Annotated in this window: 103 protein-coding genes and 2 tRNA genes (1 of these 105 running past the window's edge); 41 read left to right on the top strand and 64 right to left on the bottom strand. The window is 68.9% G+C overall.

All coding sequences use genetic code 11. From position 1 onward, the window contains the following. Together AABN02_RS09575 and AABN02_RS09570 are read right to left on the bottom strand one after the other, a co-directional pair. Window positions 1-885 carry the start of a hypothetical protein gene (locus AABN02_RS09575; RefSeq protein ID WP_338414697.1) on the bottom strand. It extends 1,509 nt beyond the left edge of the window, so the window shows 885 of its 2,394 coding nt (coding positions 1-885); its start codon is at window positions 883-885; its stop codon lies off the left edge, out of view. Between the two features lie 310 nt (window positions 886-1,195). Next, window positions 1,196-1,747, bottom strand: coding sequence for a LysR substrate-binding domain-containing protein (locus AABN02_RS09570; RefSeq protein ID WP_338414696.1), 552 nt, complete (start codon window positions 1,745-1,747; stop codon window positions 1,196-1,198). Here AABN02_RS09570 and AABN02_RS09565 point away from each other — a divergent pair. Both AABN02_RS09565 and AABN02_RS09560 read left to right on the top strand, forming a co-directional pair. Beyond that, entirely contained in the window at window positions 1,737-2,087 is a 351-nt protein-coding gene (locus AABN02_RS09565; protein ID WP_338414695.1) for a hypothetical protein, read from the top strand. The genes AABN02_RS09570 and AABN02_RS09565 overlap by 11 nt on opposite strands. 245 nt (window positions 2,088-2,332) lie before the next feature. Beyond that, window positions 2,333-3,607 carry a Glu/Leu/Phe/Val dehydrogenase gene (locus tag AABN02_RS09560; RefSeq protein WP_338414694.1) on the top strand — a complete coding sequence of 425 codons (1,275 nt, stop codon included), beginning with the start codon at window positions 2,333-2,335 and terminating at the stop codon, window positions 3,605-3,607. A gap of 13 nt (window positions 3,608-3,620) precedes the next feature. Here AABN02_RS09560 and AABN02_RS09555 read toward each other — a convergent pair whose 3' ends face one another. From AABN02_RS09555 to ylqF, 4 genes are all read right to left on the bottom strand, one after another. Then, window positions 3,621-4,079: an RES family NAD+ phosphorylase gene (locus AABN02_RS09555; protein WP_338414693.1), complete on the bottom strand. Its 459-nt coding sequence runs from the start codon at window positions 4,077-4,079 to the stop codon at window positions 3,621-3,623. Between the two features lie 13 nt (window positions 4,080-4,092). Then, window positions 4,093-4,470 (bottom strand): antitoxin Xre/MbcA/ParS toxin-binding domain-containing protein, encoded by a 378-nt coding sequence (locus AABN02_RS09550; protein WP_338414692.1) that lies wholly within the window; start codon window positions 4,468-4,470, stop codon window positions 4,093-4,095. Between the two features lie 64 nt (window positions 4,471-4,534). Further along, a complete protein-coding gene (locus tag AABN02_RS09545; protein WP_338414691.1) occupies window positions 4,535-5,644 on the bottom strand; it encodes an acyltransferase family protein in 1,110 nt (369 codons plus the stop codon). A gap of 138 nt (window positions 5,645-5,782) precedes the next feature. Then, the gene (gene ylqF, locus AABN02_RS09540) at window positions 5,783-6,775 is read right to left on the bottom strand and encodes a ribosome biogenesis GTPase YlqF (protein WP_338414690.1); all 993 of its coding nucleotides are present in this window, start codon (window positions 6,773-6,775) and stop codon (window positions 5,783-5,785) included. A 68-nt stretch (window positions 6,776-6,843) separates the two neighbouring features. Here ylqF and AABN02_RS09535 point away from each other — a divergent pair, with 68 nt between their 5' ends. Beyond that, on the top strand, window positions 6,844-7,068 hold the full coding sequence (locus AABN02_RS09535; RefSeq protein ID WP_338414689.1) for a hypothetical protein: 225 nt from the start codon (window positions 6,844-6,846) through the stop codon (window positions 7,066-7,068). A gap of 37 nt (window positions 7,069-7,105) precedes the next feature. Here AABN02_RS09535 and sbcB read toward each other — a convergent pair whose 3' ends face one another. Both sbcB and AABN02_RS09525 read right to left on the bottom strand, forming a co-directional pair. Continuing rightward, window positions 7,106-8,566 (bottom strand): exodeoxyribonuclease I, encoded by a 1,461-nt coding sequence (sbcB, locus tag AABN02_RS09530; protein WP_338414688.1) that lies wholly within the window; start codon window positions 8,564-8,566, stop codon window positions 7,106-7,108. A gap of 36 nt (window positions 8,567-8,602) precedes the next feature. Next, entirely contained in the window at window positions 8,603-9,508 is a 906-nt protein-coding gene (locus AABN02_RS09525) for a DNA ligase (RefSeq protein WP_338414687.1), read from the bottom strand. A 330-nt stretch (window positions 9,509-9,838) separates the two neighbouring features. On the opposite strand from AABN02_RS09525, the gene AABN02_RS09520 reads away from it, so the two are divergent. Then, window positions 9,839-11,164, top strand: a complete 1,326-nt coding sequence (locus AABN02_RS09520) for a UDP-glucose/GDP-mannose dehydrogenase family protein (RefSeq protein ID WP_338414686.1) — start codon at window positions 9,839-9,841, stop codon at window positions 11,162-11,164. A gap of 66 nt (window positions 11,165-11,230) precedes the next feature. Here the strand turns inward: AABN02_RS09520 and AABN02_RS09515 are convergent, their stop codons facing one another. From AABN02_RS09515 to AABN02_RS09500, 4 genes are all read right to left on the bottom strand, one after another. Next, a complete protein-coding gene (locus tag AABN02_RS09515; protein ID WP_338414685.1) occupies window positions 11,231-12,454 on the bottom strand; it encodes a hypothetical protein in 1,224 nt (407 codons plus the stop codon). Between the two features lie 57 nt (window positions 12,455-12,511). Continuing rightward, a complete protein-coding gene (locus tag AABN02_RS09510) occupies window positions 12,512-13,843 on the bottom strand; it encodes an undecaprenyl-phosphate glucose phosphotransferase (protein ID WP_338414684.1) in 1,332 nt (443 codons plus the stop codon). A 275-nt stretch (window positions 13,844-14,118) separates the two neighbouring features. Beyond that, window positions 14,119-16,287: an EAL domain-containing protein gene (locus AABN02_RS09505; protein WP_338414683.1), complete on the bottom strand. Its 2,169-nt coding sequence runs from the start codon at window positions 16,285-16,287 to the stop codon at window positions 14,119-14,121. Between the two features lie 13 nt (window positions 16,288-16,300). Continuing rightward, window positions 16,301-20,257 (bottom strand): response regulator, encoded by a 3,957-nt coding sequence (locus AABN02_RS09500; RefSeq protein ID WP_338414682.1) that lies wholly within the window; start codon window positions 20,255-20,257, stop codon window positions 16,301-16,303. A 173-nt stretch (window positions 20,258-20,430) separates the two neighbouring features. Here AABN02_RS09500 and AABN02_RS09495 point away from each other — a divergent pair, with 173 nt between their 5' ends. Next, a complete protein-coding gene (locus AABN02_RS09495) occupies window positions 20,431-21,708 on the top strand; it encodes an ATP-binding protein (protein ID WP_338414681.1) in 1,278 nt (425 codons plus the stop codon). A 9-nt stretch (window positions 21,709-21,717) separates the two neighbouring features. Here AABN02_RS09495 and AABN02_RS09490 read toward each other — a convergent pair whose 3' ends face one another. From AABN02_RS09490 to flgB, 14 genes are all read right to left on the bottom strand, one after another. Then, window positions 21,718-22,413, bottom strand: a complete 696-nt coding sequence (locus tag AABN02_RS09490) for a response regulator (RefSeq protein WP_338414680.1) — start codon at window positions 22,411-22,413, stop codon at window positions 21,718-21,720. A gap of 77 nt (window positions 22,414-22,490) precedes the next feature. Continuing rightward, window positions 22,491-25,403, bottom strand: a complete 2,913-nt coding sequence (locus tag AABN02_RS09485; RefSeq protein WP_338414679.1) for a PAS domain S-box protein — start codon at window positions 25,401-25,403, stop codon at window positions 22,491-22,493. 47 nt (window positions 25,404-25,450) lie between these two features. Next, window positions 25,451-26,665, bottom strand: coding sequence for an HDOD domain-containing protein (locus tag AABN02_RS09480; protein ID WP_338414678.1), 1,215 nt, complete (start codon window positions 26,663-26,665; stop codon window positions 25,451-25,453). A gap of 8 nt (window positions 26,666-26,673) precedes the next feature. Beyond that, on the bottom strand, window positions 26,674-27,912 hold the full coding sequence (gene flgL / locus AABN02_RS09475) for a flagellar hook-associated protein FlgL (protein ID WP_338414677.1): 1,239 nt from the start codon (window positions 27,910-27,912) through the stop codon (window positions 26,674-26,676). Between the two features lie 61 nt (window positions 27,913-27,973). Continuing rightward, the gene (gene flgK, locus AABN02_RS09470; RefSeq protein WP_338414676.1) at window positions 27,974-29,653 is read right to left on the bottom strand and encodes a flagellar hook-associated protein FlgK; all 1,680 of its coding nucleotides are present in this window, start codon (window positions 29,651-29,653) and stop codon (window positions 27,974-27,976) included. Window positions 29,654-29,674: 21 nt separating this feature from the next. Next, the gene (flgJ, locus tag AABN02_RS09465) at window positions 29,675-30,637 is read right to left on the bottom strand and encodes a flagellar assembly peptidoglycan hydrolase FlgJ (RefSeq protein ID WP_338414675.1); all 963 of its coding nucleotides are present in this window, start codon (window positions 30,635-30,637) and stop codon (window positions 29,675-29,677) included. An 11-nt stretch (window positions 30,638-30,648) separates the two neighbouring features. Next, the gene (locus AABN02_RS09460) at window positions 30,649-31,785 is read right to left on the bottom strand and encodes a flagellar basal body P-ring protein FlgI (RefSeq protein ID WP_338414739.1); all 1,137 of its coding nucleotides are present in this window, start codon (window positions 31,783-31,785) and stop codon (window positions 30,649-30,651) included. 9 nt (window positions 31,786-31,794) lie between these two features. After that, on the bottom strand, window positions 31,795-32,472 hold the full coding sequence (locus tag AABN02_RS09455) for a flagellar basal body L-ring protein FlgH (protein WP_338414674.1): 678 nt from the start codon (window positions 32,470-32,472) through the stop codon (window positions 31,795-31,797). Then, complete coding sequence (gene flgG / locus AABN02_RS09450; RefSeq protein WP_338414673.1) at window positions 32,469-33,251, bottom strand: flagellar basal-body rod protein FlgG; 783 nt, start codon at window positions 33,249-33,251, stop codon at window positions 32,469-32,471. Before flgG ends, AABN02_RS09455 begins: the two co-directional genes overlap by 4 nt. Window positions 33,252-33,276: 25 nt before the next feature. After that, window positions 33,277-34,002, bottom strand: coding sequence for a flagellar basal body rod protein FlgF (locus tag AABN02_RS09445; protein ID WP_338414672.1), 726 nt, complete (start codon window positions 34,000-34,002; stop codon window positions 33,277-33,279). A gap of 17 nt (window positions 34,003-34,019) precedes the next feature. Next, the gene (gene flgE, locus AABN02_RS09440) at window positions 34,020-35,291 is read right to left on the bottom strand and encodes a flagellar hook protein FlgE (protein ID WP_338414671.1); all 1,272 of its coding nucleotides are present in this window, start codon (window positions 35,289-35,291) and stop codon (window positions 34,020-34,022) included. Window positions 35,292-35,348: 57 nt separating this feature from the next. Next, a complete protein-coding gene (locus tag AABN02_RS09435) occupies window positions 35,349-36,032 on the bottom strand; it encodes a flagellar hook capping FlgD N-terminal domain-containing protein (protein WP_338414670.1) in 684 nt (227 codons plus the stop codon). Between the two features lie 21 nt (window positions 36,033-36,053). Continuing rightward, window positions 36,054-36,461, bottom strand: a complete 408-nt coding sequence (gene flgC, locus AABN02_RS09430) for a flagellar basal body rod protein FlgC (RefSeq protein WP_338414669.1) — start codon at window positions 36,459-36,461, stop codon at window positions 36,054-36,056. An 11-nt stretch (window positions 36,462-36,472) separates the two neighbouring features. Next, window positions 36,473-36,892, bottom strand: a complete 420-nt coding sequence (gene flgB / locus AABN02_RS09425; protein WP_338414668.1) for a flagellar basal body rod protein FlgB — start codon at window positions 36,890-36,892, stop codon at window positions 36,473-36,475. 284 nt (window positions 36,893-37,176) lie between these two features. Between flgB and flgA the strand changes: the two genes are divergently transcribed. From flgA to AABN02_RS09410, 3 genes are all read left to right on the top strand, one after another. Beyond that, window positions 37,177-37,878, top strand: coding sequence for a flagellar basal body P-ring formation chaperone FlgA (gene flgA, locus AABN02_RS09420; protein WP_338414667.1), 702 nt, complete (start codon window positions 37,177-37,179; stop codon window positions 37,876-37,878). A 222-nt stretch (window positions 37,879-38,100) separates the two neighbouring features. Beyond that, entirely contained in the window at window positions 38,101-38,418 is a 318-nt protein-coding gene (gene flgM / locus AABN02_RS09415) for a flagellar biosynthesis anti-sigma factor FlgM (protein WP_338414666.1), read from the top strand. Between the two features lie 63 nt (window positions 38,419-38,481). Further along, entirely contained in the window at window positions 38,482-38,874 is a 393-nt protein-coding gene (locus AABN02_RS09410; RefSeq protein ID WP_338414665.1) for a hypothetical protein, read from the top strand. Here the strand turns inward: AABN02_RS09410 and AABN02_RS09405 are convergent. The 12 genes from AABN02_RS09405 to AABN02_RS09350 form a co-directional block, all read right to left on the bottom strand. Continuing rightward, window positions 38,864-39,232 (bottom strand): DUF1801 domain-containing protein, encoded by a 369-nt coding sequence (locus AABN02_RS09405; protein WP_338414664.1) that lies wholly within the window; start codon window positions 39,230-39,232, stop codon window positions 38,864-38,866. The two genes, AABN02_RS09410 and AABN02_RS09405, sit on opposite strands and share 11 nt — an antisense overlap. 22 nt (window positions 39,233-39,254) lie before the next feature. Continuing rightward, a complete protein-coding gene (gene dcd, locus AABN02_RS09400) occupies window positions 39,255-39,824 on the bottom strand; it encodes a dCTP deaminase (RefSeq protein ID WP_179634503.1) in 570 nt (189 codons plus the stop codon). A gap of 85 nt (window positions 39,825-39,909) precedes the next feature. Further along, window positions 39,910-40,680 carry a phosphonate ABC transporter, permease protein PhnE gene (gene phnE, locus AABN02_RS09395; RefSeq protein ID WP_338414663.1) on the bottom strand — a complete coding sequence of 257 codons (771 nt, stop codon included), beginning with the start codon at window positions 40,678-40,680 and terminating at the stop codon, window positions 39,910-39,912. Next, window positions 40,677-41,498, bottom strand: coding sequence for an ABC transporter permease subunit (locus AABN02_RS09390; protein WP_338414662.1), 822 nt, complete (start codon window positions 41,496-41,498; stop codon window positions 40,677-40,679). Before AABN02_RS09390 ends, phnE begins: the two co-directional genes overlap by 4 nt. Further along, complete coding sequence (locus AABN02_RS09385; RefSeq protein ID WP_338414661.1) at window positions 41,495-42,337, bottom strand: ATP-binding cassette domain-containing protein; 843 nt, start codon at window positions 42,335-42,337, stop codon at window positions 41,495-41,497. The genes AABN02_RS09390 and AABN02_RS09385 overlap by 4 nt, the downstream gene beginning before the upstream one ends. Next, window positions 42,334-43,188, bottom strand: a complete 855-nt coding sequence (locus AABN02_RS09380) for a putative selenate ABC transporter substrate-binding protein (RefSeq protein WP_338414660.1) — start codon at window positions 43,186-43,188, stop codon at window positions 42,334-42,336. Before AABN02_RS09380 ends, AABN02_RS09385 begins: the two co-directional genes overlap by 4 nt. Window positions 43,189-43,261: 73 nt before the next feature. After that, complete coding sequence (gene phnD / locus AABN02_RS09375) at window positions 43,262-44,140, bottom strand: phosphate/phosphite/phosphonate ABC transporter substrate-binding protein (RefSeq protein ID WP_338414659.1); 879 nt, start codon at window positions 44,138-44,140, stop codon at window positions 43,262-43,264. Between the two features lie 55 nt (window positions 44,141-44,195). Continuing rightward, window positions 44,196-44,804, bottom strand: a complete 609-nt coding sequence (mobA, locus tag AABN02_RS09370; protein ID WP_338414658.1) for a molybdenum cofactor guanylyltransferase MobA — start codon at window positions 44,802-44,804, stop codon at window positions 44,196-44,198. A gap of 2 nt (window positions 44,805-44,806) precedes the next feature. Then, entirely contained in the window at window positions 44,807-45,439 is a 633-nt protein-coding gene (locus AABN02_RS09365) for a molecular chaperone TorD family protein (protein ID WP_338414657.1), read from the bottom strand. A gap of 21 nt (window positions 45,440-45,460) precedes the next feature. Next, a complete protein-coding gene (locus AABN02_RS09360) occupies window positions 45,461-47,647 on the bottom strand; it encodes a 4Fe-4S binding protein (RefSeq protein WP_338414738.1) in 2,187 nt (728 codons plus the stop codon). Further along, window positions 47,547-48,143 carry a DUF3306 domain-containing protein gene (locus tag AABN02_RS09355; protein WP_338414656.1) on the bottom strand — a complete coding sequence of 199 codons (597 nt, stop codon included), beginning with the start codon at window positions 48,141-48,143 and terminating at the stop codon, window positions 47,547-47,549. Before AABN02_RS09355 ends, AABN02_RS09360 begins: the two co-directional genes overlap by 101 nt. 2 nt (window positions 48,144-48,145) lie before the next feature. Then, window positions 48,146-48,661 (bottom strand): DUF3305 domain-containing protein, encoded by a 516-nt coding sequence (locus AABN02_RS09350; RefSeq protein ID WP_338414655.1) that lies wholly within the window; start codon window positions 48,659-48,661, stop codon window positions 48,146-48,148. Between the two features lie 309 nt (window positions 48,662-48,970). Between AABN02_RS09350 and AABN02_RS09345 the strand changes: the two genes are divergently transcribed. The 7 genes from AABN02_RS09345 to AABN02_RS09315 are packed head-to-tail and all read left to right on the top strand — an operon-like array spanning window position 48,971 to window position 55,473. Beyond that, window positions 48,971-49,192, top strand: coding sequence for a formate dehydrogenase (locus AABN02_RS09345; protein WP_338414654.1), 222 nt, complete (start codon window positions 48,971-48,973; stop codon window positions 49,190-49,192). A gap of 21 nt (window positions 49,193-49,213) precedes the next feature. Next, window positions 49,214-52,198 (top strand): formate dehydrogenase subunit alpha, encoded by a 2,985-nt coding sequence (locus tag AABN02_RS09340; RefSeq protein WP_338414653.1) that lies wholly within the window; start codon window positions 49,214-49,216, stop codon window positions 52,196-52,198. Window positions 52,199-52,232: 34 nt separating this feature from the next. After that, window positions 52,233-52,847 carry a formate dehydrogenase FDH3 subunit beta gene (gene fdh3B / locus AABN02_RS09335; protein WP_338414652.1) on the top strand — a complete coding sequence of 205 codons (615 nt, stop codon included), beginning with the start codon at window positions 52,233-52,235 and terminating at the stop codon, window positions 52,845-52,847. Continuing rightward, the gene (locus AABN02_RS09330; RefSeq protein ID WP_338414651.1) at window positions 52,844-53,071 is read left to right on the top strand and encodes a hypothetical protein; all 228 of its coding nucleotides are present in this window, start codon (window positions 52,844-52,846) and stop codon (window positions 53,069-53,071) included. The genes fdh3B and AABN02_RS09330 overlap by 4 nt, the downstream gene beginning before the upstream one ends. Before the next feature lie 9 nt (window positions 53,072-53,080). After that, window positions 53,081-54,235 carry a formate dehydrogenase subunit gamma gene (locus tag AABN02_RS09325; protein WP_338414650.1) on the top strand — a complete coding sequence of 385 codons (1,155 nt, stop codon included), beginning with the start codon at window positions 53,081-53,083 and terminating at the stop codon, window positions 54,233-54,235. After that, window positions 54,232-54,585, top strand: a complete 354-nt coding sequence (locus tag AABN02_RS09320) for a hypothetical protein (protein ID WP_338414649.1) — start codon at window positions 54,232-54,234, stop codon at window positions 54,583-54,585. The genes AABN02_RS09325 and AABN02_RS09320 overlap by 4 nt, the downstream gene beginning before the upstream one ends. A gap of 3 nt (window positions 54,586-54,588) precedes the next feature. Further along, window positions 54,589-55,473 (top strand): formate dehydrogenase accessory sulfurtransferase FdhD, encoded by an 885-nt coding sequence (locus AABN02_RS09315; RefSeq protein ID WP_338414648.1) that lies wholly within the window; start codon window positions 54,589-54,591, stop codon window positions 55,471-55,473. Window positions 55,474-55,485: 12 nt separating this feature from the next. On the opposite strand, the gene AABN02_RS09310 is transcribed toward AABN02_RS09315, so the two are convergent. Beyond that, a complete protein-coding gene (locus tag AABN02_RS09310) occupies window positions 55,486-56,148 on the bottom strand; it encodes a response regulator transcription factor (protein WP_338414647.1) in 663 nt (220 codons plus the stop codon). 160 nt (window positions 56,149-56,308) lie between these two features. Between AABN02_RS09310 and AABN02_RS09305 the strand changes: the two genes are divergently transcribed. The 3 genes from AABN02_RS09305 (at window position 56,309) to ahpF (ending at window position 59,158) form a co-directional block, all read left to right on the top strand. Continuing rightward, on the top strand, window positions 56,309-56,671 hold the full coding sequence (locus AABN02_RS09305) for a carboxymuconolactone decarboxylase family protein (RefSeq protein WP_338414646.1): 363 nt from the start codon (window positions 56,309-56,311) through the stop codon (window positions 56,669-56,671). A gap of 114 nt (window positions 56,672-56,785) precedes the next feature. Then, entirely contained in the window at window positions 56,786-57,349 is a 564-nt protein-coding gene (ahpC, locus tag AABN02_RS09300) for an alkyl hydroperoxide reductase subunit C (protein ID WP_338414645.1), read from the top strand. Window positions 57,350-57,577: 228 nt separating this feature from the next. Further along, complete coding sequence (ahpF, locus tag AABN02_RS09295) at window positions 57,578-59,158, top strand: alkyl hydroperoxide reductase subunit F (protein ID WP_338414644.1); 1,581 nt, start codon at window positions 57,578-57,580, stop codon at window positions 59,156-59,158. 25 nt (window positions 59,159-59,183) lie between these two features. On the opposite strand, the gene AABN02_RS09290 is transcribed toward ahpF, so the two are convergent. Next, complete coding sequence (locus AABN02_RS09290) at window positions 59,184-59,405, bottom strand: YdcH family protein (RefSeq protein WP_338414643.1); 222 nt, start codon at window positions 59,403-59,405, stop codon at window positions 59,184-59,186. Between the two features lie 164 nt (window positions 59,406-59,569). Here AABN02_RS09290 and AABN02_RS09285 point away from each other — a divergent pair, with 164 nt between their 5' ends. Continuing rightward, a complete protein-coding gene (locus tag AABN02_RS09285) occupies window positions 59,570-60,604 on the top strand; it encodes an extracellular solute-binding protein (RefSeq protein WP_338414642.1) in 1,035 nt (344 codons plus the stop codon). A 4-nt stretch (window positions 60,605-60,608) separates the two neighbouring features. Here the strand turns inward: AABN02_RS09285 and AABN02_RS09280 are convergent, their stop codons facing one another. Then, window positions 60,609-62,252, bottom strand: coding sequence for an iron ABC transporter permease (locus AABN02_RS09280; RefSeq protein WP_338414641.1), 1,644 nt, complete (start codon window positions 62,250-62,252; stop codon window positions 60,609-60,611). Window positions 62,253-62,296: 44 nt separating this feature from the next. Here AABN02_RS09280 and AABN02_RS09275 point away from each other — a divergent pair, with 44 nt between their 5' ends. The 5 genes from AABN02_RS09275 to AABN02_RS09255 are packed head-to-tail and all read left to right on the top strand — an operon-like array spanning window position 62,297 to window position 67,104. After that, the gene (locus tag AABN02_RS09275; RefSeq protein ID WP_338414640.1) at window positions 62,297-63,397 is read left to right on the top strand and encodes an ABC transporter ATP-binding protein; all 1,101 of its coding nucleotides are present in this window, start codon (window positions 62,297-62,299) and stop codon (window positions 63,395-63,397) included. Between the two features lie 54 nt (window positions 63,398-63,451). Further along, window positions 63,452-64,864 (top strand): AAA family ATPase, encoded by a 1,413-nt coding sequence (locus AABN02_RS09270; RefSeq protein WP_338414639.1) that lies wholly within the window; start codon window positions 63,452-63,454, stop codon window positions 64,862-64,864. Continuing rightward, the gene (locus AABN02_RS09265) at window positions 64,864-65,475 is read left to right on the top strand and encodes a hypothetical protein (RefSeq protein WP_338414638.1); all 612 of its coding nucleotides are present in this window, start codon (window positions 64,864-64,866) and stop codon (window positions 65,473-65,475) included. The genes AABN02_RS09270 and AABN02_RS09265 overlap by 1 nt, the downstream gene beginning before the upstream one ends. A 13-nt stretch (window positions 65,476-65,488) precedes the next feature. After that, window positions 65,489-66,628: a tRNA guanosine(34) transglycosylase Tgt gene (gene tgt / locus AABN02_RS09260; RefSeq protein WP_338414637.1), complete on the top strand. Its 1,140-nt coding sequence runs from the start codon at window positions 65,489-65,491 to the stop codon at window positions 66,626-66,628. 2 nt (window positions 66,629-66,630) lie between these two features. Beyond that, the gene (locus AABN02_RS09255) at window positions 66,631-67,104 is read left to right on the top strand and encodes an SMI1/KNR4 family protein (RefSeq protein ID WP_338414636.1); all 474 of its coding nucleotides are present in this window, start codon (window positions 66,631-66,633) and stop codon (window positions 67,102-67,104) included. Between the two features lie 18 nt (window positions 67,105-67,122). Here AABN02_RS09255 and glcF read toward each other — a convergent pair whose 3' ends face one another. From glcF to AABN02_RS09220, 7 genes are all read right to left on the bottom strand, one after another. Continuing rightward, complete coding sequence (gene glcF / locus AABN02_RS09250) at window positions 67,123-68,388, bottom strand: glycolate oxidase subunit GlcF (protein ID WP_338414635.1); 1,266 nt, start codon at window positions 68,386-68,388, stop codon at window positions 67,123-67,125. A 6-nt stretch (window positions 68,389-68,394) separates the two neighbouring features. After that, window positions 68,395-69,516: a glycolate oxidase subunit GlcE gene (gene glcE, locus AABN02_RS09245; RefSeq protein ID WP_338414634.1), complete on the bottom strand. Its 1,122-nt coding sequence runs from the start codon at window positions 69,514-69,516 to the stop codon at window positions 68,395-68,397. 32 nt (window positions 69,517-69,548) lie between these two features. Then, on the bottom strand, window positions 69,549-71,099 hold the full coding sequence (locus tag AABN02_RS09240) for an FAD-linked oxidase C-terminal domain-containing protein (RefSeq protein WP_338414633.1): 1,551 nt from the start codon (window positions 71,097-71,099) through the stop codon (window positions 69,549-69,551). Window positions 71,100-71,196: 97 nt separating this feature from the next. Then, complete coding sequence (locus tag AABN02_RS09235; protein ID WP_338414632.1) at window positions 71,197-72,408, bottom strand: FIST N-terminal domain-containing protein; 1,212 nt, start codon at window positions 72,406-72,408, stop codon at window positions 71,197-71,199. 31 nt (window positions 72,409-72,439) lie between these two features. Further along, entirely contained in the window at window positions 72,440-73,243 is an 804-nt protein-coding gene (locus AABN02_RS09230; RefSeq protein ID WP_338414631.1) for a PhaM family polyhydroxyalkanoate granule multifunctional regulatory protein, read from the bottom strand. 84 nt (window positions 73,244-73,327) lie between these two features. Further along, complete coding sequence (locus AABN02_RS09225; RefSeq protein WP_338414630.1) at window positions 73,328-74,314, bottom strand: TraB/GumN family protein; 987 nt, start codon at window positions 74,312-74,314, stop codon at window positions 73,328-73,330. After that, complete coding sequence (locus tag AABN02_RS09220; protein ID WP_338414629.1) at window positions 74,311-75,159, bottom strand: fumarylacetoacetate hydrolase; 849 nt, start codon at window positions 75,157-75,159, stop codon at window positions 74,311-74,313. Before AABN02_RS09220 ends, AABN02_RS09225 begins: the two co-directional genes overlap by 4 nt. A gap of 96 nt (window positions 75,160-75,255) precedes the next feature. Between AABN02_RS09220 and AABN02_RS09215 the strand changes: the two genes are divergently transcribed. The 3 genes from AABN02_RS09215 to AABN02_RS09205 all read left to right on the top strand — a co-directional run bounded on the left by AABN02_RS09215 (window position 75,256) and on the right by AABN02_RS09205 (window position 79,205). After that, complete coding sequence (locus AABN02_RS09215; RefSeq protein WP_338414628.1) at window positions 75,256-76,389, top strand: DUF3108 domain-containing protein; 1,134 nt, start codon at window positions 75,256-75,258, stop codon at window positions 76,387-76,389. Window positions 76,390-76,463: 74 nt separating this feature from the next. Beyond that, window positions 76,464-76,709 carry a DUF3567 domain-containing protein gene (locus AABN02_RS09210; RefSeq protein ID WP_338414627.1) on the top strand — a complete coding sequence of 82 codons (246 nt, stop codon included), beginning with the start codon at window positions 76,464-76,466 and terminating at the stop codon, window positions 76,707-76,709. Window positions 76,710-76,844: 135 nt separating this feature from the next. Then, complete coding sequence (locus AABN02_RS09205) at window positions 76,845-79,205, top strand: AAA family ATPase (RefSeq protein ID WP_338414626.1); 2,361 nt, start codon at window positions 76,845-76,847, stop codon at window positions 79,203-79,205. 28 nt (window positions 79,206-79,233) lie between these two features. On the opposite strand, the gene AABN02_RS09200 is transcribed toward AABN02_RS09205, so the two are convergent. Beyond that, window positions 79,234-79,851 (bottom strand): helix-hairpin-helix domain-containing protein, encoded by a 618-nt coding sequence (locus AABN02_RS09200; protein ID WP_338414625.1) that lies wholly within the window; start codon window positions 79,849-79,851, stop codon window positions 79,234-79,236. Between the two features lie 128 nt (window positions 79,852-79,979). Here AABN02_RS09200 and AABN02_RS09195 point away from each other — a divergent pair, with 128 nt between their 5' ends. Further along, complete coding sequence (locus AABN02_RS09195; RefSeq protein ID WP_338414624.1) at window positions 79,980-81,053, top strand: homocysteine S-methyltransferase family protein; 1,074 nt, start codon at window positions 79,980-79,982, stop codon at window positions 81,051-81,053. On the opposite strand, the gene AABN02_RS09190 is transcribed toward AABN02_RS09195, so the two are convergent. Together AABN02_RS09190 and AABN02_RS09185 are read right to left on the bottom strand one after the other, a co-directional pair. After that, a complete protein-coding gene (locus AABN02_RS09190) occupies window positions 80,999-85,852 on the bottom strand; it encodes a PAS domain S-box protein (RefSeq protein WP_338414623.1) in 4,854 nt (1,617 codons plus the stop codon). The two genes, AABN02_RS09195 and AABN02_RS09190, sit on opposite strands and share 55 nt — an antisense overlap. 95 nt (window positions 85,853-85,947) lie before the next feature. Continuing rightward, window positions 85,948-86,358 (bottom strand): response regulator, encoded by a 411-nt coding sequence (locus AABN02_RS09185; protein WP_338414622.1) that lies wholly within the window; start codon window positions 86,356-86,358, stop codon window positions 85,948-85,950. A gap of 281 nt (window positions 86,359-86,639) precedes the next feature. Between AABN02_RS09185 and metH the strand changes: the two genes are divergently transcribed. Continuing rightward, the gene (gene metH / locus AABN02_RS09180) at window positions 86,640-89,390 is read left to right on the top strand and encodes a methionine synthase (RefSeq protein ID WP_338414621.1); all 2,751 of its coding nucleotides are present in this window, start codon (window positions 86,640-86,642) and stop codon (window positions 89,388-89,390) included. 84 nt (window positions 89,391-89,474) lie between these two features. On the opposite strand, the gene AABN02_RS09175 is transcribed toward metH, so the two are convergent. From AABN02_RS09175 to rplU, 5 genes are all read right to left on the bottom strand, one after another. Next, window positions 89,475-90,050 carry a PEP-CTERM sorting domain-containing protein gene (locus tag AABN02_RS09175; protein ID WP_338414620.1) on the bottom strand — a complete coding sequence of 192 codons (576 nt, stop codon included), beginning with the start codon at window positions 90,048-90,050 and terminating at the stop codon, window positions 89,475-89,477. A gap of 200 nt (window positions 90,051-90,250) precedes the next feature. Further along, on the bottom strand, window positions 90,251-91,369 hold the full coding sequence (gene proB, locus AABN02_RS09170; protein WP_338414619.1) for a glutamate 5-kinase: 1,119 nt from the start codon (window positions 91,367-91,369) through the stop codon (window positions 90,251-90,253). A 34-nt stretch (window positions 91,370-91,403) separates the two neighbouring features. Next, entirely contained in the window at window positions 91,404-92,507 is a 1,104-nt protein-coding gene (gene obgE / locus AABN02_RS09165) for a GTPase ObgE (RefSeq protein WP_338414618.1), read from the bottom strand. A gap of 97 nt (window positions 92,508-92,604) precedes the next feature. Continuing rightward, a complete protein-coding gene (gene rpmA, locus AABN02_RS09160) occupies window positions 92,605-92,862 on the bottom strand; it encodes a 50S ribosomal protein L27 (RefSeq protein WP_338414617.1) in 258 nt (85 codons plus the stop codon). A gap of 44 nt (window positions 92,863-92,906) precedes the next feature. Continuing rightward, window positions 92,907-93,218 carry a 50S ribosomal protein L21 gene (gene rplU, locus AABN02_RS09155; RefSeq protein ID WP_310462275.1) on the bottom strand — a complete coding sequence of 104 codons (312 nt, stop codon included), beginning with the start codon at window positions 93,216-93,218 and terminating at the stop codon, window positions 92,907-92,909. Between the two features lie 285 nt (window positions 93,219-93,503). Between rplU and ispB the strand changes: the two genes are divergently transcribed. The 4 genes from ispB to hpaI all read left to right on the top strand — a co-directional run bounded on the left by ispB (window position 93,504) and on the right by hpaI (window position 95,665). Further along, the gene (ispB, locus tag AABN02_RS09150; protein WP_338414737.1) at window positions 93,504-94,445 is read left to right on the top strand and encodes an octaprenyl diphosphate synthase; all 942 of its coding nucleotides are present in this window, start codon (window positions 93,504-93,506) and stop codon (window positions 94,443-94,445) included. 26 nt (window positions 94,446-94,471) lie between these two features. Next, window positions 94,472-94,548, top strand: a tRNA-Pro gene (locus tag AABN02_RS09145). A gap of 56 nt (window positions 94,549-94,604) precedes the next feature. Next, window positions 94,605-94,681: transfer RNA gene (locus AABN02_RS09140), tRNA-Pro, on the top strand. A gap of 177 nt (window positions 94,682-94,858) precedes the next feature. After that, a complete protein-coding gene (hpaI, locus tag AABN02_RS09135; protein ID WP_338414616.1) occupies window positions 94,859-95,665 on the top strand; it encodes a 4-hydroxy-2-oxoheptanedioate aldolase in 807 nt (268 codons plus the stop codon). A 15-nt stretch (window positions 95,666-95,680) separates the two neighbouring features. Here hpaI and AABN02_RS09130 read toward each other — a convergent pair whose 3' ends face one another. From AABN02_RS09130 to AABN02_RS09120, 3 genes are read right to left on the bottom strand one after another with little or no spacing between them, the layout of a single operon-like run. Continuing rightward, window positions 95,681-96,856, bottom strand: a complete 1,176-nt coding sequence (locus AABN02_RS09130) for an MFS transporter (RefSeq protein WP_338414615.1) — start codon at window positions 96,854-96,856, stop codon at window positions 95,681-95,683. Further along, window positions 96,853-97,896 carry a Gfo/Idh/MocA family oxidoreductase gene (locus tag AABN02_RS09125; protein ID WP_338414614.1) on the bottom strand — a complete coding sequence of 348 codons (1,044 nt, stop codon included), beginning with the start codon at window positions 97,894-97,896 and terminating at the stop codon, window positions 96,853-96,855. Before AABN02_RS09125 ends, AABN02_RS09130 begins: the two co-directional genes overlap by 4 nt. Next, the gene (locus AABN02_RS09120; RefSeq protein WP_338414613.1) at window positions 97,893-98,699 is read right to left on the bottom strand and encodes a ThuA domain-containing protein; all 807 of its coding nucleotides are present in this window, start codon (window positions 98,697-98,699) and stop codon (window positions 97,893-97,895) included. The genes AABN02_RS09125 and AABN02_RS09120 overlap by 4 nt, the downstream gene beginning before the upstream one ends. Window positions 98,700-98,799: 100 nt before the next feature. Between AABN02_RS09120 and AABN02_RS09115 the strand changes: the two genes are divergently transcribed. Together AABN02_RS09115 and AABN02_RS09110 are read left to right on the top strand one after the other, a co-directional pair. Next, the gene (locus AABN02_RS09115; protein WP_338414612.1) at window positions 98,800-99,765 is read left to right on the top strand and encodes a helix-turn-helix transcriptional regulator; all 966 of its coding nucleotides are present in this window, start codon (window positions 98,800-98,802) and stop codon (window positions 99,763-99,765) included. After that, window positions 99,762-101,012, top strand: a complete 1,251-nt coding sequence (locus AABN02_RS09110) for a DUF4010 domain-containing protein (protein WP_338414611.1) — start codon at window positions 99,762-99,764, stop codon at window positions 101,010-101,012. The genes AABN02_RS09115 and AABN02_RS09110 overlap by 4 nt, the downstream gene beginning before the upstream one ends. A 3-nt stretch (window positions 101,013-101,015) precedes the next feature. On the opposite strand, the gene AABN02_RS09105 is transcribed toward AABN02_RS09110, so the two are convergent. The 4 genes from AABN02_RS09105 to AABN02_RS09090 form a co-directional block, all read right to left on the bottom strand. Beyond that, complete coding sequence (locus tag AABN02_RS09105; protein WP_338414610.1) at window positions 101,016-102,551, bottom strand: malonyl-CoA synthase; 1,536 nt, start codon at window positions 102,549-102,551, stop codon at window positions 101,016-101,018. Window positions 102,552-102,577: 26 nt separating this feature from the next. Continuing rightward, the gene (locus tag AABN02_RS09100; RefSeq protein WP_338414609.1) at window positions 102,578-103,381 is read right to left on the bottom strand and encodes an enoyl-CoA hydratase-related protein; all 804 of its coding nucleotides are present in this window, start codon (window positions 103,379-103,381) and stop codon (window positions 102,578-102,580) included. A gap of 67 nt (window positions 103,382-103,448) precedes the next feature. Further along, complete coding sequence (locus AABN02_RS09095; RefSeq protein WP_338414608.1) at window positions 103,449-105,626, bottom strand: M6 family metalloprotease domain-containing protein; 2,178 nt, start codon at window positions 105,624-105,626, stop codon at window positions 103,449-103,451. A gap of 151 nt (window positions 105,627-105,777) precedes the next feature. After that, window positions 105,778-106,506, bottom strand: coding sequence for a sulfite exporter TauE/SafE family protein (locus tag AABN02_RS09090; RefSeq protein ID WP_338414736.1), 729 nt, complete (start codon window positions 106,504-106,506; stop codon window positions 105,778-105,780). A 67-nt stretch (window positions 106,507-106,573) separates the two neighbouring features. Between AABN02_RS09090 and AABN02_RS09085 the strand changes: the two genes are divergently transcribed. From AABN02_RS09085 to AABN02_RS09070, 4 genes are read left to right on the top strand one after another with little or no spacing between them, the layout of a single operon-like run. Further along, window positions 106,574-107,005, top strand: coding sequence for a DUF1841 family protein (locus AABN02_RS09085; RefSeq protein WP_338414607.1), 432 nt, complete (start codon window positions 106,574-106,576; stop codon window positions 107,003-107,005). Beyond that, complete coding sequence (locus AABN02_RS09080) at window positions 107,002-108,207, top strand: multidrug effflux MFS transporter (protein ID WP_338414606.1); 1,206 nt, start codon at window positions 107,002-107,004, stop codon at window positions 108,205-108,207. Before AABN02_RS09085 ends, AABN02_RS09080 begins: the two co-directional genes overlap by 4 nt. Then, window positions 108,204-109,199, top strand: coding sequence for a tRNA (adenosine(37)-N6)-dimethylallyltransferase MiaA (miaA, locus tag AABN02_RS09075; RefSeq protein WP_338414605.1), 996 nt, complete (start codon window positions 108,204-108,206; stop codon window positions 109,197-109,199). The genes AABN02_RS09080 and miaA overlap by 4 nt, the downstream gene beginning before the upstream one ends. After that, the gene (locus tag AABN02_RS09070; protein ID WP_338414604.1) at window positions 109,196-109,888 is read left to right on the top strand and encodes an ABC transporter ATP-binding protein; all 693 of its coding nucleotides are present in this window, start codon (window positions 109,196-109,198) and stop codon (window positions 109,886-109,888) included. Before miaA ends, AABN02_RS09070 begins: the two co-directional genes overlap by 4 nt. 23 nt (window positions 109,889-109,911) lie before the next feature. Here the strand turns inward: AABN02_RS09070 and AABN02_RS09065 are convergent, their stop codons facing one another. Beyond that, entirely contained in the window at window positions 109,912-110,721 is an 810-nt protein-coding gene (locus AABN02_RS09065) for a GGDEF domain-containing protein (RefSeq protein WP_338414603.1), read from the bottom strand. Window positions 110,722-110,828: 107 nt separating this feature from the next. Between AABN02_RS09065 and AABN02_RS09060 the strand changes: the two genes are divergently transcribed. Next, a complete protein-coding gene (locus tag AABN02_RS09060; RefSeq protein ID WP_338414602.1) occupies window positions 110,829-113,363 on the top strand; it encodes an FtsX-like permease family protein in 2,535 nt (844 codons plus the stop codon). After that, the coding region (locus tag AABN02_RS09055) for a carotenoid 1,2-hydratase (protein WP_338414601.1) at window positions 113,363-113,849 on the top strand (487 nt) is incomplete at its 3' end. The genes AABN02_RS09060 and AABN02_RS09055, both read left to right, overlap by 1 nt.

Raw genomic sequence — 113,849 nt, 5'->3', positions numbered from 1 at the left:
CTTCTGCCAGTTCTTTCCGAGAGTTTCCGTCAAGAAGTCATAGGCTCTATCCACGATGTGCAAGGGAGTGTAGAAGGCCCCCTTGAAGGATCGTTCATCCAGAGGCAAGAGGCTATCTCTTCTTTCCAGCAGATAGCTTCTGTATTCCTCATCTGGGGGCCGGTGATAGATAGACCAGAAGCTTCGATAACCCCTCTCGCTGGAAAGCTCATAGGTCTTCCCATTGAGAAGAAAGACAGGCTTTTCGTCTTCGTGCAGAAGTCTTGCTTCTAAGTCTTTGACCGCTGCTTTGACCCCATCGTGCATGATGTCTGCAAAGAAAAGAAGGGCATAGTCAGTTTCACTGACTCCCTCAATTTCACAACCGATCATTTCTACCCACTTATCAAAAACCTGTCTGAGGTTGTCAGGTGTAATGGGTGTGCGGACAATTTTTCCGCCCTTGATAGCTGTTTTTACAGTTGAAATAAACTCCTTTTCGTGGCTATCAATTTTGTAGACCACGAAGTGGGTTTCAATGTAGGGAGCAGCTTGGGTAGCGATTTTCTGGTCAACTTGAGAAGCTGACTTAGGCCACTTGATTGATTTATCAGTCATGATGGGAAGCGCTTTGGCTGTCTCCATGATGGCTGCTTTTTCTCGGTCAATCACTGCCAAAAGAGGGGGAATGTGCTCCCCCCTCTTTCTGGCATCACGAACATAAAAAAGAAGCTGCGCGAACATCAGCACCGGGGGTTTTGACTTATCTTTAGCCTCAAACCAAACCTCATCAGTTCGAATATCAATGAGACCCTTGGTATATGATTTCAAGCCAAGTGCTTTGATGTACGCATCTTTGACGTCTTCCTCTGATTTTGCTTTTGCAAGGGCTGCAGTGAGGCTCATTTGTCTTCCAGGTTCTTCTTGAGAAAAAAATAGCGCCTACATATTAGGCAAATTTGGATTATTCAATATTTTCAACAGCGGGCAGATTGTCAACAACTCACTTTTGATTTCGACCCCGACCACCAAATCAAGTGTTATCACTATCCCTGTGTAACGCCGCGCTAGCATAGCGATTTCCATATTTTCCGTCTACGGACTCGTTACCCCACCGTCCGCGCCGCCTCTCTATCGCACCCCCCCCGCCGCCACCTCCGCCGCCACCCGCACCGCCTGGCTCAGCAGGTGCTGCCGAAACACCCGCGCCACCGGGCTAAGCGCGCGACCTTGGCGATGCACCACGTGCCATTGTCCGGGAATCGGTAACCTTCGACCGGCAGCATCTGGACCCCATGTTCGCGCGCCCGGCTGTGCAGCGTGTGCGCCGACAGCACCGACAGACCGAGCCCCCGGCCACCGCCTCCTTGATCGCCTCGTTGCTGCACAGCTTCAGGCGAAACTGCGGCCGGAAGCCCGCAGCGCGGAAATGCGCGTCCGCAGCCATGCGCGTGCCCGAGCCACGCTCGCGGAGGACGCGGAGGATGAAGCGCTCGCCAGCCAGAGCGTCAAGCACCAGCTCTGGGGCCTGCGCCAACGGGTGATCGCCCGGCGCGATCAGCACCAGTAGATTGGGCAGGAAGACCGCGTCATCCAGCGCCAGGTCGGTGGGTGGCATCGACATGATCGCCAGGTCGTCACGCTGCTCGCGTAGGCGCTGCACCACACCGTCGCGGTTGAGTACCTCCAGCCGGATGTCGATGTCCGGGTACTGCGCGCAGAAGCCCCCGAGCACGCGCGGCACGAAGTACTTCGCGGTGCTGACCACCGCCACCCGCAGCCGGCCACTGGCCAGCCCTTTCCACGCAGCGAGCTGCTGCTCCCAGTCAACCCACGCGAACCGGCTGCTCAACACACCCGAGAAGCTGCGCGACTACTTCGAGAAGCTCGGCAGCCGCGAGGAACTCAGCATCGCGCTGCACGACAAGACGCTGCTCGTCCAGGATCTGCCGGGGCGGCTCTGCGCGCTGGGCGGCATCTACAACTGGCGCTTCATGGTCGATGGCGAGTTGCTGAACTTCGAGGCGCGCTTCAGCTACGTCGTCGATCTGGCCCGACCGCAGCCGATCCTGCACCACCACTCGTCGCAGATTCCGCGCATGTTGTGAGCGACAGCGGAGGTGCGCTGACAGCACACACCTGGGGGGTTTTCGTGCTTACCCGGATGTTCAACCCTTGCCGGCCATGTAAGACCGCCGTCAAGTACAGAGAACTCCATGCACAAAACGCATGAAATCCCCTGAAACCAGCCCCCAGCCTTGACTACAGTGGCACCGATGACGCGCCAGCCGGGTTCCACCAGATCCCTGTGGTGGCGCGATCTTCATCCAACTCGCATCAACGAGGCCACAACATGCAAGAACCCCTGTCCTACGTCACACCCGGTCCGCACAGCGCCTGGGGCACCTACCTCCTGCAGGTCGACCGCGTCCTGCCCTACCTCGGGTCGCTGGCCCGCTGGTCCGAGACGCTCAAGCACCCCAAGCGGGCGCTGATCGTCGACGTACCGATCGAGATGGACGACGGCACGGTGCGCCACTTCGAGGGCTACCGCGTGCAGCACAACCTCAGCCGCGGACCCGGCAAGGGCGGCGTGCGCTTCCACCCGGATGTGACGCTGGAGGAAGTGATGGCGCTTTCCGCCTGGATGACGGTGAAGAACGCCGCGGTCAACCTGCCCTACGGTGGGGCCAAGGGCGGCGTCCGGGTCGATCCGCGCCAGCTCTCGCACAAGGAACTGGAGCGCCTGACACGCCGCTACACCAGCGAGATCGGCCTGATCATCGGCCCGCAGCAGGACATCCCGGCACCCGACGTGGGCACCAACCCGCAGATCATGGCCTGGATGATGGACACCTACTCGATGAACGTCGGCGCCACCGCCAGCGGCGTCGTCACCGGCAAGCCCATCCACCTCGGCGGCTCGCTGGGCCGGGTCAAGGCGACCGGGCGCGGTGTGTTCGTCACCGGCCGGGAAGCGGCGCGGCGCATCGGGCTGAACCTGGATGGCGCGCGCATCGCGGTGCAGGGCTTCGGCAATGTCGGCTCGGCGGCGGCGGAGCTGTTCACCGGCGCGGGCGCCAAGGTCGTCGCCGTGCAGGACCACACCGGCACCATCGCCAACCCGAACGGCATGGACATGGCTGATCTGATGGCGGTCGTGCGGCGTGATGGGGGCGTCGGTGCCTATACCGGGGCCGAGCGGATCGACGACGAAGCGTTCTGGGACACGGACTGCGACATCCTGATTCCGGCCGCGCTCGAAGGCCAGATCACCGTCGCCCGCGCCAACCGCCTGAAGGCCAAGCTGGTGCTCGAAGGCGCCAACGGCCCGACGATGTTCGACGCGGACGACGTGCTGACCGAGCGCGGCATCCTGGTCGTGCCGGACGTGATCTGCAACGCAGGCGGCGTCACGGTGTCCTACTTCGAGTGGGTGCAGGACTTCTCCTCGTTCTTCTGGACCGAGGACGAGATCAACGTGCGCCTCGACAAGATCATGGTCGAGGCCCTGCGCAAGATCTGGGACATGGCGGACCACCACCGCATCACGCTGCGCACCGCGACGTTTGCCGTGGCCTGCGAGCGCATCCTGATGGCACGCCAGGAGCGCGGTCTGTACCCCTGACCCAGCGGATCGGCTACATCAGCCGCGGATCGAAGGTGAACGCGGTGTCATCGACGATCCGCACCTGCAGCATCTGCGGGTGCAGCGGGTTGAGCAGCAGATTCCGCTCGATCGGGATCACCGCCGAAGGCACGCTCAGCGCCGGGCTGCGCCGGCTGGCGAGCCAGTCGCTGCCCAGCACGGCGAGTTCATCCGGCGCAGGCACGGCCGCCCAGCGCGCGGGCAACGCCGCCACGTCGAGCTGCTCGACCAGCAGGTCATCGGGCACCTCCAGCGTCAGCAGGCGCAGGTCGTCCGGCGCGTCGAGCGGATCGACGTGGACCAGCACCTCCAGCGCGGCCAGCGCCGCAGAACTGGCGGCATAGACGATCGGCCGGCCGCGCCGGTGCCAGCGACCACTGACGTAGAGGCCGCCGATCCCATCCAGCGCGGTGGCGACGAACGGCTGGCGGCAGATGCGCCAGACCTTCACGGGCGCCCCGGCATCAGCTGAAGATGCCGTGGTTCAGGCGGAGCAGCACGTCCTCGATCTGGTGCGCGCCGATGTCGGTGTCGAGCAGGTCGAAGGGCACTTCGCCGCCCAGCGCCCGGTTCGGCGACTTGAGCCAGCGGCGCGCCTTGTCGGCGTCGCCCAGCACCTCGGTGGCCATCTCCACCGCGCGGGTCAGGCGGTAGAGCCGGTCGGACTCCTGCGGCGTGAAGCGGAGTTCGGTCTTGCGGCGGGCCAGCGTGCGCAGCGGGATGCCGAGCACCTGCGTCATCTGCTGCGGGGCCATGTCCAGCTGCGAGGCCACCGACTCGAAGACCGAGAACGGCAGGCCCTGGCGCACGGCGTTGCGGGCTTCGAGAAGTGTGTTTGCCATCTGGCCATCCTACCACTGCCAAACGGCAAACTGGTGTCCACCACGACGACGGCGGGCTGCCGGGCTACATGGAGGAGGTGGGGTTCGACCCGCTGACCGGCAACATGGAACGACCGCCGGCGGTGGCAGAGGCAGCCGACGCCGAACGCTGACCTGGCTGCACCAGACGGATCCAGTTCGGGCGGTTGTAGAGGAAGGCCAAGCCGATCCGGTTGGCCAGGTGGAAGGCGCCCATCGCGATCACGATGACCGACACCAGCGAGATGGTCGCGACCAGACTCGGGCTGCGGCCGATCGGCGAGTTCTGCAGCGCCGGCACGATGACGATCATCGGCAGGTAGAAGCCGAGGTAGATCGCGATCGAGTTCTTGCCCAGCGTGTTGAGCCAGCCCGCCCACGGGTGCGAGGACACCAGCGAGGCGATCACGACCACCGCACTGATGCCCATGAAACCGGCCAGCAGGTTCACCGAGAGGTATTCGGTCAGCCCCAGCTTGACCAGCACGCCATTGAGCACCGCCCAGACCAGCAGCCCGGCGATGGCCGGACGGCGGTGTTCGCGCGCCCAGTCGGCCAGCGCGAAGAACTGGCCGGAGAAGACGTGTCCGACGTAGAAGAACAGGAAGAACATGCCGAACCGGTCCACGTGGTAGATGCCGGTATTCAGCGGGAAGAGATGCATCAGCACCGCCGCCGGCACCATGATCCAGACCGGCACCTGGCGCAGCAGGCGCGTCGCCACGAAGTAGACCGACAGCATCATGATGAACCACAGCATGCCGAACGGGTCGTACAGGTGGTAGAGCAGCGCGGTCACGGCCTCGCCCAGGCTCGCGGGCGTTTCCTGGCCGAGCAGCCAGGTCACCGGCAGCACGATCAGCGTCCAGAGCACGAAGAAGTACAGGTAGTGCACGACCTTGGTGTCGAGGTAGTGCCGCCACGGGCGGTCGATCACCTGCGACAGGAACAGCCCGGAGATCAGGAAGAAGTCCGGCATCCGGAATGGCTTGGCAAACACGACGAAGTAGCCCAGCCAGCCAGCCTGCCCCTTCGCCACATGCCCCTGCATCGTCCCGGCAATCCACATGGCGACCACCGCGACGATGCAGAAACCCTTGGCGAAGTCGACCCAGGCGTACCGGCTTCGGGGCTTGGAAAGTCGTTGATCAGTCATGGCAGCGATCCTGTCAATGTGCGCATGCTGCCAGTCTAGAAGCCCGATGAGGGGTACAGACCCCCCGCATTCACACACCTGAACCCACCATGACACGAAGCTGAACGCAATATTTTCAAGTCAGACGTGAACTATGCCCTATACGTCATCGCCATCACTTGATATAGAAAATTCATCCCCAACTTCTTCAGATTCGGCATCTCCGACTACGGGCGCCGCACCACGGCGGCCTTTGCGCGCCTTGCGTTCCTGGCGCGCTGCCTCGGCAATCGCGGCCTCCGCCGCCCAGACCAGGAACTCCTCGGGCGATTCGAGCGTGATGCGGCCCAGGATGCCGTTGCGAAAATCGTGGATGAGGATTTCTGCGGCTTTTTGCAGATTGATCTTGCCACCCCCCAGCACGGCCCCCCGCTTGCGCCCGATCGCCGCGAGCAGTTCCTCGTCGTTCAGGGCGTCGGTGTCGGTCAGCTTGTAGCGGGCCTCGACCTGACCGGCGTAGTCGCGGCGCAGGGTCGCCAGCAGTTCGACCGCCACCAGCTCCTCGTCCAGCGCGTTGCGGCCGATCGCGCCGGTGGCCGCCAGGTTGTAGCCGCCCTTCTCGATCGTGATCTTCGGCCAGAGCATGCCGGGCGTGTCGTACAGATAGAAGTCGCTCGCCAGCGCGATGCGCTGCTCCAGCTTGGTGATGCCGGGCTCGTCGCCGGTCTTGGCCGCGCGCTTGCCGACCAGGGTGTTGATGAGGGTGGACTTGCCGACGTTGGGAATGCCGCAGATCAGCACCCGCATCGGCTTGGCCATGCCGCCACGCAGCGGCGCCAGGGCGCGGCAGGCGGTGATCAGGCGCTGGGCGGGCGCGGTGATGCTGGCGTCCAGACCGAGCGCCTGCGTCTCGGGCAGGCTGTTGTAATGCGCCAGCCACAGTTCGGTGCGCGCCGGGTCGGCCAGATCCTGCTTGTTGAGCACCTTGAGCGCCGGCTTGCCCTGCGTCAGTTGGGCGAGCAGCGGGTTGGCGCTGGAGCCGGGTGCACGGGCGTCGAGCAATTCGATCACCACGTCGATGCCGTCCTTGACACGCGCGGTGATGGCCTTCTTGGTCAGGTGCATGTGACCGGGAAACCACTGGATGGACATCTGCAAAATCTTTCTGTGTCGAGGAACGGGGGGATGAACGGACTGCGGAACAACGGGAGAATAACGGGATGAAAACCTACACCCTAGAAGTCCAGCGCTACAAGGCCGCTGCCAGCCACCACGGGCTGGTCAACATCAAGCTCGACGGCCTGCTGGTGCCGCGCCCGACCCCGGAGGGCCAGGAGCCGGCCCACGTGCTGAGCATGAGCGAGGCCGATGCGCGCTCGCTCATGATGCTGCTCAAATCACAGTTTCTGGAGATCGACAAGCGCAAGGCACGCAGCCAGCGCTGAACCCGGCGCTGGCGGCCTTGGCGGCGGCACGCAGACCTCAGTCGCGGGTCGGCGTGATCTGCTCGGCGTAGTCGTAGAGCGCGCCGAGGATCTCCTGGGCGCGCTCGTCGTCCTCGTGCGCCTGACCGAGGGTGTCGATGCGCTCGAAGAACTGCGCCACGGTCTGCGCGCCACCCTCCCCGTCCAGCAGCCGCGCCGCGCAGTGGGCCTGCCAGCGCTGGCGTTCGGTGTCGGTGAGGGTCTCGGGGAAATTCCGGGCACGGTAGCGCCAGAACAGCTCGTCCAGCCGCGGATCGTCGAAAGCCGGCGCGCGGCCCGCGGGCAACTGGTCCGGCTTCAAGCCGCGCAGGCGCACGAGGCGGCGGCGGTCCTCGTTGTCCAGGAAACCGCCGTACAGGTCTTCGTCCACATCGGTCGCTGGCGTCCCATCCACCACCGGCCGGGCATACACCTCCTGCCAGATGCCGCCCAGCGTGCGCACCTGCAAGGCGGCGGTTTCCGCATGGCGCAGGCACTGGGCCATGTCGATGCCCCAGTGGGCGGCACGCTCGGCGGACAGCGTCTTGAGGTTGGCGATCACGACCGACGACTTGTTGAGGTGGATGGTCTTGATCGGCAGCCGCGTGACCCCTTCCGGCAAGGCGTCGGCGCGGGTGAACAGGCGCTCGCGGATCTGCGCGGCGCTCAGGCCCAGCAGTTCGGCCGGGTCGTGCGCCAGATCCCAGACGATCAGCTCGTTCTTGTTGGTCGGGTGCGTGGACAGTGGCCAGACGACCGCCAGATTGCCGCGTTCGGCGCCGTACATGCCCGAGACATGCAGGAAGGGCTGCCCCTGGCGCTGTGCGCGGTCGATCTCGGCGGCCACGGCGTCCTTCTTGCGCAGCGCGAGGCAGAAGTCGAACAGCCGCGGCTGCCGGTCGCGGATCAGTCGGGCCAGCGCGAGCGTGGCGCGCACGTCGGACAGCGCGTCGTGCGCCGCTGCGTGGGCGATGCCGTTGGCGGCGGTCAGGTGTTCGAGCTTGAAGGACGGGCGGCCATCTTCATGGCGCGGCCAGACGATGCCGTCCGGGCGCAAGGCCCAGGCGCAGCGCACGAGGTCGACCAGGTCCCAGCGCCCGCAGCCGTTCTGCCACTCGCGCGCATAGGGATCGATCAGGTTGCGCCAGAACAGGTGGCGGGTGACCTCGTCGTCGAAGCGGATCGAGTTGTAGCCCAGGCCGATGGTGCCGGGCTGGGCGAGCTGCTCCTCGATGGCGCGGGCGAAGGCGTGTTCGGGCAGGCCCTGTTCCAGGCAGTGCTGGGGCAGGATCCCGGTCAGGAGACAACTCTCGGGATCGGGCAGATAGTCCGGCGCGGGCTGGCAGTGGAACATGACCGGCGCGCCGATCTCCTGCAGTTGGGCATCGGTGCGGATGCCGGCGAACTGGGCGGGACGATCGCGTCGTGGCACGCGCCCGAAGGTTTCGTAGTCGTGCCAGAGGTAGGTGGAATCAGCCATGGGCGGCACCTTAACCGATCAGGGAAACGCCGCGGATCAGAGCCCATCGGTGCGGCGCACGAAACTGGCGAAGCGCGGCACGCCGTGGCTGGTCTGGCCGCGAAACCGGTACACGATGAGGGAGCCGACGGGTGGTGGAGCGCGCCGCTCCTCGTCGGTGAAGCCGGAGCCGACCAGGAAGACGACACCGTCGGCGTTGCGCACCTGCAGGGCACCGAGCATCCCCGCCAGACGGCCCTGCCCCGGCGTGTAGCCGATCACCTGCGCATCGTCGTCGTGCACCGGCTTGAGCTTGAGCAGCACCTCGCTGCGTCCGCCGAGGTTGGGGGCGTCGGCACGGTGCAGCATCAGGCCCTCGCCGCCGACGTCGAGCACTTCCCGCAGGCGCTCCCGCAGTTCCGCGCGGTCGGCCACCACCACCTGCGCGACAGCGTGCAGTTGTGGCCACTGCGCCAGCTCGACGATCTGCCGGATGCGGGCCGCGCGCTCGTCGAAGCGGCCGCCAGCACGCTGCATCTCGAAGACGAGGTACTGCACCGCATCCCACGCTCCCGGTTCCGGCCGGCGTCGGCGAACCAGCGCGGAAACCTCGTCAAAGCGACCGCGGCCGAGCCAGAGTTCGCCGTCCAGGACCTCGTTCGGCAGGCGGGCCAGAAAGTCCCTGGGCACGTCCAGCGTCTGACCGGTGCGGGTCCGCAGCACGCGCCCATCCCACAGCGCCCGCACGCCGTCGAACTTCTCGCTGACGAGAAAACCGCTCGGATCGACATCGGGGTCGGCCGTGCGCGCCAGCAGCACCCCCGACGACTGCCCGATGCGTGGCGGCTCGATCTCCTTGATCTGGGCCACCGCATCCCAGACAGCACCCAGCCAAGTCCCCAGACCGCCCAGACCGGCGACCAGCAAACCTCTGCGGCGACGAAATTCACCCAAGACCGACATGTTCAAGCTCCCCTTGCACCGATAAAGATCTGATTCGCGCATTTTTCACTTTTGCGTTGACATGCATCATGAATCGAACCATTTGGTACCGCACCACTTCCGAGGGGGGAGAAATGGGGGACAGGGAAAACACGCAGTGACAGTGCTTCAGGCTTTGCACTTGCCAGTCCATCTACACTCATTGGCGTGCGCAGGAAGCAGACAGCCAGTCGTGACCTTGGAACGCTCCTGGCCGAACATGCAGCGGACCACCGGCTCGACGGAGGAGCGCTGGTCATGGGATCGGCTACAACACTGAATTGATCCAGCAACCTTGAGGGTAGAGAAGCGATGAAAGTCACCGTCATTGGCACCGGCTACGTCGGACTGGTGACAGGCGCATGCCTGTCGGAGATGGGCAACCATGTGGTGTGCCTGGACGTGGATCCCGCCAAGATCAAGATCCTCAACGACGGCGGCATCCCGATCCATGAGCCAGGCCTGCTGGATGTCGTGCGCCGCAATGTCGCCGCCGGCCGCCTGGAATTCACCACCGACGTCGAACGCTCGGTCGCGCACGGCACCATCCAGTTCATCGCCGTGGGCACCCCGCCGGATGAAGACGGCTCGGCCGACCTGCAGTACGTCACCGCCGCCGCGCGCAACATCGGCCGCACGATGACCGACTTCAAGGTCATTGTCGACAAGAGCACCGTGCCGGTGGGCACGGGCGACAAGGTCCGCGCCGCCATCGCCGACGAACTCGCCAAGCGTGGTCTGGCGGAGATGGAGTTCGCGGTCTGCTCGAACCCGGAGTTCCTGAAGGAAGGTGCGGCGGTGGCCGACTTCATGCGCCCGGACCGCGTGGTGGTCGGCGCCGAGGACGAGCGCGCCATCCTGCTGATGCGCGCGCTTTACCAGCCCTTCGTGCGCAACCGCGACCGCCTGTTCATCATGGACGTCAAGAGCGCGGAATTCACCAAGTACGCCGCCAACGCCATGCTGGCCACCCGCATCAGCTTCATGAACGAGCTGTCGCGCCTGGCCGAGAAGGTCGGCGCCGACATCGAACTGGTACGCGTGGGCATCGGCAGCGATCCACGCATCGGCACGCACTTCCTGTACGCTGGGGCGGGCTACGGCGGCTCCTGCTTCCCGAAGGACGTGAAGGCGCTGGCCATGACCTCGGCCGAGATGGGCATCCCCTCGAAGATGCTCAAGGCGGTCGAAGAGGTCAACGAGGAGCAGAAGATGGTCCTCGTCAACAAGGTGGTCGCCAAGTACGGCGAAGACCTGTCGGGCAAGACCTTCGCGATGTGGGGTCTGGCGTTCAAGCCGAACACCGACGACATGCGCGAGGCACCGAGCCGGGTGATCATCGGCGAGTTGCTCAAGCGCGGCGCGAAGGTGCAGGCGTATGACCCCGTGTCAGCCGCCGAAGCGCAGCGCGTGATGACGGGCTGGGACGGTCTGAGCTATGCCGACGGGCAGAAGCAGGCGCTCGAAGGGGCCGATGCGCTGCTGATCGTCACCGAGTGGAAGGAGTTCCGCACGCCGGACTTCGAGGCCATTCGCGACAGTCTCAAGGACAAGGTCGTCTTCGACGGGCGCAACCTGTACGAGCCGGAGCTGATCCGCTCCTTCGGGCTGACCTACCTGTCCATCGGCCGGAACTGACGGACCACCAGACGGACGGTCCGTTCACAGGACACAACGAAACGGGCGCCTTGGCGCCCGTTTTTGTTATCGCAGCATGGCCTGACCAAAGCAGCTGTAGGTCGTCGCGCTGTACGGCGCCGTCAGACCGTTGTTGCCGTTGGTCGACGAGACACTGCGCTCGCTCCAGTTGACGCCACAGCCCACATCGACATTGCGCAGGACGGCGTACTGCACGTTCAGACCCAGGCTGTTGGTCCTGTCGCTGGCCGAGGAAGGCAACACGCCATTGCCGATGGTCAGGGAATTGTCCAGCGAGCGGCGGGCATGCGCCAGGGTGCCGGTCATGGCGATCTTGGACGTGACTTCCCACTGCGTGGTCAGTCCCAGCGTCGTGGTGATCGCGCTGTTGGACGAGGCCACGTTGATCGCACCGGTCGTGAAGTCATAGCTGCCGTTGCTGGAATCGCGTGTCAGGTTCAGGCTGGTCGAGAGCTTGCCTGTGGGCTTCCAGTTCCAGCCGAGCGCGCCGGTCCAGCTGTTCGTGTTGCTATCCACGAGCGACTGGTGCTGCTGCGTCAGGCTCACACGGCCGTTGAACGTGCTGGCACCACCGGGGTTGATGATGGCCGAGAAATCCAGGTCGTTGCGACGGACCTCGTTGCTGGCGTTCGGGTAGTCGACATTGGCGTGCCGCAGGCCGGTCCGCAGGGTCAGACCGCTGGCTGGCGTGACCCGCACACCGGCATTGATCGACATCTGGTTGACGTTGTTGCGGGCGTAGGTGGCCTCGGAATAACGCGCACGCGACAGGGCAGCACCCGCATCAAAACTCCACATCGTGACCAGCCCGAGATTGGCCTGGACGCTGGCACTGTTGACGGTCAGCAGATTGCGCAGTCCGCTGGACAGTGCCGCCGCATCGGTGGGCAGACTCTGGCGCGAGGAGAGCGCCACATTGCCCGACAAGCGCTCGACGGTTTCCCAGTCCAGGCGCGTATCGAGCGCGTAGTCGGTGTTGTTGAGCGTGCTCAGGCTGCTGTAGCGGTTCGCGTTGGCACTCAGGCTGGCCGTCAGGCGCTGGCGGCTGATGGGCTGGTCCAGGCCCAGGCGCACGCCGGTCGAGGAGATCGTGTCGGACTTGGCCTGCGCATCCGTGTTCAGGAACACATTGCTGTTGTGCGTGAAACGCTGCGAGACGCCGATGTAGTACGGACTGGTTTCAGCCTGCGCACTGCCGGCGGCCAGACAGGCAAAACCCGCCAGCGTCAGCGCCAGCGGGCGCACGGAATACTGCGGAGGGAGCGTCATCTTGAACATGGTCCTGCCTGTCGTGTGGGTTGGATAAGGGGAATCAAAGGTCGGTGATCAGTAGGCGCTGCGGTCGAACAGCATTTGCCGGACCGTGCGCGCGATGATGCGCAGATCCAGCCCGAGCGACCAGCTGCGCAGGTATTCCAGATCGTAGTGCACCCGGCCCGCCATCTTCTCGACCACGTCTGTTTCGCCGCGGAAGCCATTGACCTGGGCCCAGCCCGTGATGCCGGGCTTGACCTTGTGGCGCACCATGTAGGAGCGGATGATCGGACGATACTGCTCGTTGTGGGCCACCGCGTGCGGACGCGGGCCGACGATGCTCATGCGGCCCTGCAGCACGTTGATGAACTGGGGCAGCTCGTCCAGCGAGGTGCGGCGGATGAAGGCTCCGAACGGGGTGACGCGCGGATCGCCCTTGGTGGCCTGGGTGACCTTGGCACCGTTTTCCATCACGCGCATCGAGCGGAACTTGTAGACCACGATCTCGTCGCCATCCAGCCCGTTGCGCCGCTGCCGGAAGATGACCGGCCCGGGCGAGCCGAGTTTCACGCCGACCGCCACGACCAGCAGCACCGGCGCGATCAGCACCAGGATCAGGCTCGCCAGCACGACGTCCGACAGCCGCTTGACCAGTCCGTTCAGACCGACGAACGGGCTCTCCAGCAGGCTCACCACCGGAACGCCATCCATGTTGCGCATGCGGCCCTGGATGACGTTGACGCCGAACACGTCCGGCACGAGATAGATGGACACCGCCGCATCCTGCAGCGTCGAGATCATCTGGCGGATGCGGGGCTGGCTGCTCAGGGCGAAGGTGATGTAGGCGTCCTTGATGCGGTGCTCGCGGATGAGCGCCGGCAGGTCGTCGAGTCCGCCGAGCAGGCGCCCACGCGCACGCTCGTCACACCGGTCCGCATGCCGGTCCTCCACATGACCCACCAGGTCGTGTCCGTACGGCGCCCGCGCCAGGATCGCCTCGGCGATCCTGGCCCCGAGCGGACCGCCGCCAATGACCAGGGCTGGCCGACGCCGCTCCGCCTGGGCCGCAAAGCGGCGCATCAGCCAGCGTCCCACCAGCACGAACACCAGTTGTGCCACCGGTGTGCTCACCACCCAGACGGCAGCCACATCGCGGCGGAAGAACTGCAGGCTGTCCGACGCATAGCCGCACAGGAACAGGATGGCCACCACCGCCGCCCAGGCCGCGACGATGTCGACCGCCGAATTCGAAGGCCGCTCGTAGAAGCGGTTGGTGCCCGGAAACATCAGCGTCATGGTGAACACGCTGAGCAGCATCACCGAGCGGTCCATCGGCTGTCCGAGCCACAGCGACGTCAGCAGCAGGCACACCACCGCCAGCAGTGGCTCGGCCAGGGCAGCCACGAAAACAGGAACTGATTGCGGGGCCATCGGAAAGACGCCCCCGGAGTCAACTGGATGGTTCAAAGGTAATCCCCCAGCGGAGCTGAACGCGGGAATCCCGCGAGGCAGTTCGGGCACGCAAGCGTCAAGCGCATCTGGAAGGGAGTGGTCGATGTACATCCGACTGCATGGCAGCAAACCATGAGATTAGAGCTTCTATTGTCTTCAGAGAAAGTGCCAACCTATTTCAGTTTGGCCACAGGCTTCGGCACTAAGTCCGAAGGCATCCCCTCATGTTAGGGGGGTGCACGCTCTGGCGTCCAGGCCGGCAGCCACCGGATCAGCTCATCCGGTGTCATCGCACAGGCAAACAGATTGCCTTGCATCTCGTCGCAGCCCAGTTGCAACAGCACCTCCCGCTGCACGTCCGTCTCGACCCCTTCGGCCACCACCTTCAGGTCCAGCGAACGCGCCAGCGCGATGACGGCCGTGACCACCGCAGCACTCTGCCGCGTCACGCCCAGATCGCGCACGAAGGAACGGTCGATCTTCAGTTCGCTGATCGGCAGCTGGGTCAGGTAGGCCAGCGAGGAGTAGCCGGTGCCAAAGTCGTCGATGGCGATTTCCACGCCGATCTGGGTCAGGCGGTGCAGGTCCGGAATGACACGGTCGAGGTTCTGCATCAGACCGGTCTCGGTGATCTCCAGCTCCAGCGCGCGCGGCGCCAGGCCGTGGCGTTCGGTGGCGGTGCGCACCAGATCGACCAAGTCCGAGCGCTCGAAGGCCCGGCTCGGCAGGTTCACCGCCACGCTCAGCTCCACACCGTGCACATCGCGCCAGACGCCGATCTGGCGCGCCACCTCGCCGATGGCCCATTCGCTCATGGGCACGATCAGGCCGGTCTCCTCGGCCAGCGGAATGAACTCGCGGGGCTGCACCAGCACGCCATTGCGCCGCCAGCGCATCAGCGCTTCGACGGCCACCACGGTCGCCTGGCCCACGCGGACCTTGGGCTGGTAGTGCAGCACCAGCTCGTTGCGCTCGATCGCCTTGTGCAGCGCGCTCTCCAGTTCGAGCCGCTCGCGGCCCTGCCCGGCCAGGTGCGGCCGGTAGACCTGCAGCGCATTGCGTCCGCCGGACTTGGCCGCGTACATCGCCACGTCCGCATTGCGCAGCAGGTCGACCACGCTGACCCCGTCGCGCGGAAACAGGCCGACCCCCACGCTGGCGGTGACGAAGTACTCGCGCCCGCCCAGCACCACCGGCTCGCGCATCGCCTGCAGGATGCCCTGTGCCACGCGCACCGCCTGGGCCTCGTCCTCCACCTCGGGCAGCAGCGCGACAAACTCGTCGCCACCGAGCCGTCCCACCGCTTCGAGCGAGCGGTGCGAGCGCAGCACGGCGGCGTCGATGCTCATGTCGGCGATCTGGTCGCAATGGTGGACGCAGGTGCGCAGGCGCCGGCTGATCTCCACCAGCAGCTCGTCCCCCTGCCCGTGGCCGAGGGTGTCGTTGATGTTCTTGAAGCGGTCCAGGTCGATCAGCAGCAGCGCGAAACCGTGGCCCATGCGGCGCGCCTGCTCCAGCGCGCGCTCGGCACGCCAGATGAGCTGGCGCCGGTTGGGCAGCCCGGTGAGTGCATCGAAGTTGGCCAGGTGCCGGATCTTGTCCTCGATGAGGCGCCGGTCGGTCACGTCCTGGATGATGCCGGCGTAGGCGCACAGACCCCCCTGGTCGTCGAATTCAGGCTCGGCCTCGACGTGGACGATGCGCTCGCGCCCGTCCGGCAGGCGGATGGTCACGTCGCTGTCGAGCACCGTGCCATGCCGCACGACATCGCGCAGCAGCGGCGCCATCACCCGGCGGGTGCCGGGCACCAGCAGCCGCATCACCTCCGGCACCGACAGCGGCGCGCGCGGCCCGTGGCCGATCACGCGCAGCGCCTCGGGCTCCAGCTGCAGGCCGCCACCGAGGCGCCAGTCGAAGCTGCCCATGCGGGCGAGGTCCTGCGCACGGGCCAGCTTGGCGCGGCTGCGCAGCAGCTCCATCTGGATGTGCGAGGTGCGCAGCAGGTAGCGCAGGCGCCCGGCCAGCAGGCTCCAGTGGTGCGACTTGACGAAGAAGTCGGTCGCGCCCGCATCGAAGGCCCGCTCGATCGAGGCCTCGTCGTCCAGTCCGGTGAGCATGAGCACTGGCATCAGCTCGAACCCGGGCAGATCACGCAGCGCCTCGCAGGTCCGGAACCCGTCCATGCCGGGCATGACCGCGTCGAGCACCATCACATCGGGCGACCAGTCGGCCAGCATGCGCAGCGCCGCCACGCCGCCGGTGGCCTCCTGGACCGTGAAACCGCGCTCGCGCAGCGCCGCCCCGGTCAGCAGCAGGTTCACCTCGTCGTCGTCGACCAGCAGGATGCGCGGCTGGCGGTCGATGCCGGGCGCCACGGTGGGATGTTCGTAGTTCAATCGTTGGTCCCGCTCAGTCAATCCGCAAGGCCAGGTGCTGCTGCACACCGTCCTGTACACGCTGCATTTCGCCGCGCAGGACGTCGAGGCGCGGCACCAGTTCGGCCATGCCGATGCCGCGCCGCAGCGCCTGCTCCAGGTCCGCGCACACGGCCGAGAGCTGCAGCGCGCCCAGGCTGTTCGACGAGGAGCGCATCGTGTGGGCCACATGGAGGACCGACGCCGGATCCAGGCCGAGCGGGCCGGGATCGAGCATCGGCAGCAAGCGGCTGATCGACGCATCGAAGGCCTGCATCACCCGGCGCACCAGCTGGTTGCGTCCGCCCGGATCGAGATCGTGCAGGCGCTGCATGGCGGTGGCGTCCAGCAGTGGCGGCTCCTCCTCCAGGGCCAGGAAGAGGGTCGGCTCCGGCGCGGTCTGCAGGCCATCAGCGTCCTGGTCGTCGGCGTCCTGGTCGCGGTCGCCGAAGCCGGCCAGCACGCCGGGCGCAGTGCGCGCAGCGGCCTCGATGTCGAGCTGTCCGCGCCGGCCCAGCCGGGTGCCCACATAGCGTCCGAGCATCGCCAGCAGCTGCCCCTGCCGGTAGGGCTTGGACAGGTAGGCGTCGAAGCCGAGCGACAGGAAGCGCTCCTCGTCGCCCTCCAGCGCATTCGCGGTCACGGCCACCACCGGGGTCTGCGGCGGCGTGATGAAGGTGAAGCGCGGTGTCGGGCCGCGCCGCAGCCACTGCAGCGCCTCCACGCCGTCCATGCCCGGCATCTGGATGTCCATCAGCACGAGGTCGAACAGGTCCTCGCACAGCGCACGCAGGCCCTCCAGCGCCGACCCCGCCACCCGCACGCTGCAGCCCATGCGCTGCAGCATCTGGTTCATGACTTCCTGGTTGACCGGGTTGTCCTCGACCACCAGCACCGAGGCGCCGAGCTGCGGCATGCGGACCTCGGCCTCCTGGCGCGCGGCGGCGATGCCGAGGATGGCCTGGCGCAGTTCGGCCTTGCGCACCGGCTTGTGGATGAAGCGGACGAAGCCGGCCTCCTGCGCCACCCGCACATCGTCGGGCGCGGCCACCGAGGACAGCAGCACCAGCTGCGTCCGGTCGATCAGCGCGTCCGCGCGCAGGCGCTGCGCCAGCTCGATGCCGTCCATGCCGGGCATGTGCCAGTCGATCAGCGCCAGATCGAAGGGCGGCACGTCCAGCGGCAGCGTGCGCAGCAGTTGCAGCGCCTGCTCGCCATCGCCGACCAGCGTCACGCGCAGGCCCCAGGCGGTCAGCATGTTCTCCAGCACGGTGCGGTTGGTGGGGTGGTCATCGACCACGAGCACGCGGATGCTGGGCATGGCCGTCGTGTCCACCAGGCCCTGGGTCAGCGCCGGATCGCCGCTGCCCGCGCTCACCGGCAGCGTGAAGCTGAACGCCGAGCCGACCCCCGGCTGGCTGCGCACGGTGATCGCCCCGCCCATCAGCTCGACCAGCTGGCGCGAGATCGCCAGGCCCAGGCCCGTGCCGCCATAGCGCCGCGACAGGCCGACGTGGACCTGCGTGAAGGCGTTGAACAGGCGCGGCAGCATGTCTGTCGCGATGCCGATGCCAGTGTCCTGCACGGTGAACACCAACAGCACATTGCCCGCCACCGACGCGGGCGCGTGGTGCAGATCGACCGTGATCTCGCCGTGCTCGGTGAACTTGATCGCGTTCGACACCAGGTTGGTGAGCACCTGGCGCAGGCGCAGCGGATCGGCCAGCACCGTCGCCGGCAGGCCCGGTGCCTCGCGGAAGCTCAGCTCCAGGCCCTTCTCGTGCGCACGTGGCGCCAGCAGCTCCAGCGTGTCCTCGACCACGCTGCGCAGCGAAAACTCCGAGGGCGCCAGTTCCAGCTTGCCGGCCTCGATCTTGGCGAAGTCCAGCACGTCGTTGATGATCTCCAGCAGGCTCTCGCCCGAGCGGTAGACCGCCTGGGCGAAGCGGCGCTGGCGGTCGTTGAGCGCCGTGCCCAGCAGCAGCTCGGTCATGCCGAGGATGCCGTTCATCGGGGTGCGGATCTCGTGGCTCATCGTCGCCATGAACTGGCTCTTGGCGCGCGAAGCCGCCTCGGCCGCGTCGCGCGCCGCCTGCAGCTGCAGCTCGCGCTCGCGCTCCTCGGAGACATCGTCGATCAGGCCGTAGACGCGGATCTCGCCGTCCTGCAACACGCGGGTGCGCGTGCGCTGGCGCAGCCACCGCACGCCGCGCTGTGGATGGCGGATGCGCACGGTGACGTCCGTGCTGACCGAGCGCGGCTCGTCCAGCCGCTGCTGCTCCAGCAGCGGCGCATCCTCCGGCAGCACCCGCAGCGGCAGCAGCTCCGCATGCGGCAGCACCTGCGAGGCCACCAGCCCGAGCATGTCGTACACGCGGGCGCCGATGTAGAAGTAGCTGTCCCGGTGCGGATCGGTGACGAACACACCCTCGTCGATCGACTCGACCAGCTCGCGGTAACGCTCCTCGGACTCGCGCAGCTGCTGGGCGTCGCGGCGCTGCTGGGTCACGTCGCGCAACTGGCAGATCACCACCGTCGGCCGGCCGAGCCGGTTGCGCACCGCGACGTAGCGGGCGCTGATGACGCGGTCCCCGTCGGCGGTGGGCCGCTCGAACTCGTGCTCGATGGCGTCGTGGCTGTCCACCGCGCGCGTCAGGCAGGCCTGCACCCGCTGCTGCACGCCGTGCCCGAGCAGCTCGTCCAGATCCCAGCCGCCGACCTGCGCGCTGTGGGCCGAGAACTCCAGCTCCGCGTGCCGGTTCAGCGAGACGACCCGGAACCGTTCCGCATCCAGCACCACCAGGCTGATCGGGATGTGCTCGGTCAGCACCGCCAGCAGCGCCCGGCCCTCGTCGATGCCGAACTCGCGCTCCTTGCGGTCGCTGATGTCGCGGCAGACACAGACCACCTGCGGCCGCCCGGAGGTCTCGTCGACGACGACCTGCGCATCGATCTCCAGCCAGTAGGGATCGCCCGGCAGCATGTCGTCCCGGCCGCGCCGGGCGACGAACTCGCGCACGAAGTCATCGCCGCGCAACAGGCATTCGCGCAGCAGCAGCGCCAGCCGGTCGTCCTCGGCGTCGCCGAGCAGCACATCCCAGAGCGTGCGGCCGCAGATCTTGCCGGGCGAGTGGCCGGTGGCCTGCACGAAGGCCGGGTGCGCCCACTCGATGACGCCCTCGGCATCCGTGATGACCGCGCCGCGCCCGACCCGCGCCGCCAGCAGCGCCACCCGCGCCAGCCGCTGCGCCGAGCGTTCCACCTCCCGCACCTGCTCGTCGCGGGCGGCCAGGTGACCGAGGTGCAGCCCGACCAGTTCCAGCAGTTGCCGCAGCGCCGAGGTCGACTCGGCAGGGTTGTGGAACTCGATGGCCGCCACGGCGCGGTGCCGGTGCACCACGGGCAGCGCCAGCACCTCGCGCACACCGTCCGGACGCCAGGGCAATGCCGGCTGTGCGGGGGACAGCACGGCCAGCACCGGCCGCAGCAGCACCAGCGCCGTGCCCAGCGGCGCCTCGCTGGCGTGGGTGGTGGCCATCTGGCCGAGGTCGATCAGTTCTTCGGTCGGACTGTCGCGCAGTGCCCAGGGCTGCACCAGCGCGCCCTCGTCGCTCCAGTCGCTCACGCGCAGCAGGCAGAAGCCACTCGCGCGCAGCCACAGGGACAGCACCGGCGCCACGAGGCACAGCCCTTCCTGCAAGGTCGCCGCCAGATGCAGGCGGCGCGAGAGCAAGAGCGCCTGGGTCTGGGCCTGTTCGTCCGAGATGCGCGCAGGGACGTCCTCGCCGCCGGACACCGTGATCAGGCCGTCCGGCTCCTCGAGCGCGCCGGGTCCGCTGCTCACGCAGATGTCGAGCGCCCACGGGTGGTCGGTCGTGCGGGCATCGTCGATCGGCAGCCGCATCGGCGCCGGGTCAACCGCGGGCGCCGACGTCACGTCGGTGGAGGGCATGGCAAGCGTGTACAAGGTTGGTCAGTTCGGTCGCACAAGCATAGGTGCAGCCCGGCCCGCACCCGACACGCCGGACGACCCAATTGCGCAATTTCGCCGAAGTCTCGCGCAGGGCATCCATCTCGTTGCAACTGCGCCCGATCGTCTGGAAACCAGTCCCTACAATCCCTGACATGTCGTCACCCCCCGAGTCCGGATTGCACCCTGTGACACGGGCCATCCTGCTGTGTCTGGCAGCGCTGGCCCTGCTGGTGTCGACGCAGTGGCTGGCCCAGTGGCTGAGCCCCCCCTCCACGCCCGGCCGGCTCGGCTGGGCCATCGCCTTGCTGGGGTTCGGGTTCCTGACCATTGGCTGGACCGCCACACGCCGCAGCCCCGCACCGGCCACGGCGGTGCCCCCCTCACCCACGCCGGCAACTGCCGCCCTGCCCGACGGGCTGCGGCTCACCACCGCGCAGTCGCTCGCGCTGCAGACCCGGCTGCTGCGCGGCCTGCCCGGACCGGCGCTGCTCGTGCGCACCGGCGACGCCGCACCGCACGTGCTGGCCTCCAACAACGCGGCCCAGGCCACCTTGCCCAGCGCGGATTCACCCGCGCTCGGGCGGATGGTGAGCGAATGGCTGGCGCAGAGCCTGACCCAGACACCCGACGCCAGCGTGCAGCGCCTGGACCTGCCGGGCAACTGCTGCATCCTGTGGATGCCGCCCTCCACGCCGGCCGTGGCTCCGCCGATCGACGCTCCGCCCCCACCGACGCCCGCCCCACCCCCACCGCGCGATCCTGCCGACGACGACCGCTCGGCCATCGTCTACACCGTCTCGCACGACCTGCGCGCGCCCATCCGCGTCATCGAGGGCTTCACCCGCATCGTGCGCGAGGACTACGGCCACCTGCTCGACCGCGTCGGCAACGACCATCTGGAGCGGGTGCTCGGCGCCGCGGCGCGCATGAACAGCATGATCGATGCGCTGCTGGCGCTGTCGCGGCTGTCCACGCAGGCGATCGAGCCGGTGCCGGTCGACCTGACCGAACTCGCCACCCAGGTGATCGAGGAGCTGCGCCAGCAGGCCCCCGAGCGCCAGGCGGACATCCGCATCGAGGCCGGACTGGCCACGCAGGGCGACCCGGTCCTGCTGCGCGCGATGCTGGACAACCTGCTGGGCAACGCCTGGAAATACGCCTCCCGCCGCGAGGTGACGCGCATCGAGTTCGGCACCACGACCGTGGCGGGACGGCCGGAGTTCTTCGTGCGCGACAACGGCGCCGGCTTCGACATGCGCTTCGCCAGCAAGCTGTTCGGCGCCTTCCAGCGGCTGCACGGCGCCACCGAGTTCCCCGGCACCGGCGTCGGTCTGGCCTCGGTGCGCCGCATCATCCGCCGCCACGGTGGCGACATCCGGGCCGAAGCCGCGGTCAACGAAGGCGCGACCTTCTACTTCACGCTCGGCTGATCGACGCGTTCACACCGAACCCGGCAGCGCCAGCTGCTCCAGCGCCTCGACCATGGCGGTGCAGGTCAGCTCCAGGCCGCGCCCTTCCTGCGCCGACAGCCGCTGCAGCCGCTCCAGCGCCGGTCCGCGGGCCAGCGAGAAGCGGTGCATCACGATCCCCACGGCCATCGCCACCACGGTCGGCAGCGCCGCAGCGGGGATCGTCCCCTCGGCGGCGACCGGCACACCGGTCTCCGCGGGCGCAAGCGCAAGCGCAGGCACGGTCCCTGCCGCAGCCGGCGCCGCGACCGCCGGCACGTTCGACGCACCACTGCGCCGGTGCACCTCGTCCAGCGCCGACGCCACCGCCGGCACCAGCTGCGCGATGTCCAGCGGCTTGACCAGCAGCGCCAGCGCCCCGAGCGCCTGGATGCGCGCCAGCGTCGCCTCGTCCGAGAACGCCGACAGGAACATGAACGGGATCTGCAGCGCCTCGCGCAGGTAATGCGCCACGTCGTAGCCGCTCATGCCGTCCATGCGGATGTCGAGCAGCGCCAGGTCGGGCCGGTGCTGGCGGGCCAGCAGGATGGCGTCATCGCCGTTGTCGGCGTCGAGGATGTCGAAGCCGGCGTGCTTCAGGCCATGCACGACCGTGGCCAGAACGAGCCGGTCGTCGTCCACCACCAGGATCCGTCCACGCGGGGAAGTTGCCGACTTGTCTGACACCATGAAGTCCTGGGTGGGGTAAAGGAAAAATCAGACCAGATTGTCGCGCAGGTCGCTCCCGGCGGTACCGCCCCTCCTCAAGGGGTTGTGTTTTCACACCGGACCACGGGCGGCGCCAGCCGCAGCGCCGCAACCACCTGGTCCTGCTGCTGTGTCAGCGACAGCGTGGCGCCGCGCCGCGGCAGCAAGGCGCTCACCAGCCCCAGGCCTGACACGGTGTCCGGCCGGCGGTCGAGCCGGAATTCCGCCGGCAGCCGCCCCTGGTTGCCGATCTCGACCCGCACCGCGTCCGCCTCCAGCAGCAGCCGGCACACCACCACCGAACTGGCCGGGCTGTGCTTGACCGCGTTGGTGAACAGCTCGTTGAGCGCGAGCGCGATCGGGATCGATTCGCCCTCCGGCAGCAGCCAGCGCCAACCCGGATCGCCCTCGACCGTCAGCGCGATCGTCCGGCCGAAGGTGCGCTGCACCGACTGCGCGATCGCCTCGATGACGCTGCGCACCGCCAGCAGGCCGGTGTTGCCGACCTGCAGCCCGTAGACCTGCGCGATCGCCTGCACCTGCCCGACCACCTCGGCAATGATCGGCTGCACCTGCGGGTAGCGCACCACCGCCTGCTGCATCAGGCCGGCCACGCCCTGCAGGTTGTTCTTGATGCGGTGGTGGACCTCCTGCACCAGCATGTCGCGCCGCGCGATCGCCGCCTCCAGCTCCGCACGCTGCGCCTCGCGCTGGGTGGTCACGTCGGTGGAGACCATCAGCAACTGGTCGACGCGGTCCTCAGAACGCGCCAGCGGCAGGAAGCGGGCATCCCAGACCTCCGTGCGGCCGTCACGCACGAGGCGGTATTCGCGTGGTGTGACGACCTGCGGATTGGCCAGCGCCTCGTCGATGTCCGACTGCAGGCTGGCGGCCACCGGCTGCGGATGGAGCAGCACCAGCGGCTGCCCGACCGCCTCCGACTCCGACACCCCACACAGCCCCGCCGCCGCCCGGTTGAGCTGCAGCACCCGCAGCGTCGCCGCATCACAGACCGTGATGGCCATGGGTGCGGCCTCGATGATGCGCTGCAGCGAGGCCTGCGCCTCGGCGATGCGCGCCTCGGCCTGGCGGCGCTGGTCGATGTCCATCAGCGCGAAGGTCATCTCGCGGTCACCCTGCAGCCCCAGCGTGGCCACCGCATTGCCGACCACCCAGAAGGTGCGCGCATCCCGCGCCTGGACCCGGCACTCGAACTGCAGCGCCTCGCTGTCGCGCAGCTCGCCGAACAGCTGCACCGTGCGCCGGAAGGGATGTTCGGCTTCGTCGGTGGCGACGATGTGCAGCGGCTGGCCCATGAAATCGCCCAGATCACCACCGAACATGCGGCGCGCCGAGCGGTTGAGCCAGGAGATGCGGCCCTGCTCGTCCGCGGTGACGATGCCGACCAGCACCGAATCGAGCACGGCGCGCGTGCGGTCCGCCTGCTGGCCGAGCACACCGGCCATGCGCTCGGACTCGCTGGCCAAGCGGGCGAGTTCGGCCTGCTGCGCCTTCAGCCGCGTGATCTCGGACAGCACGACAATCGCCAGCGGCTGGCGCCCGGCCGGGCCGGTGCGGCGGATCGTGACGGCATACCAGTGGCGTGCGCCCTCCTCGTCCTCCACGACCACCTCGGTCTCGTACTGTTCGCCCCGGTCGAGCACCGCATCGAGCTGGTCGAGCGCGCCCTGCGCCCCGCCCGCCAGCAGCCGGCGGATGGTGCCGCCGACCGCCGTCCCCGGCGCCAGACCCAGCATGCGCTCGAAGCGGCTGTTGCACTGGAAAAGCACCTCGCCGTGCAGCGAGGCGATGCCGGCGGGCGAGCTTTCCAGGATCGTCGACAGCTCGCCGAGCAGCTGCTCCGCCCGCGCCTGGGCCAGATCGCGCTCGTCCTCGGCCGAGCGGTCTTCGAGCATGCACATGTAGCGCCGGCGCCCGGCCCGGACCTCGTCGCAGCGCAGCAGCGCCCGCACCCAGCGCGTCTGGCCATCTGCATGGGGCAGCGCACCTTCGCTGCTGACCCAGGCGCCACCAGGCGACATCGGCTGCGCCATCGCACCCTGGGTCCAGTTCAGCAGCACCCGCAGCGGCGCCGAGGCCTCGCTCAGGTCGACCAGCGGCCCGCCGGCCAGCGCCTCGAAGCCCTGGTTCGCGCGCAGCACCAGCCCGCGGTCATCGAACAGCGCCATGCCCATCGGGCTCAGGTCGAACCACTGGTCCAGCTCGCGCGAGAAGCGCTCGGCCTGTTCGCGCGCCGCGTGTTCGGACGTGGTGTCCTGCAGCACCGTCATCAGCAGCCGGCGCCCGCCCGCGGGGCCACCACCCGTGGCATACCGCGTCGAACGCACCCAGCGTGCGCGGCCGTCGCTGTCGATCAGGCGCGACTCGCGCAGCGCCGGGCCGATGAACGTCGCGGGTTCGCGGTCGAAGCGCTCGCGTTCCTGGCGGGTGATGTCGCGCTCGTCCGGCGGGCCCAGCTCGATCGGATCGGTGCCGATCAGCGAGGCGCGCGTGCGGCCCGTGAGAGCCAGGAACGCATCGTTGACGTCGAGCAGCCGGAAGTCCTCGTCCTGCAGCATGGCGGGAAACGGGGCCGACCACAGCAGGGTGCGCAACTCGCGCAGCGGCCGCTCGATCAGCGTCAGCGGCCTGCGGGGTGGTGTCGATGCAGCGTTTTCCGCAGGCAGGCACAGCACCCAGGAGCCACTCTCCAGCAGCGACAGCACGGGACCTGCCCCTGCGCCGCCACCGGACGGAAAGTAGGCCTCGATCCGCCCGCCGGCCAGCACGGCGCGCAGGCGGTCCTGCAGCGGCTGGCCCAGTGCCGGGCCGAGATCCGCGAGGTTCATGCCGGGTTCGCAGGGCAGGCGGCGCAGGGCGGCCTGGTTGGCGTGGACCAGTCGGGCCGAGTCGTCGAACACCAGCACGGACTCGACCAGGGCATCCAGCAGGACAAGAGGCAGCTTCATGCCGCCAGTGTAAGCAGCGCCCCGCAGCGCGCAGGGCCGCCGGACGTTCAGCCGAGCTGGAAGGCGCTGGCCAGTGCGTGCAGCAATGCGCGGTTGACGTGGCGCATCTGGAAACCGTGCCGCGACACGGTCTCGCGCACGTCATGGCCGCTACCGCCTTCGAGCGTGCGCACGAGGTCGAGCGCGGCGTGGTACGGCCCGCGCTCCTCGGCCAGCGCCTGGTAGACGCCGTCCGGCACCGGCAGCGTGCGCAGCAGGTCGCTGAACGGGCGCTGGAACATGCGGTCCAGCAGCGAGAACACCCCGCAGATGAACATCTCGTTGCGGTATTCGGGGCTGCAGTCCTCGCCGGACAGGGCCTCCATCAGCAGGCCGCGGCGCACCGCGGCGTACATCACCGGGCGCTGGTTCTTGTCGCTGCCGGCCGTCACCAGCAGCAGCGACAGCCAGCGCTTGAGCCGCCGGTAGCCCAACAGCATCACGGCGTGCGAGAACGAGGTGACCTCCACCGTGAGGCCGAAGACCGGCGAGTTGATGTAGCGCATCAGCTTGAAGGCCAGCGCCGGATCGAACTTGAGGGTCGCCTCCAGTTGCGCCAGCGGCGCCTGCTCATGGACCAGGTGGATGAGTTGCAGCGTGACCTGCAGGTCCGGTCGCGGCGCACCGCCGGACCGGGGCGCCATGACAGTCTCCTCGACCGGCCAGCCCAGCACCGCCACCGCACCGCGCCGGAACGCGCCTTCCATCTGCTCGATGGTCTGCACGCCTTCCTGGAAGAAGCCGATCGAGCGCGTCACGCCGGCCGGCACCGGGCCGCCGTCCAGACGCCGCTCGTCGGCGAGATCGATGATCGCGTACTTGAACGCGCCGAGCAGGGCGCGTGGCAGCGGCTGGTCCGGACGGCCGGACAGCAGCAGCGTGTTGCCGTTGTCGGCGAGTTGCAGGATCGAGTCGCGGTGCACCGGATCGCAGGCCATGAACTTCGGCACTTCGATCATCACGTTCGCGGAGGGCTGGACCATCAGCAGGTCGGCCAGCAAACCTTCGCAGCGCACCGACAGCACGACCTGCGGCCCGTCGGCCGGCCAGACCGTGCTGACCGCCGTGAGCAGCTCGCCCACCGGCAGCCAGCGGGCATGCCCGAGCGGGAACACCGACAGCCGCGTGGCCATGACGTTGCGCTGGCTGTCGATGATCGGACAGTAGCTCAGGGCCACCTGCCCGAGGATGGGGGCGTCCGGGGACTGCATGGTGGGAGACACGCGCCGCGTCAGTTGCTGATGTAGTCGAACAGGGAGATCTTGCGCACCATCGAATACGACTGGAGCGCGGCCTGGTAGGCCGTCTGCTTGGTGGAGAAATCCGAGATCCCCTGGGCCATGTCGAGGTCCATGGCCTCCGAGCGCAGGCCGATGTCCGACAGCACGCGCGTCTGCGTGCGCTCGTCCAGTCCATCCATCTGGTTCAGCGTCTCGCCGGCGTGGGAGCGCCCGACCTGCAGGTTCGCGAGCACCTGGTCCAGGTCCCGCAGGCCGCGGTTGAGCGCCTGGGCCTGGTCGCCGGCATTCGGCGGCACGGTGGCCGACGATCCCAGCACGTCGATGACCCGGTCCAGTGCATCGAACACGCTCAGCCCCGGGCTGGACGGCTGGATGGTGAACTTGTCGCCCGCAACGGCGTTGCCCGCGATGTTCACGCTCATGCCGGACAGGCCCGTGATCGGGGTGCCCGACACGTAGTCGTGGCTGTTGTTGGCCGCATCCGGGACCGGCGTACTGCTGCCGTCACTGCCGATGAGGTTGACGCTGTAGCGCGTGGGCGTGTCGAAGGTGACCTCGTAGGCCTGGCCGTCGGTCAGCGTCAGGGCAGCCGGGTCGCTGACCTGACCGGCGTTGATCCAGGCCGTGCTGCTCGGGTCCACCTGGCGGTCGGTCTCGAACACGCCGTTGCCGGTGCGGGCCTTCAGCCAGAGCGCTTCGCCATCGACCGACATCGGCAGGTCTTCGGACAGGGAACCGGCCGCCTGGCCCGGTGTGCCCAGGTACTCGACCCCGATGCCCGAATTGGCGAACGGCACCTGGTCATTGCCCTGGCCACCGAACACGTGGTGGCCGGTGCCGTCTTCGGTATTCGCCACCGACAGCAGCTGGCCCTTGAGCTGCTTCAGGCGGTCGGCCAGCAGCGCACGGTCGGAAGCGTTCATCGCGCCATTGCCGGCCTCGACCAGCGTCTCGCGGGCGGTCTGCACCAGGTCGACAGCGCTGCCGATCGACGACTCGGCGACTGACATCGCGTTGCGGCTGGCCCCCATCGTTCGGAGCAGACCTTCGCTGCGCGTCTGGTCGGCCAGGGCACGTTCGGCGCGTGCGGCACCTGCCGGGTCATCACTGGCACGGGTGATGCGTTTGCCGCTGACGATGCGCTCCTGGGCCTTGGACAGGTCTTCCTGGCGGCGCATCAGGGATGAAAGGCCGGATTGCTGGTTCAGGGCAGAAGCGATGCGGGACATGTCGATGATCTCCGATTCAATGCAGATTCAAGCGCAGTGGATGCAGGCGATACAGGCGGACTCAGCCCATGATCGACAGCATGGTGTCGAACAGCTTCTGGGCGGTCCCCAGCACCTTCGCGGCGGCCTGGTAGCTCTGCTGGTACTGCAGCAGGTGTGCGGCCTCTTCCTCGAGGTTGACCCCGGTTTCCGAGCCGAGCTGGGCCTTGTTCGTCTCGGCCAGACTGGCAGAAGACTCCGCGTCCGAGGTCGCACGCTGCACCCGCACCCCCAGATTCGAGATCAGACGGGCGTGCGCATTGCTGAACGTCTTGCCGTCGGCACTGGCGGCCTTGACCAGGTTCTGCATCGCCAGGGCATTGACATTGCCCGAACCAGAGGCAGTCGCGCCGGCCGCAGCGAGCTGGCGTGGATCGGTGATGGCGACCGTGGTCGCACTGGCCGCCGAGCTGACCGGCTCGAGCAGGAAGCGGTCCTGCGCGGCCATCGGCGAGCCGCTGACATCGAAGGTGAATCCGTCGACCTGCGCGCCACTCTCCAGACCGCTGAAGACGGTGCCGTCCGACTGGCGCGTCACCTGGTAGCGCGTGCTGTCGGCCGGGTCGAGCCGCAGGCTGTAGTCGCTGGCCTGCAGCTGGCCACCCTGCCCGGCCACCCGAGTGATCGACACCTTGGCGGCAGGATCGCCGCTGGCGTCGCGTGCGTTGAAGGCCGAGGCCCAGACCTTGGGCTCGCCGACCGCCAGCAGCGGCTTGCCAGCCGCGCCGTCAAGGTCGGTGCCCTGGATGTGCTGGGTGTTGACGCTGTCGGCCAGCGAGGTCGCCAGCAGGCCCAGCTGCGCACGGGCGTCGACCAGGTCCTCGTTCTGGAACTTGAGCAGTCCGGACACCGAACCGCCGCCGATCGAGCCGCTCGTCAGCGCGCGCTCGTGCCCGTTCAGATCGACCACGATGCGGGACCGCTCTGGCGCACGGGTGTCCGGCACAGCCTTCAGGTCATGGCTGGTGCTCCCCATCACCAGGGGTTGGCCGCCACCGACAAACAGGCTGATCGAACCGTCCAGCTTGCCATCCTGGCCGCGGTTGTCGATGCGGCTCACCTCGATGTGCTGGCTGAGCTGCGCGATCAGCTGGTCGCGCTGGTCCAGCAGGTCATTGGGCTGGTCCTTGGCGGTGCCCGAGCCGGTGAGCTGGCCGTTGATCTTGGCAATCTGCCCGGTCAGGCCGTTGACCACCGACACCTCGTCGCCAAGCTGCTGGGTGACCGAGGTCTGCAGGGTGTCGATGTGTTCGCCGGTGCTGCGAAAGCGCGAAGCCAGGCTCTCGGCCGCGGACAGTGCGACCTGGCGCACCGATTCGTCCCCCGGCGCCGCCGCCATGTCCCCGAAGGACGCAAACAGCTTCGATGCGGCCTGCCCCAGGCCCTGCTCGCCCAGCGCGTAGCCGCCTTCGAGCTGGTTCAGCATGTCCACGCGGGTGTTGTCGGCGGCGGACTGGGCCTGCGTCTGGTTGCTCTGGGTGGTGAGGAAACGGTTCGCCGCCCGCTCGACCGTGTCGACCGCAACGCCACCACCGATGTAGCCGGCACCGGAACTGCGTCCGGGCACGGTCGTCAGCCGGACGGACTGGCGCGAATAGCCCTCGACGGCGGCATTGACGATGTTGTGGCTGGTCGTGCTCAGCTGGGTCTGTGCGGCGAACATGGCCTGCACACCCACCGTCATCAAGGAGTTCGTGCTCATGGTGGTCGGCTCGGAGATTGGTTAGGCCTGTATATCGGCAGCAAGACCCGTTCGCCCAAGGCCTCGCTGCAGGCGTTGCGTGGTCTGGATCACGCGGGAGAGCTTGGCGGCGTAGTTCGGGTCGGTCGCATAGCCCGCCCGCTGCAGTTCGCGGGCGAAAGCGCTCGGGTCGTCGGTGGCCCGCCGGGCTGCGGCGTAACGCGGGCTGGTGCCGATCAGCTTCGCGTAGTCGCGGAAGCTGTCCTCGTACGAGGCGTAGGCCCGGAACTGGGCCTGCACCTTGCGGGGCTCGCCGTCGATGACCTCGGTGGTCGTGATGGTGACTGTCGGCCCGGTCCAGCTGCCGCCTGCCTTGATGCCAAAGAGGTTGTACGAATTGCTGCCATCCCGGCCGCGGATCTCTCGCCGGCCCCAGCCCGTTTCGTGCGCCGCCTGGGCGATCATGAAATCGGCCGGAATGCCGCTCTCCGCGGAGACGCGGGCCGCAGCGTGCGCCTGCGTGTTGACGAACTGCTGCGCGTTGCTGCCATAGGGCGTGACGGCGCCGCCGGCATCGGCCTCGGTCGCGCCGGACAGGGCCGACACGGCGTTGCCGCCGGCCGCAGCCGGTGCGCTGGAGCGCAGGCCAGGCAGCGGCAGGAATCGCGGATTGCCCGGCACCGGATCGGTCACCGAGGCCACGCCCATCTGGCGCTCCAGCTGCCGGGCGATCGCCGAGGCCAGACCGCCGGGCTGGCCCGAGAGCTGCATCGCGTACTGCTGGTCGAGCATGTCGCCGCCCATCGCGGTGGCGGAGTTGGAGAGCATGCCGCTGTCCATCGTGGTCGCGCGCATGCTCTTCATCAGCTCCTGCATGAACAGGGCCTCGAACTGGCGCGAGACTTCCTTGATGGTGTCGGCGGGGTTGCGGGCCGCCGCACCGCGCAGCGCGTCGAGCGACGCGCCGCCGGCGGCGAGCTGTTGGGTGGAAGACGGGCGTTGCATGTCAGTTCACCTCAAATGACTTCCAGTTCGGCGCTGAGTGCCCCGGCAGCCTTGATCGCCTGCAGGATGGCCAGCAGATCCGCGGGCGACGCGCCCAGCGAGTTGAGCGCCTTGACCACCTCGGTCAGCTTGGTGCCGGCCGGCAGTTGCACCAGGGCGCCGCCGTCCTGCTGCATCTTGATGTCCGTGCGCTCGGTCACGGTGGTCTGCCCGCCCGACAGCGGCCCCGGCTGGCTGACCACCGGCGTGGTGCTGATGGACACCGACAGGTTGCCGTGCGCCACGGCGCAAGCGCCCAGCGTGACCGCCTGGTTCATCACCACCGAGCCGGTCCGGGCGTTGACCACGATCTTGGCCGCCGGCGCCGCCTGTTCCAGCGACAGGTTCTCGATGTCGGCCATGAAACTCACGCGCTGGTCCGGTGTCGGCGGCATCTTCACGCGGATCACCCGGCCGTCCACCGCCGACGCAGTGCCGGCACCGAAGCGCGCGTTGATGACCTTGGCCACCTCGCGCGCGGTGTTGAAGTCGCTGCTGTTCAGGTCGAGCTGCAGGAAGTCACCTTGCGCCAGCGGATTGCCGACCGCGCGCTCGACCGTGGCCCCGCCCGGGATGCGCCCGGCCAGCAGGTGGTTGACCTGCACCTTGGAGCCGCCCGAGGAGGCCCCTGCGCCGGCCACGATCAGGTTGCCCTGGGCCAGCGCGTAGATCTGGTTGTCAGCGCCGCGCAGCGGGGTGCCGATCAGCGTGCCACCGCGCAGGCTCTTGGCATTGCCGAGCGAGGACACGGTGATGTCCAGCGGCTGGCCCGGCTGCGCGAAGGCGGGCAGCGTGGCCGTCACCAGCACGGAGGCGACGTTCTTGAGCTGCATCCCGGTGCCCTGCGGGATGGTGACGCCGAGCTGCTGCAGCATGGCGTTCAGGCTCTGCGTCGTGAAGGGGGTCTGGGTGGTCTGGTCGCCCGTGCCGTCCAGACCGACCACCAGGCCGTAGCCCACCAGCTGGTTGGGCCGCACGCCCTGCACGCTGGCGACCTCCTTGATGCGCACGGTGGCTTGCACCGAAGACACTGCGCCGAGCAGCGACACAGCGACACAAGCGAGGCGGATCCACAGCCAGCGGGGCGATCGGAGATTCGGAAGGTGCATCGACATGGCTCAGATCGGCATCAGATTGAGGAAGTAGCGCGACAGCCAGCCGATCTGCTGCGCGTCGGCCTGACCGCCCCGGCTCTTCTGCTCGACGCGGACATTGGCGATCTGGGCCGAGGCGACGGTGTTGCCCGGCTGGATGGAGCGCGGGTCGATCTGGCCCGAGAAGCGCAGCACGTCGACGTTGTCGTTGACGCCGATCTGCTTCTCGCCGGCAACGACCATGTGGCCGTTGGGCAGGACCTCGACCACGACCGCAGTGATGGTGCCGCTGAAGTTGTTGGTGTTCTCGGTGCCGCCCTTGCCGCTGAAGGTGTTGGCGCTCTCGCCCCCGACGCCGAGCTTGCCCAGCACCGAGGCCGGCAGCAGCGGCGCGGCGCTGATGGCCCCCGACAGCGAACCCTTCTTCTCGACATTGCTGGTCGAGCGCGCGCTGGCGCTGACCCGCTCGACGATCTGCACCAGCAGCGTGTCGCCGACCAGGCGGGCGCGGTGGTCCTCGAACAGCGGGCGGTACTGCGCGTGCTGGAAGATCGCGCCGTTGTTGACCACTGGCCGCACGGTCGGGTACGGATGCACCGGCTCGGTCGGGGCCAGATCGACCTTGGCGACCGTGGGCATGAGCTGGCAGCCAGACAAGGCACCTGCCAGCGCGAGGACTGCCAGGCCCAGGCGCGTGGTCACAGCTGCGTCAGACGCGAGAGCATCTGGTCCGACGTGGTGATGGCCTTGGAGTTGATCTCGTAGGCGCGCTGGGTCTGGATCATGGCCACCAGTTCCTCCACCACATTGACGTTGGAGGTCTCGATGAAGCCCTGCGAGAGCGCACCCATGCCGTCCGAGCCGGGCGCGGCCGCCACGGGTGTGCCGGACGCAGCGGTCTCCGTGAACAGGTTCTGACCACGCGGCTCCAGGCCGGCCGGATTGACGAAGGAGGCCAGCGTGAGCTGCCCCACCGCCTGCGGCGCCGCCTGGCCGGGCATGGCCACCGAGACCTTGCCGTCCTGCGCGATGGTGATCGACTGCGCGTTCGGCGGGATCGTCACACCGGGCTGCACGAGCTGGCCGTTGTTGGTGACGAGCTGGCCGGTGGCGTTGAGCTGGAAGGCGCCGTCGCGGGTGTAGCCGGTCGTGCCGTCGGGCATCTGGATCTGGAAGAAGCCGTTGCCCTTGATCGCCACATCGAGCGAGTTGGTCGTCTGCTGCAGGCCGCCCTGGCTGAACTGGCGCGAGGTGGCGACGGTGCGCACGCCGAGACCGACCTGCAGGCCGGTGGGCAGCTGCGTCTGCTCGCTGCTGGACGCGCCGGTCTGGCGCAGGTTCTGGTACATCAGGTCCTCGAACACCGCGTGCGACTTCTTGTAGCCGTTGGTGGCGACGTTGGCGAGGTTGTGCGAGATGACATCCAGCTGGGTCTGCTGGGCTTCCATCCCGGTCTTCGAGGTCCACAGGGAGCGCATCATGGCGGGGAGTCCTTGTTCGGAGGGTTCAGTTCAGGGAGAGCAGCTGCTGGGCCTGCTGCTCGTCTTTTTCGGCGGTCTGCATCGACTTCATCTGGGCCTCGAACTGCCGGGCCGCGGCGATCATGGCGACCATCGTGCCGACAGCGGAGACGTTGGAGCTTTCGAGCGCGCTGTCCTGCACCTGGGCGGCGGGATCGGCATCCAGATCACCGGCCGGGCCGCGGAACAGGCCGTCCTCGCTGCGCTTGAGCGGCGCCTCGGAGCTGACCAGCTTGAGCCGGCCGACCGGCGCCGGCACGCCACCCGGCACGCGGGCGCTGACCGTGCCGTCGCCCGCGATGCTGACCTCGGCATTGGGCGGCACGCTGATCGGGCCGCCTCCGCCGATCACGGTCAGCCCGGTGCGGGTGACCAGCGTGCCCTCGGCGTTGACTTCGAGCGATCCGGCGCGGGTGTAGGCCTCGGTGCCGTCCAGGCCCTGCACGGTCAGCCAGGCGTTGCCCTTGGCGGCGACGTCCAGGCTGCGGCCGGTGGCGACCACATTGCCCGGCGCCGGGTTGTAGCCGGTGGTGGTTTCCAGCGCGTAGGCGCGGGTCGAGGCGCCGTCGCCCCGCACCGGCACGGCACGGAAGGACTGCAGCTCCTCGCGGAAGCCGTTGGTCGACACGTTGGCGAGGTTGTTGGCCAGGACGTCCTGGCGCTGCATCGTCGCCTTGGCGCCCGACATCGAGAGGTAGATGCGGCGGTCCATGGTGGTCTAGTCCGGGTTCAGCGCAGGCTGACCAGCGTCTGCATGACCTGGTCCTGGGTCTTGATCGTCTGCGCGTTGGCCTGGTAGAGGCGCTGCGCGGTGATCATGTTGACCAGCTCGCCCGTCATGTCGACGTTCGATTCCTCCAGCGCGCCGGACTGCAGCACCCCCAGCGTGCCCGAGCCGGGGATGCCCGACACCGGATCGCCCGCCTGGGGCGTGTTGACCCAGGCATTGCCACCCACCGGACGCAGGCCCTGCGGATTCTGGAAGCTGGCGAGTTCAAGCTGGCCTGCGTTGCGGTTCATGCCATTCGTGTAACGGGCATTGATGACGCCGTTGTCCTCGATGGTCATGCTCGTGAGCTGCCCGGGCGAGTTGCCAGTCTGGGTTGCATCCGACACCGAGAACGTGGCGCCGTACTGCGTCACATGGCTCATGTCGAACTTGACGCCCGTGATGGCAGCATTGGTGGTGCTGGCCGGGATGTCGGGCAAGGTGATCGCACCCAGCGGATTGCCGCTGGAGTCCTTCGGGTTGAGTCCGGCCAGATCGAACTTCAGGCCCTCAATGATCGGCTTGGCTTCACCAGCCGCATCCTGGAGCACCTGGCTGTCAACCGCGGCATAGACATTCCAGGTGTCGGTGGCCGACTTCTGGAAGAAGAACGCGACGTCCACCGGCTGGCCCTTGGCGTCATAGGAGCGCACCGAGGTCGCGTTGTTGTAGGTGGTCGCGTCGTCCAGATTGATGGCGTAGGTCGCGGGTGCCACGGGCGCCGGCATGGTGGCCGTGCTGCGCGAGTCGAAATTCAGCGCGATCGTGACGCTGTCGGTCGCATGGGGCGGCAGTCCGCCCGCCGGGAACTGCAGGTCGGTGCGCACGCCGGTCTGGATCACGCCCTGCTGGTCGGCGCCATAGCCCTGCAGGCGCTGGCTCTGGCCGTTGACGATGAAGCCCTCGTTGTCCACCTTGAACTGGCCGTTGCGCGAATAGAGCGTCTCGCCCGAGCTGGACTTGAGCTGGAAGAAGCCCTCGCCGTTGATGGCCACGTCCATCGAGTTGCTGGTGGCATTCAGACTGCCCTGGGTGAACTGCTGGGCGACGGTCTGCACCCGCACACCGATGCCGACGTTGCCCGTGCCGCCGATGGAGTTGGCGTACATGTCGGCGAACTCGGCGCGCGAGGCCTTGGCACCGTAGGTGCCGGCGTTGGCGATGTTGTTGCCGATCACCTCCAGACTCTTGCTGGTGGCATTCAGACCGGACAGACCTTGCTGGAAATTCATGGAGATGCTCCTGGAACGGGATGGAACGCGGATGCGCGAGGAGAGGGAATGCCGGGATCAGCCGCCGAAGGCGCGCACGTCGCTGTAGGCGACCGTGGTGCCGCTCTTGAGCTGCAGGCTGAGACCGCCGGTGCCGGTCGAGCTGACGGCGCTGACCTGGTCGCGCATCAGGGTGGTGGCGGTGACGTTGGCGGTGCCGGAGGTCGCGGCCACGCGGAAGCGGAAGCCGCCGGCGTCGGTCACGCCCTCGGCCGGTGTCCAGTTGAAGCTGTGGCGGCCACTCGTCTCGGCGCCCATGTCCAGCGTGTCGACCACCCGGCCGGCGCTGGAGAGCACCTCGACCTTGACCGCATCGGCCGGGCCGCCCAGCTCGAAGTGCCCCGTGCCGCTGCCGCCGCTGACGTCGATCGTGTTGCCGGGCACCACGACCGAATTGCCGACCAGCGATGCACCCTGCATCGCCTGCATCTGCAGCAGCTGCGCCGACATCGCCTTGATGCTCTCGTTGACCGTCCCGAGGCCCGACACCGTGTTGATCTGCGCCATCTGGCTGGTGACCTGGGCGTTGTCCATCGGGTTGAGCGGATCCTGGCTCTGCATCTGCGTGACCAGCAGCTTCAGGAACTGGTCCGAAGCCTCCTGCATCTTGGAGGCCGTGGTGGTGGCGGTACTGCTGTTGAGCTGGCTGTAGGCGGTCGAGGCGTCGGTCGCCTTGGTCGCGGTGGAAGTCGTGGTGGCCATGTGTGGTGGTCCTTGCGGTGATCAGCCCTGGCCCATCTGCAGCGTCTTGAGCAGCAGGGTCTTGGCGGTGTTCATCACTTCGATGTTGTTCTGGTAGGAGCGCGAGGCCGAGATCATGTTGACCATTTCCTCGACCGGATTGACGTTGCTGTAGGTGACGTAACCTTTGCCGTCGGCGTTCGGATTGCCGGGGTCGTGGACGCGGCGGCCGTCCGCGGTGTCTTCGCGGACCTGGGCCACCTTGACGCCCGCCGCGCCGTTGTCACCCATCGGCACGGTCTGGAAGACCACTTGGCGCGCCTTGAAGCTCTTGCCGTCCGGGCCGGCCGCCGTGTCGGCGTTGGCCAGGTTGGTGGCCACCGTGTTGAGCCGCTGGCTCTGTGCGCTGACGGCGCTGCCGGCGATGTGGAAGATGTTGAACATCGACATGGTTGCCCCTTTCACTGGCCCTTGATGGCTTCGAGCATGTTGCGCAGGCCACCGTTGATGAACTGCAGCGTGGCCTGGTACTTGACCGCGTTGTCGGCGAAGCTGGCCCGCTCGCGGTCCATGTCCACCGAGTTGCCGTCCAGGTTGGTCTGGCTGGGTGCGGCGTAGAGCAGCTGGCTCTCGCGCATGGCGGCCGAACTGCCCCCCGTGGCGAGGTGGCGCGCGTCGGTACCGGCCAGCATCGCCGGCGCACCGATCGCACCACCCGAGCCCGTCATCTGCTGCAGGGTCTTGGCAAAGTCGATCTCGCGGGCCTGGTAGCCCGGTGTATCGGCGTTGGCGATGTTGCTGGCGATCAGGCGCTGGCGCTCGGAGCGCAGCGCCAGCGCCTGGGTCTGGAATTCGAGAGAAGCGGATAGACGGTTCAGCATGGCAGTGTCGGCAGCAGCGGCAGCGGGTTCGACCACGGGGACCCGGTGTCGATGCAGACCCGCACCGGGGGCTCGGAGCCGATTCTTGATGCGCGGTGCCCGGCCCACTCCCACGAATAGGGCGACCAGCGCGGCCCATCTTGCAAGCTAGCGGCCGCCAGCCGACTCCTACAGTCGGCAACACCATGATCAGCTTGCCTCTGCTTCGCCAATCCTCTGCCCCGGGCTCTGCCCAGGCACCGCAACCCGCCGGTGTCGGTCGGCACCGACGACCGTCGCGTCTGGTGGTCGCTCTGGCATTGACGGTGGGCCTGGCCATGGTGGCGGCGACTGCATGGGCGGACGCTGCGCCGGACGGCAGTCTGCCGGCCGCCCTGTCCCTCCGGGTCGTCGAGGCGACCCGCTCGGCCATGGCCGATGTGGGCGAGGCCCGCATCGAGGTGCTCCCCGGCCAGCTCGATCCGCGACTGCGTCTGGCGCCGTGCCAGCAGATCGACGCCTACCTGCCGCCGGGCAGCACGCCCTGGGGCCGGACCCGCGTCGGGCTGCGCTGCGTGAGCGGGCCGGTGGCCTGGAACGTCTACCTGCCGGTGACCGTGAAGGTCTGGCGCAAGGCGATCGTCAGCACGGCCGCCCTGCCCGCTGGCGCCGAGCTGTCGGCTGCCGATCTGCAGCTCTCCGAAGTCGATGTGGCCGGCAGCAGCAGCCCGGTCTACACCGAAACCTCCCGGCTGCTCGGTCGGCGGCTGATCAATGCGGTCGGTCCGGGCCTGCCCGTCCGCGGCGACAACCTGCGGGTGCGGCAGTGGTTTGCCGCTGGCGACAAGGTGACGCTGGTCTACAAGGGCGAAGGCTTCGAGGCCTCGACCGACGGACAGGCGATCAACTCGGGCATGGAAGGCCAGCCGGTGCGCGTGCGCGTCAGCTCGGGGCAGGTCATCACCGGCATCCCGACCGGAGAGAACCGGGTCGAGGTGCGCTCATGAGCCGCAAGGTCCGACGCGACGCCATCCGCTCGCCAAATGTGGAAATAGACGCACCCGAACCCATCAATTCAGCCCGCATCTGCATAAATCTGCTCGAAAACCGCCTGTACAGGGGAGGATTTCCCGAACCGACACTCCGTCCCGCTAAAGTGGCCGGCGCGACCACCGATATCAGACTCAACGCCCGTCAACCGGGCCTGATTCGGCTCGAAGGAGTACGTGATGAAGATCGGCAACACCGCCCCGACCCAGGCGACGGCCCCCGTCAGCCCCGGCAACCACCAGACCCGTGCGGCCGAAACGCTGCATGAGGCCCCTGATGTCTCGGCCCTCGAAGACACCGCCAGCACCAAGGTGGAAGTGTCTGGAACAGCCTCGGCCCTGCTTGAACGCGCCCCGGACGACTTTGATACCGAAAAGGTCGATCGCATCCGGCAAGCCATCTCCGATGGCACCTACAAGGTCAACCCGGAAGCGATCGCCGACAAGCTGCTCACCAACGCACAGGATCTGCTGGGGCGCCTCGGCCAGAAGACCTGAGCACACTGTCCGGCCTGACCGGGCAGCGTGCCGCATCGATCCCTCGACATGACACACCTGCCCATGAACGCCCTGAATCTGCGCTGTACCCCTGTGCACTGCCCCGACGCCGCCGATCTGGAGCGCCTGCTCTCGGCGGTCGAGGTCGATCTGAACGCCCTCGGTGACTCGCTGCGCCTGCGCGACAGCGATCGCATTGAGCGCCATGCCGGCGATCTGCGCGAGGCCCTCACCCGTGCCCTCGACGGGTTCACGCGCGCCTCCCGGACTGGCCAGGTGCCCGCCGCGCTGCGCGCCAGGCTGGTGAAGGCCAGCGGCCAGGTGGCCGTGCAGCGCGAGTCGCTGCTGCGCGCGACCGTGGCGCTGGACAGCGCGCTGGAAGCGCTCCTGCCGCGCGACGACAGCGTCGTCTACGGCCGGCTGGAAAGCCGCAGCTCAGCGCTGTTCACACACTGATGCGCAACTGCATCGCCGCTGCGACGATGCGCTGCACCAGTTCCACGTCCACCGGCTGGCTGTAGCGGAACTTGAGGATGCGCATGCCCTTGCCGACGCCCTCCAGCTGAGGGAATTGTTCGGCCAGCAGGGCGCCCTGGAAGAACTGCAGGTGTGCCTGGGCCTTGTGCGGCACCATCGTCGCCAGGTGATGGCCGCGGACGAGAAACATCAGATTGCCCCAGCGCACCGCCAGATCGATGCCGGGCGCCGCGGTCATCACCGCCTGGTGCAGCGCCATGGCCGCGGCGACCTGACCGGGCGGCAGCGAATCGAAGAAGCTGGCCACCATGGCCGCTGGTCGTGCGAGATGTCGCATGTCGGGACAGGATCCGCCGCTCTCAGGTCCTGGGCAGGGTCACCCCCGTCTGGCCCTGGTATTTGCCACCGCGGTCGCGGTAGCTGGTCTCGCAGACCTCGTCGCTCTCGAAGAACACCACCTGCGCGCAACCCTCGCCCGCGTAGATCTTGGCCGGCAGCGGTGTGGTGTTCGAGAACTCCAGCGTCACATAGCCTTCCCACTCGGGCTCGAAGGGCGTCACGTTGACGATGATCCCGCAGCGGGCATAGGTGCTCTTGCCCAGACACACCGTCAGCACGCTGCGCGGGATGCGGAAGTACTCCACCGTGCGCGCCAGCGCGAAGCTGTTGGGCGGGATGATGCAGACGTCGCCCTTGAAGTCGACAAAGCTGCGCTCGTCGAAGTTCTTGGGATCCACCACCGTGGAGTGCACGTTGGTGAAGATCTTGAACTCGTCCGAGCAGCGGATGTCGTAGCCATAGCTGGACGTTCCGTAGCTGACGAGCTTGCGGCCATCGGGGGCGTAACGCACCTGAGCGGGCTCGAACGGCTCGATCATGGCGTGCTGCTCGGCCATGCGGCGGATCCACTTGTCGCTCTTGATGCTCATGTCGTTGTCAACTTCAGGGTACGCGGGGCGGGGGCGTGATTTTATGGGCATCCGGTGCCGATGCCCGCCGGTTATCAGAGGAGATTCACGCGAAGTGGTTCCGTCTGACACTCGCCGACAACGCATCCACCAGCGCCACCAGCCCGATCATCGCCAGCAGCACCGTGCAGGCCTCGCGCATCTGGAACAGCCCGAGGTGGTAGCTCAGCATCTGCCCGAGACCGCCCGCGCCGACCACGCCGAGCACCGCGGCGGCGCGGATGTTGTTCTCCCAGCGGTAGAGGCTGTAGGCCAGCCACTGCGCCGAGACCTGCGGCAGCGTGGCGAACAGGAAGACCTGCACCACGCCCGCGCCGCGGCTGCGCAGCACCTGCGCCGGCTCGGGCGGCACGTTCTCCAGCGCCTCGGCCAGCAGCCGGCCCAGCACGCCGGTCGTGTGCAGCGCCAGCGCCAGCGTGCCCGGCAGAGGCCCCAGTCCAGCCGAGACCAGCAGCAGCGACGCCCACACCAGCTCCGGCACCGAGCGCAGCGCGTTGAGCACCAGCCGCGCAGCGCCATGCAGCCCCGAGGCCAGCGCCCCGCCCTGCAGACTCGCCGGCACGGCCAGCAGCAGCCCGGCCAGTGCCGCCAGCGCGGTGCCGAGCAGCGACATGGCCAGCGTCTCCAGCGTGGCCCGCGCGGTCTTCAGCAGGAACGGTGTCGAGGTTTCCGGCGGAAAGAAACTGGCGGCGAAGCGACCCATGCGCCCGAGGGCCTGCGGTCCGAGGAACTCCGCCCAGTGCAGGTCCAGACTGGCGAAGCTCGCCACGACCAGCCCGAGCAGCGCCAGCCCGAGCAGGGACAGGCCCCGGTTCATGCCAGCCCCCGCCGGATCCACGCGCTCACGCGGTCCGACAGCGCCACCAGCAGCATGAAGACCAGCAGGATCGCGCTCACCTCGCCGCCCGCGAACATCTTGGCGGCGTTGTCGAGCTGCTGCCCGAGCCCACCCGCGCCGACGAAACCCAGCACCACCGACGAGCGGATCGCACATTCCCAGCGGTAGACGGTGTAGCTCGCCAGCTCGTGCGCGGAGGCCGGCAGCGCCGCGTACAGCCAGGTCTGCAGCCGCCCGGCGCCGTGGCCGAGCAGCGCCTGCGCGGGGGCGGCATCGGCGCTTTCGAGGATCTCGGCCCAGACCTTGGCCAGCATCCCCCCATAGGCAATGGCGATGGCCAGCACGCCCGCCGTCGGACCCAGCCCCACGACGCGCACGAACACCAGCGCCCAGACCAGCTCCGGCACCGAGCGCAGCACGACGGTGAACGCCCGCACCGCCTGCCGCAGCCACGCCGGCCCGCGCGCCATGCGCCCGCCGACCGCGCTGACCGACAGCCGCTCGGTCATCGCCAGCGCCAGCGGCAACGCAATCAGGCCGGCCAGCGTCATGCCGGCCGTCGCGATCGCCACCGTGCGCCAGGTCTCGCGGGCCAGCAGCGCGAGGAACTCCGCGTCGTGGCGCGGCGGCACGAACTGCGCCAGAAAGCGCCCGGTCACGCGCAGGCTGCGGGCATCGAACAGCGTCCACGGCTGGAACTCGGCCAGCACCAGCAGCGGCCACAGCACCACCACCGCCGCCAGCACACCCAGCCAGCGCCGCGACAGCGCCGGATCACGCCCAGCCCCCGCATTCACCGGCACATCGCCTGCGGCAACGGCGCCTCGGCAGGACGCAGGTCGGCCAGCGGCTCGGCAGACGGTGCGAACACCGCACCGCCATACAGCGCCTGCAGTCGCGCATCGTCCAGCCCGTCCGAAGGCCCGTCGTAGACCACCCTCCCCTCGCGCAGCGCCACCGTGCGCGGGAAGCAGCGCCGCGCCACCTCCACCTGGTGCAGCGAACACAGCAGCGTGCGGCCCTCGGCGCAGGCCGTCTCGGTCAGCCGACGCATCACCAGTTCGGCCCGGGCCGGATCGAGCGCCGACAGCGGCTCGTCGACCAGCCACAGGTCCGCATCCGCCACCAGCAGCCGCGCCAGCCCTACCCGCTGCCGCTCGCCGCCGGAGAGCCGGTCGACGCGCAGCCAGAGCTTGCCCGGCAGGTCCAGCGCGGCCAGCGCCTGCTGAACGCGCTCGGCGTCGGCCACCCGCGGCGTCCACAGCGTGCGCAGGCTGGTCCACAGCGACATCTGCGGCAGCCGCGCCGCCAGCACCGCCGTCACCACCCGCTGGCGCGGTGGCAGCGGCGGCACCTGCGGCGCAAGCAGCGCCCGTGCACGCAGACGCTGCCGCGCCGCGGTGCCCAGCGTCCACGGCTCCTGGCCGAACAGCGCCAGCCGCCCCGCCGAGGGCCGCAGCATCCCGGCCAACGCCAGCAGCAGCGTCGTCTTGCCGGCACCCGACGCGCCGATCACCGCGACCTGCTCGCCCGCCGCCAGCCGCAGATCGATGCCCTTCAGCACCGGCGCAGCCCCCGGCATCGGCGCAACCTGCAGGCCGCCCAGATCGACCACGACTGGCGCCGACAGACTCACTTCAGTAGTCCGGCCTGCTCGGCAGCGCCCTTGATGCCGTTGTAGTTCTCGGCCTTGGTCGGGATGAAGCGGCTGGCGCGCTGCAGGGCCAGGATCTCCTTGCCACCGGGTGCCGACTCCAGCGCCAGGAAGGCGGCGGTGATCTTCTCGCGCAGCGCGGCGGGCATGTCGGCATGCACGCTCCAGTTGTAGTCGTAGTAGCCGGGGGTCGTGTAGAACACCTTGACCGCGGCCGGATCGACCTTCTTGTCGGCGACGAACTTCTCCCAGACGGAGATGTTCAGCGCGCCGGCATCGACCTTGCCGCTGGCGACGGCCGCGATGGTCGCGTCGTGCGCGCCGGAGAAGCTCACGCGCTTCAGGTCCGCATCCGGGTTGATCTTCGCGGCCAGCAAGTAGCTGCGCGGCATCAGGTGGCCCGAGGTGCTGGAGGCCGAACCGAAGCTCAGCGTCTTGCCCTTGAGGTCTTCGAGCTTGGTGATGCCCGAGGCGGCATCGGTGATGAAGACCGAGCGGAACTTCTCGTCCTCGGCGCGCTGCACCAGCGGGATGACATGGCCACCCGAGCGCACGTTCGCCTGCACGAAGGTGAAGCCGCCGAACCAGGCCAGGTCGACCTTCTTGTTCACCAGCGTCTCGACCGCCGCGGCGTAGTCGGTCACCGGCGTCCACTCGACCTTCATGCCGAGTTTCGCCTCCAGGTACTTGCCCAGCGGCTCGAACTTGCGCGCCAGCTCGGTCGGGGATTCATCGGGGATCGCGGTCACGCGCAGCACCGCCTGGGCCTGTGCGGTCAGTGCGGCACCGGCCAGAGCAGCGGCCAGAAGGGTCGTGCGGAGATACGTCGTCATGTTCACACCTGGGTTCAAGGCTCGGCCCCCCATCCTGTCGGGGCCGAAAGGCGTGAATTGTGCAACGCCGGTCTCAACGGAGCTGCTCGGTCTGCTCCGCCGCAGCGCGCACGCTGGCGTAACCGGCGTCCTTGGTCTCGGTGAACCGGTGGGCGCGCTGGGATTTCAGAGCATCACGCCCGCCCTTGACCGCCTCCAGCACCAGCATCCCACCCGCGATCGCCTTGCGTGTGCCTTCGGGCAGGTCCGCCAGCACCGCCCAGGTGTGGTCGGTGTAGACCGGCGTGGTGAAGACAACCTTGACTGCCGCCGGATCGACCTGCTTGTTGGCTACCATGCGCTCCCAAGTCTCCAGCCCGAGTGCGCCGGCCTCCGCTTTGCCCGACACAACCGCCGCCACCACCGCCTCCGCGTTGGCCGCTGACGTCAGCTTCAGATCGGTTTCTGGCTTGAGCTTGGCCGCCAGCAGCGCGCTGCGCGGCATCAGGTTCTCGGCGGTACTGGCCGTCGGGCCGAGGCTGACGGTGCGGCCCTTGAGATCCTGGAGCTTCTTGATGCTGCCGGCCGCCGCCGCGCGGGCGATAAAGACGGAGCGCGCCTTCTGGTCCTCCTCGCGCTGCACTAGCGGCACGACCTGGTCCTTCGCCCGGATCGCCGCCTGTACATAGGACAAGCCGTTGAGCCAGACCAGATCGGCCTCGCGGTTGAGCAGCGCCCGCACGGCAAAGGCCTCGCTCGCCACCGGCACCCACTTGACCCGCATCTTGAAGCGCGCCTCCAGGAACTGCCCCAGCGGCTCGAAACGCGCGGCCTGTTCGGCCGGTGTCGTCTCGGGCGCCATCGCGACCCGCAGCACCGACTGCGCCTGCGCGGCTGTCATGGCCCCTGTCAGCAGCAGGGTGGCCCCTGCAAGACGCGCCACTGGCGCGATCCGTTGAATCCAGCTTGTCATCCGTTCACCCCCGTACCAGAGGCGCCGATTGTGCCGCGTTCACGGCTTTTCCAGATCAGCGCGACAGGCTGCGCAACTCATCCAGGGTGTTGGCATTGAAAAAACCGGCAGCGTCCCCCTCCCGGTCGAACAGGACCTGGGCGCAGCGGTGCTGGCCGGTCCAGCGGTCGATGCGGCGCTGTCCACCGGCCATGAAGGCGACCAGACTCTCCATCAGCCCGGCTTTCATCAGGCAGAAGACCGGGTGGGTCTGCAGCGTGCCGTCCGCCTCGCGGGTGACGGCCATCGCCAGATCGGCGTCCTCCGCCTGCAGCGCGGCCGACAGCCGCGCCACCAGATCGGCCGGGAACTGCGGCGAATCGCAGGGCACGGTGACGAGGTAACCGGTCTCGCAGCGCTCCAGCCCGGCGAGGAAACCCGCCAACGGCCCCGGAAAATCGGTCGTCGCATCCGGCCAGACCGGCACGCCCATCGATTCGTAGGCCGCCAGATTCCGGTTGGCGTTGACCATCAGGTTGCCGACCTGCGGCCCGAGGCGCATCACGGCGTGCAGCGCCAGCGGCATCCCCTGGAAGTTCTGCAGGCCCTTGTCCACGCCGCCCATGCGGCTGCCGCGGCCACCGGCCAGGACGAGGCCGGTAATGTCCTGTGGATCGATCGCCATGCTCAGGCCTCCAGCAGGTCGAAGCCCTGCGTCTCGATGTCGAGGAAGACCCGCGTGAGCTGCGCCACCGCGCGCCAGATCTGCGCCCGCGGATGCGCCTCGACGGCGTCGCACAGGTCCGCGACCCAGGTCTGCAGGTGACCGCGGAAGAAGCGCCGCTGCTGCTCCAGGTTGCACACCGCGATGTCGTCGCCCGCGATCAGGAAGCGCATCACCTCGCAGCCGTAGGCGATGTGGTCCTCGGTCTCGCCGCGGCTGGGGTCGCGGGTCAGGCCGAGGGCGGACAGATCGGTGCGCAGCGCGGCCAGCGGCTTCTCGTTGAGGAAGCCGGCCAGGTAGAACGAGCCGTAGAGGAAGACTTCGGGCTTGCCGACACCGCCGAACAGCGCGTCGTACTCGTCGGCCGCGGCGTCTGGTGTCGAGGCACGCAGCGTGGCGACCAGCGCCTGCCAGGGGGCTTCGAGCAGGCCGCTTTCTGGCGCTTCGGTGACAGCGACGCCGAACTGCGCCAGCAGCGCGGCATCCGGCGGCGCCATCCACAGCCGCGCGAGCAGGCCGTACAGCTCGGCGCGGGCGAGTTCCTCGCTGTGGTCGGCGCTGGCGAAGCTCAGGGCGCGGAGATCGTCTTGGTGCATGGGATCGGCTCGGGCTCAGTCTCAATAACGGGGGGTGCCGCGCGGCACGTCGGTGATGCGGACTTCGCTGGCATTGCTGTGCAGATCGATCACCCGGCAGTCGCCGCACATCTTCAGCCGCTCGGCCGCCGCGCCCTGGAAGGCCGGGTGCGCGGACAGCTTGGCCATCATGTTCTCGATCACCTTCAGCGTGCCGAACGGTTTGCTGCAGCGGATGCAGCGGAAGGGCTCGACCTCGTGCAGCACCCGCGGCTGCCGGCGCGCCCGGCCTTCGTCGGCCAGCAGCAGGCGCGGCACCAGCGTGATCGCCCCTTCCGGGCACGTCGTCTCGCACAGGCCGCACTGCACGCAGTTCTTCTCGGTGAACTTGAGCTGCGGCCGTTCGGGGTTGTCGGACAGCGCGTTCTCGGGACAGGCGCCGACGCAGCTCAGGCAGAGCGTGCAGGCCGCGGTGTCCACCAGTACGGCACCAAAAGGGGCACCCGCCTTCGGCAAGGCGACCACGTCGGCTGGCACTGGCGCGTGGGCGCTCAGGTGGTCGATCATCAGGTCGAGTGTGGCGCGCTTGTCGGCCTGGGCGACGATGGGCGTGGGCTGCGCGACGACCTGGGCGGGCGGGATGCGCAGCGCGGCGTCGAGCGCGGCCAGATCGCGGGCGTCCCGCGCCTCGATCAGCTTGAAGTGCTCGCCCGCGTAGCCCAGCCCGGTCAGCAGCGCCTGCGCCACCGCCATCTGCTCGGCCAGCGCGGCGCGGTACTCGGGCGCCTCTTCGGCGGTCAGCAGCACGAAGACCTGGCTGGCCCCTTGCGCGATCGCGGACAGCCACAGGTCGATGCCCACACTCGCCGTGTGCCACACCGCCACCGGCAGCACCCGCGCCGGCACGCCGTGCACGGAACGGTCGACCCGCGCCGCGCGGCCGAGGTCGTCGATCAGCCGGGCGCCCGCCTGCTCGCTGTGCAGCAGCAGCGCGGCGTGCTTGCCACCGGCGCGGGCATAGGTCGAGACCAGCCGGTGCAGCCGCCGGCCCTGGTCCACCGGCCCCGGATAGGCGAAGGTGAGCGCCCCGCTCGGGCACACCGTCGTGCAGGCGCCGCAGCCCACGCACAGGTGCGGCTCGACGACGATGCCGCCCGCCTGCTGGGTCTTCGCCTTGCCCTTGCGCGAGGCGTCGCTGGAGATCGCGCTGGTCGAGCAGACGTCGATGCAGGCGGTGCAGCCGATCTGCTCGTTGCGGCTGTGGGCACACAGGCGGTGCTGGTACTTGAAGAACTTCGGCTTGTCGAACTCACCGACCAGCTCGCGCAACTGCAGCACGGCGTCGAACAGGCGCTTCGGCTCGGCGGCGCCGCGCACGCCCTGCGGCACATGGAAGTAGCCCTGTGGCGGCTGGTGCTGCGAGAACGCGGGGGTTTCGCGCAGGTCGAGGACCAGGTCGAAGCGTTCGTCGGTGAGCAGCGGCGCACGGTTGAAATCGATCGCGCCGGCCGCATCGCAGACCTGCACGCAGTCGCGGTGGCTCTTGCAGCGGCTCAGGTCGATCTGGTAGCGGAAGTCGATCGCCCCTTCCGGGCAGGCGTCGAGGCAGGCGTTGCAGCGGGTGCAGAGGTCGAGGTCGATCGGGTTGGACGAGGACCACTGCACCTCGAAGGCGCCCAGCCAGCCGCGCAGCTGCGTCACCCGCCCGGCGAAGACCGGCAGGTCGCGGCGCTGCGCCAGCGCACCATCGGCGCCCGCGGCCTCGTCCACCAGCAGCGTCACGTCGAGCCGGTCGCGCAGCATCGCCGCCGCCGACTGCGCCACGTCCGCCGCGCCGATCACGAGGCAGCGGCCGGCCGAGCGGAACGGCACCGTGGTGACCGGCTCCACGTCGGGCAGCTGCGCGGCGGCGATCAGCGCGGCGAGCTTGGGCGTGGCCGCCTTGGCGTCGCGGGACCAGCCACCGGTCTCGCGCAGGTTGACGAAGTGGATCGGGCGCTCGTCGGTGCCGGGGGCGCCCGCAGTCTCGGCGTTCAAATCAAGGAACAGCCGGCTCTCCTGCGTGCAGGCCACCAGCAGGGCCTCGCCCGGGCCGGTAGCCTTGGCGGCGCGCTGGAAGGCACCCGCTTCACGCCGGCACAGCAGGGTGTGCGTCGTCTCCAGCCCGTCCGGGCTCGCTCCCGGCGTCTGCGCCAGCGTCCGGGCGATCGCCCCCGTGTCCAGCGGCATCGTCCGGTTGCAGTCGCACAGCAGTGTTTTCATCAGCGGGGTTCTCTTCGGTGTCTTCGTTCTCTTCGTCGGCAAACAGGCCAAGCACCTTCGACTGCGTCATCTGGCGCAGCATCGCCAGTGGAATCGGGTCGGGCAGGCCGTAGTCCTCGATGTAGGTATCGAGGCCGTCCATCACGTTGAAATGCGGGTCGGTGAACAGCGTCTTCAGCGCCGCATTCTTCACCGACGGATCGACGCCGCGGGCGACGAAGCGGGTGAAGTCGGAGGCGGGTGTGAGCTGCGCGGCGTCGGCCAGCGTCGGGGCGGGCGGTGCGGGCACTGGCGCCGGGGCGACCATGGCCGACGCCGGCTCGATCCTCGCCAATGGCACGACCGCGGAAGCGGGAGCCGACGCTGGCGGCACCTCGGCCACCGGATCGCCCTGCCGCACCTGCACCTTGCGCCGCGACCAGCGCGACAGGAAGCCGCCCTCAGGTTCCATCTCGGTCGCCATGGTCAGTCCCGCTGGTCCGGCGCGACGAAGGACACCGGCCGGCGCCGCTTCTTCGGCTCGGGCCGGTAATGCGCGTCGGTGTAGGCCTGCAGCCAGTCGCACACCTCGGCGGGCAGCGGCCGGTTGTCGACCCGCTCCTGGGCGTCGAGCAGGCGGCCGGCCTCGTTGTAGGACAGCGTGACCCGCTCGGGCCAGGCGCGCGAGGGGTCGTCCTCGTCGATGCGCCACATCACGAACCAGACCGGCGCGCCCGAGGTCAGGTTGAGGTAGTAGCCCTCGCCCTCGTCGCGGCGCAACTCGACCGGCAGGCCGGGGAACAGGAACTGCGCCGCCTTGCCGTCGTCACGCAGCAGGCGCGGCGTGTCGCCGTATTGCCCGTCGTCCAGCGTCACATCGGCCAGCGTGAAGCGCCAGTCCTCCCAGCGGCTGGGCTGGTGCTGCCGGTCGATCACCACGGCCACCCGGATCTGCGTCGGTGGCGTCGGCGGCAGCGCAGTAGTTTCTGGGTCGGTCCACATGAATATGTCGGCAAGGGCTCGGTAATTCCCCGGCAGTCTACAGGTCGTCCCTCGGAAAACATCATCGTTGCCCCTGAGCGACGAGGGAATTCCAGGGAGCGGCCCCCGGTTCCGGATCCGTGTTTTCCCTCTGCACACCCCTTGCGCGACAGATTGTCCGAACCGTTTCCGCCCGGTTTTCAAATCAGCACGACAAATTGACGACCAGTACGCGACAAACTGTCGCAAACCCCTACGGATTGACCCTGATTGTTCCGCTTGCATAACCGCAACCTAATGGCCAACGTCCACGCTGCCGGAGCCCCTTCGATGAGCCAGTCCCCCACCCCCGAGCGTTCCACGCTGACCCGCCGGCGCGTCTTCGCCGGCGTCGGCGCCGCCGGTGCACTGGCGGCGGTTGCTGCCGTGCTGCCGGGCCAGACCCCCGCGCCCACGCCCGTCGCCGCCCTGCCCAAGACCGCCCCGGACACCGATGGCGGCTACCAGTTGACCGAACACGTCCGGCGCTACTACCAGACCGCCAAGGTCTGAGGACCCCAGGAGACACCCCCCATGCTGCTCACCCGCCGCGCCACCCCGTCCACGCCCGGATCGTCCCCTTCCCCGCTGGTGTCCAGCCTGGCCCGCGGCATCGGCCGGGCGATCCCGACGCTGGACCGACGCACCTTCCTGCGCCGCTCCGGCCTGGGGGTCGGCGCCGGGCTGGCCGCGTCGCAACTGACGCTGGTCAAGCGCGTCGAGGCCGCAGATGCCGCGTCGGCCGCTGCGGGCGGCGGCAAGAAGATCGAGGTCAAGCGCACCGTCTGCGGCCACTGCTCGGTCGGCTGCGCGGTGGACGCGGTGGTGGAAAACGGCGTCTGGACGCGCCAGGAGCCGGTGTTCGACTCGCCCATCAACATGGGCGCCCACTGCGCGAAGGGCGCGGCGCTGCGCGAACACGGCCACGGCGAGTACCGGCTGAAGTACCCGATGAAGCTGGTCGACGGCAAGTACAAGCGCATCTCCTGGGACGAGGCACTGACCGAGATCAGCGCCAAGATGCTGGAGCTGAAGAAGCAGAGCGGGCCGGACTCGCTCTTTGTCGTCGGCTCCTCCAAGCACAACAACGAGCAGGCCTATCTGCTGCGCAAGTGGATCAGTTTCTGGGGCTCGAACAACACCGACCACCAGGCGCGCATCTGCCACTCCACCACCGTCGCGGGTGTGGCGAACACGTGGGGGTATGGCGCGATGACCAACTCCTACAACGACATGCAGAACTCGCGGTCGGCGATCTACATCGGATCGAACGCGGCGGAAGCGCACCCGGTGTCGATGCTGCACATGCTCCACGCCAAGGAGACGGGCTGCAAGATGATCGTGGTCGATCCGCGCTTCACCCGCACCGCGGCGAAGGCGGACCAGTACGTGCGCATCCGCTCGGGCTCGGACATTCCCTTCCTGTTCGGCGTGATGCACCACATCTTCAAGAACGGCTGGGAGGACAAGAAGTACCTCGAAGACCGGGTCTGGGGCATGGACAAGGTGCGCGAGGAGTGCCTGAGCCAGTGGACACCGGACAAGGTGCTGGAAGCCTGTGGTGTCGATGAAGCGACCTGCTACCAGGTGGCCAAGACGCTGGCGGACAACCGCCCCGGCACCATCGTCTGGTGCATGGGCCAGACGCAGCACACCATCGGCAACGCGATCGTGCGCGCCTCGTGCCTGCTGCAACTGGCGCTCGGCAACGTCGGCAAGTCCGGCGGCGGCACCAACATCTTCCGCGGCCACGACAACGTGCAGGGCGCCACCGACGTCGGCCCGAACCCGGACTCGCTGCCCGGCTACTACGGTCTGGCGGAAGGCGCGTGGAAGCACTTCGCCAAGACCTGGGGCGTCGACTTCGAGTGGATCAAGAAGCAGTACGCGCCCGGCATGATGACCAAGTCCGGCATGACGGTCTCGCGCTGGATCGACGGCGTGCTGGAAAAGAACGAGCTGATCGACCAGGACTCGAACCTGCGTGGCCTGTTCTTCTGGGGCCATGCGCCGAACTCGCAGACCCGCGGTCTGGAGATGAAGCAGGCGATGGACAAGCTCGACCTGCTGGTCGTGATCGATCCCTTCCCGAGTGCCACCGCCGCGATGGCCGCGATGCCGGGCAACAAGGACGACCTGAACGCCAACCGCGCCGTCTACCTGCTGCCCGCCTGCACGCAGTTCGAGACCAGCGGCTCCTGCACCGCGTCGAACCGCTCGCTGCAGTGGCGCGAGAAGGTGATCGATCCGCTGTGGGAATCGCGCACCGACCACATGATCATGTACCAGCTGGCCGAAAAACTCGGCTTCGGGACGGAGCTGGTCAAGAACTTCAAGATGGTCCCCGGCAAGGGCAACCTGATGGAGCCGGAGACCGATTCCATCCTGCGCGAGATCAACAAGTGCGTCTGGACGATTGGCTACACCGGCCAGAGCCCGGAGCGGCTGCAGGCCCACATGCGCAACATGAACGTCTTCGACGTGAAGACGCTCAAGGCCAAGGGCGGCATCGACAAGCAGACCGGCCTGAACCTGGACGGCGAGTACTTCGGCCTGCCCTGGCCGTGCTGGGGGACGCCGGAGCTGAAGCACCCCGGCTCGCCCAACCTCTATGACACCAGCAAGCACGTCATGGACGGCGGCGGCAACTTCCGCGCGAACTTCGGGGTCGAGCGGGACGGCACCTCGCTGCTGGCCGCCGATGGCTCGCACTCGCTGGGCGCGGACCTGACCACCGGCTACCCGGAGTTCGACCACCTGCTGCTGAAGAAACTCGGCTGGTGGGACGACCTGAGCGAGTCCGAGAAGACTGCCGCGGAAGGCAAGAACTGGAAGACCGACCCGTCGGGCGGCATCATCCGCGTGGCGATGAAGGTCCACGGCTGCCACCCCTTCGGCAATGCCAAGGCCCGCGCCGTGGTCTGGAACTTCCCCGACCCGATCCCGAAGCACCGCGAGCCGCTCTACTCGACCCGCCCGGACCTCGTCGCCAAGTACCCGACCCACGACGACAAGAAGGCCTTCTGGCGCCTGCCGACGCTCTACAAGTCGGTGCAGGAGAAGAACAAGGACATCGGCAAGACCTTCCCGCTGATCATGACCTCGGGCCGGCTGGTCGAGTACGAGGGCGGTGGCGAGGAAACCCGCTCCAACCCCTGGCTGGCCGAGCTGCAGCAGGACATGTTCATCGAGCTGAACCCGAAGGCCGCCAACGACCGCGGCATCCGCAACGGCGACTGGGTCTGGGTGAAGACCCCGCCGATGGCAGCCGTGCCGGAGTTCAAGGGGATGCGCATGAAGGCCCTGGTGACCGAGCGGGTCGATGCGGAAACGGTGTTCATGCCCTTCCACTTCTCGGGCCGCTGGGGCGGGGCCGACATGGCCGCTTACTACCCCGACGGCGCGATGCCCGTGGTGCGGGGCGAGGCCGTCAACACCGGCACGACCTACGGCTACGACAGCGTGACGATGATGCAAGAGACCAAGACCACGGTCTGCCAGGTCGAAAAAGCGGCTTGAAGCCACACGACAGCCGCCTGAACGGAGCACCCACATGGCCCGAATGAAATTCATCTGCGACTCGGAGCGCTGCATCGAGTGCAACGGCTGCGTCACCGCCTGCAAGGCCGAGCACGACGTGCCCTGGGGCGTCAACCGCCGCCGCGTCGTCACGCTCAACGACGGCATCCCCGGCGAGAAGTCGATCTCGGTGGCCTGCATGCACTGCTCGGACGCCCCGTGCATGTCGGTCTGCCCGGTCGATTGCTTCTACCGCACCGACGAAGGCGTGGTGCTGCATGACAAGGACGTCTGCATCGGCTGCGGCTACTGCTCCTACGCCTGCCCGTTCGGCGCGCCGCAGTTCCCGAGCAACGGCACCTTCGGCCTGCGCGGCAAGATGGACAAGTGCACCTTCTGCGCCGGTGGCCCGGAAGAGAACACCAGCCAGGCCGAGTACGAGAAATACGGCCGCAACCGGCTGGCCGAGGGGAAGCTGCCGGCCTGCGCCGAGCAGTGCTCGACCAAGGCGCTGCTGGGTGGCGACGGTGACGTGGTCGCCGACATCTTCCGCACCCGCGTGATCCAGCGCGGCAAGGGCAGCGAAGTCTGGGGCTGGGGCACCGCCTACGGCAAGCCGGCCGGCAGCACCGAGGCCAGCAAGCCATGAGCCGCCGCACCACCCCACTCCACCGCGGCGGGCTGGTGCTCGCCCTCGCGCTGCTCGCGCTGCTCGCGGCGCTGGCCGGCTGCGGCGAGCGCACGCAGGAGCTGCGCGCCAAGCAACCCGATCAGGCCCCCTACGCCGGCGGCGACAAGGCCGCGTGGGAATCGCAGATCAAGTCCCGCAACCAGAACCAGAACGAGTACGTCCGCGCCCCCGCGCGGCCGTGAGGAGCGGCGATGTCCAAGCTGATCCGCCACCTGGCCTCCCTGATGCTGGCCTCCGTCCTGCTGACCGCGGGCACGGCCGGTGCACAAACGGCCGACGCCGCCTCGGCTCCAGCAATGACTGGCGCACCGGCCGGCTTCGTCGCGCCCGCGGAGCCGCGCCCCGACGACACCGCCGCCGAGCGCGGCAAGAGCCAGCCCGGCAACAACGCCCCAGTCTGGCGCACCGTGCGCGAGACGGGCACACAACCCGGCTATTCGTCGCTGCCCGGGGCTGAAACGGGCGTGCTGATCCAGTCGCTCGTTCAATACCCCGGCTCCAGACTCACGACCGCGGGCGAGGCCTGGCGGCAGGTGCGCAACCAGTGGCTCATCCCTTACGGGGGTTCGCTGCTGCTGATCCTGGCGCTGGCGATCGCGCTGTTCTACTGGCGCAAGGGCGCGCTCGGCGGCCACACGCCCGACACCGGCCGCATGGTCGAACGCTTCACGCCGCTGGAGCGCTCGGCGCACTGGCTCAACGCGATCGCCTTCGTCGTGCTGGCGGTCTCCGGGCTGGTGATGGCCTTCGGCAAGTTCGTGCTGCTGCCGGTGCTGGGCCACACGCTGTTCGGCTGGCTCACCTTCGTGCTGAAGAACGCCCACAACTTCGCCGGGCCGCTGTTCGCGGTGTCGCTGCTCATCGTCATCGTCACCTTCGCCCGCGACAACCTGCCCCGCCAGGGCGACCTGTCCTGGCTGCTGAAGGGCGGCGGCCTGCTCGGCGGCGAGGAAGTGCCTTCGCACCGCTACAACGCCGGCGAAAAGGTCGTGTTCTGGGGTGGTGTGTTCGTGCTGGGGCTGGTCGTGGTGGCCTCCGGGCTGGTGCTCGACGACGTGCTGCCCGGCCTGCAGTGGCTGCGCGGCGACATGCAGATCGCCAACATGGTCCACGGCACGGCCACCGTGCTGATGATGGCCCTGTTCATGGGGCACATCTACATCGGCACCATCGGCATGAAGGGCGCCTACGACGGGATGCGCACCGGCTACGTCGACGAAGCCTGGGCCCGGGAACACCACGAACTCTGGTACGACGACATCAAGGCCGGCAAGATCCCGGCGCAGCGTTCCACCCCGGTCGCCGCTTCGGCGGCGGTCCCATCCAACGCGAGTCGACCCGCATGAAGCGCACCCCTCCCCGCACCACCACCTTCGCCCTGCTGCTGGCCGCGCTGGTCGGCACCGCCGTCGCCAAGCTGCCCGCGCCGAGCGATGAAGCCAAGGCCAAGGCCGCCGAAGCCGCCGCCAAGACCGCCCACGCGGGCAAGGCCGACGCCTACAAGCTCTGCCTGTCGATGGACAAGGTGGCGGCCGACTACCGCACCCGGGCCAAGGCCGCCGGCAAGGAGGTCAAGCCCGCCGCCGAAACCCCCGCCTGCGCGGACCCGGGCGCGTTTGTCTACACCCCGCCCGTCGCTGCGTCTGCTCCAGCCGCCGCCGCCTCCGCGCCACCCGCTGCGGCGTCCAAGGGCTGAACCATGGCCTTCGCCGCGCCCTTGCCCGACCTGCGCCCCGATGCGCCCCGGATGACCGCGGCGCGCGACCCGCTGCTGCGCGAGATCGAGGTGATGGACGAGTACGGCGAGCGCCGCACGATCTCCATTCCCGCCGAGCGCCCGCTGACCATCTTCGTGGACAAGCGCGAGGTGGTGACGCTGATGACGCTGGGCGCGAGTCCGGAGTTGCTGGTGCTGGGCTGGCTGCGCAACCAGCGGCTGGTGCAGGACCTGGCCGACATCGCCTCGATCACGGTGGACTGGGACGTCGGCGCTGCGGCCGTCTACACCCGCTCGGGCATCCCGGACCTCGACACCCGCACCGGCCGGCGCGTCGTCACCACCGGCTGCGGCCAGGGCACGGTCTTCGGCGACGTGATGGAGCAGGTGGACGCCATCCGCCTGCCCGACGCCCGCGCGGCGCGCATCCGCCAGGGCACGCTCAACGGCCTGCTCGACGTAATGCGCCAGCAGGACAGCATCCACCGCAAGGCCGGCTCGGTCCACGGCTGCGCGCTCTTCCTCGGCACGCAATTGCTGATGTTCATCGAGGACGTCGGCCGCCACAACGCCATCGACACCATTGCCGGCTGGATGTGGCTGCACGGCGTGGACGGCGGCGACAAGACCTTCTACACCACCGGCCGGCTCACCAGCGAGATGGTGATGAAGGCCGCGCACATGGGCGTGCCGATCGTCGTCTCGCGCAACGGGGTCACGCAGATGGGCCACGACCTCGCGACCCGGCTCGGCATGACGCTGTTCGGGCGCGCGGCGAACCGGCATTTCCTCTGCTACACCGGGTTCGACCGCTTCGATTCGGAGCCCGAGGTGCACCGGGCCGCCGTGCGGGTCGTCGCAGGCTGACGCGCTGGCCGATCAGGCGTTCGGGAATTTCAGGCCGATCCGCGCCGCTTCCACCACCGCCTCGGTGCGCGAGTTCACGCCCAGCTTGCGGAACAGGCCCAGCAGGTGGGTCTTGATGGTCGACTCGGCCAAGTCCAGTTCGCGGCAGATCACCTTGTTGGACTGACCGGCCGTCAGCAGGCGCAGCACGTCGACCTGCCGCGGCGTCAGCCCCAGCCGGTCGATGGCTTCGGCAGAGCGTTCCTCGTCAGACTGCTCCAGTTCGGGCAGGGGGGCCACCGCGCTGTAGACCGCCGGCGGCAGGTAAATACCGCCACCCAGCACGACCCGCAGCGCCTGCTCGACGCCCTTGCCGCGGGTCGTCTTCGGGATGAAGCCGGCGGCGCCCTCGTTGAGCGCGGCGATCATGGTCTCGACATCGTCGCTGGCAGAGAGCACCACGATGGTCAGCTCCTTCGACACCGCGCGCAGCTGGCGCAGGGTCGGCAGGCCCTGGCTGTCGCTCAGCCCGAGGTCGAGCAGCACCAGTTCGATGTCCGGCTCGGCCGACAGGTGCGTGAGCGCGGAACTCAACCCATCCGCCTCGCACATCACCACCTCCGGGAAACGGGCGGCCAGCAGCAGCATCAGGCCGGAGCGGAACAGCGCGTGGTCGTCGACAAGCAGGGCCTTCATCGGGGGCAGGATCGGAATCCTTCATCAGACAAGTGACCACTATAGCCAGCCCATCGCCTCGTCGTCCCGACCGCATCTACCCCTTGATGCATGACAAGCTGCGGTGACGGCAGAAGAGGCTCAATCGGAACCTGTCGCATTCACCGCCAAGGACGCTCCCATGACCACTGCCCCTGACAGCTACCGCAGCCTGACCCAGACCGTCTCCGGACAACTTGCCAGCCTGCGCAGCAGCACGCCCGAGGTGATGAAGGCCTTCAGCGATCTTGGGCGGGCCGCCACCGCCAGCGGCGTGCTCGACCAGAAAACCAAGGAGCTGATCGCCCTGGCGCTCAGCGTGGCAGCGCGCTGCGACCCCTGCATCGGCTTCCACACCCAGGCGCTGGTGAAGCTCGGCGCCACCCGCCAGGAGGTGGACGAGGCGATCGGTGTGGCGACCTACATGGGTGGCGGGCCGTCGCTGATGTACGCCGCCGGCGCGGTCTCCGCCTTCGACGAATTCGCCCGACTCGCTGCCAAATAGAAACCAGCTATTACATGAAACAAAACAGCCAATTGGATCAATTGGTTCGCAGACTCTAAGATTCGCGTCAATCGATCACCCGATCTTTTCAACCGCGACACAAGGAGCCTTCGCATGTCCCTGATCAACACCCAAGTCCAGCCGTTCAAGACCACCGCCTTCCACAACGGCCAGTTCGTTGAAGTCTCCAACGAGAGCCTGAAGGGCCACTGGTCGGTCCTGATCTTCATGCCGGCCGCCTTCACCTTCAACTGCCCGACCGAGATCGAAGACGCTGCCGACAACTACGCCGCCTTCCAGGCCGCCGGCACCGAGGTCTACATCGTCACGACCGACACCCATTTCTCGCACAAGGTGTGGCACGAGACCTCGCCGGCCGTCGGCAAGGCCAAGTTCCCGCTGGTGGGCGACCCGACCCACACGCTGACCAATGCCTTCGGCGTGCACATCCCCGAAGAAGGCCTGGCACTGCGCGGCACCTTCGTGATCAACCCGGACGGCATCATCAAGACCGCCGAGATCCACTCGAACGAGATCGCCCGTGACGTCAAGGAAACGCTGCGCAAGCTGAAGGCTGCCCAGTTCACCGCCGCCCACCCGGGCCAGGTCTGCCCGGCCAAGTGGAACGAAGGTGCTGCCACGCTGACGCCGTCGATCGACCTCGTCGGCAAGATCTGATCACGAACTGACCTTACCGGTCTTTCTCCCTCCCCCAGCGGGGGAGGGCCGGGGTGGGGGCTAACGCAGTCAACAAGGGCTGCGCAGGCCGAGCCCCCCTCCCAACCTCCCCCCGCTGGGGGGAGGAGCCAACGCAAAAAACATCCATGTTTCGGACCCGAAGGATTGCAGCCCGTGCAGCCCTTCCGGCCTGACTCGCCCCTACCTCACCTTCAAGGAGCACCGACCATGTTGGACAGCAACCTCAAGACCCAGTTGAAGAGCTACCTCGAACGCCTCGTGCAGCCGATCGAGATCGTCACCTTCGCCGACGACAGCGTGAATGCCCGCCAGATGCTCGAACTGGTGGCGGACGTGGCCTCGGTCGCGCCGGCCGGCCAGCTGAGCGTGCGGGCGGGTGCGACCAGCGGCGAGCGGGTGCCCTCCTTCCAGATCACCCGTGCCGGCGCCGACACCGGCGTGCGCTTCGCCGGCCTGCCGATGGGCCACGAGTTCACGTCGCTGGTCCTCGCGCTGTTGCAGACCAGCGGCTACCCGCCCAAGGTGGACGCCGACCTGATCGCGCAGATCAAGGCGCTCGATCCGGGACAGGATCTCGTCTTCGAGACCTACATGTCCCTGACCTGCCACAACTGCCCGGACGTGGTGCAGGCGTTCAACCTGCTGGCCGCACTCAACCCGAAGATCCGCCACACCGCCGTCGAAGGCTCGATGTTCCAGGCCGAGATCGACGAGCGCCAGATCATGGGCGTGCCCTGTGTCTACCTGAACGGGCAGATGTTCGCGTCGGGCCGGATGGAGCTGGCCGAGATCCTGGCCAAGATCGACACCGGCGCCTCGGACCGCGAAGCGAAGAAGCTCGAGGCCAAGGACGCCTTCGACGTGCTGATCGTCGGCGGCGGCCCGGCGGGTGCCGCGGCGGCGATCTATGCAGCGCGCAAGGGCATCCGCACGGGCGTCGCAGCCGAGCGCTTCGGCGGGCAGGTGCTCGACACCATGGGCATCGAGAACTTCATCTCGGTGAAGGAAACCGACGGCCCGAAGCTGGTCGCCGCGCTGGAGCAGCACGTCAAGCAATACGAAGTGGACGTGATGAACCTGCAGCGCGCCGTGTCACTGGTGCCGGCGAGCGAACCCGGCGGGCTGATCGAGGTGAAGCTGGAGAGTGGCGCGAGCCTGCGCAGCAAGACGGTCATCCTCTCGACCGGTGCGCGGTGGCGCCAGATGAACGTGCCCGGTGAAGCCGAGTACCGCAACAAGGGCGTGGCCTACTGCCCGCACTGCGACGGGCCGCTGTTCAAGGGCAAGCGTGTGGCGGTGATCGGCGGCGGCAATTCGGGTGTGGAAGCCGCGATCGACCTGGCCGGCATCGTCCGCCACGTCACGCTGATCGAATTCGACAAGCAACTGCGCGCCGACGCCGTGCTGCAGAAGAAGCTGTTCAGCCTGCCGAACGTGACGGTGATCGTCTCGGCGCTGTCCACCGAAGTCCACGGCGACGGCCAGAAGGTCAGCGGCCTGAGCTACAAGGACCGCACGAACGACACGATGCACCGCGTCGAGCTGGACGGCATCTTCGTGCAGATCGGCCTGCTGCCCAACAGCGAGTGGCTCAAGGGCACGGTGGAGCTGAGCGCACGCGGCGAGGTGATCATCGACGCACGCGGCCAGACCTCGGTGCCCGGCGTCTTCGCTGCGGGGGACGTGACGACCGTGCCCTACAAGCAGATCATCATCGCGATGGGGGCGGGATCGACCGCGGCGCTGAGCGCGTTCGACCACCTGATCCGCACCAGCGCACCGGCCTGAGCCGGGCGCGGGTCGGCGCCACGGCTCACGCGGTGGCGCTGGCCTTGCGCAGGATGGCGTAAAGCTGGTCCTTCAGCACCAGCTTCGCCTTCTTGGCCGCCTCGACTTCCTCGTGGGTGGCGCCGACGATGCGCGCTTCCATGTTCTTGATCTGCTGGTCGAGTTCGTTGTGCTTGTCGAACAGGTGCTGGAAGTGGTGGTCGGTGGTCTTGAGCTGGCTGATCAGGTCGCGGTATTCGGGGAACATGGGATCTTCCTTGGCGTCTTGGTGGAGTCGCCCACTCTAGGCCGACCTGTGCCGCCAGGACTTTACCCAGATCAAGGAAGCGGACACTATCTTTGCGATTGAGAATGATTCTTGATAACATCGAGACATCACCATCCAGTCGATCCATTGCCGGACGCCCGACCATGACACACCTGACCCGCCGCCCCTTCGTCGCCACCGCTGCCGCACTGGCGGTCTCGCTGCTCGGCCTGCCTGCGCTCGCGCAGGAGCAGGTGCTCAACATCTACTCGGCGCGCCACTACCAGACCGACGAAGCGCTCTACAGCAACTTCACCAAGACCACCGGCATCAAGATCAACCGCATCGACGGCAAGGAAGACGAACTGGTCGAGCGCATCCGCAACGAAGGCACCGCCAGCCCCGCCGACCTGCTGATCACGGTGGACGCCACGCGGCTGGAGATCGCCGACAAGCTCGGCCTGTTCCAGCCGGTGAAGTCGACGGTGCTGGAGACCCGCATCCCGGCCCAGTTGCGCACGCCGAACTGGTACTCGTTCTCGACCCGCGCCCGCGTCATCGTCTACAACAAGGCGGCCCTCAAGCGCGAGCAGGTGCTGAACTACGAAGACCTCGCCAACCCGGCGCTGAAGGGCCAGGTCTGCGTGCGCTCGGGATCGCATCCCTACAACCTGTCGCTGGGCGGTGCGCTGATCGCCCATGACGGCGAAGCGAAGACCGAAGCCTGGGCCCGAGGCATGGTGGCCAACTTCGCCCGCGCGCCCAAAGGCGGCGACACCGACCAGATCATGGCGGTGGCGGCCGGCGAATGCGGCGTGACACTGTCGAACACCTACTACGTCGCCCGTCTGCTGCGCTCGACCAAGCCGGCGGACCAGGAGGCCATGCGCGCTGTCGGCGTGGTGTGGCCGAACCAGTCGAGCTGGGGCGCGCACGTGAACGTGTCCGGCGCGGGCGTGCTGAAGTATTCGCCGAACAAGGCGGCGGCGGTGAAGTTCCTGGAGTACCTCGCCAGCGACGCCGCACAGCTCTATTTCGCCGACGGCAACAACGAGTGGCCGGTGGTCGCCTCGGTCAAGACGAACAACCGCGCACTCGAATCGCTGGGCACCTTCAAGGCCGATGCGCTGCCGATCGGCGACCTGGCGAAGAACACGGTCAATGCGCAGAAGGTATTCGACCGCGCCGGCTGGCGCTGACGGCTCAGGCCGAGCGCCCCTTCGCGATGCTGCGGCACAGCAGCACCATCGGCACCAGCCCCACCACCACGATCGCCAGCGCCGAGGTCGACGCCTCGGTCAGCCGCTCGTCCGAGGCCAGCGTGTAGGTCTGCGTGGCCAGCGTGTCGAAGTTGAACGGGCGCATCACCAGCGTGGCGGGCAGCTCCTTCATCACGTCGATGAACACCAGCAGCCCCGCCGTCAGCGCACTCCCCCGCAGCATCGGCAGGTGAACGCGCCGCAGCGTCTGCCCCGCGCTCAGGCCGAGGCTGCGCGCGGCGTGGTCCATGTTCGGCGTGATGCGGCCCAGGCCCTCGTCGATCGCCTGCACCGCCGCCGTCAGGTAGCGCACCAGGCAGGCGTAGACCAGCGCCGCGATGCTCCCGGTGAACAACAAGCCCGGCGTGTGCCCGGTCAGCTCGCCGATCAGCGCCGCCAGCGCGTGGTCGAGCCGCGTCACCGGGATCAGCACCCCGACCGCGATCACCGACCCCGGCAGCGCATAACCCAGGCCCACCACCCGGTGCGCCCAGCGCATGGCCGGTCCGCGGTGGATGCGCGCCGCATAACCGATCAGCAGCGCCAGCGCCACCGCCAGCAGCGCGGTCGTGCCGGCCACCAGCATGCTGTTGCGCGCCAGCACGAAGAAACGTTCACCGAACTGCGCGTCGCCGTCGGTGAGCGCCATCCTCAGCAACAGCCCGGCCGGCAGCAGGAAACCCGCCACCAGCGGCAGCACACAGCCGATCACCGCGCCCACCGCCTTCACGCCGGTCAGCGGCGCACGCGGGCTGCCGAGCCGCCGCAACGTCGTGTCGTGGTAACGCCGCCCGCCCCGGCTGACCCGCTCGAACGTCAGCACCGCCACCACGAAGGCCAGCAGCACCAGCGCGAGCTGCGCCGCCGCCACCCGGTCGCCGAGCGAGAACCAGGCGCGGTAGATGCCAGTCGTGAAGGTCTGCACCGCGAAGTAGGACACCGTGCCGTAGTCCGCCAGCGTCTCCATCAGCGCCAGCGCCACGCCACCGGCAATCGCCGGCCGCGCCATGGGCAGCGACAGCCGCAGGAACGCCCGGAACGGCGACAGCCCCAGCGAGCGCCCGACCTCGATCATGCCGCCCGCCCGCTCGATGAACGCCGTGCGCGCCAGCATGTAGACATACGGGTAGAGCACCAGCGTGAACATCAGCGCCGCGCCGCCCAATGTGCGCACGTCCGGGAACCAGTAATCGGCCTTGCGCCAGCCGAAGGCCTCACGCAGCGCGGTCTGCACCGGCCCGACGTACTGGAAAAAGTCGGTGTAGACATAGGCGATCACATACGACGGCATCGCCAGTGGCAGCACCAGCGCCCACTCGAACCCCGCCCGCCCCGGAAACTCGTAGCGCGTCACCAGCCACGCCGAGCCCACCCCCAGCGCCGACACCCCCAGCCCGACCCACAGGCACAGCCACAGCGTGCTCGCCACATAGTCGCCGAGGACGGTGGAGGCCAGGTGACGCCAGGTCTCGCCCGTGCCACCGGAGAACACATGCGTGCCGACCGACAGCAGCGGCGCCGCCACCAGCAGCGCAGCCAGTACGGCGATCCACAGTAACCAAGGTCGGCGGTTCATAGCAACAGACATCAGGGACACCATTACGGTCAACGATAATCATTATCATCTGGACCATGCCCATACACCCCGCTCCCTGGCTCGCTCTCGACGGACTCCGACTCGGCTACGGCCCCAAGACCGTCGTCGAACACCTCGAGATCCACCTGCCGCAAGGCGCCATCGGCTGCCTGCTCGGGCCATCCGGCTGCGGCAAGACGACCGTGCTGCGCGCGGTGGCGGGCTTCGAGCCGGTGCTCGGTGGCGAAATCCGGCTGGACGGGCAGGTGGTCAGCTCGGCCCATGTGCATGTGCCACCCGAACAGCGCCGCATCGGCATGGTGTTCCAGGACCACGCCCTCTTTCCACACCTGACCGTGGCGGCCAATGTCGGCTTCGGACTGCGCGGCCATCCGAGTCCTGCCCAGCGCGTGGCGGAGATGCTCGACACGGTCGGCCTCGGCCACACCGCGCAGCGTTACCCGCACGAACTCTCCGGCGGCCAGCAGCAGCGCGTGGCACTCGCCCGCGCACTGGCGCCGTCGCCGCGGTTGATGTTGCTGGACGAGCCGTTCTCCAGCCTCGACATCGAACTGCGCGAGCGGCTCGGGGCGGAACTGCGCAGCCTGCTGAAAGCCGCGGGCACCACCGCCCTGCTCGTCACCCACGACCAGCACGAAGCCTTCGCCATCGCCGACGAGATCGGCGTGATGCACCAGGGGCGGATCCAGCAATGGGCCGGCGCCTACCAGCTCTACCACGAGCCGGCGAACCGCTTCGTCGCCGACTTCGTCGGGCAAGGCGCCTTCCTGCCGGGCGAAGTGCTGGCCGGGCACCACCACATCCGCACGGAACTGGGGGTGGCGCACAGCGACCAGCCGATCCGCTGCACCGAGCATGGCGACCTGTGCGGCGCGGGCTGCGCGGTCGATGTGCTGCTGCGGCCCGACGACGTGGTCCACGACGACGATGCGCCGATCCGCGCCCGCGTGGTCCACAAGGCCTTCCGCGGCGCGGAGTTCCTCTACACGCTGGCACTCGACAGCGGCGCGCAGGTGCTCTCGCTCGTGCCTTCGCACCACAACCACGCCATCGGCGAAGCGATCGGGATCCGGCTGGAGCTGGCGCATGTGGTGGCCTACCAGCGCGAGCAGGCGGGGGTGACGGCGGGGGCCTGAGACAATCTCCACCATGCTGCACTCCAGTCCCGTCACCCGCCGAGGAACCCTCACATGCTGACCCGTCTGCAGATCAAGGGCTTCAAGAACCTCCGCGATGTCGACGTGCACTTCGGGCCGTTCACCTGCATCGCCGGGCGCAACGGCGTCGGCAAGTCCAACCTGTTCGATGCCATCACCTTCCTGAGCGACCTGGCCTCGATGCCGCTGCTGCAGGCGGCACTGAAGGTGCGCGGCACGGGCGACCGCATCAGCGGCATCGAGAACCTGTTCGCCCGCTCGGATGACCCCAAGCAGATGTCGCTGATCGTCGAAATGGTGGTTCCACGCGAGGTCACCGACGACTACGACCGCCAAGCCACTGCCACCGCCACCTACTTGCAGTACACCTTGGTACTGGGATTCGATCCGAAGCGTGACAGCGACACAGGCAAGGACCCGATCTACATCGACAAGGAGGAACTGGTCGCCAGACCCTCCAGCGAAGCCGACAAGCTGCTGCGTTTCCAGCCAGGCAAGGCCTGGATCAAACGCCACGTCTTCGGACCGGGCAAGCGCCGGACCCCGTTCATCGAAACGGATGACGAGCAAGCCATCAAGCTGTACGGCGACCTGGCCAAGGCCGGTCGCCCTTCGACAGTCCCTGCCAGAAAATCACCGCAGACGGTGCTCTCGGGCGTGAACGCATCCTCGCATCCCACGGCACTGGCGGCGCGTCGTGAACTGCAGTCCTGGCGCCTGCTGCAACTCGAACCGAGCGCCCTGCGCGCACCGGACGAGTACCGCGGCCAATCCCGACTCAGTGTCACGGGCGGCCATCTGCCCAACACATTGATGCGCATCGGCAGTCAAGCCACCGTGGCGCAGCAACTGGCCGAACTGATCCCCGGCATCGTCTCGGTGGACGTGGACAGCGACGACGTTCGACAGCAGCGCACACTCGGCGTCACGATGAAGAATCGGGAGCGCTATGCGGCCAGTTCCTTGTCCGATGGCACGCTGCGCTTCCTCGCGTTGGCGGTGCTGGCCTCCGACCCGCTGGCGACAGGTCTGGTCTGCCTGGAAGAGCCGGAGAACGGCATCCATCCGCAGCGGATTCCCGAGATGCTGCGCTTGGTGTGCAGCCTCGCCGAAGACATGGATCCGGACGACTCGGAAGATGGCAACGCTTCAACGCTGCGGCAGGTCATCATCAACACGCATTCACCACTGGTCGTGGCGGAACTGCCTGACAGCGATCTGCTGATGGCGGAAACCCTGAGGGAACGGCGAGCGGAGTGGATCCATTTCAAACCGCTGGGAAACACCTGGCGCGCAGAGCATCTTCCGCAGACCGAGCTGATCAGCAAGGGTGAATTGCAGGCTTACCTGGGCGGCCTGTCCAGGGTACCGCCCTCGGCGCAGCGCCGCGTGCAAGACCACCTCACGCTGGATCTGTTCAGCACACCCGCAGCACGGAGCACCTGATGGCCGTGACCTGCACGCTCGTGGCCGATGGCAGTTCGGATCGGGTGCTGATTCCGCTGCTGGAGATGCTGCTCGACGAGCATTGCCCCGGCCCCTACCGTCCACCGCATCTGGTGGAGTTGCCCGCCGGCCTGTCGTTGATCGAGCGGATCAAGCAGGCACTGGACCTGTACCCGTGTGACCTGCTCTTCGTACACCGAGATGCCGAAAAGGAATCCTCTGCGTCCCGGGCGGCGGAGATCCGACACGCACTCGAAGAGATCGAACGCTGCCCATCATCCATGTTGATCGTCCCCGTACGCATGACGGAGTCCTGGCTCCTGGTCGAAGAAAAGGCCATCCGGGCTGCTGCGGGCAATCCCTCAGGGAAGACCCCACTCGGTCTACCTGCCATCACGAAACTCGAATCCCTGCCCAACCCCAAACAGGTGCTGTTCGACGCGCTGCGCACAGCCAGTGAGCTGCCAGCGAGTCGCCTGCGCAAGTTCTACCCAGAAGAAAAACGCCACGGCGTCACCGCTCAGATGGATGTGGACAGCCTGGCTCGACTGCGTCGCCTGCCATCGTTCCAGCATTTGGAGCACCAGATCCAGCAGCACTTCACGGCCTGAGACAATCACGCCCATGCTGCAATTCCAACTCCTCGGCACCGAAGGCCACGCGCGCCGCGGTCGCCTGACGCTCAACCACGGCGTCGTCGAAACCCCCATCTTCATGCCCGTGGGCACCTACGGCACCGTCAAGGGCGTGATGCCGCGCTCGCTCGAAGAGATGGGCGCGCAGATCATCCTGGGCAACACCTTCCACCTCTGGATGCGCCCCGGACTCGACGTGATGGCGCAGTTCGGTGGCCTGCACAAGTTCGAGAACTGGCACAAGCCCATCCTCACCGACTCGGGCGGCTTCCAGGTCTGGTCGCTCGGCGAGATGCGCAAGATCAGCGAGGAAGGCGTCAAGTTCGCCTCGCCCGTCAACGGCGACAAGCTCTTCCTCACGCCCGAGATCAGCGTGCAGATCCAGACGGTGCTGAACTCCGACATCGTCATGCAGTTCGACGAATGCACGCCCTACTGGCAAGGCGTCAAGGGCAGCGGCCACATCACCAGCGAGAAGGAAGCGCGGGTGTCAATGGAGCTGTCGATGCGCTGGGCCAAGCGCTCGAAGGCGGAATTCGAGCGGCTGGAGAACCCGAACGCCCTCTTCGGCATCGTGCAGGGCGGCATGTTCGAGAGCCTGCGCGAAGAGTCGCTGAACGGGCTGGTGGAGCTGGACCTGCCGGGCTACGCGGTCGGCGGTGTCTCGGTCGGCGAGCCCAAGGACGAGATGCTGCGGATCATGCGCCACACGCCGCACCTGCTGCCCAGCCAGAAACCGCGCTACCTGATGGGCGTCGGCACGCCGGAAGATCTGGTGGAAGGTGTCGCCTGCGGCGTGGACATGTTCGACTGCGTCATGCCGACCCGCAACGCACGCAACGGCCACCTCTTCACCCGCTTCGGCGACCTGAAGATCCGCAACGCGCGCCACAAGTCGGACGAAGGCCCGATCGACATGAGCTGCGCGTGCCACACCTGCCAGAACTTCAGCCGCGCCTACCTGCACCACCTCGACCGCTGCGGCGAGATGCTCGGCCCGATGCTGACCAGCATCCACAACCTGCACTACTACCTGAACCTGATGCAGGAAGTGCGCAACGCGCTGGATGCGGGTGAGTTCGCGACATTTCAGGTGCAGTTCAAGGCCGATCGCGCCCGAGGGGTCTAGCCATGGACATCCGCTGGCCCCTGTCGGACGACCTGAACCCGCCGGCCACCGACGCCGACCTCGCCACACTGCAGCAGCAACTCGGCGTCACACTGCCCGTGGACTACGTGCAAGTGCTCTGCCAGCACAACGGCCAGCGCGGGCTGGCAGACGGGCTGTTCGACGGGCAGGAATTCCTCTCGACGCAGAACGTGTTCGCGCAGTGGCAGGTCTGGAAAGGCCTGCACGACGCGGGGCGGTTCAAGGCCCTGCATTCGTCGCCGGCCGCGGGCGTGCGCAATGACTGGTGGAACCCGCGCTGGATCCCGTTCACGCACGATGGTGGCGGCAACCACCTGTGCCTCGACCTCGACCCGGCCGAAGGTGGCACGGCCGGTCAGGTCATCACGGTGTGGCACGACTCCGGCGAGCGTGCGCTGGCCGGCAGCAGCTTCGGCGACTGGTTCAACCGCTGGCTGCAGCGCACGGCGGCGTAAGGCCAGCGTCCAGCGCCCTCACCCCGCCGCCAGCACCTCGTCGATCACCTCGACCCAGTGCTTGACCGGCAACTGCGTCCCCGACTGCAAATGCTGGATGCAGCCGATGTTGCCGGAGATGATGACGCTGGGCTGGCGCGCCTCCAGCGTCTGCACCTTGCGGTCGCGCAGCTGGTAGGCGATCTCGGGTTGCAGCACGGAATATGTGCCGGCCGAGCCGCAGCAGAGGTGGCTGTCCTGCGTCGGCAGGTGCACCTCGAAGCCGATCTCGGCCATCGCCGCCTCGACGCCGCCGCGCAGCTTCTGGCCGTGCTGCAGCGTGCAGGGTGGGTGATAAGCCAGCACACCGCGGGCGCGGCGCTGGCCCATGACGGCCTTGAGCGGGCCGATCAGCGTGGGCAGCAGCTCGGACAGGTCCCGCGCGGCCGCGCTGATGCGTGCCGCCTTCTCGGCGTAGGCAGGATCGTGCGCGAGCGCGTGGCCGTAGTCCTTGACCGACAGGCCGCAGCCCGAGGCGTTGAACACGATGGCCTCGACCGGCTCGACTCCACCCAGCCCTTCGACCTTGGGCCACCAGGCGTCGATGTTGCGGCGCATGTCGGTCAGCGCGCCTTCGCGGTCACCGAGGTGGTCGCGCACGGCGCCGCAGCAGCCGGCCTCGTCGGACACCAGCGTCTGCACGCCGCAGGCATCGAGCACGCGGGCGGTGGCGCTGTTGATGTTGGGCGCCAGCGTCGGCTGCACGCAGCCCTGCAGCATCAGCACCTTGCGGCGGTGTTCGCGCGTGGGCCAGCGCTGGGCGTGGGCCATCGCGGCCGCACTCAGCTTGGACGGCACCTTGTTCTTGATCATGCCCGGCAGCAGCGCGCGCACGTTCTGCCCCACCTTCAGCATCGGGCCGAAGCTGGGCGAGGTCATGGTCTCGCGCAGCATCCAGCGCACGGTGCGGTCGGCGCGCGGGCGCTCGACCTTGGCGTCCACCACGCGCCGGCCGATCTCGACCAGCGCGCCGTACTCGACCCCGGACGGACAGGTCGTCTCGCAGCTGCGGCAGGTCAGGCAGCGGTCCAGGTGGAGCTGGGTCTTGCGGGTCGGCTCGTGGCCTTCCATCACCTGCTTGATCAGGTAGATGCGGCCGCGCGGGCCGTCCAGCTCGTTGCCGAGCAGCTGGTAGGTCGGGCAGGTGGCGGTGCAGAAACCGCAGTGCACGCAGCGGCGCAGGATCTCTTCCGCGCGGTCGCCGTCGGGGGTGCCCTTGAATTCAGGCGCGAGGGTGGTTTGCATGCTGGCTCAGAGTCCCGGGTAGAGACGGCCCGGGTTGAACACGCCGTCGGGGTCGAAGGCCTGCTTGAGTTCCTGGTGGATGCGGTCGAGCGGCGGCTTGAGCGGCGCGAACACGCCCAGGCCGTTGGACGACGCGGTCTTGTCCCGGGCGCGGAACAGCGTGGCGTGGCCGCCGGCCTGCGTGGCGATCTGGCGCACACGGGCGGCGGGCTCGCGCGTGACCCACCAGCGCTGTGCGCCGCCCCAGTCGATGAGCTGGTCGCCCGGCAGCGGCAGCGGTGGTGCACCCGACGGCACCGACAGCCGCCACAGCGCAGCCCCATCGGCCAGCGCGCGGCGCGCCTCGACGAAGAAGTCGTCGGTCTGGTCGCGCATCCCGAGCCAGAAGCGCTGCGCCAGTGCGTTGTCGATCGGCTCGCCGCCCATCTTCTGGTTGGCGGCGGCCACGGCGGTCGTCGCCCCGGACAGGCGCACCACCAGCGCGCCCTGCCACCACGCGGTCGCGTTGACCGGCAGCGGCTGGCCGGCCCAGCGCTGCATCAGGTCGAGCGCCTCGCCTTCCGAGCAGTCGAAGCGCAGCGTGCTGGTGTAAGACGGCGTGGGCATCACCTTCAGCGACACCTCGCAGATGACGCCCAGGATGCCCAGCGAGCCGGTGACCATGCGGGAGACGTCGTAGCCGGCGACGTTCTTCATCACCTGGCCACCGAAGGTCAGCACCTCGGCCTTGCCGGTCAGCAGGGTCATGCCCAGCACGTAGTCGCGCACGCTGCCCATCGCCGCGCGGGAGGGGCCGGACAAGCCCGTCGCCACCATGCCGCCGATCGTGCCGCCACGCTGGCCGGGGCGCTCGGTGTCGGGGTAGCGCGGCGGCTCGAAGGCGAGGTACTGGTTGCGGCGGGCGAGTTCGGCCTCGACCTCGGCGATGGGGGTGCCCCCGCGCACGGTCATGACCAGCTCGCTGGGCTCGTAGCGCGTGATGCCGGTCAGGCCGCGCACGTCGAGCAACTGGCCCTGGATGGGCTCGCCGTAGAAGGACTTGGTGCCCGTGCCACGGATGGCGAGGCTGCCACGCGCCTCGCGGGCGACGCGGACGCGTTCGATCAGGCTGTCGAGGGCCTTGCTCATGGGTGTGTGGTGTTCAGGAACACGGTCAGGAATCAGAAACGGGGCAGTTCGCTGAAAGGCAGCAGACCGCGTTTGACGTGCATTCTTCCGTACTCGGCGCAGCGGTGGAGGGAAGGAATCACCTTGCCGGGATTGAGCAGACCGGGCGCGTCGAACGCCCGCTTCACCGCCAGCATCATCGCGCGCTCTTCGGGGGCGAACTGCACGCACATGGAATTGAGTTTCTCGATGCCCACGCCGTGCTCGCCGGTGATCGTGCCGCCCATGGCCACACTGGTCTCCAGGATCTCGGCGCCGAAGGCTTCGGCCCGCTCCAGCTCGCCGGGGCGGCTGGCATCGAACAGGATCAGCGGGTGCAGGTTGCCGTCGCCGGCGTGGAAGACGTTGCAGCAGCGCAGGTCGTGGCGGAACTCCATCTCGGCGATGGCCCCCAGCATGTCGGCCAGGCGCCGGCGCGGGATGGTCGAGTCCATGCAGAGGTAGTCCGGGCTGATGCGGCCGGTGGCGGGAAAGGCGTTCTTGCGACCCGACCAGAACTTCAGCCGCTGCACCTCGTCGCGGCTGACTTCGAGCCGGCTTGCCCCGCAGCGGCGCAGCACCTCGGTCATGCGGCCGATCTCTTCCTCCACCTCTTCCGGCGTGCCGTCGCTCTCGCAGAGCAGGATGGCGGCGGCCTCCAGGTCGTAGCCGGCGTGCACGAAGTCCTCGACCGCGGCGGTCATCGGCTTGTCCATCATCTCCAGCCCGGCGGGGATGATGCCGGCGGCGATGATCTCGGCCACCGCATCGCCCGCCGTCTCGACGGTGGGGAAGCTGGCCATGATGCAGCGCGCGATCTGCGGGCGCGGCACCAGCTTGACGGTGACCTCGGTGATGACCGCCAGCATCCCTTCGCTGCCGATGACCACGCTCAGCAAGTCCAGCCCGGGCGCGTCCAGCGCGGCGCTGCCGAACTCGACCGGCTCGCCCTCGACGTTGTAGCCACGCACCTTCAGCACGTTGTGCAGCGTCAGGCCGTATTTCAGGCAGTGCACGCCGCCCGAGTTCTCGGCCACGTTGCCGCCGATGGTGCAGGCGATCTGGCTCGACGGGTCCGGCGCGTAGTACAGGCCGAAGGGTGCGGCGGCCTCGCTGATGGCGAGGTTGCGCACGCCGCACTGCACGACGGCGGTGCGCTCGCGCGGATCGATCTTCAGGATGCGGCTGAAGCGGGCCAGCGACAGGGTCAGGCCGTCGCGGTGCGGTGTGGCGCCGCCGGACAGGCCGGTGCCGGCGCCACGCGCCACGACCGGCACCTCCAGCCGCCGGCAGGCGCGCAGCACGTTGGCGACCTGCTCCTCGGTCTCGGGCAGCGCCACCGCCATCGGCTGGGCGCGGTAGGCGGTCAGGCCATCGCACTCGTAGGGGATCGTGTCTTCGGACTGCCACAGCAGCGCGTGCGGGGGCAGCACGGAACCCAGGGCCTGGACCAGGCGGCTCTGGCGTTGTCGGCGGACGGCCGGGTTGTCGGGCGCCTCGGCGCTCGCGCCGCCATCGGCCGGGCCTGCGGTGGCCAGTGCGTCCTGCGGCAAGGGGGCGTTCATCGGAAAACTTCTCCAGCAAGGGCGGGCAGCCCGAGCGGCCACCTCATCGGTGGGCCGCACTGTAATGGGTCGGGACCCCCATTCCAGTGCCCGTCGGTCAAGAATGCAGAAAGACCGTCAAGACGGCGGTGTATCCGTACAGATGATGCCGTGCAATCTCGCCTCCGGCGAAAAAACCGACCAGCGGCACGTCACCCAGCGCGTGGCGCACGATCTGCAACTCGGCGGAAGGGCCACCGAAGTGCGGCCCGCCCCGGCCGGAGCAGCTCACGTAGACCGCGCCGGCGATGCGTCGGGCGGGTGCGCCGCCGTCGTCGGGATCGGGGCTCAGCTCCTCGCGGATCTCGGCGCAGATGCGCATCAGGTCGCGCCGGGCTGCCTCGGGGTTGCGGGTGCAGAAGGTCAGCTTCATGCCCGGCTCGACCTGCGCGGCCACCGCGACGGCGTGGTGCATCGGGTCCAGCCCGATCAGGTGCCGCACGCGGGTGTCGCTGCCGAACTGGCTGCCGCGGCTGAACACGTCGTCCTGCGCGTCGGTCAGCCCGACCAGCGTGGCGCGCAGGCGCGGCACGGCCTCGCGCGGCCGGTCGAGGTCGATGTCCAGGTCGCGCAGCAGGCAGGACAGCGCCGACTGCCCGTCCAGCACCGCGACGATGTGGTCGCGGGCCTCGTTCACCTCGCGCACCGGCCCGATCGGCTGGCAGCCCTGCGACACCCGCGACAGCAGCCCGACCTCGCGCGTGAACGCCACACCGGACACCCCACCCTCGTAGACCCCGGACAGTGCGGCCGAGCCGGCCACCACCGCCGGCGCACAGAACTGCACGCTGCGCCCGCGCGAGGCCATCAGCCCGCCGAACAGGTAGCCGCTGGCGGTGCGCTGCGACAGCTCGACGATCAGCTCGCCCATGTCGGGCGTCTGGCCGTCGCCGTGCACCAGCGCGGTGTGGGCATCGCTGCGCACCAGCGGCCGCTCGCCGCTGTACAGCTCGAAGCTGCCCGGCGGCAGATCGGCCAGCATCAGCACCAGCGCAGGCTCGTCGAAGTACTCGACCCCGCTGACCGCCACACCGATGCCCACCCCGCCGACCCACGACACCCGAGGCCAGCGCTGGCGCAACTCGGCCAGCAGCGCATCGGCCTGCGGCGCGTAGTGGTCGGTGATGTAGACCAGCCCGAGCGTGAAGTCCGCGGGGGCGTCTGCGGGTGGGGACAGTGATGCCCGCTGGGCATCGATCTGGGCCGCCACCAGCGCCAGCGCCATGTGCGCGTCGGGATGGGTGGCGTGTGCGGTGAGAAAGGTGTGCATGGATCAGCGGTCAAGGCGCGGGAACGCCTGCTCAGCCCTTGGTGGACTTCGGGGCGGGCGCCTTCTTGGCCGGCGCTTTCTTGGTGGCCTCGGCCGCAGCGGGGGCAGGCGGTGCAGCCGACGGCTTCGGGGCCGCCTTGCGGGCCGTGGCAGGCTTCGCAGCGGCCACCGTCTCCGCCGCGGTGCTCACCGCGCCCTTGACCGCCTCGGCCATCGTCTCGGACGCACGGGCCTGCGCTTCGGCTGCCGCTGCGGTCGTCGCCTTGAGGGCCTCGGCAGCGCGGGCCTGCGCCTCGTTCGTGGCTTCGGAGGTGGCCTGCATGGCCTGCGTGGCCAGCTGCGTGAACTGCTGGGTCAGCGCGCCCCACCACTGCATCGGATCGACCGGCCCGGAAGTGCCTGCCTCTGCAGCGGCAGCGGCAGCGGCAGCGGCAGCGGCAGCGGCAGCGGCAGGTGCCGGCGCGGGCGCGGGCGCGGGGGACGGTGCCGCAGCGGATGCCGCCGTCTGGAACATGTCGGCCATCGAGCGCACCTTGAGCGCCTCGCCGAGATCGCCCATCTGCACGTTCATGGTCTTGAGCGTGCCCAGCGTCATGCGCTGCACTTCGAGCGCCTGCACGGTGGTGCCGATCATGCGGGCGTTCTGGTCGAGCCAGAACTGCACCGTGCGCAGCTCGTTGATGCGGCGGTCCAGCTCCTCCGGGTCGAGCGTCGGCGCGACCCACTGACCGATGCTGGGCAGCGTCTGCCCGGCGTTCTTGACCAGTCCCTGGAGGAACTCGAAGCCAGGAACGAACTTGCTGAAGGTGTCGGTGAAGGAATGGGGGTCGGACATCTTGTTTTCCTCGGGATCTGGGTCGGTGGTACGGGGTGGCAGTCGCACGCTGCCAGCCCATTGTGCCGAGCGATCCCCCCAGTGTCACTGACGATCGAGCGGGAGGACCTGCACCCGGAAACCGCGGCGCGCCATCTGCTGCGGCAAGCCGGCCGGGCCGATCATGTGCAGCGCGCCGACGGCGGCAAACACCGTGTGCCCGCGCTGGTGGAGCGCGGCGATGCGGTCGGCCATCGCGGGGTTGCGGGCGTCGACGGTGGTGTGGTGCTGCGCGCGGTCCGCGTCGGAGTCCTGGCAGCCGCACCAGCTGGCGAAGGCCTCCAGATCGTCCAGCCGGGCCTCGGCCCAGTCGGTGACCAGGCGCTGCACCACCGCGCGTGAAGCCTCGCTGCCCAGCTCCCGCAGGCCCTGGCGGACGGCGGCCAGCGCCGCGGACGGCGCGTCGTGCACCATCAGCGCCATCTGCTGCTCGGGGGTCTCCAGCGACACGATCGGCAGGCCGAGGTCACGGGCCCGGCGCATCAGCCCGGCATCGATGCCCCAGGCGGGATCCAGCCCCTCCCGGCGCAACGCCAGTGAAACGAGCGTGACCACCTGCAACTCGGGCCGCAGTCCGTCGAGGCTGCCATGCACGCAGGCCTCGCGCGCCGCCTGCTCGATCTGCCGGGCCTCCGCGGCGGGCAGGCGCGGCCCGCCGGGGCGCGCCTGGGCGGCACGCTGCAAGCGGCGGAGCACCTCAGGGTCCAGCAGATTCAGCTCGAAAGCCGCCCGGTCGACCGCCTGCATCGCCGCCCGCACCTGCGGCCCCGGCAGCGCCCACTCGCGGCGGGCGAGGTGGATGGTCGCGTACAGGTAGGAGGCGCGGCCGTCCTTCTCGATGCGCCACAGCAGGCCGTGGTCCTGCGGCACCTGCTCGGCGGCCTGCAGCTCGGCAGCGCTGAAGGGCACGGGCGCGGCCGGGCAATCCGGCGCAGCGCCCGCCGCCGTGCCGGCCTGTGCCGTCGCGGCGCACCAGGCCCAGACGAGTCCCGTCAACCAGCGAGGCAGTCCGCGCGGCAGGGCCATGGTCATCCCGGAGGCGCTGCGTCCACCGCGCTCCGGTTCGGCTGGCAGAGCGCGCCGAACACCGACTGCCCCTGCGCGTCGAAGGCCTCGATGGCCACCTGCGCCATGCCGGACGCGTCCTCCAGCACCGTGCGGGGCAGGCCCGGCAGCGCCAGCAGGGTGCCCGCCGACACCGCCCGGTGCCGCGCCAGCTGCGCGATGAGCACCCCGGCGTCCGGCGTGCCGACCTTGGCTGTCTCGACCGGCGCCAGCGCACGGCCATCAACCGCCACGCACACCGTCAGCGCCAGCCGCCCGCGGTGCCAGGCGCGCCCCAGTTCGTCCGGGGTGACCGCCACCGGCGCCCAGGCCAGCGACGAGACGGCGCGCACGCCCTCGCACCGGCGCTGCCAGTGGTTGCCGAGCAGCAGCAGGCGCACACCGTCACGCGCCTGGTCCTCCGCGGCACCCCGGGGCACATCGCCGAGCGCCACGGCCAGCTGTGCGCCGAAGTCGATCTCCGGCGCCCCGTCCTGCCCGGCGGTCGCCTCGAAGGGCAGCGCGTCGTGCGCACCGGCCATGGTGTCTCCCGCCAGTTCGTCGCTGGCTGGCGGCTGTGCGTCGACCAGCCGGAACGCACGCGGCAGCGGCGCCATGCACATGCGCGGCTCGAAGGGGAAGGCGTGCCGCGCCTTGCCCTGCGCCAGCGTGCGGGCCAGGTCCTGCAGTTGCGGGGCCAGGAAGTTCCAGTCGTCGAGCAGCTGCTGCATCCGCGTCACGATGCCGCTGGCGTGGTGAGCCTGCGTGAGGTCGGAGGACACCACCACGAGCTGGCCGTCGCGGGAGCCGTCCTTGTAGGTCGCGAGTTTCATGCAGCGATGATGGCACGCAGCTTGCGCGCCTGTCACCGCAGGCCCCGACTCGCGCGTTGAGGACGGGCCTTCACCGATCCGATGTAGATTGCACCCATGTCCGCTGCCCGCTCCCGTCCGCGCACTGCCCCCGCCGCCCGTCCTGCGCGGCGCTCCGGCGGTGTGCGCCCGGTGCTGGGTCTGACGCTGGCGGCGGTGCTTGGCGCCCATCTCTGGGTGATCGATGCCTGGAGTCTGCCGGTGGCGACCGACGGATCTGCAAAGCCCGTGCCGACACGCATCACCGCGCTGCCGGCGCCCGAGGTGCCACGTCCGGTGGCCACCCCGGAGCCGGCACCAGCGCCCGTGCCCGTGCCCGCCATCCACCGCGTCGCTGCGCCGGCCAAGCCCCATCACCGGCCCACGCAGCCCGTGGCGGCCATCGCCCCGACCACCCCGAGCGCATCGGCACGGTCGGCCGAACCCGCGGAAGACCGCGTTGAACCCGCGCCCGTGGAGGCCAGCCCGGAGGCCGCGGCCGACCCCGCACCGCGTCTGCTCGCGCTGGCAACGCCCGGCAGCAGCGCCACCCGCCCAGCTCCTGCCGCCGCGGCCTCGACCGCGCTGACCACGCCCCCATCGGTGCACCTGCACTACCGCATGAAAAAAGGCGCCCTGTCGGGCAGCGGCCAGATCGACTGGCTGCGCGATGGCAGCACCTACCGGATGCGGCTGGAGGCGCGGGTGCCCGTGTTCGGGCAGATCTTCCTGGAAACCAGCGAAGGCCGGATCGATGCCAGCGGCCTGGCCCCCCTGCGCCATACCGAAAGCCGACTGCGGCGCAGCGAGCGCGCGGTCAGCTTCGTGCGCGACCAGGGGCCGCCGCGCATCCTGTTTTCTGCCCGCGAAGGCGACGAACCCCTGCGCGCCGGCGCCCAGGACCGGCTGAGCTGGATCGCCCAGCTCGCCACCCGCATGGCCTCACCCCCGGGCGGCGAGTGGCGCCCCGGCAGCAGCCTCGCGATGGACGTGGCCAGCACGGGCGGCGACGTGCAGCGCTGGGTGTTCACCATCGAGGGCCAGGACGCCAGCGGCCTGTGGCACCTGCGCCGCGAACCCGACGGTCCGCGCGACACCCGCGCCGAGGTCTGGATCGACGCCCGCCAGCAGCACTGGCCAGTGCGCATCCAGATCATCGAGTCGTCCGGCGAGCCGCTGGAGCTGACCCTCGACGGACTGCAACCCACCTGACGCCAGCACCGGACGCTTGAAACCACCGGTCACCGCCCCACCTGCCCCCCAACCATCGCCAGGAGGACTGCACCATGCACATGCTCTACAACTCGGAAAACTTCGCCGTCATGCGCTTTGCCGGGAACACCGCGGCCGGTCAGGGCTTCGAGATCGTCGACAAGACCAGCCGGCGCGAGATCTACCTCGGCGGACTGCTGGCCGACCACTTCCAGGCCGGCGTCGAATACCTCATCAGCCAGACCGATGACGAAGCACGCATCGACGATTTCCTGGCCGGCTACACCACGCTGGCCCACCACCCCGTCGTGCTCCACTGAAGCGCATCCAGTCCGGGCGCGAGTGCAACGGCGGGTAAACGGCGAGGCCCGGGCCCGATTTGCGACTTGCGCCTGATCGGCCATTGGCGCGAAGATGGCCGCGTGTCCGTCCTTGAACGATCCCGAGGAGCTTGCATGCGCAAGGAAGTGTCCAGGCAGACTGTCCGCCGCTCCCGCAGCCGCCCCGGCGGCGCGCCCGTGCTGCTCTCACCCGGCCTGCAGGATGCGCCGGTGCTCGACCAACTGTGTTCGCACTTCGTCCTGACCCTCACGCTGCGCCAGGCCAGCCGCTTCGCCGGCCGGCGCGACTGGAACAGCCTGCTCGCGCTGACAGCCAGGCACTTGGTCTGGCCCGTCACCGTGCTCGGCCGCCTGCGCGAGTTCCTCGGCCGCCGGGTCAAGGAGCACGAAGCCTGGACCGGCCATGAAGCGCTCGACGACGTCGCCTTCCTCGAAAAGCACGGCTGGTGGCGTGGCCCCTACGAGGAAGGCACCCTCTTCTTCTACCTCGACGAGTACGTCAAGGACGTGCCGAAGGACCTGATGGCGGTCCTCGGCACCACCGGCGAATGGCTGGGCCAGCACCTGCGCGAGAGCGCCACGCTGGTCGAGAAGAACGTCGAGGTGCTCGCCGGCCTGCTGCAGCTCAACCCGGCCGAGCGGGCGTTGATCCTGTACGGCACCCTCGCCCGCTACCAGCGCGACCTGCGCGGACTGCTGGTCGAGTTCAAGGTCTCCAGCGCACAGGAGGCCTACGCCACCATCGCCGAAGTGGCCGGCGTGGACCAGCGCGACGTGGCCGAAGCCCTGCGCGCCGGCTCGCGACTGGAGCGCATCGGCATGATCGAGAACCTGATCTCCGAGCACAACATCACCGACCTGGCCGACCTGATGAAGGTGTCGGACCAGCTCCCGCCAGTGCTGATGCGCGAGTACCGCGACCCGCAGGACTTGATGGCGGTGTTCACCCGGCCGGCGACCAAGAGCGAGCTGACACCGGCCGATTTCCACTTCGTCGGCGAGGAAGTGGACGTGCTGATCGCGCTGCTAAAGAACGCGGTCGAGCGGCGCGAGGCCGGCGTGAACGTGCTGATGTACGGCCCGCCCGGCACCGGCAAGACCGAACTCGGCAGGGTCGTGGCACAGACCGCCGGGCTGGAGTTGTACGAGGTCGAATACGCCGACCGCGACGGCAACTCGCTCTCCGGCCGCGACCGCTACCGCTCGCTGCAGATCAGCCAGGTCTTCCTGAAGGCCAGCCCGAACGTGGCGCTGCTGTTCGACGAGGTGGAGGACGTGTTCCCGCCGATCTCCTCCGACGCCGCGCAGCTCATGGCGCGCATGGACAGCAGCGATACCCCGCACGGCGGCAGCTCGTCCGTCAACGGCAAGGCCTGGGTGAACCAGATCCTGGAGACCAACCCGGTGCCGGTGGTCTGGGTGACCAACCGCATCGAGCAGATCGACCCGGCCTTCCGCCGCCGCTTCCAGTACCACCTGGAGCTGACCTCGCCGCCGCCTGGGGCGCGCGAGGCGCTGGTGCTGCGCGCGCTTGGCGACACGCCGGTGAGCGCCGAGTTCGTCGAGAGGCTGACGCAGCGCAAGGCCCTGACCCCCGCGCAGATCCGCACCGCCGTGCGCTTCGCCAAGCTGATCGGCGACGCGCAGGGGGCCGCGCCGCTGCAGTCGATCGAAGCCCTGATCGAGCGCCAGATCGCGCACGCCGACCACGCGCTCGGCACCGTCGATCGGCAGCAGGACCGCGCCCGCCCGGCGGTGACAACCTACGACCTGAGCCTGCTCAACGTCGAGAGCCGCTTCGAGATCCCGCGCATCGTCGAGGCGCTCAAGCGGCGTGGCCATGGCGCGCTGTGTTTCCATGGTGCGCCCGGCACCGGCAAGACCGCGCTGGCCGAGCACATCGCCCGGGAACTGGGCCGCCCGCTGATGGTCCGGCAGGCCAGCGATCTGGTCAGCAAGTTCGTCGGCGAGACCGAGCAGAACATGGCCAAGATGTTCAACGAGGCGAGGGCGGAACAGGCCGTGCTGCTGCTGGACGAGGCCGACAGCTTCCTGCGCAGCCGCAAGCGCGCCGAGCGCACCTACGAGGTCACCGAGGTCAACGAGATGCTGCAGGGCATGGAGCGCTTCGGCGGCGTCTTCATCTGCACGACCAACCTGTTCGAGGACCTGGACGAGGCGGCGCTGCGGCGCTTCACCTTCAAGATCCGCTTCAACCCGCTGACCAGCGAACAGCGCGTGCGCATGTTCGTGGCCGAGGCGCTGGACGGCGATGCGGCGCGGCTGACCGACGAGCAGCGCCAGCGCCTGTCTACGCTCGATCAACTGGCCTGCGGCGACTTTGCCGCGGTACGCCGGCAGGTCGACATCCTCGGCGAAGCGTTCGACGCGGACGAGTTCCTGTCGCAGATCGAAGGCGAGCACCGCGTCAAGCCGCAGGTGCGCGAGCGGCGCAGCATGGGGTTCATGCACTGAACCCGCCTGCGCCACGCTGCGGCGGGGTTCAGGCGCGCTTGCCGCTCTTCAATCGGGCGGCCAGTGCGGCGAATCCGGCGTCGTCCCCGGCTGCCAGCAGCGCGGCCTGCTCCGGCCAGGTCTGCGGGCGCGCCAGCTTGAAGCGTGCGCCCGCGGCGGCGATCAGCGCCTCCAGCCGCTCGACCGGCATCGCGGCCAGCGCCGCGAAGGTCGTGATGCCGGCCTCGGTCAGCTGGAGCGCGAGCTTCGGGCCGATGCCTTCGATGCGCCGGAGGTCATCGGCGGCGGCGGCGGTTGCTGCAGTTGCAGTTGCAGTTGCAGGTGGAGTTGCAGTTGCAGTTGCAGTTGCAGTTGCAGTTGCAGTCGCAGTCGCAGTTGCCGCCTCGGGCACCACCACCGGCACCACTTCGATCACCGCCAAATCGGGCGCCGACGCGGAGGTCGGTGCGGCGGCGGGTGCGGGGGTGTCCGGGATCAGCTCCAGCCGGATGTCCAGCAGCGTCCAGGGCTGCCACCAGGCGCTGGCCCAGGTCCAGGGTGTCAGGGCGGTGGCGAACAGATCTGCATAGAGATCCGCCAGGGCGGGGACCGCAGCCGCAGCATCACGCTGCAGGGTGTCGGTCTCGGGAAAGGTCATGAAGCTCATGGCATTGCCTCGCAAAAAATGACCTCCAGATTGTGCGGTCCGCGGCGTTCCCGAGACCGACTTAGGGATGGTTTGATCCTGAACACGCCGGAAACTGTGGCGAAAAGGACTTCCCTACAATCCCGGGCATGACTGCCCCCACCACCGCCTACACCCGCGCCACCCGGCTGCCCGAGCTGCTGCGCCAGCGCATCGTTGTCCTCGACGGTGCGATGGGCACGATGATCCAGCGCTACAAGCTCACCGAAGCGGACTTCCGCGGTGAACGTTGGCTCGACCACGGCAAGGATCTCAAGGGCAACAACGACCTGCTCGTGCTGACCCGCCCGGACGTGATCAGCGAGATCCACAGCCAGTACCTCGCCGCGGGCGCGGACATCATCGAATCCAACACCTTCGGCGCCACCAGCGTGGCGCAGGAAGACTACGACCTCGGCGGACTGGCCTACGAGATGAACGTCGCCGCGGCCAAGCTCGCCCGCGCCTGCTGCGACCAGTTCTCGACCGCCGACAAGCCGCGCTTCGTCGCCGGCGCCCTCGGCCCGACACCGCGCACGGCCAGCATCAGCCCCGACGTCAACGACGCCGGCGCCCGCAACACCAGCTTCGACGAGCTGCGCGCCGCGTACTACGAGCAGGCCAAGGGGCTGCTGGACGGCGGCGCTGACCTCTTCCTCGTCGAGACCATCTTCGACACGCTCAACGCCAAGGCGGCCATCTTCGCGCTGGACGAGCTGATGGAGGACACCGGCGAGCGCCTGCCCGTCATCGTCTCCGGCACCGTCACCGACGCCTCGGGCCGCATCCTCTCCGGCCAGACGGTGGGCGCGTTCTGGAACAGCGTGCGCCATGCGAAGCCGATCGCCATCGGACTGAACTGCGCGCTGGGTGCCACGCTGATGCGGCCCTACATCGAGGAGCTGTCGCGCATCGCGGGCGACACCTTCATCTCCTGCTACCCGAACGCCGGCCTGCCCAACCCGATGAGCGACACCGGCTTCGACGAGACGCCGGAGATCACCGGCGCGCTGGTCGAGGAGTTCGCCAAGGCCGGCTTCCTGAACATCGCTGGCGGCTGCTGCGGCACGACGCCGGACCACATCCGCGCCATCGCCCAGCGGGTCAGCGCCTACCGGCCGCGTGGCCTTCAGGACCGGCTGTTCAGCGCCTTGCTCAGCGCGGAGAGCACCGCCGCGGCCTGAGCGAAACGGAGGTTGTCGACCGCCTCCTTCAGCGCCACGAAGTCCGCCGAACCCAGCCGGGCACGCAGGGCCGGCGCCAGCGCCGCGAACGCGCCTGTCGCGCGCATGCTGCGGCGGTTGAGCCAGCCGATCAGCGCCTCCAGCGCGTCGGGCGGGATGTCCACGCTGGCATCGGCGTGTCCCTCGCCCGGATCGGCCGCCTCCGGCGCCGTGGCCAGAACGTCGGCACAGGCCTGTTGCAGCCGGTCCCACTCCGCCTGCATCGGCTCGACCAGCACGCTGGCCTGCGGCACCGCGCCGTCGCGCAGACGCGCCTCCAGCTCGACCGCCAGCGCGTGCAGCCGCGTCATGCCCAGCGTGCCGGCATTGCCGCTCAGCAGATGCGCCTCATGCACGGCCCGGGCCCGTTCGTCGGGATCGTCCAGATCGGCGCCCGGTGCCAGTGGCCGGCAGATGCCGAAGAACCGGCGCAGCAGGTGGACGAACAGTCCCAGGTCCTGGCTGAGGTGCAGGCGCGCGCGGTCCGTGTCGATGCCGGCGATCTCCGGCCAGACCGATGCCGGCACGGCGGGCGGCGCAGGCTCCGCCACTGTGGCCGCATCGGAAGACGGCTCCAGACCGAGGCGGTCCACGATGCCCTGCAGCAGCCGGTCCGGGTCGAAGGGCTTGGTGATGAAATCGTCCATCCCGACGGCCTGCGCACCCTCGCGCTCGTCGCTGGTCACGCCCGCTGTCAGCGCCAGGATCGGCAGACTGGTGTGCTGCAGCGTGCGGCGGATGGTCCGGGTCGCCTCGAAGCCGTCCATGACCGGCATGTGGATGTCCATCAGCACCAGATCGACCGTGTGCCGGCCACGCCGCATCAGCTCCACGGCCTGCGCCCCGTCCTCGGCCAGCACCACGCGCGCGCCCTTGCGTTCGAGGATGCGGCGGGCCACCTCGCGGTTGACGTCGCTGTCGTCGACGACCAGGATCGTCCGGCCGGCCAGCGCGTCGCTCGCCAGCACCCGGTCCGCGGCGCGGCGCACCTGCACCGCAGCGTCCACCTCGAACGGAATCTCGGCCCAGAAGGTGCTGCCGACGCCCGGCGTGCTGTCGACCCCGAGCCGCCCGCCCATCAGCCCGACCAGTTGCCGGACGATCGACAGCCCCAGCCCGGTGCCGCCGAAGCGGCGCGTGGTGGTGCTGTCGGCCTGCACGAAAGGCTCGAAGACCCGCTGGATCGCCTCGGCGTCCAGGCCGATGCCGGTGTCTGTGACTTCCAGGCGCACGGTGCCCTGCCCAGCGTCACCCGGCCGCCAGTCGACGACAACATCGACCTGGCCGCGCTCGGTGAACTTGATCGCGTTCGACAGCAGGTTGGTGAGCACCTGCGACAGCCGCATCCCGTCGCCCACCACGCAGCGCGGCAGCGCGGGCGACCGCTGCAGCCGGATCGGCAGGCGCTTGCCCTGGGCGTGCACCCCCATCACCGCCACCAGGTCCGAGACGGTCTGGCCCGGGTCGAACGGCGCCTGCACGAGGCTGAACTGGCCGGCCTCGACCTTGGACAGATCCAGCACGTCGTTGACCGTGTGCAGCAGCGCGTCGCTGGCGAGCTTGATGCGGTCGAGGAAGGTGCGCTGCTCGCTGTCAAGCGCGGTCTGGCGCAGCAGGTAGGTCAGGCCGAGCACCGCGTTCAGCGGCGAGCGGATCTCGTGGCTCATGTTGGCCAGGAACTCGCTCTTGGCGCGGTTGGCCGCCTCGGCACGCGCCGTGGCCTGCTCCAGCCGCTGCTCGGTTTCCTTGCGCCGGGTGATGTCGATCACCACCGCCAGGTAACCGGTCACCCCGCCCGAGCCGATCGCCATCGGCGTCAGGATCAGCGACACCGGCACGTGGTGCCCGTCCTGGTGCACATAGGTCCACTCGCGCGACCGGCAGAGCCACACCGGGTCGGTGAAGACATCGGCCACCGTCGCCGGCCGGCCCAGCGTGTCGGACAGGGCCGCGCGGCGCTGGTCCAGCTCCGGTCGGTCGTGGAAGGCCAGATGCGACTTGCGGCCGATCATCTCTTCGGCGGTCCGGCCGAGCAGGCGCTCGGCCCCCCGGTTGAAGACCTGGATGTTGCCTTCGGCGTCCGTGGCGATGATGCCGACCTCCGACGAGGCGTCGAGCACCGAGTGCAGCAGCGTCATCGTGCGGCGCAGCGTCCGGTCGGCCTCGTGGCGGGCGGTGATGTCGCTGCTGACGGTGTAGAAGCCGCGCACGTCGCCACTGGCGTCGATGTCGGGCACGAACTGGGCCTCGATGTACGCGCGCTGCCCGGTCGCCTCGTCCAGCTCCTCGAAGGTGTAGTGCTGCGGCTGGCCGTCGAGTACCGCGGCGACATGGGCCTGCACCGCCGCCGGCAGGGGCTTCCCGGTCAGCTCGTCCCAGGTGTGGCCGACGATCTGCTCGCGCGGCCGGCCGAAGCGCAGGCAGAGCGCCGCGTTGACGAAACGCAAGCGCAGCGCGCTGTCCACATAGGCGATGCGCAGCGGCACCTTGTCGGTGATGTCGTGCAGGAAACGCTCGCGCTCCTCGGCCTGCTCGCGGGCCCGGTCGACCTCGATCTGCAGCCGCTTGCGCGAGGTGATGTCGGTGCCGATGGCGATGAAGCGGTCCATCAGCCCGTCCGCACCGGGGATCGGCGCGATCATCGCGTCCACCCAGTACAAGCTGCCGTCGCGGGCGCGGTTGCAGATCTCGCCACGCCAGGGCCGGCCGCGGCCGATCGTCTGCCACATGCGGAGCCAGAAATCGCGCGAATGGCGGCCCGCGTTGACGATCCGGTGGTTCTGGCCGAGCAGCGCCTCGCGGGGGTACTGGGTGATGCGGCAGAAGTTCGGGTTGGCGTCGAGGAGGACGCCCGAACGGTCGGTCACCGACACCAGCGCGTGGGTGTGGACCGTGTTCAGGAAGGCCTCGCTCTCGCGCAGCGCCGCGGCGAGCCGGGCCTTGTCGAGGGCCTGCTGGGTGATGTCCTGCAGCACGAGGTGGTAGCCGACCACCTGGCCGTCGCGCAGGTCCGGCAGCAGTTCGACCTGCGCGTGCCAGAGCGTGTTCTCGCCCGGCGCGCGCAGGCTGCATTCGAAAACACTTTTCTGGCCCGCCAGCACCGCCGCCACGCAGCGCCCGAACAGCGGATAGAGCGGCTCGAACAGGTCCGCGCACGGCATGCCCGGCTGCGCGGCCAGCGCGGCGTCGAACTGGCGGTGCCAGGCCAGGTTGCCGCGCACCAGCCTGGAGGCAGGGTCCCAGTAGGAGATCAGGGCCGGCACGGCGTGCAGCGTGCTCTGCACATCGGTCAGCGCGGCCTTGAGCGCGATGGCGCGGTCCTCCAGGGCCGCGTTGAGTTGCTGGATGTCCCGCTCGGCCTGCTTCGACTGGCGGATGTCGCGCATCGACAGCGCCAGCCCGGCGAACGCCCCGCGCAGGTCACGCAGCGGCACGGCGAGCATCGACACGTCGATCAGCCGGCCGGCACGGTCCAGCCGCTGGGTGTCGAAGGCCGGCAGGGCCTCGCCACGGGCCGCGTGCGCCAGCAGATCGCGCGCCTCGGCCAGATGCGCGGCCGGCACCAGCCTCGTCGGCGCGGATTGCCCGACGATCTCGTCCGCGGCGTAGCCGAACAGCCTTTCGGCGCCCTGGTTCCAGTCGAACACCCGGCCCTGCGGATCGACCATCACGACGGCATCGCGGCTGGTCTGCAGGGCCACGGCGCGGCGCTCGCGCTCGACGCGCAGGTCGCGCGCATGGTCTTCGGCGCGCAGATAGGCCAGCAGCACCCCGGCCAGCAGCAGCGTCACCAGCATCCCGCCCAGCCCCACCCAGCGCGGAGCGAGCAGCCCCTGCTGCGCGACCAGGGTCGGCGAAGCCTGCAGCGTGACCCGCCAGATGCGGCCGGCCACCGCGGTGTCGACCTGGGACTGCGGCGCGCGGGCCGTCCAGGCGGCGTCTGACGCGGTGTCGTGGAACGGTGTGACCTGCCCGGCCTGCACATCGGCCACACGCAGGCGCCAGGCCTGCGCGTCGAGGTCCAGATGCGCCAGCACCTCCTGGACTGCCAGCGGCGCGTAGGTCCATCCCAGGGCCTGTTCCTCCCGCAGCGCCGCATCGCCGGCGGCCACCCGGGCGTTCGGATAGACCGGCAGCAGCATCAGGAAGCCGGCCCGCGGCTGTCCGGCCGCCTGCACCAGCGTGATCGGCCCGGTGAGGGTGACCCGCCCGGTGCGCAGCGCGGTGAGCGCCGCTTCGCGCCGGCGGGGTTCCGAGCCGATGTCCAGGCCGATGGCCTCGCGGTTGCGGGCGAGCGGTTCGACGTACTGGATGACCATGCGCTCGTCGTCGTGCGGCGCCAGCGCCCGGACGGCAAACAACGGCCAGCCATCGGCCGCGGCACGGGCGACGAACGCCGGCTCCTGCGCGCGGCTGACGCGCCGGATGACGCCGATGCCGCGCACACCCGGGAACTCCGCGTCGATGTTGCGCGACTGGCTGTAGCGCAGGAAGGCCTCGCGGGTCAGCGCCTCCCAGCCCACCGTCATCGCGGCGCCGCGCGCGCCGAGCAGGCCCAGCTCCACGCGCAGCACCTGGTACGCCACCTGGGCGGCCACGCGCTGGGTTTCCTGGCGGGCCACAGCGTCGAGGTGGCGCCGATTCGACTGCTCCTGCAGCCACGCTGCCAGCATCGACAGGCTGAACCCCAGCACCACCAGCAGCCACACCAGCCACGGACGTCGACGGGCAGGCCATCGGGAAGGCGTTTTCAGATACATGTCGATCCTCCGCCGTTCAGGGCCTGGTCTGGCTCAGATCGTCCTCAACGATCAGGATCGTGGCATTCCACGCAGAGCAGGAGACGGTCGTTCCGTCATTCGGCGGTATCGGCTGGACCCGACGGGTTCCAGGTGTCCTGCAAGTGGGCGCGGACCCGGGCGCGCAGATGGTCCGGCGCCACCGGCTTGGCGACAAAGTCGGCAGCGCCACAGTCGAAGGCCGACACCTCGAAGGCCACGCTCGGGTGTGCCGTGGTGAAGATCACCGGCACGTCCATCAGCGCCGGATCGCGCTTGAACAGGCGGCACAGGTCGAATCCGGACATGCCGGGCATGTCGGCGTCGAGCAGGATGATGTCGGGGCGGCGGGCGCGGGCCTGTGCGAGCGCCTCGTCGCCCGAGGTGGCGAAGTGCTGTTCGGGGTAGTGCGCCAGGATGCGACCCAGGACCTGGATCGCGGCGATGTCGTCATCGACCAGCAAGAGATGCGGTTGGTTGGAGCCCATGTACTGCATCGCTCCGGATGGAGCGCTCCGAACTGAATGTTGAAGCCCGGATGGTGCATGTCCCCACGCGCGCCGTCCGGCAGGAATCCCGGGAATTTTTGCTCTCTGCCGCTGAGTCCGGCTGTGGCGGGAAATCTTATACGAAGCGGTTCGACCCTCGCCCGGATGGCCGCGGCGCGCCGGGAACGCCATTCAGTAAAATCGCGCCACCCGCCCTGGGGTGCGGGTACGTCCATCGCTTCGGGGTCCACAGCATCTCCCTGTACTCCTTGACCGCGCCCATGACTACCGTTGCACCCACAACCCCTCCCCCGATGCGCCTGTCCGGCCTGGAGCCGGTCGAGATCGGCGCCGGCACCCTCTTCGTCAACATCGGCGAGCGCACCAACGTCACCGGATCCAAGGCCTTCGCCCGGATGATCCTCAACGGCCAGTTCGAGCAGGCGCTGGCCGTCGCGCGCCAGCAGGTCGAGAACGGCGCCCAGGTCATCGACATCAACATGGACGAGGCCATGCTCGACAGCCAGGCGGCGATGGTGCGCTTCCTGAACCTGATCGCGGGTGAGCCGGAGATCGCGCGCGTGCCGATCATGATCGACTCGTCCAAGTGGAGCGTGATCGAGGCCGGCCTGAAGTGCATCCAGGGCAAGGGCATCGTCAACTCGATCTCGATGAAGGAGGGCGAGGCCGAGTTCAAGCGCCAGGCGACGCTGGTCAAGCGCTACGGCGCCGCCGCGGTCGTGATGGCCTTCGACGAGAAGGGCCAGGCCGACACCTACGCCCGCAAGATCGAGATCTGCGAGCGCGCCTACCGGATCCTGGTGGACGAGGTCGGTTTCCCGCCCGAAGACATCATCTTCGACCCGAACATCTTCGCCATCGCCACCGGCATCGAGGAACACGACAACTACGCCGTCGACTTCATCAACGCCACGCGCTGGATCAAGCAGAACCTGCCCGGCGCCAAGGTCTCGGGCGGCGTGTCGAACGTGAGCTTCTCCTTCCGCGGCAACGAGCCGGTGCGCGAAGCCATCCACACCGTCTTCCTGTACCACGCGATCCAGGCCGGTCTGGACATGGGCATCGTCAACGCGGGCATGGTCGGCGTGTACGACGACCTGGAGCCGGTGCTGCGCGAGCGCGTCGAGGATGTGGTGCTCAACCGCCGCCCGGACTCGGGCGAGCGCCTGATCGAGATCGCCGAAACCGCCAAGGGCGCCGCCAAGGACGACTCGGCCAAGCTGGCCTGGCGCGGCACGGCAGACCATCCGGTGAGCGTCGACGACCGACTGAGCCACGCGCTGGTCCACGGCATCACCGACTTCATCAACGCCGACACCGAGGAAGCCTGGCAAGCCATCGCGGCCAAGGGTGGACGCCCGCTGCACGTCATCGAAGGCCCGCTGATGGCCGGCATGAACATCGTCGGCGACCGCTTCGGCGCGGGCAAGATGTTCCTGCCGCAGGTGGTGAAGTCGGCCCGCGTGATGAAGCAGGCGGTCGCGCACCTGCTGCCCTACATCGAGGCCGAGAAGAAGGCGATGGTCGATGCCGGCGGCGAAGCCAAGCCCAAGGGCAAGATCGTCATCGCCACCGTCAAGGGCGACGTGCACGACATCGGCAAGAACATCGTCACCGTGGTCCTGCAGTGCAACAACTTCGAGGTGGTCAACATGGGCGTGATGGTCCCGTGTCAGGACATCCTGAAGAAGGCGCGCGAGGAAGGCGCGGACATCATCGGCTTGTCCGGCCTGATCACGCCGAGCCTGGAGGAGATGCAGCACGTTGCCGCCGAAATGCAGCGCGATGACTACTTCCGCGAACGCCAGACGCCGCTGCTGATCGGCGGGGCGACCTGCTCGCGGGTCCACACCGCCGTGAAGATCGCGCCGCACTACACCGGCCCGGTGGTCTATGTGCCAGACGCGAGCCGCTCGGTGGGCGTGTGCTCGGACCTGCTGAGCGACGAGCGCGCGACCAAGTTCATCGACGACCTCCACGCCGACTACGACCGTGTGCGCACCCAGCACGCGAACAAGAAGGCCACGCCGATGGTGACGCTGACGACCGCACGCGCCAACAAGACGCCGGTCGACTGGGCCAGCTACACCCCGCCGGCACCGAAGTTCATCGGCCGGCGCGTGTTCCGCAACTACGACCTCGCGGAACTCGCGCAGTGCATCGACTGGGCGCCCTTCTTCCAGACCTGGGACCTGGCCGGCAAGTTCCCGGAGATCCTGAAGGACGAGATCGTCGGCAGCGAGGCAGTGCGCGTGTTCAGCGACGGCAAGCGCATGCTGCAGCGCGTGATCGACGGCCGCTGGCTGCAGGCCAACGGCGTCATCAGCCTGCTGCCCGCCAACACGGTGGACGACGACACGGTCGAGGTCTACAGCGACGAGTCGCGCGAAACGGTCGTGCTGCGCTGGCAGCCGCTGCGCATGCAGTCGGAGCGGCCGGTGATCGACGGCGTGCGCCGGCCGAACCGCTCGCTGGCCGATTTCATCGCACCGAAGGGCACGAAACCGGATTACATCGGTCTGTTCGCAGTCACCGCTGGCCTGGGCATCGAGAAGAAGGAGCGCCAGTTCCTCGACGACCTCGACGACTACAGCGCCATCCTGTTCAAGGCCCTGGCCGACCGGCTGGCCGAGGCCTTCGCGGAGCGGCTGCACCAGCGTGTGCGCACCGAGCTGTGGGGCTATACCGCCGGCGAGACGCTGAGCAACGAGCAGCTGATCGCCGAGCAGTACCGCGGCATCCGCCCCGCGCCGGGTTATCCGGCCTGCCCGGACCACCTCGTCAAGCGGGCGATGTTCGACGTGCTCGACGCACCCGACATCGGCATGGCGCTGACCGAGAGCATGGCGATGACACCGGCAGCCAGCGTCAGCGGCTTCTACTTGGCGCACCCGGCATCGGCGTATTTCAACGTCGGCAAGATCGGCGACGACCAGCTGACCGACTTCGCGGCACGGCAAGCCTTGAGCGAAGCCGATGCACGCCGGGCGCTGGCGCCAGTGCTGGGCTGAATCGACCGCCACGACAAAAACAAAAAGCGCCTCGGTCGAGGCGCTTTTTTCATGTGGTGGCCGCAGCCACCCGATCGATCAAGCTCAGGCTTGCGACTGCTTGCGGCGACGGGCCATGAAGCCCAGCGCGCCCAGACCGGCGAGCATCATCGCGTAGGACTCGGGTTCCGGCACCGGCGTGGCCATGATGTTCACGTTGTCCATGACCAGGCCATCGACACCCATGCCCGAGAAGTACAGGTGGTACGACGCACCCGCCTGGCCCAGGAAGTTGTAGGACGTGGTGGTCCAGGCCGGACCCCAGTTGGTGATCGCGTTCAGCGTGGCACCCGAGGTGGCCACAGGCGAGCTGAAATCGCTGCTTCCGACATCGGACGACAGGAACAGGCGCGAACGGCCTTCACCCATCACATCGAAGCTGATCGTGTACAGGGCAGCGCTCAGGACCGAGAACGACTGGTAGACCGACTCGCCGCTGTCGATGTCCAGGGTGCCGCCGATCAGCGTCGGCGTGCCGCTGCCGATCGACCACGACGCCGGGTAGCCCAGGGACGGGGCGTCGAAACCCGGGTCGATCAGCGGAATGGTTTGTGCTTGGCTGCCCGCGGCGGCGCACAGCAGGGCAACAGCAGCGGTGATCTGGCGGAAAGAATGGCTCATGTGGGGCTCCTTGACTTGGTTCTAGTCAGCGTCTGTCTGTGCATGGGGCACAGACTTCGCCAACCGGTACTGCCAAGTCTAGAGACTCTCGGCCAAACATCCACCCGTGGACAGGGGCCAAAAAACAACCGAAATTGAAAAATTCATGAAAATCCATCCAAACAAGGGGGGTGTATTTTCATTTTTGGCAGCGTATCGCCCTAAACCAGCACCAGATTGTCCCGATGGATCAGCTCCGCTTCGTTGGCGTAGCCCAGCAAGCCTTCGATCTGCGACGACGGCTTGCGCGCGATGAGCCGGGCTTCGCTGCAGGCGTAGTTCGCGAGGCCGCGGGCGATCTCGGCGCCAGCCTGCGTGCGCACCGCGATCACGTCACCACGGGAAAAATCGCCCTGCACGTCCACCACGCCGATCGGCAGCAGGCTCTTGCCCTCGTCGCGCAGCTTGAGCGCGGCGCCATCGTCCACGACCACCGCGCCCTTGAGCTGCAGGTGGTCGGCCATCCACTGCTTGCGCGCGGCCACCTTCGGCGTCGTCGCCACCAGCAGCGTGCCGATGGACTCGCCCGCCACCAGCCGCAGCAGCGCGTCCGGCTCGCGGCCCCAGGCGATCACGGTGGAGGCGCCACTGCCGGCCGCGCGCTTGGCCGCCAGGATCTTGGTGATCATGCCGCCCTTGCCGATGCTGGAGCCGGCACCACCGGCCATCTGCTCCAGCTCCGGCGTGCCCGCCACCGCTTCGTGGATGAACTTCGCGTCCGGGTCCTTGCGCGGGTCGGCCGAGTACAGGCCCTTCTGGTCGGTGAGGATGATCAGCGCGTCCGCATCGACCAGATTCGCCACCAGCGCGCCCAGCGTGTCGTTGTCGCCGACCTTGATCTCGTCGGTGACCACCGTGTCGTTCTCGTTGATCACCGGCACCACGCCAAGGCCCAACAGCGTCAACAGCGTCGAGCGGGCGTTCAGGTAACGCTCGCGGTCGGCCAGATCGGCGTGCGTGAGCAGCACCTGCGCGCTGCCGAGGCCCTGTTCGCGCAAGCTGGTCTCGTAGACTTGCGCCAGCCCCATCTGCCCGACGGCGGCCGCGGCCTGCAGCTCGTGCAGTTCCTTCGGCCGGGTCGCCCAGCCCAGGCGCTTCATGCCCTCGGCGATGGCGCCGGACGACACCATCACCACCTCGCGGCCCTGGCGGACCAGCGTGGCGAGCTGCACGCACCAGGCATGGATGGCCTCGGCGTCCAGGCCGCGGCCCTCGTTGGTGACCAGGCTGGAGCCGACCTTGACGACGATGCGGCGGGCGTTCAGCAGAACCTCACTCATGGCGACCTCGCGAATAGGGAAACGTGGCGTGTGCTCAGCGGAAGCGCGGATCGGTCGGATCGGGCGGCGTGGCTTCGTTGTCGGCCTCGACGAAGCGCACGTCCGGCACCTCGATCGGGGGCGCATTGAGGGCGGCCACATGCTGGTAGAGCGCACGGACGAGGGGCTCGCACCCTTCGCGGGTCAGCGCCGAGATCTCGAACACCGGCGCCTTCCAGCGCAGGCGGCGCACGATGTCCTTCACCCGGGCCTTGCGCTCCTCGGGGTCCGGCAGCATGTCGAGCTTGTTGAGCACCAGCCAGCGCGGCTTCTCGTAGAGCGCCTTGTCGTACTTCTTCAGTTCCTTGGCGATGGCGCGGATCTGGGCGACCGGATCGACGCCCTCGTCGAAGGGCACCGCGTCCACCATGTGCAGCAGCACGCGGGTGCGCTGCAGGTGGCGCAGGAAGTAGTGGCCCAGACCGGCCCCTTCGGAGGCGCCCTCGATCAGGCCCGGCACGTCGGCGACCACGAAGCTCTGGCTCGGGCCGACGCGCACCACGCCCAGGTTGGGGTGCAGCGTCGTGAAGGGGTAGTCGGCGATCTTCGGGCGCGCGTTCGAGATCGCGGTGATCAGCGTCGACTTGCCCGCGTTGGGCATGCCGAGCAGGCCGACGTCGGCCAGCACGCGCAGTTCGAGCTTCAGATTCTTGATTTCGCCGGGCCAGCCCACGGTCTTCTGGCGCGGTGCGCGGTTGGTGCTGGTCTTGTAGTGCAGGTTGCCGAAACCGCCATCCCCGCCCTTGGCCAGGATGATCTCTTCGCCGTGCGTGAGCAGCTCGGCGATGACCTCTTCCGTCTCGCCATCCCGGATGATGGTCCCGACCGGCACGCGCAGGACGATGTCCGCACCCGCGGCGCCGAACTGGTCCGAGCCGCGGCCGGCTTCACCGTTGCGGGCTTCGTAGCGGCGGATGTAGCGGAAGTCGATCAGCGTGTTCAGGTTGCGGTCGCCCACGACGAACACATGGCCACCGCGGCCACCGTTGCCGCCGTCCGGGCCGCCGAACGGAATGAATTTCTCGCGCCGGAAGCTGGCGCAGCCGGAGCCACCGTTGCCGGCGGCCACATCGATGGTGACTTCATCGACAAATTTCATGCTTCTACTCCAGCGTCCAGACGCATCAGATCATTTCAAAGCAAAAAAGCCCCGGCTTGCCGGGGCTTCATGCGCGCAAGCGTCGCAGCGCGGTCGGTCAGACCGGCGTGACGATCACGGTCTTGCGGTTCTCGGCGCCCTTGACAGCGAACGAGATGGTGCCATCGACCAGCGCGAACAGCGTGTGGTCACGGCCCATGCCGACATTGGTGCCAGCATGGAAACGGGTGCCGCGCTGGCGCACGATGATGGAGCCGGCGCTGACGACCTGGCCGCCATAGGCCTTGACGCCGAGCATCTTCGGTTGGGAGTCGCGGCCGTTCCGTGTGGAACCGCCGCCTTTTTTCTGTGCCATGGTTCAGATCCTCTGAGGATGTGCTGGATGGGAGAGGCGACGGATCAGCCGAGCACCGCGCTGATTTGCAGCTCGGTGTAGTTCTGGCGGTGGCCCTGGCGCTTCTGGTAGTGCTTGCGACGGCGCATCTTGAAGATGCGGACCTTGTCGTGCCGACCATGCGACAGCACCGTGGCCGTCACCGTTGCGCCTTCAACCAAGGGAGCGCCAACCCGGAGTTCTGCACCGCTTCCAACGGCGAGCACCTGGTCGATCACGATCTCTTGGCCAACGTCCGCAGTGATCTGTTCTACTTTGATTTTTTCGCCGGCTGCAACCTTGTATTGCTTGCCACCGGTTTTTATGACCGCGTACATATCAGCCCTTTCTTGGGGGTAAAGTTCTCACGCGTTCTGCACACCGGCAACATCCCGGCGGCAAACGCGAAGCCCGAGATTATGCCACGCTTTGCACGGCATGTTCATCCGTCTGTCGGCTTCTCATCACAGCCACAAGCCGCAAAGTGCGCCCGGTCAACGACGGGTCTGTCTGCAGTTGTGACGGGGTTCCTATAATCCATGGATTCTGCGCATCCCAACCAGCCCCTCCTCGTGAGCTTCGCCACCGCCACCAAGCCGTCCTCCTCCGCCGTCACGCAACTCATGGCCGGCGACATGGCGCAGGTTGATGCCGTGATCCACCGCCGTCTGGCCTCGGAAGTCGCGCTGATCAACCAGATCTCGCACTACATCGTCAGCGCGGGGGGCAAGCGCATCCGGCCGCAACTGGTGCTGCTCTTCGCGCGTGCGCTCGGCTTCGAAGGCCCGGAGCGCTTCGAGATGGCCGCCACCGTCGAGTTCATTCACACCGCCACCCTGCTGCACGACGACGTCGTCGACGAGTCGGCACTGCGCCGCGGCCGCAAGACCGCCAACGCGCTGTTCGGCAACGCGGCCAGCGTGCTGGTCGGCGACTTCCTCTACTCGCGCGCCTTCCAGATGATGGTGTCGGTCGACCGCATGCGCGTGCTCGACGTGCTCGCCGAAGCCACCAACGTCATCGCCGAAGGTGAAGTGCTGCAGCTGATGAACATGCACGACCCCGACACCAGCGTCGAGGACTACCTGCGTGTCATCCGCTACAAGACGGCCAAGCTGTTCGAGGCCAGCGCGCGCATCGGCGCCGTGCTGGCGGATGCGACGCCGGAGACCGAGGCCGCCTGTGCCGCCTACGGTCAGGCGCTGGGCACCGCCTTCCAGATCGTCGATGACCTGCTCGACTACGAAGGCGCAACCGCTGCGCTCGGCAAGAACGTCGGTGACGACCTGCGCGAAGGCAAGCCGACACTGCCGCTGCTGCACGCCATGAGCCATGGCACCGCCGCCGAGCGCGACCTGATCCGCCATGCGATCGAGCAGGGCGAGGTCGAACGCCTCGACGAGATCATCCAGATCGTGCGCCGCACCGGTGCGCTCGAAGCCACCCGCCAGGCCGCGCGCGACGAGGCGCAGCGTGCGCAGCAGCACATTTCAGCGCTTCCCCCTTCCCAATTCAAGGATGCGCTGCTAACATTGTCAGTCTTGGCAGTTGACAGGCAATTCTGAAGTTTTCAGGACTGATCGTCAGCACACGGGGTGTAGCTTAGCCTGGTAGAGCGCTACGTTCGGGACGTAGAGGCCGGAGGTTCGAATCCTCTCACCCCGACCAGGAAGACAATTCAAAGCAATCGCGCCACATGGTTTCGCATGGCGCGATTTGTTTTTCGGGGTGTAGCTTAGCCTGGTAGAGCGCTACGTTCGGGACGTAGAGGCCGGAGGTTCGAATCCTCTCACCCCGACCAGACAACCAACAAAAAGCCCATGTGCATCAAGCACCTGGGCTTTTTGCTTTGCGACAGCGCCCTGGACGGCGCAAGGCGCGGTGCTGGACAAACGATCGCTGACAATGCGGCCCACAGCGTCGCATGGCGGGCCAGCAAGCTTGCGCCGCTCGGCTCCATTCCAGCGAGGTTCGTCTGATGCACACACCAGCCAATCCCTTCAAGCACGCCATCGCCTCTCCCGGCGCCCAGATCGGTCTGTGGCTCGGCCTGGCCGACCCGTATGCGGCGGAGCTGTGCGCCACCGCTGGCTTCGACTGGCTGCTGATCGACGGCGAACATGGCCCGAACGACCTGCGCTCGATGCTGGGCGCCCTGCAGGCGGTGGCGCCCTACCCCTCGCACCCGGTGCTGCGCATTCCGCAGGGCGACTCCACGCTGATCAAGCAGGTGCTGGAGATCGGCGCCACGACCCTGCTGGTGCCGATGGTCGAGACGGCCGAACAGGCACGGGCGCTGGTCGCCGCGACACGCTATCCGCCGCGCGGCGTGCGCGGGGTCGGCAGCGGTCTGGCGCGGTCCTCGCGGTGGAGCGCGCTGCCCGGCTACCTGCAGGAAGCCGACGACAGCGTCTGCCTGCTGGTGCAGGTGGAAACCGCGTCGGCCCTGACGCAGCTCGACGAGATCGCCGCCGTGGACGGCGTGGACGGTGTCTTCATCGGACCGGCCGACCTGTCCGCATCAATGGGGCACCTGGGCAACCCCGACCACCCCGACGTGCGCGCCGCCATCGACCGAGCCATGGCGCGCATCCTGGCGGCCGGCAAGGCCCCGGGCATCCTCTCGGTCGACGAGACGCTGGCCCGCCACTACATCGCCCTCGGCGCCCGGTTCGTGGCCGTCGGTGTCGAGGCGACGATGCTGGCGCGCGCGACCCGCGACCTGGCTGGCCGGTTCAAGGCGACGCACCACCCGGCGTCGTCGGGTGGCTCCAGCGCCTACTGAGCGGCGCCGAGCGCTTCAGTCATGCACCGGCACCCGCCGCGCCCCCACCGCCAGCAGCACCGCACCGACCACAACCACCGACATCGCCGCGGTCAGCGACACCGACTGCGCGATGAAGCCGATCAGCGGCGGCCCGATCAGGAAGCCCGAGTAACCGATCGACGACACCGACGCGATCGCCGCCGCCCGGCTGACTCCTGGCACCCGCGTCGCCGCGTTGAACAGGATCGGTACCACCGGCGCCAGCCCCGCACCGACAAAGGCGTAGCCGATCAGCGACACGACCGGCTGCCCGCTGAGCAACACGATCGCCATCGCCACCGCCGACAGCGAGGCACTTCCGCCCAGCAGCCGCCGCTCGGAGTAGCGCGCCCGCAAGGCATCACCGCCGAAGCGCGCCAGCGCCATCGCGCCGCAGAAACTGGCGTAGCCAAGGGCAGCCTGCGCCTGCGGCATCCCGACTTCCTGCTTCAGGTAGAGCACGCACCAGTCGTACATCACGCCTTCCGCAGTCATGCCGGTGAAGATCAGCAGCCCGATCACCAGCAGCATCCCGCGTGGCCAGGCGAAATGCGCCCGCTCGCCGTCCTCGCCGGCCTCGGCCGGGTGCGTGTCCAGCAGGCCGCCCGAAGTCAGCATCACCAGCGCCGCAGCGCCCAGGCCGATGCCCGCGAGTTGCCACGCCGGCGGCACGGCCAGCCGCAGCAGCCCCGCCACCAGCGCCGCGCCCGTCATCGCGCCGACGCTGAAGGAGCCGTGCAGGTTGCTCATCACGGCGCGCCCGCTCAGGCTTTCCAGCACCGTACCCTCGGCGTTGATGGACACGTCGAAGCAGCTCATCGCCGCCCCGAACAGCACCATCGTCGGCAGCACCGCCCACAGCCCCGGCCACTGCAGCACCAGCGCCAGCACCGTGCCCATGACCACCACACCGATCTGCACCGTGCGGCGCACACCGATCTGCCCGACCACCCGTCCCGCGAAGAACAGCGAAGCCACCGCCCCCAGGGCCGCCGACAGCAGCACCAGCGACAGCGTGGCTTCGTCGAGTGCGTAGTGGCTTTTCAGCGACGGCACATGCGCGCCCCACGCACCACCCAGCACGCCCAGCGCACCGAACTGCCAGCGCACCGCCGTGCGCGCCCGCGACAGCCGGGCGGTGTCGGGCGTCGTCTCGACGGCGGCCGTCACAGCTGCACCGGCGCGCCGGTGCGCGCACTCTCGTAGATGGCATCGAGCAGTTCCATGACGATCAGCCCCTCTTCGCCCGGCGCGGGATGCGGCCGGTCGTGGAGTATGGCGTCCGCGTAGTCGTGCATCGCCGAAGGGGCTGGCGTCGCGGCCTGGTGCAGGTGCAGGTCGAACGGCGCCCCGTTCAGCTCGGTGAAGATGTGCGCGTCGAAGGTGTAGCCCTCGTCCAGATTGCGCTGCAGCAAGCCCGCCCTGGTGCCGAGCAGGCGCGTCTCCATCAGCTCGGCTTCGGCGATGTTTGCCGCCCAGGACGCCTCCAGCGCCAGCGTCGCGCCGTTCTCGAAGCGGATGAACGCGGTGGCCAGATCCTCCACGTCGAAGGTCTTGCCCGCCTTGTCGGCCAGTTCGCGGGCGATGGGGTCGTAGGTCGCGCCCATCACCCAGGTCGGCTTCGGGTAGCCCATCAGCCACAGCGCCAGGTCGAGCCGGTGCACGCCCAGGTCGATCAGCGGCCCGCCGCCGGCCAGCGCCTTGGTGCCGAACCAGCCGCCAAAGCCCGGCATCCCCCGTCGGCGGTGCCAGACGCTGCGGCCGAAGTAGAACTCGCCGAACACGCCGCCATCGACCTGTGCCTTCAGGGCGCGCGACTGCGCCGAGAAGCGGTACGAGAAATTGATCATCAGCCGCCGCCCTGCCCGCTCGGCGGCGGCCAGCATCTCGCGGCCCTCGTCGGCGTTCATCGCCATCGGCTTCTCACACAGCACGTGACAACCCGCCGCCAGCGCCGCCAAGGTCAGCTCCTTGTGGAACTTGTTGGGCGTGCAGACGCTGACCACGTCCAGCGACTCGGCCGCTAGCATCGCCTCAGCGCTGGTGTGTCGCCCCGGGATGCCGAACTGCTCGCCCACCTCGGCCAGCCGCACGGGGTCGGCGTCGGCGATCGCGACGACTTCGACCTGCGGGTGCTGCCGCCAGCCCTCGATGTGCATGCGGCCGATGCCCAGGCCGATCACGCCGACACGCAAACGACGCCCGCTCATGCAATGTCTCCGCGGCTCTGCTGGATGCCGACCTTGCCGAAGTTCAGCGCCTTCGGGCTGAGCGTCTCCAGCGGCGGGCTCATCGGGCAGACGTCGACGATGTTGACGCGCGGCGCCGCCCATTGCACGGCGTTGGTCATCACGCGCTGCACGTTGGCGTCGTAATAGGTCGGATACGCCTCATGGCCCGGGCGGAAATAGAACACCCGCCCATGCCCACGCTCCCAGCAGCAGCCCGAGCGGAACACCTCGCCGCCCTCGAACCACGACAGGAAGACGAGGCTGTCCGGCTTAGGGATGTCGAAGCGTTCGCCGTACATCTCCTCATACGGCAGCTCGAAATACTCACCCAGTCCGGCTGCGATCGGGTGCGACGGCTCGACCACCCACAGCCGCTCCTTCTCGTCCGCCTCGCGCCACTTCAGCGAGCAGTTGGTGCCCATCAGGCGGCGGAAGATCTTCGAGAAATGCCCCGAGTGCAGCACGATCAGCCCCATGCCTTCGAGCACGCGGCGCTGCACGCGCTCGACGATGGCGTCATCCACCTGGTCGTGCGCCCGGTGGCCCCACCAGACCAGCACGTCGCAGCCGGCCAGGCGCTCTTCGCTCAGGCCGTGCTCGGGCTGGTCGAGGGTGGCGGTGGAGATGTCGAGTGGCAGCGCGCCGGGGTTGAGCGCCGGGGTGTCGCGCAGGCCTTGTGCGATGACAGCGTGCAGGCCGTCGGGGTAGATTGCCTGGACGGCGGGGTTTTGGCGTTCGTGCTGGAATTCGTTCCAGACAATGACAGAAATCTTGGTTTTCACGGGGGAGATCCGAAACAGGGTGGACGGGACGACAGGCCCACAGAATAGGGGTAGACACCGCCTCCCCCCAAGCGGCTCCGCTAGCAGAATTCCGACAATGATGCAAAAAATCCTGGACGCCTCCGGCCCCATCCGCTGCGCCGATGTCTTCGACTTTCCGCCGCGCATTCCAGGCGCCCCGCCGCCTGCCGAGATGCTCGACGGCCTGCGCACAGCCCTCGCCGCCGCCAACGCCGGCACGTTGGTGGTCCACCGCCCGCAACGCCTGAGCGAGCCGCTGCCGCGCGGCGAGGGGCACTTTCACCTCGCGCCCGAACTGTTCCTGCAGCTCTCCGGCTGGACCGATTTCCGCTTTCCGCAAGGACTCTGCCGCGTGACGCCGGGTCAGGCGCTGCTGGTGCCGCCGCAGTTGCGCCATGACGAGCGCGTCGGGCGCGGCGACCACGGCGAGCCGTTCCGCAACCTCGTGCTCTACGCGGAGGCGCCGACGCTGACCTGCCACCTGGCGCATGAACTCAGCCCCGGCCGCCCCGGCATCCACCACCTCGAAGCCTGCGAACACGCGCAGGTCGGGCGCATCCACGACTGGCTGTTCGACGCCAGCCGCAGCCCCGAAGCGTTGCCCGACGCTGCCACACCCGCTTGGGGCGAAGTGCAGGCACGCGCCCTGATCGCGGCGGCGCTGGCCGGCGTGCTGCACCTGCTGCAGACCGACAGCCAGCCCGGCCGCGAGCCCACGCTGGTCGCCCGCCTGCGTGTGCTGATCCAGAACCAGCTCGGCGACCACACGCTCAGCGTGCGCCGGCTCGCCGAACAATCGGGCTGCACGGCGGACTACCTCTCGCACCTGTTCCGCGAAGTCAGCGGCGAGACGCTGATCGGCTGCATCAACCGGCTGCGGATGGAACGCGCCGCGCGGCTGCTGCGCGAGACGACGCTGTCGGGCAAGGAGGTCGCGTGGGCCTGCGGTTTTGCGGCGCCGAGCTACTTCATCCGCACCTTCCGCACCCACCACGGCGTGACGCCAAAGGCCTGGAGAGAAGACGCCGTACCATCGGCGCCATGACCCCCCTGTCGGACGTCTCCTGGACCCACCTCGCGGTGGCACTCGGCATCGGGCTGTTGATCGGGCTGGAGCGCGAGCGCCGCAAGGGCACTGGCGCCAGCCGCAGCCCCGCCGGTATCCGTACCTACGCGCTGGTCTCGCTGCTGGGCGCGCTCGCGGCGGGGCTCGGGCCGTGGCTGCTGGCGGCGAGCGTGGTCGGCGTGTCGCTGCTGGCGGTGGTCAGCTACCTGCGCAACCGCTCGGACGATCCGGGGCTGACCAGCGAGATCGCGCTGCTGGTGACGCTGCTGCTCGGCGCGTGGGCGATGCAGGCGCCGGCGTGGGCGGCGGCGGTCGCGGCGGTCGTCGCCGTGCTGCTGGCCGCACGCGACCCGATCCACCGGTTCGTGCATGGCTGGCTGACCGAGCAGGAGCTGCACGACCTGCTGGTGCTGGCGGTCGCCACGCTGCTGGTGCTGCCGCTGATGCCGGACGAACCGATCGACCCCTGGGGCGCGCTGAAGCCGCGCGCGCTGTGGCTGGTGGTGATCCTGGTGATGTCGATTGCGGCGGCGGGCCATGTCGCGCTGCGTGTGCTGGGCAACCGCTGGGGGCTGCCGCTGACCGGGCTGTCGGGCGGCTTCGTCTCCAGCACCGCCACCATCGGCGCGATGGGCACCCGCGCGCGCAACAACCCGGCGCTGGCCCAGGCCGCCGTCGCGGGCGCGGTGCTGTCCACCGTCGGGACCATGGTGCAGATGGCGCTGCTGCTGGCGGTGACCAGCCTGCCCACGCTGCGCGCCATGGCGCTGCCGCTGCTGGGCGCGGGCGGCGTGGCGCTGGCCTTCGGCGGCGTGGCCACCTGGCGCTCGATGCGCAGCAGCGGCGAGGTCACGACCGACCTCGGCCAGGCCTTCAGCTTCAAGGCGGCGCTGGGGATGGCCGCCCTGCTCGCCACCGTCTCGCTGGCCTCGGCCGCGCTCAGCCGCGCGTATGGGCAGGCGGGGCTGGCGGTCGGTGCCGCGCTCGCAGGATTGGCCGACACCCACGCGCCGGCGGTGTCGGTGGCGGCGCTGGTGGCCTCGGGCGCGATCGGCGCAGGCGCGGCGCCGCTGCCCATCCTGCTGGCGCTGACGACCAACACACTGTCCAAGTGTGTGGCCGCCGTGTCGGCCGGGGGACGGCCGTTCGCGCAGCAGGTGGTCCCCGGTCTGCTGCTGATCCTCGCCGCGGCCTGGGGCGGGTGGTGGCTGAGTGCCGGCCCCTGACGTTCAACCGGTGAACAGCGCCTTGTGCGTGTCGCGCAGCAGGTTCTTCTGCACCTTGCCCATCGCGTTGCGCGGCAGGTCGGCGACGACGAAAGCGCGCTTGGGCACCTTGAAGTTGGCGATCTGCGACTTGAGCGCAGCCACCAGCGCCTCCGCGTCCAGCGCCGCCCCCGCCTTCGGCACGATCACCGCCACCACCGCCTCGCCAAAATCCGGGTGCGGCACGCCGATCACCGCCGACTCCGCCACGCCGGCCATGTCGTTCAGGTAGCCCTCGATCTCGGCCGGGTAGACGTTGTAGCCGCCGGTGATGATCAGGTCCTTGCTGCGGCCGACGATGGTCAGGTAGCCGTGGCCATCCGCGCCGAAACGCCCCACATCGCCGGTCTTGAACCACCCATCCGCGGTGAACTCCTCGGCCGTCTTCTCCGGCATGCGCCAGTAGCCGCCGAACACGTTCGGGCCGCGCACCTGCACGTTGCCGATCTCGCCCGCGGGCAGCGCCGCGCCCGCATCGTCCACCACGCGCACGCCGACACCCGGCAGCGCGGGGCCGACCGTCCCGCCGATCCGGTCGCCATCCTCGGCGCGGCAAGGGTTGGACGTGAGCATGATGGTCTCGCTCATGCCGTAGCGCTCCAGGATGGTGTGGCCGGTGCGGGTCTGCCAGTCGCGGAAGGTCTCGATCAGCAGCGGCGCGGAGCCGGAGATGAACAGCCGCATGTGGGCGCAGGCTTCGCGCGTGAGGCCGGCTTCCTGCAGCAGCCGCACGTACAGCGTCGGCACGCCCATGAAGACACTGGCCCGCGGCAGCCGCTCGACCACCGCCTTCGGGTCGAACTTCGACAGCCACAGCATCTTCGAGCCGTTGAGCAGCGCCCCGTGGCTGGCGACGAACAGGCCGTGGACGTGGAAGATCGGCAGCGCGTGGACCAGCACGTCGCCGGGCTGCCAGTCCCAGTGGGTCTTCAGCACCTGCGCGTTCGACAGCAGGTTGCCGTGGCTGAGCATCGCGCCCTTGCTGCGTCCGGTGGTGCCGCTGGTGTAGAGGATGGCGGCGAGGTCGTCGGCGGCTTTGACCGCGGGTTCGTGCTGGTCGCTGAAGTGCGAGGCGCGCTCCAGCAGCGAGCCGGTGCGGTCGTCGTCGAGCGTGAAGACGTGGGCCACCCCCTTCTGGAACGCCAGCTTGCTGATCCACGGGAAGTTCTTGCTCGCGCAGACGAACACGGCCGGCTCGGCGTTGCCGATGAAGTAGTCGAGTTCGGCTTCCTGGTAGGCGGTGTTCAGCGGCAGGTAGACGAAGCCGGCCCGCAGCGTAGCGAGGTAGAGCACCAGCGCCTCGACCGACTTCTCGGTGTGCGCGGCCACACGGCTGCCGGCGGGGATTTCCAGCGACTGCAGCAGGTTCGCCAGCATCGCGGTCGCGCGCTCCAGGTCGCGCCACGAGTAGACGAGGCCGCTGTCGGTCTCGATCGCCGCCGCGTCGAGGTCGGCCGGAAAGGCACCGCGCAGCGCGGCGAACAGGTTTTCGTTGGACATGGTCGTGCGGTGGGTGGGGTGATCGATCAGACGCCGGTGAAGTTCGGCTTGCGCTTCTCGATGAAGGCGGTGATGCCTTCACGGTGGTCGGGGCCGGTGGCGTAGGCGGCGAACTCGGCGCGCTGGGCTTCGGAGAAATGGAACTGGGGGGCGACGAGGCGCAGCGCCCGCTTGTTCAGGCGTGCTGCGCGGGGGGCGCCTGCCGCGATGCGCTGCGCGGTCGCTTCGGCTTCGGCGGCGACCTCGTCGTCATAGACCACGCGGTGGACCAGCCCGCGGCGCAGCGCGGTTTCCGCGTCCAGCAGCCGCGCTTCGAGCAGGATCTCGGCGGCCGTCGCCAGCCCGGCCACCCGCGCCACACCGGCCAGCTCGTCACACGCCATCGGAAACCCGAGCCGCGCGATCGGCGCGCCGAAGCGGCTCGACTGGCCCGCGATGCGCAGGTCGCACTGGCAGGCGATCTCCAGCCCGCCGCCGACACAGGCCCGCTCGATCTGCGCCACCAGCGGGATGTCGCAGCGGTACATCGCGTCCAGTGCCGGGGCGACGATCTCCTCGTGGAAGTGCCGCAGCCGCGCCTCGTCGAAGCGGAAGGCGGGGAACTCCTCGATGTCGCCGCCGGAGACGAAGGTGCCGCCCTCGCCGCGCACGACCACGCAGCGCAGCAGCGGCTCGCGCTCGGCCAGACCGTCGAAGATCTCGCGCAGCGCGCGCCACATGGCGACGTTGACGGCGTTGAGCTTGCCGGGGTTGGACAGGGTGACAACGGCCACGTCGGGCAAGGTCGCGTGGCGTTCGTAGCGGACTTCGGGCAGCAGTTCGGCACTCATGGGACGGCTTCTTCGGAATCGAAAGAAGCCATCTTAGGGACTTTGTGTCCCCGCAGGCAGCGGCCGCTCAGGGACCGGCGAAGGTCGCCGTCACGGACTTGGTCCCGTCGATGGCCAGCCGGCAGATCCCCGTGCCGGTGCAGGCTCCGCTCCAGCCGACAAAGCGCTGGCCACGCGACAGCAGCGGCCAGAGCTGCACCACGCTGCCCGCATCACGCGGGAAGCTGCACCCGCCCGGACAGGTCACCCCATACGGCAAGCCGCCGATGCGCCCGGCGCTGCCCGCCTGGCGCAGGTTCACCACGTATTGCTTCGGCGAAAACTCCGCCCGCACCATTCGGGCCGCGCTCATGGTGACGGTGCAGGTGGGTCCCGCGCCGCTGCAGTGGCCCGACCAGCCGGCAAAGTCCGACTGGGCCGAGGCGACGGCCGTCAGCGTCACCTGCGTGCCGACGCTGTAGCGCGCGCTGCAGGTCAGACCGCAGTCCAGTCCGGAGGGCCCCCGCACGGTGCCGCTGCCGCGGCCAAGGCGCGTCACTCCCACGGCGAAGGTCGGCAGCTCGAAGGTGGCGGTCACCGTCGCCGCCGCACTCGGGCTGAGGACACAGACCGTGCTGGTGCCGCTGCAGGCCCCGCTCCAGCCGGTGAAGACCGAGCCCGTGGCCGGTCTGGCGGTCAGCACCACCCGGCTGCCGCTGTCCACGCTGGCGGCGCAGACCGTGCCGCACTGGATCGCGGCAGACGTCCCGGTGACGGTGCCGGTGCCGCGGCCCTGGCGGCTCACCTGCACGGGGACCGGCAAGCTGACGTGGAAATAGGCGGCCATCGTCGTGCCGGCCACCCCGATGCCGTTCATTGACGCACCGGTGGCGCTGCCGTCGTAGCGGCTGGAGTTCGGCACCGTGCTCGGGCCAAAGAGCCGGGACGCGGTGTAGAGATCGCCCGGATCGGCCGTCTGCCCCTGCGCGATCTGGTTCAGACCGTCGGCCTCGACCAGCGACAGCAGCTTGTGCGCGGTGTAGGAGTTGTTGTAGAGATAGTCGTAGCCCGAGGCGTTCAGGCGGGCGTCGACGTGCCACAGCGACAGGCCGTCTGCGACGAATCCAGCGTCATTGCCCGCCGAGCGGCGCCGGTACTGGGCCAGGAAATACTCGGCGAAGGGGTTGGTGGCGGACGCACCCGGCATGAAGAGCACTGCATCCGGGCTGGTGCCCGACGGGCGCAGCGACATGGTGAGGCTGCCGCTGGCGACGATCCGGGGCGTCAGCCAGCCCAGCACGAACTTCGAGAACGCGTTGTGGTCCCCGAGGTTGCTGTGCATCATGTCGTAGCCCCCGGCGCCACCCTTGGGGCCGACGGTGCTGTCGTAGTCGTAGTAGTCGGGCAAGCCGAGCGCGTGGCCGGTCTCGTGGATGTCGACCTGCGGCTCGTAGAGCGGATCGGTGTTGTAGTGCCCACCCGCCCAGGACCAGACCACCTTGCGGATGCGCTTGCCGCCGTAGGTCTGCGTGCCACCATAGACCGTCTGCTTGGCCCACCAGAACGAGGCCCAGGCCCCGGCCGGGCCGGCCCACTTGACGAACAGGGTGTCGAAGCTGCCGTCCTTGTCGTTGTCGTACTGGGCCAGCGGGTGGCCGGTGGCCTGCAGGGCACCGAGCGCTTCGTCGATGACCGCCGCTGTGCCGGCACGCTCGCCCAGCCCCTCGTAGTAGGCACGGTTGTAGCGTGCCCGGTACCACGGCGCCACATGGCCATGCAGATCCAGCTGGCCATAGGACGAGCGCTGGTAGTAGGCGCGCAGGCTCTCGTAGGGATAGCCGAGCACCGTCGCCCCGCCGACGCCGAACATGCGCTCCTCGATCAGCGCGTCCGTGTTGGCTTCGACATGGGGCTGGTCGGGGAAATCGACCAGCAGCACGAGGATCTTCGGCGCCCCGGTCGCCGGCAGTCCGCCGCCCCAGGCCGGCGGCGGGGTGTCGATCGAGATGGTTCCGTTCGCGCGCCCGGTGCGGTAGGCCAGCGTCGCCACCGTGGCCGGGTCGAGCAGGTGGTTGCCGAGCTTGCGGGCCTGCGCGGCCTGGGTGGCGAGCTGGCCGCTGGCGCGCAGTTGCTCCAGTTCAGCGTCGCTCGGCGGCGCCAGTGCCCAGGCAGGCAGCGCCAGGGCGAAGAACAGGACGGTCAGAACAGGCGCGAGCGGGCGCATGAGGCGACGCAGCAGTGCGCGCACGGTACTTCGGTGGATCACGGTGGCTCCCTGGGTCCGGCAAGAGGCGGTCAGACCCTGAAAAGAGGCCTGTCCCCCGCCTGTTTCGGCACTCAAGTTCCGCGGCTTGACGCGGATATGCCAATCCCGGCGTTACCAGGAGAAAAAATTCTGCTGCGCGCACCAGTCCGGGTCAGGCAAGCGCATCCCACAGCAGCTTGCCCCCGGACAGCACCATCCCCGCCATCACCAGCCGGTAGAACAGCGTCGGCTTGACCCGCGTGGCCAGCCGCACCCCCGTCCAGACCCCGGCGAGCACCACCGGCCCCAGCGCCAGCGAGGTGCTGAGGTTGCGCAGGTCGATCAGGCCGAGCTGCCAGTAGGGAATCCACTTCGACAGGTTCACGATGGTGAAGAACACCGCCATCGTGCCGCTGAAGCGCAGCGGCTCCAGCTTGAGCGGCAGCATGTAGAAGCTGATCGGCGGCGCGCCCGCGTGCGCGATGAAGCTGGTGTAGCCCGACGCTGCCCCCAGCAGCCAGCCCAGGCCGCGGTGCGGTGCCGGCACATCGGCTTTCGGCGGGAAGAACAGCCGCAGCACGACGAAGAGCAGCGTCACCGCCCCCACGATGCCCGCCACCACCTTGACCGGCAGCAGCCCGAACGACACCCAGCCGATCAGGCTGCCCAGCAGCCCCGCCGGGATCAGGAAACGCAGCAACCGCCAGTCGGCGTGGCGCACCAGCGCGGCCAGCCCGGAAAAATCCGCCATGCACAACAGCGGCAGCATGATGGCCGCCGCCTGCGGCACGGGGATCGACAGCGCCATCAGCGGCACCGCCAGTGCGCCGAAGCCAGCACCGAAGCCGCTCTTGGACAGTCCCATCAGGAAGACCGCCGGCACGGCCGCGGCGTAGAACATCGGGTCAGTGATCACGGGACAGGCCTTGGGGCATCGCGGAACTCCGCGAACGGGCGACAATTGTGGAATGTTTGCACCCAGCCAGAACGACGTCCGGACCTTCTTTTGCGAGGCGTGGCGCAAGCACTGCGCCGCCGAGCCGCTGTCCGCGATGGACACGCTGGCCGCGCAGTGGATCGAGCGCCACCCCGAGTACCACGCCGACCTGTCCGACCTGGAGGCCGCGCTGGCCGCCGTCTACACGGTCGACGAGGGCCGCACCAACCCCTTCCTGCACCTGTCGATGCACCTGAGCATCAGCGAACAGGTCTCGATCGACCAGCCGCGCGGCATCCGGCAGGCGGTGGAGTTGCTGGCGGCCAAGCGCGGTGATCTGCACGCCGCGCAGCACGAGGTGATGGACTGCCTGGGCGAGATGCTCTGGGAGTCGCAGCGCAGCGGCCAGCCGCCCGACCCGCACGCCTACCTTGACCGCGTGCGCCGCCGCGCCACGGCATGACGGCCCCACCCCGGCGGCCCACCGCCCTCGTCGCCGCCGTCGCGCTGGCGCTGCTGCTCGGCCTGCAGCCCGTGACGACCGATCTCTACCTGCCCGCGCTGCCCGCGATCAAGACCGAGCTGCAGGCCTCGATGCACGCCACGCAGCTGACGATGGCCGCACTGCTGCTGGCCTTCGGATTCGGGCAGCTCGTGGCCGGGCCGGTGGCCGACCGCTTCGGACGCCGGCCGCTGCTGCTGTCCACGCTCGCCGTCTACCTGCTGGCCAGCCTGAGCGCGGTGCTGGCGCACAGCATCGAGGCGCTGGTGCTCGTGCGCGTCGTGCAGGGCGTGACGATGGCCGGCGTGGTCGTCGTCGCGCGGGCGATGGTGCGCGACCTGTACGCGCCGCACGAAGGGGCCCGCATCATGTCGCTCGGCCAGTCCGGGCTGGGCGTCATCGCCATCACCAGCCCGCTGCTGGGCGGCTGGCTCACCGGGCACCTGGGCTGGCGCACCAACTTCATCGCCGTGGCGCTGATCGCGCTGGCCACGCTGGTCTTCGTCGCCACCCGTCTGCCCGAAACCATCCGCCAGAAGAACCCGCGGGCGCTGCACCCCGGCCCGCTGCTGGCCGCCTGGCGCACGGTCCTCACCAACCCGACCTTCCACGCCTGGGCAGGGCTGTCGGCGGCGACCTACGGCGGGCTGTTCGTGTTCCTGGCGGGATCGTCCTTTGTCTACATGCAGGTGCTCGGTCTGGGCGCAGCACAGTACGGGCTGGCGCTGTGCAGCAGTTCGGTGTCCTACCTCGCCGGCACCTTCGTCTGCCGGCGCTGGCTGGTGCGGCACGGCATGGTCGGGGCGGTCCGGCGCGCGGCCGGCTTCACGCTGCTGGGCGGCCTGTCGATGGCGGCGCTGGCCGCGGCGGGTGTGCAGACGGTCTGGGCCATCCTCGTGCCACAACTGTTCTACGCTTTCGGACATGGCACGCACCAGGCCTGCGGACAGACCGGCGCGGTCGGTCCCTTCCCGCAACAGGCGGGCGTGGCCGCGGCACTGGCGGGTTTCCTGCTGGCTCTGGTGGCCTTCTTCATCGGACAGTGGCTGGGCCTGGCACTGGACGGCACGACCCGGCCGCTGGCCTACGGCGTCGCAGCCGGTTCGGTGGTCACGGCGCTGATCGCCTGGACCACGGTGCAGCGCCACGGAGGTGTGCATTGAGCGCCACCCCGACCACCTTCGCGCTGGCCGGCCCGACCGCCAGCGGCAAGACCGCCGCCGCGCTGGCCATCGCCCGCGCCTGCCGCGACCGCGGTCTGCCGCCGGTCGAGGTCATCAGCGTCGACTCGGCGCTGGTCTACCGCGGCATGGACATCGGCACCGCCAAGCCCTCGGCCGCAGAACTCGACGAGGTGCCGCACCACCTGGTCGACCTGATCGAGCCGACCGCCGCCTACTCCGCCGCCGAGTTCGTCACCGACACGCGCCGGCTGATCGGCGAGATCCACGCCCGCGGCGCCCGCGCGCTGCTGGTGGGCGGCACGATGCTGTATTTCAAGGCGCTGTTCGACGGCATCGACGCGCTGCCGGTGGCCGATCCCGCCGTGCGCGCCGCGCTGGACGAACGCGCCCGCGCCATCGGCTGGCCGGCGATGCACGCGCTGCTGGCAGCGGTCGACCCGGTCACCGCCGCGCGGCTCTCGCCCAACGACGCGCAGCGCATCCAGCGTGCGCTGGAGGTGTGGCAGGTCAGCGGCCAGCCGCTCTCCAGCTTCCACACCGGCCGCTTCGACCGCACCGCCGCCGCCGCTGCTGCCAAAGCCGCCGACACGCCCCCCGAATTCCCGCTGCTCTCGCTGGAGCCGACCGACCGCGCCTGGCTGCACGCCCGCGTCGCCCAGCGCTTCGAGGCGATGCTGGCCGGCGGTCTGATCGACGAGGTACAGCGGCTGCGTGCACGGGGGGATCTGCATCCCGAGCTGCCGTCGATGCGCTGCGTCGGCTACCGGCAGACCTGGGAAATGCTCGACGGCCTGTGGCCCGCGGCGCAACTGCCGGAGAAGGGCATCGCCGCCACGCGGCAGCTCGCCAAGCGCCAGATCACCTGGCTGCGTGGCATGGCGCGGCGCGAGGTGATCGCCTGCGACATGGGCGATCCGGTGGCTGAGGTGCTGGCCCGGGTGATGCCTGTGCTGGAACGGGAAGCGCCATGACCAGTCCCACCCCGCCCGACGCCCCGCTGCTGCGCATCACCGGCCTCGGCAAGCGCTACGGCGAGACCAGCGTCTTCCACAACGTGCAACTGGCGATGCAGCGCGGCGAGGTGGTCGCACTCGTGGGGGAATCCGGCGTCGGCAAGTCCACGCTGCTGAACTGCATCGCCGGGCTGGACCGGGCGGACACCGGCACCGTCGAGATCACCGGCCGCGATGTCGGCCAACTGGACGAGCGCGCGGCGGCGCTGCTGCGGCGGGCGTCGCTGGGCTTCGTGTTCCAGGCCTTCCACGTGCTGCCGCACCTGAGTGTCGCGGACAACGTCGGCCTGCCGCTGATGCTGCAGGGCTGGCGCGACCGGGGCGAGATCGCGGCCCGGGTGCAGGGCGTGCTGGAGGACGTCGGCCTGGGCGCGCTCGGTCAGCGTCGGCCACGCGAGCTGTCCGGCGGGCAGTTGCAGCGCGTGGCGATTGCGCGGGCGCTGGTGCACCGGCCGGCGCTGATCCTGGCCGACGAGCCGACCGGCAACCTTGACCCGACCACCGCGCAGCGGGTGCTGGACCTGCTGTGCGACCAGGCGCGGCGGCATGGCGCGGGCTGCCTGATCGTGACCCATTCCGAGGCGGCGGCAGCCCAGGCCGACCGCGCCCTGCGGCTGCGGGCGGACGGCGTCGAGCTGCGCGGATGAGGGCGCTCCCGCGCCGCCGCCACTCAGGCCTGGATGGGCGACGACCGGCTGTGGACGCGGTCGCGGCCAGCGTGCTTGGCGTCGAAGAGCGACTGGTCGGCGGCCTGGATCAGGATGTCCAGCGTCGGCGTGCTGCGGCTGAGCGCCACCGCACCGAGGCTGATCGTCACGGCTCCGGCCAGCGGATGGTCCGGCAGACGCAGATCCGTGAACACGGCCATGCGCATGCGCTCGGCCAGCCGCACGGCCTCGCGCTGGCCGGTCTCCGGCAGCAGGACGATGAACTCCTCGCCGCCAAAACGCGCCAGCAGGTCGGTCTTGCGCAGCGTGCGCTGGCAGGCCTGGGCGATGTCGATCAGCGCCTGGTCGCCACGCTGGTGGCCATGCAGGTCGTTGATGCGCTTGAAGTGGTCGACGTCGATCAGCACGACCGCCATCGGCCGCTGGTGCCGCGTCGCCCGCTCGAACTCCAGCGCCGCGACCTGCATGAAGCAGCGCCGGTTGCGCACCCCCGTGAGCGAATCCGTCATCGCCAGCTCTTCCAGGCGCCGCATCGCCTGCTCCAGCGCCACGATCAGCTTGAGCGTGTAGCCCGCGCCCAGCGAGGCGATCGGGACCGGCACCAGCGCGGCGACGATGAGGGAGTGCGGGGAGAGCGGCCAACCGGAGACCAGATACCACAGCAGCGTCAGCAACACCGACGCCACCACGCTCAAGCCCACCACCAGCACCGTCGCCCGCTGCACCCCGATGCGCTGCACCGCACGCGCCACCGACTGCAAGAGCGGGCCGATGTCAGGTTGGGCGGTGATGTGGTCGGGAAGTGGTTCCATGAAGAACCGAATTGTGCCGCGCGTCGTTGTTGCCCTGCGGAGACTGACCGGTACCGGCTCGGCCAAGAATGCCGAAATCCTCCACAGATCCACCAGGGTCCCGCCCCATGCACCCGCGCGACACGCTCCATCTGATCGCCCGCGAGGCGCGCCACCATCCCGGCCGCACCGCGGTGGCGCTGCTGGCGATCGCCCTCGGCGTGGCGCTGGCCTTCGCGGTGCACCTGATCAACGCGTCGGCGCTGGCCGAGTTCGGGCAGGCGGTGCGCTCGGTCAACGGCCAGCCGGATGTGGAGCTGCGCCCCGTCGGCCGCAGCGGGCTGGACGAGGCGCTCTACGCCCGCGTCGCCGCGCAGGCCGGGGTCGCGCTGGCCAGCCCGGTGATCGAGCTGGACACCTACGCGCTCGACACCCAGGGCCGCAAGCGCGGGCTGAAGCTGATCGGTCAGGACGCGCTGGTGGCCGCCGCGCTGGCCCCGGCCCTGCTGCCGCGGCCGGATCCTGCGCTGCGGGACGCCCCCCGGCTGGCCCTGCTCGACCCGGACCGGGTGTTCCTCAACCCGGCGGCGCAGCGGCTGTTCGGTGTGAACGCCGGTGAGTCCCTGCGGGTGCAGTCCGGCAACCGGCTGGTGGCGCTGACGGTGGGCGGCAGCGTCGGCGCCGACACCGGGCCGCTGGCGGTGATCGACCTGGCTGGGGCGCAGGCGCACTTCGACCGGCTTGGGCAACTCAGCCGGATCGACCTGCGCCTGCAACCGGGCGCCGACCGCGATGCGGTGCTGCGCGCGCTGGCATTGCCGGACACCGTGCGCGCCGCGGCGTCGGACGAAGCGGCGCAGCGCGTGTCCAACCTCTCGCGTGCCTATCGCGTCAATCTCACCGTGCTGGCACTGGTGGCGCTGTTCACGGGGGCGTTTCTGGTGTTTTCGGTGCAGTCGCTGGCGGTGGCCAAGCGAGTGCCGCAACTGGCGCTGCTCGGGGTACTGGGGATGCACGCCCGCGAGCGGCTGGTGCTGGTGCTGACCGAGTCGGCGCTGCTGGGCGTCGTCGGCGCAGCACTGGGGCTGGCGTTGGGCACAGGGTTGGCAGTGCTGGCCTTGCGAGTGCTTGGCGGCGATCTGGGCAGCGGAATGTTGGGTGGCGCGGCGCCCGCGCTGCAGTGGTCGGGTGGCGCGGCGCTGGTCTACGGCGGACTCGGGCTGGTCGCCGCGCTGGCTGGCGGCTGGCAACCGGCGCGCATGGCGGCCGAGCTGTCGCCCGCGCAGAGCCTCAAGGGCCTCGGTGGCCACGACCAGGCCTTGCAGCGCCCGTGGCTCGGGCCGGCGCTGATGGTGGCCGGGGTCGCGCTGGCCTTCGTGCCGCCGCTGGGCGAGCTGCCGCTGGCCGCCTACGGCGCGGTGGCACTGCTGCTGCTGGGCGGAATCATGGCGGTGCCGCTGCTGGTCGGCGCGCTGATGGGCCGGATCACGCCGCCGCGGCACCCGATCGCGCTGCTCGCCATCGAGCGCGCCCGCGACCAGCGCGCCAGTGCCACGATCACCGTCGCGGGCGTCGTCGCCAGCCTGGCGCTGTCGGTGGCGCTGACCGTGATGGTGGCGAGCTTCCGCGATTCGGTGACGCACTGGCTGGACGAGGTGCTGCCCGCCGATCTCTACGCCCGCACGGCCACCACCACCGCGCAGGCCGACAGCGCCTACCTCGATCCCACGTTCGTACAGGCCGCCGCAGCGCTGCCCGGTGTCGCGCGGGTGCAGGCACAGCGGGTCGTGGCCGTCTCGCTCGACCCGGCGCGCGCCGCGGTGGCGCTGATCGCCCGCGAGGTCGGCGATGCGGCGCGGACGCTGCCGCTGGTCGGATCGCTGCAGCCGCCTTCACCCGGTGGACTGGCTGGGTTGCCCGATGTCTATGCCAGCGAAGCGGTGCTCGCGCTCTACGGCGTGCAGGCCGGGCAGACCCTGCGCCTGCCGCTGCCGGACGGGCGCACGGCCGAGGTGCGCATCCGCGGCGTCTGGCGCGACTACGCCCGCCAGCAAGGCTCGCTGGTCATCGACCGCAGCGACTGGCAGCGGCTGACTGGCGACGACAAGGTCAACGACCTCGCGCTGTGGCTCGCGCCCGGTGCGGCGGTGGCACCGGTGCAGGCGGGCCTGCGGGCGCTCGCCGCCGATCCTGCCTTGCTGGAAATCGCCACGCCGGCCGAGATCCGCGCCGTCTCGCTGGCCATCTTCGACCGCAGCTTCGCGGTGACCGTGTGGCTGCAGGCGGTGGCGATCGTGATCGGGCTGTTCGGCATCGCGGCGAGCTTCTCGTCGCAGGTGCTGGCGCGGCGGCGCGAGTTCGGCGCGCTGCAGCACCTCGGCACCACGCGGGCGCAGGTGCTGACGCTGGTCTGTGCGGAGGGCGCGCTGTGGACGGCGGTCGGCGCGCTGCTCGGGCTGGCGCTCGGGCTGGCGGTGAGCGTGGTGCTGGTCAAGGTGGTGAATCCGCAGAGCTTCCACTGGACGATGGAGCTGGCGCTGCCGTGGTGGCGGCTGGGGGCGCTGGTGCTGGCGGTGCTGGTGGCGGGTGCGGTGACGGCGTGGTTCTCCGGCCGGGCGGCAGCGTCGCACGACATGGCGCTGGCCGTGAAGGAGGACTGGTGATGCGCCGACGGCAACTCATGCACTGGATGGCGCTGTCCGCGCTGCCAATAGCGGCCGGCGCGCAGGGCGTGCGCCGCCGCCCGCTGGTCTTCCCCGCCGACTTCGGCAGCCACCCCGACACGCAGACCGAGTGGTGGTACGCCACCGGCTGGCTGGCCCCGGCCACGGCGACCGCACGCCTCGCCGAGCCGAGCCACGGCTTCCAGCTCACTTTCTTCCGCTCGCGCACCGAGGTCGCCGCCGACCACCCGAGCGCGTTTGCCGCGAAACAACTGGTCTTCGCGCACGTCGCGCTGACCGACCTGGCCGAGCGCCACCAGCGGCACGACCAGCGCATCGCCCGCACCGGCTTCGGGCGGGCGGACAGCGCTGTCGGCGACACGCGGGTCCACCTGGGCGACTGGCACCTGCTGCGCACCTCCACCCGTCATCCCCGCGCAGGCGGGGACCCACGCACGGCACCAGCGTCACCTCCTGGGGTGGGTC

This window comes from uncultured Sphaerotilus sp. (assembly GCF_963924895.1).
Taxonomy (GTDB): Bacteria; Pseudomonadota; Gammaproteobacteria; order Burkholderiales; family Burkholderiaceae_C; genus Sphaerotilus.
This window is presented reverse-complemented; position numbering and strand designations above follow the sequence as displayed.

Coding starts and splice junctions, on each gene's coding strand:
- phnD (WP_338414659.1), bottom strand. CDS start 44,140: ATGACAAGCTGGATTCAACGGATCGCGCCAGTGGCGCGTCTTGCAGGG.
- AABN02_RS09305 (WP_338414646.1), top strand. CDS start 56,309: ATGACCACTGCCCCTGACAGCTACCGCAGCCTGACCCAGACCGTCTCC.
- AABN02_RS09310 (WP_338414647.1), bottom strand. CDS start 56,148: ATGAAGGCCCTGCTTGTCGACGACCACGCGCTGTTCCGCTCCGGCCTG.
- AABN02_RS09550 (WP_338414692.1), bottom strand. CDS start 4,470: ATGGCAAACACACTTCTCGAAGCCCGCAACGCCGTGCGCCAGGGCCTG.
- AABN02_RS09345 (WP_338414654.1), top strand. CDS start 48,971: ATGAGCCAGTCCCCCACCCCCGAGCGTTCCACGCTGACCCGCCGGCGC.
- phnE (WP_338414663.1), bottom strand. CDS start 40,680: ATGAACCGGGGCCTGTCCCTGCTCGGGCTGGCGCTGCTCGGGCTGGTC.
- AABN02_RS09225 (WP_338414630.1), bottom strand. CDS start 74,314: ATGACCATGGCCCTGCCGCGCGGACTGCCTCGCTGGTTGACGGGACTC.
- AABN02_RS09060 (WP_338414602.1), top strand. CDS start 110,829: ATGCACCCGCGCGACACGCTCCATCTGATCGCCCGCGAGGCGCGCCAC.
- AABN02_RS09360 (WP_338414738.1), bottom strand. CDS start 47,647: ATGCCGCTGGACACGGGGGCGATCGCCCGGACGCTGGCGCAGACGCCG.
- AABN02_RS09240 (WP_338414633.1), bottom strand. CDS start 71,099: ATGAACGCCCCCTTGCCGCAGGACGCACTGGCCACCGCAGGCCCGGCC.
- AABN02_RS09500 (WP_338414682.1), bottom strand. CDS start 20,257: ATGCCCTCCACCGACGTGACGTCGGCGCCCGCGGTTGACCCGGCGCCG.
- AABN02_RS09275 (WP_338414640.1), top strand. CDS start 62,297: ATGCCCATACACCCCGCTCCCTGGCTCGCTCTCGACGGACTCCGACTC.
- AABN02_RS09535 (WP_338414689.1), top strand. CDS start 6,844: ATGAAAACCTACACCCTAGAAGTCCAGCGCTACAAGGCCGCTGCCAGC.
- AABN02_RS09080 (WP_338414606.1), top strand. CDS start 107,002: ATGACGGCCCCACCCCGGCGGCCCACCGCCCTCGTCGCCGCCGTCGCG.
- AABN02_RS09325 (WP_338414650.1), top strand. CDS start 53,081: ATGTCCAAGCTGATCCGCCACCTGGCCTCCCTGATGCTGGCCTCCGTC.
- AABN02_RS09355 (WP_338414656.1), bottom strand. CDS start 48,143: ATGGCGACCGAGATGGAACCTGAGGGCGGCTTCCTGTCGCGCTGGTCG.
- flgL (WP_338414677.1), bottom strand. CDS start 27,912: ATGTCCCGCATCGCTTCTGCCCTGAACCAGCAATCCGGCCTTTCATCC.
- AABN02_RS09195 (WP_338414624.1), top strand. CDS start 79,980: ATGACTGCCCCCACCACCGCCTACACCCGCGCCACCCGGCTGCCCGAG.
- AABN02_RS09495 (WP_338414681.1), top strand. CDS start 20,431: ATGTCGTCACCCCCCGAGTCCGGATTGCACCCTGTGACACGGGCCATC.
- flgB (WP_338414668.1), bottom strand. CDS start 36,892: ATGCTGAACCGTCTATCCGCTTCTCTCGAATTCCAGACCCAGGCGCTG.
- AABN02_RS09230 (WP_338414631.1), bottom strand. CDS start 73,243: ATGTCCGACCCCCATTCCTTCACCGACACCTTCAGCAAGTTCGTTCCT.
- AABN02_RS09065 (WP_338414603.1), bottom strand. CDS start 110,721: ATGGAACCACTTCCCGACCACATCACCGCCCAACCTGACATCGGCCCG.
- AABN02_RS09105 (WP_338414610.1), bottom strand. CDS start 102,551: ATGTCCAACGAAAACCTGTTCGCCGCGCTGCGCGGTGCCTTTCCGGCC.
- AABN02_RS09255 (WP_338414636.1), top strand. CDS start 66,631: ATGGACATCCGCTGGCCCCTGTCGGACGACCTGAACCCGCCGGCCACC.
- flgJ (WP_338414675.1), bottom strand. CDS start 30,637: ATGCAACGCCCGTCTTCCACCCAACAGCTCGCCGCCGGCGGCGCGTCG.
- AABN02_RS09350 (WP_338414655.1), bottom strand. CDS start 48,661: ATGTGGACCGACCCAGAAACTACTGCGCTGCCGCCGACGCCACCGACG.
- tgt (WP_338414637.1), top strand. CDS start 65,489: ATGCTGCAATTCCAACTCCTCGGCACCGAAGGCCACGCGCGCCGCGGT.
- AABN02_RS09110 (WP_338414611.1), top strand. CDS start 99,762: ATGACCCCCCTGTCGGACGTCTCCTGGACCCACCTCGCGGTGGCACTC.
- AABN02_RS09290 (WP_338414643.1), bottom strand. CDS start 59,405: ATGTTCCCCGAATACCGCGACCTGATCAGCCAGCTCAAGACCACCGAC.
- AABN02_RS09525 (WP_338414687.1), bottom strand. CDS start 9,508: ATGTCGGTCTTGGGTGAATTTCGTCGCCGCAGAGGTTTGCTGGTCGCC.
- ahpC (WP_338414645.1), top strand. CDS start 56,786: ATGTCCCTGATCAACACCCAAGTCCAGCCGTTCAAGACCACCGCCTTC.
- proB (WP_338414619.1), bottom strand. CDS start 91,369: ATGAGTGAGGTTCTGCTGAACGCCCGCCGCATCGTCGTCAAGGTCGGC.
- AABN02_RS09365 (WP_338414657.1), bottom strand. CDS start 45,439: ATGCACCAAGACGATCTCCGCGCCCTGAGCTTCGCCAGCGCCGACCAC.
- AABN02_RS09435 (WP_338414670.1), bottom strand. CDS start 36,032: ATGGCCACCACGACTTCCACCGCGACCAAGGCGACCGACGCCTCGACC.
- flgC (WP_338414669.1), bottom strand. CDS start 36,461: ATGTCGATGTTCAACATCTTCCACATCGCCGGCAGCGCCGTCAGCGCA.
- AABN02_RS09090 (WP_338414736.1), bottom strand. CDS start 106,506: ATGTTCTACGCCGCGGCCGTGCCGGCGGTCTTCCTGATGGGACTGTCC.
- AABN02_RS09265 (WP_338414638.1), top strand. CDS start 64,864: ATGGCCGTGACCTGCACGCTCGTGGCCGATGGCAGTTCGGATCGGGTG.
- AABN02_RS09520 (WP_338414686.1), top strand. CDS start 9,839: ATGAAAGTCACCGTCATTGGCACCGGCTACGTCGGACTGGTGACAGGC.
- AABN02_RS09560 (WP_338414694.1), top strand. CDS start 2,333: ATGCAAGAACCCCTGTCCTACGTCACACCCGGTCCGCACAGCGCCTGG.
- AABN02_RS09125 (WP_338414614.1), bottom strand. CDS start 97,896: ATGAGCGGGCGTCGTTTGCGTGTCGGCGTGATCGGCCTGGGCATCGGC.
- flgG (WP_338414673.1), bottom strand. CDS start 33,251: ATGATGCGCTCCCTGTGGACCTCGAAGACCGGGATGGAAGCCCAGCAG.
- metH (WP_338414621.1), top strand. CDS start 86,640: ATGACTACCGTTGCACCCACAACCCCTCCCCCGATGCGCCTGTCCGGC.
- AABN02_RS09280 (WP_338414641.1), bottom strand. CDS start 62,252: ATGTCTGTTGCTATGAACCGCCGACCTTGGTTACTGTGGATCGCCGTA.
- glcE (WP_338414634.1), bottom strand. CDS start 69,516: ATGAGCAAGGCCCTCGACAGCCTGATCGAACGCGTCCGCGTCGCCCGC.
- AABN02_RS09220 (WP_338414629.1), bottom strand. CDS start 75,159: ATGAAACTCGCGACCTACAAGGACGGCTCCCGCGACGGCCAGCTCGTG.
- AABN02_RS09215 (WP_338414628.1), top strand. CDS start 75,256: ATGTCCGCTGCCCGCTCCCGTCCGCGCACTGCCCCCGCCGCCCGTCCT.
- AABN02_RS09285 (WP_338414642.1), top strand. CDS start 59,570: ATGACACACCTGACCCGCCGCCCCTTCGTCGCCACCGCTGCCGCACTG.
- AABN02_RS09200 (WP_338414625.1), bottom strand. CDS start 79,851: ATGAGCTTCATGACCTTTCCCGAGACCGACACCCTGCAGCGTGATGCT.
- AABN02_RS09445 (WP_338414672.1), bottom strand. CDS start 34,002: ATGGACCGCCGCATCTACCTCTCGATGTCGGGCGCCAAGGCGACGATG.
- AABN02_RS09485 (WP_338414679.1), bottom strand. CDS start 25,403: ATGAAGCTGCCTCTTGTCCTGCTGGATGCCCTGGTCGAGTCCGTGCTG.
- mobA (WP_338414658.1), bottom strand. CDS start 44,804: ATGGCGATCGATCCACAGGACATTACCGGCCTCGTCCTGGCCGGTGGC.
- AABN02_RS09410 (WP_338414665.1), top strand. CDS start 38,482: ATGAACGCCCTGAATCTGCGCTGTACCCCTGTGCACTGCCCCGACGCC.
- AABN02_RS09460 (WP_338414739.1), bottom strand. CDS start 31,785: ATGCACCTTCCGAATCTCCGATCGCCCCGCTGGCTGTGGATCCGCCTC.
- obgE (WP_338414618.1), bottom strand. CDS start 92,507: ATGAAATTTGTCGATGAAGTCACCATCGATGTGGCCGCCGGCAACGGT.
- flgE (WP_338414671.1), bottom strand. CDS start 35,291: ATGAATTTCCAGCAAGGTCTGTCCGGTCTGAATGCCACCAGCAAGAGT.
- ispB (WP_338414737.1), top strand. CDS start 93,504: ATGGCCGGCGACATGGCGCAGGTTGATGCCGTGATCCACCGCCGTCTG.
- flgK (WP_338414676.1), bottom strand. CDS start 29,653: ATGAGCACGAACTCCTTGATGACGGTGGGTGTGCAGGCCATGTTCGCC.
- AABN02_RS09270 (WP_338414639.1), top strand. CDS start 63,452: ATGCTGACCCGTCTGCAGATCAAGGGCTTCAAGAACCTCCGCGATGTC.
- AABN02_RS09235 (WP_338414632.1), bottom strand. CDS start 72,408: ATGCACACCTTTCTCACCGCACACGCCACCCATCCCGACGCGCACATG.
- AABN02_RS09175 (WP_338414620.1), bottom strand. CDS start 90,050: ATGAGCCATTCTTTCCGCCAGATCACCGCTGCTGTTGCCCTGCTGTGC.
- AABN02_RS09185 (WP_338414622.1), bottom strand. CDS start 86,358: ATGGGCTCCAACCAACCGCATCTCTTGCTGGTCGATGACGACATCGCC.
- AABN02_RS09405 (WP_338414664.1), bottom strand. CDS start 39,232: ATGCGACATCTCGCACGACCAGCGGCCATGGTGGCCAGCTTCTTCGAT.
- rpmA (WP_338414617.1), bottom strand. CDS start 92,862: ATGGCACAGAAAAAAGGCGGCGGTTCCACACGGAACGGCCGCGACTCC.
- fdh3B (WP_338414652.1), top strand. CDS start 52,233: ATGGCCCGAATGAAATTCATCTGCGACTCGGAGCGCTGCATCGAGTGC.
- rplU (WP_310462275.1), bottom strand. CDS start 93,218: ATGTACGCGGTCATAAAAACCGGTGGCAAGCAATACAAGGTTGCAGCC.
- AABN02_RS09115 (WP_338414612.1), top strand. CDS start 98,800: ATGCAAAAAATCCTGGACGCCTCCGGCCCCATCCGCTGCGCCGATGTC.
- AABN02_RS09340 (WP_338414653.1), top strand. CDS start 49,214: ATGCTGCTCACCCGCCGCGCCACCCCGTCCACGCCCGGATCGTCCCCT.
- ylqF (WP_338414690.1), bottom strand. CDS start 6,775: ATGTCCATCCAGTGGTTTCCCGGTCACATGCACCTGACCAAGAAGGCC.
- AABN02_RS09210 (WP_338414627.1), top strand. CDS start 76,464: ATGCACATGCTCTACAACTCGGAAAACTTCGCCGTCATGCGCTTTGCC.
- dcd (WP_179634503.1), bottom strand. CDS start 39,824: ATGAGCATCAAGAGCGACAAGTGGATCCGCCGCATGGCCGAGCAGCAC.
- AABN02_RS09085 (WP_338414607.1), top strand. CDS start 106,574: ATGTTTGCACCCAGCCAGAACGACGTCCGGACCTTCTTTTGCGAGGCG.
- glcF (WP_338414635.1), bottom strand. CDS start 68,388: ATGCAAACCACCCTCGCGCCTGAATTCAAGGGCACCCCCGACGGCGAC.
- sbcB (WP_338414688.1), bottom strand. CDS start 8,566: ATGGCTGATTCCACCTACCTCTGGCACGACTACGAAACCTTCGGGCGC.
- AABN02_RS09190 (WP_338414623.1), bottom strand. CDS start 85,852: ATGTATCTGAAAACGCCTTCCCGATGGCCTGCCCGTCGACGTCCGTGG.
- AABN02_RS09100 (WP_338414609.1), bottom strand. CDS start 103,381: ATGAGTGCCGAACTGCTGCCCGAAGTCCGCTACGAACGCCACGCGACC.
- flgM (WP_338414666.1), top strand. CDS start 38,101: ATGAAGATCGGCAACACCGCCCCGACCCAGGCGACGGCCCCCGTCAGC.
- AABN02_RS09070 (WP_338414604.1), top strand. CDS start 109,196: ATGACCAGTCCCACCCCGCCCGACGCCCCGCTGCTGCGCATCACCGGC.
- AABN02_RS09330 (WP_338414651.1), top strand. CDS start 52,844: ATGAGCCGCCGCACCACCCCACTCCACCGCGGCGGGCTGGTGCTCGCC.
- AABN02_RS09315 (WP_338414648.1), top strand. CDS start 54,589: ATGGCCTTCGCCGCGCCCTTGCCCGACCTGCGCCCCGATGCGCCCCGG.
- AABN02_RS09545 (WP_338414691.1), bottom strand. CDS start 5,644: ATGACTGATCAACGACTTTCCAAGCCCCGAAGCCGGTACGCCTGGGTC.
- hpaI (WP_338414616.1), top strand. CDS start 94,859: ATGCACACACCAGCCAATCCCTTCAAGCACGCCATCGCCTCTCCCGGC.
- AABN02_RS09205 (WP_338414626.1), top strand. CDS start 76,845: ATGCGCAAGGAAGTGTCCAGGCAGACTGTCCGCCGCTCCCGCAGCCGC.
- AABN02_RS09515 (WP_338414685.1), bottom strand. CDS start 12,454: ATGACGCTCCCTCCGCAGTATTCCGTGCGCCCGCTGGCGCTGACGCTG.
- AABN02_RS09380 (WP_338414660.1), bottom strand. CDS start 43,188: ATGACGACGTATCTCCGCACGACCCTTCTGGCCGCTGCTCTGGCCGGT.
- ahpF (WP_338414644.1), top strand. CDS start 57,578: ATGTTGGACAGCAACCTCAAGACCCAGTTGAAGAGCTACCTCGAACGC.
- AABN02_RS09320 (WP_338414649.1), top strand. CDS start 54,232: ATGAAGCGCACCCCTCCCCGCACCACCACCTTCGCCCTGCTGCTGGCC.